The organism is Photobacterium angustum, from assembly GCF_002954615.1.
GTDB lineage: Bacteria > Pseudomonadota > Gammaproteobacteria > Enterobacterales > Vibrionaceae > Photobacterium > Photobacterium angustum_A.
In genome coordinates this window covers 980,416-1,095,758 of the sequence record NZ_MSCJ01000003.1, presented here as the reverse complement: position 1 = coordinate 1,095,758, position 115,343 = coordinate 980,416, and the positions used below count along the sequence as shown (strand labels likewise).

The following is a 115,343-nucleotide window of genomic DNA, read 5'->3' as shown; positions in this document are numbered from 1 at the left end:
ATGCAATGTCATGTGCAGCTCCGCCTTGAACTGTTGTTTATTAAAGCGTAGCTATAACGATTCAAAAAATTACCAATAATGTGTCATTAATCGCAAAAAAATGAGTTTGTATTAATTTAGATACACAATATTGATAACTGAACTCCAGAAAAGTTGTGTGGAGGAATTTAGAATACGCATTATGTTTAAATCTTTTATTGGTTTTGGTGTTGCGGGCAACTTTGCAGGGCATTTAGAACAAGCGGGTGAAGCGAGGGATTTTTTAAATGTCGAAGTAAAAGAAGAAGTTCAGCCCAAAGGCATTTTTCCATTTTATGTCCCTTCTAATACAAATTCATTCCTTAACGTATACCCACTTTCATCTACGCGTATTACGCCACCAAACAATGCTGATAATCTACAGATTGAGCCTGAAGTTGCGATTGTTTGTGATATTGAATATCAACAACAAGGTAATGGTGAAATTAATGTCGTTGGTTTAACTCCACGTCAGTTTGCAGCGTATAACGATTGTTCTATTAGAAAGCCTGATGCGAATAAAATTAGTGAGAAAAAGAATTGGGGAGCAAACAGTAAAGGGATTTCAGAAACCTTGATTGATATCGACCATTTCCAAACCGGTGGGATATTAGATCGTTACCGTATCGCAAGTTTTCATCGATCTAATGGTCAACTTCATTGCTATGGTGAAGATAGCCCAGTAGTTGGATATAGCTACTTTTATCAAAAGCTGCTTGATTGGGTAATTGAACGAATGAATCACCAGCAGGATGTAGGGCCAACTGAAAATATTAATGCACTGTTAAATCAAGCCGATCATCCAAAGGAAGCCATTATTAGTATTGGTGCAACTCGTTATACGCCATACGGAGAAACACATTTCTTGCAATCAGGCGATACCAGTATTGTGGTTGTTTATGATGGCATTTTATATAGCAGCAATGATGTACTCCGCATGGCTGAAAACAATGATTGGCAAAGTGATGGGCTATCAGTATTGGTACAAACCGTTGATTAAGTAGTAAAATTAAATCTGATTAATAGCTTAAACAAAGGATTCGTCATGTCGACATCAGTACCACATCAAGACTTAGTGTCAGTGCAATGGTTACATCAAGCATTAGCGAATAATGCACAGGACAATCTTGTCGTATTAGATGCTACGTCTTTTATGCCAGGCGTTGATCGTGATCCAGAGCAAGAGCTGATTGAACAACGTATTCCTCGTACACGCTTTTTTGATTTCAATAACAAGCTAGCAGCTCCAGATACCGATTTACCACATATGTTACCGTCGGCGGAGCAGTTCTCACTTGAGGTAAGTAAACTAGGTATTAGTAATGATACCCATGTCGTGATTTACGATAGTTTAGGCATGTTTTCTGCCCCACGCGGCTGGTGGATGTTTAAAACGATGGGACACAATAATGTTTCTGTTTTAGATGGTGGATTACCAGCATGGATAGAAGCTGGTCTTGAACTTGAGTCAGGTGAGCTAGAAAGTATTGTCCCAATGGATTTTAACGCCGAGTTACAATCAGAATGGGTGATAGATGCTGAACACCTTAATGAATTACTCACTGATAATAAGGTTGCTGTGATTGATGCAAGACCACGCGCACGTTTCTTGGGCTCAGTGAAAGAGCCGCGTGAGGGCATTCGAAGTGGTCATATGCCAAATGCAAAAAATCTACCGTTTGGTGAATTGCTTGATAATGGTCACTTTATTGCGCTATCTGAGATAAAAGCAAAATTTGATGTGTTATCAACGCCAGAACAGCGTTTAATTTTTAGCTGTGGCTCAGGTGTTACAGCATGCATTCTAGCTTTAGCTGCAAATTTGATTGGTCGTAGAGTACTTACTGTTTATGACGGTTCTTGGACAGAATGGGGTGCAACTGAGTGTTACCCCGTTGTTAAATAAAGACCGTTAAAAGAGAAATATAAAGGCGAGCAGTATAACAGCACGATAGATAACACTGCCGCCTCTATTTGTATAGGTTATTAATGTGAGGTATTTAATTTGTAACGATCAGGCTTTCTTATCAATAGCCACATAGCCTTTATCTTTGATAATACTTTGCGCTTGGTTAGAAAGGACAAATTTAATAAATTGTTGCGCATCGTTGGCTAAGTCTTTTTGTTTAAACATCAACAAAAATGGGCGAGCAATTTTATATTTTCCTGATTCAATATTAGCTGTGGTCGGTAAAACATTATCGTACGATAGGGCTTTAACTGAATCATCAACAGAACCAAGAGATACATAGCCAATTGCATGTTCATTACGTGAAACTAAACTTTTCACCATGCCATTGGTACTTACCACCAGCACGCGTGGGCTGATATTAGAAACAGTAAAACCAGAAACTTGTTTGGTTAGCCCCATAAAGTGTTCAAATGAAAAGCGAGAGCCTGATGCATTTTCACGGCTTACGACTGCCATATCTAAATCTTTGCCGTTAATTGATTTCCAGTTAGTGATTTTACCTTGGTAAATACCAATAAGTTGCTCGCGCGTCAGATTTGTTACAGGGTTCGCTTTATTTACCACAAGCGCAATACCGTCATGAGCAATAGTAACGGCTTTATAATTATCATCTAACTCAGCACGCGAAATGACACGAGAGCTCATGCCTATCTCAGCAGCACCTTGCTTAACAGCATTAATACCTGCAGTTGAACCGATACCTTGAACTTCAATTGTGGTGTTTTTATGCGTTGACGAGTAGGTATCTGCAAGCACATCCATAATATGACTTACCGATGTAGATCCAACCACGGTCACTGTTTCTTTTGCTTGTACATTGAATGATATACATACGCTTAATGCTAATAAGCGAATTACTGTTTTAAGCATTTTTTACTCCATGAGCTTAGTTATTTCGAGCGTATGTTATTACGATTGTGTGACAGGAATGTGAACCTCATAACTAAAAGTTATCTGTTGGCGAGTGAATAGTCACTAGAAATAGTCACTGTGAAACGTTAATACTATGAGTGTATATGGTTAATTTCATTGCTAATATAAGATAAAATTTTGAATCAACTTAGTAAAATGCTAAAGTCGATTAATAGATATAACATTAAGTGTAGGGATTTTACGTTTAATGATTGAGGTAGGCGCCGTACAGCGTTAGTAGGAAACACACAAGGTTGGTTATATGCTTAAAATGGCAACAACAGCAACATCACCGAATAAAGCTATTTTATCTGAACGGATTCAAAAATTGATTAAAGGGCTTTCTAATGGCGTCTATGAACGTGAGGAAGTGATTAAGCTGTGTTTGCTTGCGGCATTAGCGGGAGAGAGTGTTTTTCTTTTAGGACCTCCAGGGATCGCAAAAAGTTTAATTGCAAAACGATTAATTCAAGCCTTTGACGATAGCAAATTTTTTGATTACTTGATGACACGTTTTTCAACGCCTGAAGAGGTGTTTGGACCTTTATCTATTCAAGAGTTAAAAGATAACGGTAAATACGTTCGTTTAATTGACGGTTACTTACCGACAGCGCAAGTGGTTTTTCTTGATGAAATTTGGAAAGCCGGCCCTGCTATTCTAAATACGTTATTAACAGTGGTTAATGAACGTACATTCAAAAATGGTCAAGATGTTCTGCCTGTACCTATGCGCTTGTTGATCACAGCATCTAACGAGTTACCTGATGAAGATAGTGGCCTTGATGCTTTATATGACCGAATGCTCGTTCGTGTATTCGTTAATCGTATTCAAGAGAAAAAGAACTTTAAAGCTCTATTGATGGGGGAAGGGCCAACACTACAAGAAATTGATCCTAGTCTCACTATTAAAGATGAAGAGTATGTTAACTGGCAGCAGCATATTGATGAGATCCAATTAAGTGAAGAGATCTTTGAACAAATCTTTAAGCTTAAATCAATGGTTGAAGATCATGTTAATCAAACCGATGTGATTGATAGTGACAGTGAGCTGTATATATCTGACCGACGCTGGAAAAAGTCTGTACGCCTATTAAAAGCCAGCGCGTTTTTTAATGGTCGTAGTGAAATCAACCCACTTGATTTATTACTGCTGCAAGACTGCTTATGGCATAGCCCAGAATCGCGTAATGTTATCTGTAATATCATTAATACATTCGCGTCAGAACATGCCTTTAATCAGACTCAATCAAGTTTAGACGCTAATGAAGCGGAAACTATCATTAATACGATTAACGATGATGTCGTTGATAAATTGGTTGTGTCTTTCACAAAAGAAAGCACTATGCGTAAAGAGTGGTTTAAATATAACTTTGCGACAGCAGCAAGATTTAACGTTAACAACAACCCTCGTATGATCAAATTGGTGATGCTACAGCAAAATCCATCAGTCTCGGAACAAGAGCCGGGTGATAGCCGATGGGTATACGTAGACGGCGATGAGTTTGATAAGAAAATTAGGACGGGTAAATGTGATATTTATGGTTTTGTAAATAAGAACACGCATCTGTGTCGCTTACAATTTGAAATTGACGCGCAAAACCGCCTAACTATTAAAGATATTGCTAATCGCTCGGTATTAGTTGGCATTGCAGGTAATAAAGGTATCACTGAAACTCAGCAGCAAACATGGCAAGACGGTGTTGATGTTGCCATGGCAAAAATAGTTGATTCAGAGCATAACATTAAAAAGTCACGTGCAAGTTTCCACGGAGCATTACCACATAACTTTATCAATGATGCTTTTCCTGCACTTATTGAACAAAGTTTGTGTGATGCCGCTGATAAAGTTGCAGAGCTTAAAGGACTTGTCGAAAAGAGTGCATTTCGAATTACCCACCTTTCTGAATATTTTGCCAAATAATGCTTGTTGTTAAGCAGTCTATCGTTGGGTGTAATCAACACCTAACGTTAGGCACGAAAAAGGAGAATCGCGTATGCCAGTCTCTGAAGGATTAAACTTCGCATTGATGCTTGCTGAATCAGGCGTTATTGATAGTGCTGTTCATGAAGTCATGGTACGTCCGCAGTTATTAATGGCGGCAGAATCTAGCCCTGGTGTTAAAACAGCGATGAAAAACCAAGTCATGAAATGGCGAGGACAAATGATCCGTCAAACCGCTAAAGGGACGGTAGTAGAACGGTTTCATGATGAAATAGAGCTTTATCAACAAGTCTGTAAATGGGATCAAGATTATTTTATCGAGCATGCTGATGAAGTCGTAAAAAAATTGGAAGGGCAGTCTTCGTTTTATTTCAAAGCAAAAAATCTTGTTGCTAAAGAACATCAGAAACATAACCCGATGTTTCAACGCTTCTTTTGTGACAAATGGTATGAGTATATTGCTTATGCCTTAAAAGAAGCGCAAGAATCTGAAATTGAAGAAAATAAAGAAGAGCTGTTGAAAGACTTGTATCAACGTATTGAAACGTTAAAGCAAGTGGAAGAGGTAACAGAAGCTGGCGATGAGAAAAAGGCTGGCCGTTTATGGGATATGGCAAAAGCGAAATTGACACAGACTGATGTCGATGTCATGAAGAAAATTGCAAAGTTTTTGAAAAACAATAATGGCTTGCAAGATATCGCTGAGAAGTTAGGGCGTATGGCAAGTGAAGTCGATGATCCTAATAAAGAGCGCGTAAAAGCAGAAGAACTTAAGCTGGTGGAAGAAAAAAGTGACAATGTCACCGATGATATTGTCGGGATCCATGAAAGTGACGATCTCGCCAAGCTTTTACCTAATGAAGCAATGTTTTTAGCCTATCCTGAATTGGAAGTGGTGTTCTATAAACACTTAGCCGATAAACGCTTAATGAATTACCGTATGCAAGGTACGCAGCGTAAACTACGCAAGGTAAAAGCGTATAAGCGACAAACCAAACAGGTGGATCAAGATAAAGGTCCATTTATTGTTTGTATTGATGCTTCAGGTTCTATGTCGGGTTTCCCTGAAAATTGTGCTAAAGCACTGGCTTATGGCTTGATGCAAATAGCGCTTGCTGATGAGCGTGATTGTTATGTCATTATGTTTTCAACTCAACAGATTACGTACGAGTTGACTAAGCAAGATGGGTTAAGCGAAGTGGTTAACTTTTTATCTTATTCATTCCATGGCGGCACGGATCTTGGTCCTGTATTAGATCAATCGATTGATTTGATGAGCGACGGTAAATATAAAAACGCTGATCTCGTGGTGTTATCTGACTTTATTGCACCCAGCCAGCCTGAGGCTATGCTGAGTCGAGTAGAAAAACTGAAAGCCCAGAAGAACCGTTTTCATGCCGTTAACCTGTCAAAATATGGTAATCCAGAACTTTTAGAGATGTTCGATCATTGTTGGTCTTACCATCCATCTAAATTGAGTCAACTAGGTAAATTATTCCGAATTCGTTAATAGTTACATTATTCGCGTTATAGCTTAATTCTGTAACGCTATAGCGTGAATAACTGTTTTATTCTTTGTATGTTTAGCACTATTTGATTTTAAAGTACTCAAGTAATGCATTACGCCATTCATTACTCTGCCTAAATTGTAATAATTCTCGGTTTACTGATTCTTCATAAGGGCTTTGTTCTATTAACGCGATACCATAATTTTGTTTTTCAAATTGATAAGGTAAGACGGTTAATTTTTCATATTTACCGTTTTGTTGCGCTATCTTTATTTCATACTTAACGATTGCATCATCATTGACAGCAGCATCTATTTCTCCACGCTCTAAAGCATCCAACATTTCAACGACTGTGTCGTATTGACGATGAGTAATACTGTGACGAGTTAAAAATTGCGACGAAGTTGAAGCGGTCTTTGCACCAGTACTAACATTCGCTAAATCGTTGGGGCTTTTTATATCGCTATTAATTAATCCGATAGTAAATGTACTCGCCAAAACTGCGGTTATGCTGGCAATAAATAGCGTAGTGAAAACCGCAAGTCCAACCGTTAACACTCGTCCTGTTAATGTTTTAAATTCGTAATAATTGAAAGGGCCTTTAGTTATAAATAATAAGCCTAAAATAAATCCTTCAATTAACTGTGCGGGTCTTGATCGCATCGAGTAAAGCTTGTCATTAACACGGTGCTCTAATAAATAATATAAACCGCCTACTATTGCCGCAGCCGTGATGAAAATAGCAATAATTGTTAAGAGATGTCTGTTAGTAATAATACTTTTAAATGTATCGAAATGACTTGCAGATTTAACGACAATTGCAAGGTGTGTTTCATAGAATGAGTGCGAAAAATCAATGATTTGTTCTCGCTCTGGTGTAATCGATAAACACGACAATCCAATGTCGATTTCTTTCGCTGCAACTGCTTTTAATAGGTCTTTCAAAGGGTAATTTTTGAAGGTGTAGGGTAGCTCTAATTTTTCTGCTATTTGTTGCCACAGTAAAATACTTAATCCTGTATATTCACCAAATTGATCTTGCATAACAAAAGGTGGGCAAATATAAGTTCCGATGACCAGTTCTTTGTTACTGGGTGAGGATGAGATCGTTGGCAGATCTCGCGATGTATCAACAGCTTGATGGTTTGTCTTTGAGGTATCCGTTATTGCTGTCATTTGTGTATTTGCGATGGCGCTATGTGAATAACTTCCTGCAAAAAGAATGATAAATAGAACGAGTAAAAGTAGGTGATGATATATAGCAAGGCGTGGAGAACAGTAAATAACAAGAGTATTTGCTTGCGGCATTATTAACTATCCTTTTGTTGTTTTTATTCTTAAGTATAAATCCTTTCTCTTGTTTTGAGGGGCTGCCTTGTGACACTCATAAGGTAAGGCTTCAATTTTAAGAAAACTAATTCCTTTTGTTACACGTATAGTTAAATAACCAACTGTTTATTATATCAGTCTCAATCGTTAGAGCTTTTATTCATTTATTTGTGGGTGAAGCGTATGAAAACGTTTATTCAATACTTACTGCTAAGCCTTATTATTTTCTGTTCACCAGTAGTAGCCCAAGATGTGTGGGTGATAAATATAAAAGGAGGGATTGGACCTGCTACAAGCGATTACGTGACGCGTGAAATATCCGAAGCACAAAAAAATAACGCAGCGATGATTATCTTACAAGTTGATACTCCTGGTGGTTTAGACTCTTCCATGCGGCAAATTATTCAGGCTATTACGGTTTCTCCAGTACCCGTTGCAACATGGGTGGGTCCATCAGGATCTCGAGCTGCAAGTGCCGGTACTTACATATTATTGGCAAGCCATATTGCATCTATGGCAAATGGTACAAATTTAGGTGCTGCAACACCGGTATCCATTGGTGGAGGAAACGCAGGTGAGTCGCCGTTTAATGGTGATAAAAGTGATGAGCAATCTAAAAGTGAGGATGAAGTAAAAAGTAGTGAGGGATCAGACCAATCATCTAAACAACCAGCTGCGATTAAAAGTGGTTCCGCTATGGAAAATAAAGTGATGAACGATGCAGCGGCTTATATCGAAAGTTTGGCCAAATTACATAATCGTAATGCTGAATGGGCAGTTAAAGCGGTAACAGAATCTGCAAGCATTAGCGCAGAAACGGCATTGCAGAAGAACGTGATTGATTTCATTGCTCAAGATGTAGCAAAGGTAGTAGAAAAATCCAATGGTAGGATGGTGAAACTAAATGGCGTAGAAACACCAATTGAGCTAAGTAATGTACGTTTTATTGAACGAGAGCAAGACTGGCGTTTTAAGTTGTTATCAGTTCTAACAAATCCAAATGTTGCGTATATTTTAATGCTGATCGGCATGTATGGGTTGTTACTGGAGTTTTATAATCCCGGAGTCGGATTACCTGGGGTGCTTGGTGGGATCTGTTTTGTACTGGCGATGTATTCGCTTCAAATGTTACCGATCAGCTACGCAGGCCTAGCACTGATTATTCTAGGTGTCATGTTAATGGTTGCTGAAGCCTTTAGTCCAAGTTTCGGTATATTAGGTTTAGGGGGCATAGTGTCATTTGCACTAGGCTCGGTTATGTTAATGGATACCGATCTTCCTGGTTATCAAATCGCAGTACCACTGATAATAGGTTTTACCGCGGTATCTGCAGCCTTCTTCTTTATTATTCTTACCATGTTGGTTAAATCACGCAAAAAGCCTGTTGTAACAGGAATCAGTACATTAATAGGTCAGAAAGCGACAGTGATGTATGTGGACAATGAAGCGGGTAAATATCGAGTATTAGTTGAAGGTGAAATATGGCAAGCAACCAGCACTGGGGTTTTTCATAAAGGGGATACGGTAATTGTGACTGCAATTCGTGGGTTATGGCTCGAAATTGATCCCTAACTAATTGGCTAATAAAGACATTGTAAGGAGAGTACTATGGTTACTTATTCCATTGCGATTATTGTCGTGCTGGTGGTTATATTAATTATCAGCATGTTTAAGGTCTTACGAGAGTATGAAAGGGCTGTTGTATTTCTCCTTGGGCGTTTCTATGACGTAAAAGGGCCGGGGTTGGTCATTATTGTGCCGTTTGTACAACAAATGGTGCGAGTTGATCTACGTACTATTGTGCTTGATGTGCCCACTCAAGATTTAATAACCCGTGATAATGTATCTGTACATGTAAATGCTGTTGTTTATTTTAAAGTGGTTGATCCAAAAATGGCGATCAACAATGTAGAGAATTATTTAGAAGCGACCAGTCAACTGTCACAAACAACGCTTCGTTCTGTACTTGGTCAACATGAATTGGATGAGTTATTGTCTGCACGAGAGGAACTAAATCGTGGTCTTCAAGGTATTCTTGATCAACATACTGATAATTGGGGAATAAAAATCGCCAATGTTGAGATAAAACATGTTGATTTAGATGACAGTATGGTTAGAGCCTTAGCAAGACAAGCTGAAGCTGAGCGTTCACGTCGTGCAAAAGTCATTCATGCGACAGGTGAGTTAGAAGCATCGGTAAAATTACAGCAGGCTGCTAATGAGTTAAATAAATCGCCAAACGCGATTCAATTACGTTATTTTCAAACCCTAACAGAAGTCGCCAATGAACGTACATCGACTATCGTTTTCCCACTGCCAATTAATTTAATTGATAAGTTAACGGCAGATGATGTGTCAGAAATGGCTAAAATTAAATTACAAGGTTTAGACCGCAGTAAGGAAGAGTAAAGAGAGTGTTGTGTTATTAAGTGTTGATAAGGTGATAAAGAAATAGACAATTTGGGAATTATTCAATTATTAGACACTTAAACGCTAAGTTTATCATCGATAAGCATGTACAATGCTGCGCTTTGATAAGATCCAATTCTGCGAGAAGCAAAGATGACCCAAAAGAAAAACGCACAGCCTAAGCAAGGCTTACACCCACGTAACCCACATCGTGCGCGTTATGATTTTGCGACACTAATTAAAGCAACCCCAGAGTTAGATCAGCATGTTAGCGAAAATGCTTATGGTGATCTTTCTGTAAACTTCTCCGATCCACTCGCAGTTAAAACATTAAACAAAGCGTTATTAAAGCATTTTTATCAAGTGGATCATTGGGATATTCCTGCTGGTTTTTTATGTCCTCCAATTCCTGGTCGTGCCGACTATTTGCATTACATTGCTGATTTATTAGCGCAATCTAACGAAGGGGCGATTCCTCAAGGTAAAGGTATTCGTGGTTTAGACATTGGTATCGGTGCAAACTGCGTCTACCCAATTATTGGACATCGTGTTTATGGCTGGCAATTTGTTGGTTCAGAGATCGATCCTCTTGCTGTGAAATCAGCAAAATTCATTGCAGGTAACAATCCACGTTTAAAAGGCGCTATTCAAATTCGTCTACAAAAGAATGCTGATAATATCTTTACAGATACGATCAATGATGAAGAAGTGTTTGATTTTACGTTATGTAATCCGCCATTCCATAGCTCTGAAGAAGAAGCAATGGCAGGTTCTGAACGAAAAGTTCGTAACCTTGCAGCAAATGCGAATAAGAAACAACAAGCTCGTTCTCGCGGTAAAGTATCGCCTGCTTTTAATAATGCGAAGTCATCAACAACACCTGTATTAAACTTTGGTGGTCAAAAAGCTGAATTGTGGTGTAAAGGCGGTGAAGTCGGTTTTATCAAAAAAATGATCAACCAAAGTGCAAGTAAGTCTACACAGTGCTTCTGGTTTACAACCTTAGTATCGAAGAAAGAAAACTTAGGTGTACTTTACAAGCAACTTGAGAAAGTGGGTGCGGTTTCGGTAAAAACTATTGAAATGTCACAAGGTCAAAAGATCTCACGTCTTATTGCTTGGACGTTCTTAAACGAAGAACAGCAACAAGAATGGCGCCAAGAGCGCTGGAGCTAATTTAGCTTTTGCCATAAATAAGCGATGTATTTATCAATACATCGCTTTATGATTGGTTCTCATTAATATCCAAAGTTTACACAGAATTAGAATCATAGAACATACCACTATGTTAATTTAATGTTGCTTCCTCTAGCAGTCCAATAAGCTCACTCTCTGTTTGCGGTATTCTTGCCAATTCTAATAGAGGAGAATCACGTCCTTTCAGCATATAAGCCGTATTTGTGCAGTGATCATGATGGAACCATTTACCGTTAATACAAAGATCGGTATAGCATCTTTTATCTTTTCTTAATTTCATACCACCTCCTATTTACAATAACTTAACAATAAGCTTCTTTCCAAATCATCATAATGATTTAGATCAAGTTAAAGTATTGTTAATTAAATATTAACGATAAGTGTGTTTTAAGCCTTATAGGCGCTTTCATTCGTCATCACCAATACTTATACAATAAAAAAACTTGTACAAGGTGATCTATTTGTCTACATTAATTGTACAACAAGAAATAACTGTACAACTTTGGAGGCGGGTATGGGTATCCCTGTAGGAATCAGTTCATGTGTATTAGGCGAGAAAGTACGCTTTGATGGCGGGCATAAACGTAATCGTTTTGTAGCAGAAGACTTAGCTGAATACTTCAGCTTTAGAGCGGTATGTCCTGAAATGGCTATTGGGATGTCTACGCCGCGTCCGGTGATCCGTTTACAAGATAATGGCATTGAAGTACGGCTTGTTGATAGTAAAGATAATGCTATTGATCACACAGATAAAATGAAGGCGTTCGCCGATGAAATTATACCTAGTTTTGAGTGGTTACGTGGCTATGTGGTGTGCGCTAAATCACCTTCTTGTGGTATGGAACGAGTTAAATTGTATTTAGAAAATGGTAACTCAGTACCAGGCGGATCTGTTGGTATCTATACCAAACGTCTAATGGAAGCAATGCCATGGCTACCTATTGAAGAAGATGGCCGACTATGTGATCCGGTACTGCGAGAGAATTTTATCTTCCGTGTTTATGCACTTGATGACCTCTATCGTAGTGTTGACGGTGGTATTACTCGAGGAAAAATCATTAAGTTTCATTCTCGTTACAAACTTTGCTTAATGGCACATCATCAAGAGTCTTATCGTTCGCTTGGACGCTTAGTATCGAAAATTCATGAGTGGGATGACTTAATTGAGTTCTTCTTAACTTATCGTCAGCAATTTATGGACGCTCTGAAAAACCGTGCAAGCCGTAAAAATAACACCAACGTGTTAATGCATATTCAAGGTTACTTTAAGCGTGATTTAGATAAGGATCAAAAAGCAGAGTTACGTGATGTAATTATGCGCTATCGTGAGGGAAATATTCCTTTAATCGCTCCGCTAACACTTATTAATCATCACTTAACAGTAAACCCTGATGAATATCTTGCAACGCAAGCATATTTATCTCCTTACCCTGAAAAACTAAAGCTTCGTTTCTCATTGTAATAATGAAATTAAGGGTAAATATAGTGAATCAATTCAACCCTAAAAAGTTGTTAAACAGTAAGTGGACTGCTGCAGTCCCTAAAAATAAAGAAAAACATTTTATTATTACTGAACTTGAAATTAACGAGGAAGGTAAGGTACTGCATTGCACGATGGAAGCAGTAATGTCTAAACGTGAATTTATAATTAATTGGCAAGATTTAAGAAATACTTCGTTGTGGCATCAAGGGTGGAAATAATGTGAGCAATGTTATTAATAGAAAAGATGTAACTAATCATTACAGCATTATTACATTCAATATTATTTTATAGCAATATTACCCCTAATAATTTTATGGTTTATATGGTTAAGCGTCAACGGAGTATTTATGGCGATTATAGTAGGAATAAGTGGTTGCCTTTTAGGACAACAAGTACGTTTTGACGGTGGTCATAAGCGTTTTAAATTCGCAGACGAAGAATTAAGTGATTATTTTGAGTTCAAGCCTATTTGTCCAGAGGTTGGCATTGGCATGACAATCCCACGTCCAGTTATTCGTTTATTGGATAACAGTATTGATGTGCGTTTAGTTGATAGTAAAGATAATACGCTTGATTATACGGATAAAATGAACGCATTTACTGATAAGGTTTTACCTTCATTAGAAACACTGTGTGGTTACATTGTATGTGCTAAATCGCCTTCTTGCGGTATGGAGCGAGTTAAACTTTATCTTGATAATGGTCACTCAGTACCTGGTGGTTCTGTTGGTATTTATACTAAACGCCTTATGCAGAAAATGCCTTGGTTACCGATTGAAGAAGATGGTCGCTTATGCGATCCCGTATTAAGGGAGAACTTTGTTTTTCGGGTTTATGCACTTAATGATTTATATGAGAGTATTAAAGGTGAGGACGGAATTACGAGTAATAAATTAATGAAATTCCATGCTCGTTATAAATTAGCGTTGATGGCAAACCACCCAGCAACGTACCGTAAGCTTGGTCAGTTATTAGCTAAAAGTCATCAATGGAACGATATTAATGCGTTCTTTGTAGAGTATCGTCAATTATTAATGGACGGTTTAAAGCATCGTTCAAATTGCAAAACGAATACGAATGTACTGCTACATATTCAAGGTTACTTTAAACGTAATTTAGATAAACAACAAAAAGCAGAATTACGCGATGTTATTATGCGCTATCGTGAAGGTAACCTGCCATTAATCGCACCGTTAACACTCATCAATCATCATTTAGCATTAAACCCTAATGAGTATTTATCAAAACAAGCTTATTTAGCGCCTTATCCTGAAGCATTGAAGTTACGTTATTCATTATAAATACGTATTGTGGTTTTTAAGATATAAACGCCATATGTTGAACTAAAATTACCATTAGGCTACATCAATAGATTATTAAATGTAGTCTGTATACTTATTATTCTTTTCAATTATTCAAGGTAGAAAAATGAAAGACGAAACGCTATCCATTCACAGTGGTTACGAAACCGATCCGACAACTAAATCAGTCGCAACACCAATTTATCAAACGGTAGCCTACGAGTTTGATGATGCACAGCACGGTGCTGATCTTTTTAATCTTGAAGTGCCGGGCAATATTTATACCCGTATCATGAACCCGACCAATGACGTATTAGAAAAACGTATGGCTGCGCTTGAAGGAGGTATTGCGGGTTTAGTGGTCAGTGCTGGAAGCGCGGCGATTAACTATGCGATTCTAACCCTAGCTCAAGCAGGGGATAATATTGTATCAACACCACAACTTTATGGCGGAACCTATACGTTATTTGCTCATATGTTACCAAGCCAAGGGATTGAAGTTCGGTTTGCAAAAGATGATAAACCAGAATCTATGGCTGCGTTAATCGATGAAAAGACCAAGGCGGTCTATTGTGAAAGTATTGGTAATCCTAGTGGTAACATCATTGATCTCGAAAGAGTATCTCAGTTAGCACATGATAAAGGCGTACCTGTTATCGTCGACAACACTGTTGCAACACCTGTGCTATGTAAACCAATTGAATTTGGCGCTGATATTGTTGTTCACTCATTGACTAAATATGTGGGCGGACATGGAACAACATTAGGTGGCGTTATTGTTGATTCAGGGAAATTTCCATGGGCACAGTACAAAGATAGATTCCCTGTATTTAGCCAACCAGAACCGTCTTATCATGGTGTTGTATATAATGAAGCGTTTGGTGAAGCGGCATTTATTGGTAGAGCGCGAACTGTGCCACTAAGAAATACAGGTGCTGCGCTGTCTCCGATGAATGCGTTTATGCTGATGCAAGGTTTGGAAACCTTACCATTACGCATGGAGAGACATACTGAAAATGCACTTAAAGTTGCACAATATCTCGCTAACCATGACCAAGTTAGTTGGGTTAACTATGCTGGTCTTCCTGATTCGGATTATTACGAGTTATCACAAAAATATACCAAGGGTAAACCCTCTGCTATCTTGTCGTTCGGACTGAAAAATGGTTATGAAGCAGGTGTTCGTTTTTATGATGCACTCGGTTTGTTTAAACGGTTGGTGAATATTGGTGATGCTAAATCACTGGCTTGTCATCCTGCCTCAACCACACATCGACAAATGACACCAGAAGAACAGAGCCAAGCTGGTGTTCATCCTGAAATGATCAGACTTTCTATCGGCATAGAACATATTGATGACATCATTGCTGATTTAGAACAAGCACTTAACGCATAGCGTTTTTCAATGTGGCAATCATTATTTTGATTGCCACAATACTTAGCTTATTTCGAATTACTACTCACCACCTCTTTTTTTGATGTGATACAACTCTAACTTCAATCTTGTACAAGATTAAATTATTGTACAAGTTGGAGGTTTAACACTATAGTTATACATGAAAGAGCAGTTGTACAAGTTTGTATTGTTATGTTCTTAAACTAATTATGAAATTACGAATGAAGGTAATAATTTGAACGTTGAAATTAAGTTGTATTCAATTAGTGAAGTATCTGAAGCTACGGGTGTTAACTCTGTAACCTTACGTGCTTGGCAACGCAGATATGGTTTATTAGTTCCTCAACGAACACCTAAAGGTCACCGTCTTTATACCGATAGCGATATTGCTAAAATTCATGAAATTTTAACTTGGTTAGCCAAAGGAGTATCAATTGGTAAGGTTAAACCTTTATTAGAAGGTACTGCTGAACATCATGAATTAAATGTTGAAAAAATAGAAATGGTTGACGAAACCATCTGTTTAATCGAGCAGGGTAAAGCACAACAAATAGAAAAACGCGTACGTGAAGCATTAAAACTTTATCCATTTAATGTTTTAGAAGAGCAATTTTTAAAGCCAATTGAGCAACATATAACACGCAGTGATAATCCATTAAAAACATTACAAAAAAGTGTGTGGAACTCAGCACTTACGCAATGTTTTATTACTGTATTAGCGAAAGTTAATTCAGATAAAAATCCCCGAAGTCTCGTGTTGAGTTTTTCATCTTCTGATAATCACTTTGTGTGGCAACAGGCCTTAAAATTAGCGTATGAAGGTTATTACGCGATTGTTTTATCAGATTTATTAGGAAAAGTAACAGGATTGTCAGCATTTATAACAGAGCATGACATTAACCACGTCTATATCGTTGGAGAAAACAAACTTGATAATAAGCAGTTAGCTGATATTGAAATAATAGAAAAAGAAAGCAATGTTCAAGTTTCTTTCATTGGAAGCATAAAAATGATCCACAAGCAGTAGAAGTAAAAAGATCCACCAGCATTATTCTTTTAATAAGCTAATAGGAGTGATGATGACAAATAAAACAGTAAAAGAGCAGCACGTTATTATTTGGTTTCGTTCAGATTTACGTGTTGTTGATAATACAGCATTAAATCATGCAATCGATAGTGGACTTCCTATCATCGCACTCTTTATTGCAACGCCTATGCAGTGGCACCAACATAATATGGCGGCAGTTCAAGTAGATTTTGTTCATCGTCGGTTACAAGTATTAAAGCAACAGTTGGTTAAACAAAATATTCCTTTGCAAGTTATTGAAGTTAATGACTTCTCAGAATCGGTTAAGGTTATTGAGCAAGTTTGTTTTGATTATAATGCTGTGCATGTTTTTGCGAATAAACAATATCCAATTAATGAGCATAAACGTGATATAGCTGTAGGGGAATTGCTTGCAAAAAATACTATAAAATTCAGTATCTTTGATGATAATTATATTTTGCAGCCTGAAATGGTTTTGACCCGTGATGGGGAATTATTCAAAGTTTTCACCCCATTTAGAAATGCATGGATCAAGCGTTTCTTATTATCACCTAGTTACCCTGTAACAAATAAGGGTGACACTGTAACTAGTGACGTGGTGATTAAGTTATTGTCTGCCTGTCATCAAATCAAAGCTTTCAACTATCCCATTATCGATAGTGTGTTATGGCCAGTAGATGAAGAAACTATTGCACAAAGATTAGAAACGTTTTGTGAAACTAAAGCCGAATCATATCACCAAAACAGAGATTTTCCTGCTATTGATGGTACTAGTTGTTTATCTCCTTATCTAGCAATTGGTGCGCTATCCGCTAGGCAGTGTTTGCATCAGCTATTGCAGCACTTTCCAAATGCATTAGAGATTAATAAGGATGATGGCGCTTTCACATGGTTGAACGAGATTGTTTGGCGTGAGTTTTATGGTCATTTACTTCATCGCTACCCTGAATTAAGCCAACATCAGCCATTTCAAAAGTTTACTCAGTTTGTCAAATGGAAAGATGACGCAACATTACTTAAAGCATGGCAAGAAGGAAAAACGGGGTTTCCTATTGTCGATGCCGCTATGAGGCAATTACGTGCAACAGGTTGGATGCATAATCGTTTACGTATGATCACTGCAAGTTTTCTAACGAAAGACTTGTTATGTGATTGGCGTGTCGGTGAGCAGTGGTTTATGCAGCACCTCATTGATGGTGATTTCGCTTCCAATAACGGAGGTTGGCAATGGGCCGCATCAACAGGTACCGATGCACAACCTTATTTCAGAGTATTTAATCCAACACTACAAGGGCAACGATTTGATCCAAAAGGTGATTTCATCCGTACATGGGTTAAGGAATTAGAACATGTTCCGGATAAATACATACACACGCCGCATCAATGGGCGAGTGCAGAATCACTGAATTATCCATTGCCAATTGTCGATCATAAGGAAGCCCGTCTAGTCGCAATTGAGTCTTTTAAACAAGCAAAGGCTTATATGGATATTCATCAATAACACTGGTGGAGGAATAAATAATGGACGCAGTGATAAACCCTGCATTAATTAAGTTTTTTAATGTGTATGGACAACTAGGAAAGGACAACCTCTCTCAACTGTCTGACGTTTATCATCATTTAGTTATTTTTGAAGATCCTGCACATAAAATTGAAGGTTTTAGTGCTTTAGAAGCTTACTTTTTTAACCTTTATCAAAATATAAATAGCTGTCGATTTATTATTAATAGCTATGTAGAAGATGATCATGAAGCGTTTGTTCAATGGACAATGCACTTTTCACATCCTCGATTACAAAATGGCAAAGAACGCAGTTTAGAAGGCTGTACTCAGCTGAAATTTGAACAAGATAAAGTGATTTATCATCGTGATTATTTCGATATGGGGGAAATGATTTATGAAGGTCTACCCATGTTTGGACGCATTATTCGACACATTAAATCAAGGTTAGGGCAATGAATCAGGTATTGATCACAGGTGCTAGTTCAGGGATTGGCAAACAGCTTGCATGTGATTATGCAGATGACGGGTGGCGTGTTATTGCTTGCGGTCAAAATGCGCAGCGTTTAAATGAATTAGAAGAAGAACATCAAGCGATAAAAACATTACGTTTCGATGTAACAGATTTTGAAAGCACACTATCAGCGCTTACATCCTTAGAGACTCTACCAGAGTTAATTATTTTAAATGCCGGCACGTGTGAATACATTGATGAAGGAAAAATTGATACAGCATTAGTTAAACGCGTTTTTGATGTCAATGTTTACGGAGTTCTCCATTGCATAGAAGCCTTACAAGCGCGATTTAATGAAAAAACGCATTTAGTCATTATCAGTTCTTCTGCCAGTTTCGTTGCTTTACCACGTGCAGAAGCCTATGGCGCTTCTAAGGCTGCAATGAGTTATATCACCCAAGCACTTGCTGTTGATCTCGCTTATTTGAATATGAAAATTACGTTAGTGAATCCTGGTTTTGTAAAAACGCCATTAACAGATAAAAACGATTTTACGATGCCAATGTTAGTGTCACCCGAACATGCTTCAAAAAAAATAAGATCAGGTATTGCTGCAGGAAAAAAAGAAATTAGTTTTCCTGCCACCTTTACACTGTTTCTTAAAACTATTGCGCTTTTGCCAATTACATTTCGATTGGCAGTAATTAAACGAATGACGGGGAAATCATAATGAAAATAGCCATTATAGGTTCCGGTATTTCAGGCTTGACGTCCGCTTGGTATTTACATCAAGAACACGAAGTTACTGTTTATGAGGCAAACAGTTATGTCGGTGGGCATACTGCAACGGTAGATGTCACCGTAGATAGTGGTGACTATGCCATCGATACTGGGTTTATTGTTTTTAATGATCGTACATATCCAAACTTTGAAAATTTGCTTGAACAACTTGAAATAACAGGTAAGCCAAGCGAAATGAGCTTTAGTGTTCACAATGAGCGTACGGGGCTTGAATATAATGGGCATACTATTTCATCACTGTTTGCCCAGAAACGTAATTTATTGAACCCGACCTTTTATCGCTTTTTGTATGAGATCACCCAGTTTAATAAGCTTGCTAAACAGGTTGTAGGTGATAGTGAGTTAATGAATCAAACGCTAGGTGATTTTTTAACTCAGCATCAGTTTAGTGATTACTTTGCTGAAAATTATATTTTACCGATGGGGGCTGCTATTTGGTCTTCAACGTTATCTGATATGAGGCGTTTTCCCTTAGCTTTCTTTCTGCGTTTTTTCTTAAACCATGGTTTGTTAGACATAACTAATCGTCCACAGTGGCGTGTAATACCGGGTGGTTCTCGTGAATATGTTAGAAAAATGATGTCTTATATCGGAGATTGTATTCAACTAAATAGCCCTGTCTCTTCGGTGAAGCGTAGTAAAGGCAAGGTAATTGTTACGGTTAATACTAAGCAAGAAGAATTTGATCAAGTGATTTTCGCTTGTCATAGTGATCAAGCGTTAAAAATGCTGTCTGACGCAACATCAGAAGAAAACTACGTGTTATCAGATATTCATTATCAAGAAAACGAAGTGGTTCTTCATACCGATACATCGTTATTACCAAAACGTCAGGCTGCATGGGCATCTTGGAATTATTCGTTACCTAAATCTCGTGATGCTCGAGAACGTAACTTAGCGTCACTGACTTATAACATGAATATACTTCAAGGCATTCTAGCTCCTGAAACATTTTGTGTAACCCTTAACCAAACTGAATCGATAGATAAAGACAAAATACTGCGCAAATTTGTTTATTCTCATCCTGTTTTCAATACTCAAAGTATTGCGGCTCAGCAGAAACGTCATCTGATAAATGGAGAAAATCAAACATGGTTCTGTGGAGCGTATTGGTATAACGGTTTTCATGAAGACGGGGTACGTAGTGCGTTAGATGTTGTTGAAGCGATAAAAATGCAATCACTGACACAATCAGAAGGTGAAGATCAAACAGCACAATCTCTGAATGTTTCTCATGAACCATCATACAAAAGTGTCATACGAAGTTATTAGTATGGGGAAAGATAATCAGCTTAAAAGCGGCATTTTTCAGGGATGGGTTAGGCATCGACGTTTTACACCAGTGGATCATAGATTCACATATTCTATGTTTATGCCCCATATCCACTTAAATGAATTAGATCAGTTGGATAAACAAGTAAAAGGCTTTGGATTATCACTGTTTAATTTCGCTCGATTTCGACGTGATGATTACGTAAAAGGTGATCCTGATTTAGCACAAGCTGTAAAAGATAAGGTCTATGCGCTAACAGGTAAAATGATTGATGGCAATGTCACTATGCTATGTCACTTACGTTATTGCGGATTGTATTTCAGTCCTCTTAATTTGTATTACCTCCATGATGATGAAGGTCAATGGCAATATATGTTAGCTGAAGTCAGTAATACACCTTGGAACGAACGTCATTACTATGCGATACCGGCCCCGCAATATTGGCAGGGGCGTGAATATAGTCATGATAAGGCGTTTCATGTTTCACCTTTTAACCCTATACATCAACAGTATCATTGGCGATTAACAGAGCCTGATAGCAATTTGCTGGTTAACTTGGCTGTGAGTCGATACAAAGATTGCATCTCTCCGAGCGGGCATTCGGGGGGTTCGAAAAATAGCCATCAAAAAGTATTTGATGCCACCATGCAGATGCGTAAGCAAAACTTCACATCTGCAATACTTATCAAGCAATTACTGCTTACACCGATTATGACAATAAAGGTTGTTATAGGTATTTATTGGCAAGCGCTTAAATTATTTATTAAAGGCGTACCAATTTATGATCACCCAAATAACACACCGTATGAAAAAGTAAATAAACACAAGATTAAACGAGGGAATGACAATGCTTAGAAGCGACGTACAACAATCATCATCAGTTAATGTATCAGCCTCTGATCATGCATCTCGGCATATTTTATTTAAAGTATTAAAACACCTTTCTAATGCGGGCTTAAGTGTATCTGATTCAACGGAAGGCACCGTCTTCTTTGGTGACAAACAAGCACCGCTACAAGCGAGTATTAATGTCCATAACCCGCTTTTTTATAAACGCTTACTGACGGATGGCAGTATTGGTGCAGGTGAAGCGTATATGGAAGGCTGGTGGGATTCACCAAACTTAACCAATGTAGTACGGGTTTTGGCTAAGAACCTGACAACGTTAGATAAGCTAGAAGCAAAAATGGGTTGGATGAGTCGAATCTCCGAACAGATTGGGCACTTGCTGCGTAAAAATACCATTAAGAATGCGCGCAAAAACATATCAGCACATTACGATCTTGGTAACGATCTTTATCGTCACTTTCTTGATCCTAATATGCTTTATTCTTCGGCTATTTACCTCAATAAAAATGACACGTTGGATCAAGCACAATGGAATAAGATGGATCGTTTGTGTCAGAAATTAAAATTGACTGAAGACGATCATTTACTAGAAATTGGTACCGGTTGGGGCGGTATGGCTATTCATGCTGCGAAATATTACGGTTGCCGTGTCACCACTACCACAATTTCTGAGCAACAATATTTATGGGCTAAAGAGCGAGTTGAAAAAGAAGGCCTATCCGATCGTATTACCTTACTCATGGACGACTACCGTGATTTAACGGGGCAATACGATAAGCTAGTATCGGTTGAAATGATAGAAGCCGTTGGTAAACAATACCTTAAAACTTATATTGAAAAGTGCCAGTCATTGTTAAAACCAACTGGCTTAATGGCGATTCAGGCGATCACAATTGCCGACCAACGTTATGATAGTTATAGCCGTGGTGTCGACTTTATTCAGAAACACATATTCCCTGGTGGTTTCTTACCGTCAATTACCGTATTGCTTGAAAATCTAACACAGCATAGTGATTTCGTGATGCGAGATATCAAAGATATTGGCTTAGATTATGCGAAAACTCTTGAAGATTGGCACCAGCAATTTAATGAGAATGCCGTAGCATTAGAGAAATATAACTACGACGAAAGGTTTATGAGGATGTGGCGTTTTTACTTTTCTTATTGCGAAGGTGGTTTCTTAGAGCGCACCATTAGTACTATTCAATTTGTCGCAAGTCGCCCGCAATGGAGAGAGTAAATCCATTGGGAAACAAACTAAAAGTACTATTGGCCGGTATGGTGTTTAACTTCTATTGGTTACTCGCTGTTTGGGGGCAATATCGTTTTAGTTACATCTTGGTTTTCATACTAATAGCCACATGGTTTATGGAATCTAAGGCGTGGCGTTTCTCTGTATTAGCATCGATACCCGGTATTGTGATCGATTCAATGCTCAGACATTGGCAGGTATTTGATTTTCCAATACCGAATCGAACACCACTTTTCTTTAATGTTGAGAGTATTGGTTTGATCCCAACATGGCTTATATTGCTTTGGTTGGGTTTCACAACCTTTGTTTGGGTTTTACGCACCTCAATTTTTAGCTTTGCTACACATTGGTTGCTGGTGGCTGGCAGTCTGGGCGGTGCATTGAGTTATTGGTCTGGAATGAAATTAGGTGCGGTAATTTGGCAGCTAGAAACATTAGATACATTCTTTGTGCTGATAGTGATCTGGTTTGCGGTATCGGCGTATCTTTTATGGTTACTCCGTATTTTAAATAAAGATCCAAATAACTCGACAGCTTAGGAGCAATAAATGCGATCACTTGTTATCTATTTTGGTGTATTGATGTGCTCCAATATTGCAATAGCAGAATCAGACAATAGCAATAAACCGATTAAAAATAACGCATCTTCACAGCTGCAGACCCTGAGTGATAAATACCCATGGCATCAATGGAAAAAAGTGGGTGAAGCAACACTTGAATGGGGAATATGGGATATTTATAACTCAGAGCTTAAAACGCCAACAGGGCGTTACAAGGCTACTAAAAATGATTTAGCCTTAATTATTCGTTATTTACGTAATATAGATAAAGATGCGTTATTAGATGCGACTGAAGAGCAATGGCAACATTTAGGTTATAGCAGCCAACAAATAACACCGTGGCTAAAAACGTTATCAACCATATGGCCAGACGTTAAAAAGGGCGACAGATTAACCTTCATTCTCCGTAATGGTGAAGGGCAGTTTTATCAACAAGGTAAGCCACTAGGGAATGTTCTATCACAATCATTATCACAAAGCTTTATTGCTATTTGGTTATCACCAAAAACATCGTATCCAGAATTACGTCAGCAGTTAATTGGGAAATAACAAGTATCAACCATTCTGTATGTTAATTATGTAAAGTTAGATAATCGAAATAAGGTCATGGCATGAAAAAAATAACGTCAATATTATTAGCATTAATGTTGGTTTTAACAGGGTGTACAGCGTCTATTTCTGATTATAAATCTTCACAACCCAAGTTTGATTTATTTGGTTACTTTTCCGGTAAAACAACGGCATGGGGAATGTTGCAAGATTATAAAGGTAAACAAACTCGCCGATTTACGGTTGATATTGTTGGTACAGTAAAAAATGATACCTTAACCCTTGTCGAAGACTTTGTATTTGATGATGGTGAAACCCAACAGCGTATTTGGACGATAAAGAAACAAGCTGATGGACGATATACTGGAACTGCTGGCGATGTTATTGGTGAAGCGCAAGGGGTTGAGGTCGGTAATGCATTGCAATGGCAATATACCTTAGCGATTCCCGTAGATGATTCAGTTTATAATATTAAGTTTAATGACTGGATGTATCGCCAAGACGAAAAGCACATGTTCAATGTTGCAACCATGACCAAATTTGGCTTTGAAGTGGGTAAAGTGACGTTGTTTTTCCAAAAAGATGATTAACTTAAATATGTAATACCACATTTTCTCTATCTATTTATAGCGCAATAATAGGCCAGTTTGATTGACTGGCTTTTTTGTGCGAATTATCACGTGTTCTCCCTTATATTGATTAAAATCGGTACTTTGGAATCTAGATACTTCTTTGGATGGATATTTGCTGAAATTCGATATCAAAATGTGATAAAGAAACAGAAAGAAGAAAACGGTAACCATTAAATACGAGAGATCGTTCTCTTCTAGCACATCTTTAATCAAAAGATTAAAAGCCTACATCTAAGCAGGCTTTGATTTAACTAAACTTGATGCTGGTTATCACCCAAAACCACGCGACATTGCAACGATACGTTTTAATACCCAACGGATAAGCAGAGGTGTGCGGTTGTCTTTCTCATCGCGAGTATATTTAACGATTGCCAACGCCATATCGGGTTTTGCTGTTTTTCTTAATACCTTATGAATAATTTTTCGCATCGGTATTTTAGTATCCGTGATGTTTGCTAAGTCACGAAACAAGGGCTCATAGCCATTCTTATATAAGAAGTGCTCAATATCTCTTGCCGGTAATACGGTTAATCGTTCACGCTCGGGATCATCGCCAAGCATATTACGCACTTTTTCAGCATATTTTTTACCTGCGGGATCGCCATCTGCCACTAAATGCCATTCAATACCGAGTATCTTTGCTAACTTGATCAATGGCTTTAATCCACTTTGTGCAAACTCAATGATTTGAATTCCTTCTGCGGCAAGGTTATAACCATTTAGGTGTGCCATTTCATTAAATAGCCATACTTCCGTTTCCCCTTCAACTAGCAGCCATACTCTTGCAAAGAAAGCACTTGGGCGATGCATACGTACATGAAAAGTGACTTTACGGGTATCATCTTTACTCAATTCCCCATTGTCTACGCCATACACTTCTGTTTTATGTGACTGGCGGATCAATTTCTTGATCGCTGTTAATGGTGCTGAGGTTAAAAGCTCGGGACTGTTAGTGGTTAAGATCTTTTGCATCGGCATATTTTGAATAAACGCCCAAGCTTGATGGAGCATGATTGGATGCAAACGACCTTCTGGATCTTCTAAGATCATAATAGGTCGTGAAATGCGTTTTAACTCGACAGGACCTCTTGCACGAATATATTCATTCAATAAGCCCATTAACAATAAACGCGCTTGCTTTGTCATGTGGGGCTGAATCAATTGATCAAACGGATTTGCGTATAAACCATGCGTATTGGTTTGTTGTAATGAGGAGTAGTGTGGCGACAATGCTTTACTACGCTGGTGGGGCGCAAAGGCAAAGTAGTGATCTACTAATGATCGTAATGTAGTAATACTACTTTTAATTTCTGCTGTACTGACATGACCGGGCTGTGTCATTAACCGTCGACAAGTATTATCTAAGCGTTTTTGTACGCGAAGTTCTTGCGGCGTTTGTGCTGATGGTTGCTCATTATTACCGTCATGACGTTCATCGTGTAGTCGTCTCGAATCTCGAATACGAACAATAGGGTGAAGCACCATTAGTTGGCGAATGAACTTATCAGTATCTGGATGTGAAATGCCATGACCATTTGGATGTAAAAATTGTCTATTAGTGATTATCTTATCGTTTTCAATATGGCTGTGAATTTGATAATAAAAATGCTTTATACCGTCTTTTTCGGTGAGAAATGGCTGAAAGCCGCGATAACGACGGGCATTATGTTCGCCTTTATAATCTTCATACCAATGTAAAACAATCTGAATTTCTGTCGCTCGCTCATTACCTAATGCATGATCGATATGGAAATCGGAAAAGTTAAACTCGTAAAACTCAGCATCTGGAGATAATGCTAAACAAAGCGCATCGAGCAAAGAGGATTTACCCCACGCATTTTCACCAATAAGGACCGTTAACTCTTTAAAAGACAAGGATAAACGCTTAATACCACGGAAACCGGATATTTCAATTCTCTCTAAATGCATAAAACTCTACAAACCTCGTTTATTCCTGTATACGATATAATAAACCACTTGTTTATTCGCAAGAACTGATCACATATTGATAGCATGATATGCTTTAAATAGTTAAGTAATTTCAAACAAATAATAATAGAAGGAAGAGTTAGATGGCTAAGATAATTCACTCAATGATCCGTGTGTTAGATCTTGACGCTTCATTAAAATTTTACAAAGAAGCATTAGATTTAGAGATTGCTGAGCGTTTAGATTTTGAAGGGTTTAGTTTGGTTTACTTACGCAACGAAGAAAATGATATGGAGCTTGAACTGACTTGGAATGAGGGAACGGAAGAACCGTATACTCATGGTACGGGTTATGGTCATATTGCTGTTGCTGTTGATAATTTAGAAGCTGAACATGCCAAGCTAACAGAATGTGGTTATGCGCCTTTAGAGATTAAAGAGTTTTTCCGTGAGGGGACTTTACTAGCGAAGTTTTTCTTTGTTCAAGATCCTGATGGTTACAAAATTGAGTTTTTACAACGCCATGCTCGTTACCAATAACATTTAAGCATAGAAGATTTAATGGATAGTAAGATGATAAATAGCAATTAGTCTTACTATTCCTTAAATGATCACAATGAATCATGCTATATTGATATCTATCACAGTTATTTTGTCTTGTAGTGAAATCCTTTAGGCTAAATAGGTGACTTAAACTAAACATATCTCTCATTCATATGAGTCCTTCAGGGAGAGACGTAATTTTTTATGACAAAGAATAATAAAAAAGCAAAGATTACATTTGCTCATATCAATGATACGCATTCAAATTTTGAACCATCATCTATATCACTGAATTTACCTCAACACGTTTTAGATACTGAATCATCGGTCTATGCCAGTTGTGGTGGTTTTTCTCGTATTTCATCGGCAGTGAGTGAATTAAAAGCTGAAGCGTATTTGAATCAGCGTGAATTCATGTTTTTACACGCGGGTGATTGTTTCCAAGGTACGTTGTATTTCTCACTATATAAAGGTATGGCTAATGCTGTATTACTAAATGCTATTGGTGTAGAGGCAATGGCGCTTGGTAATCATGAACTTGATATGGGTAACGGCTGCGTGGCGGATTTTCTTGATCATACGCACTTCCCATTATTAGCAGGTAACTGGGATTTATCTCAAGAAGATCAAACTAAGCCTAATCCGCTGCGAAATAAAACCAATGTTTATGCTTATGACAATAGCACTTCAACTGCGAAATACATTGTAAAAGATGTACATGGTGAGCCTGTTGCGATTTTTGGTTTAGCTATTGAAAATATGGCTGGCATTGCGAATCCAGATCCTGATACTCACTTTATGAATGTTGCGACGGTTGCCCGTAATACTGTTCAGCATCTACATAAGCAGGGTATTAATAAGATTGTTGTATTAAGCCATCTAGGCTATGACCATGATATTGAGCTTGCTGAATCTGTTGATGGAATAGGCGTTATTATTGGTGGCCATACTCACACCATGCAAGGTGATTTCACCAACATTGGTTACGGTAAAACTGATCAATACGCACACACTGTTAATCATACCTGTGTTGTTCAAGCGGGCTGCAATGCTCTGGCTGTGGGACATATAACACTGGAGTTTGCAGAAGACGGAACTATTGAACAGGCGTTTGGTGCCAATCAACTATTACTTGGGCGTCAATTTACGGTAGATGCAAGCCGTACCGAGCATTTAGAACTTGATGATCATGAAATCGTTCGTCATTTTTTAAGCGAGCAAGATAACATTCGTTTTGTAGTGAAAGACCCTATCATTGAGAATATTCTTAATGAGCATTATCGTCCTGCAGTACGAGCACTTCAAACAGAAGAAATTGCTGTCATTAACGAGCCGCTTCGTCATATTCGTATTCCCGATCAACGTGGCCCAAGCCAAATCGCTCCTTGGGTTGTTGAAAGTTTTGTCTGGAAAGCCCGTGAGCTAGGCTATAACGTTGATTTTGGTATTCATAATGCTGGTGGCGTTAGATGCTCGTTAAATCCAGGTATTATTACACCTGCAGATATCGCAGGGAAATTATTACCGTTTGCTATTGGTATTATGATTTATAGCGTTAAAGGTAAACGTATTCGTCAAGCGCTTGAAGGAGCGATTGATAATGCGATTAATAATGGTGTAGAGGGAACTGGCGATGGAAGTTTTCCCTATGTAGCAGATCTTCGATATACCTATCGTTGTTGTGCAGTTAAAGGTACACGCATTGAGCTATTAGAGCATTTACAAGACGGTGAGTGGATACCCGTTGAAGATGATAAAGTTTATAGTTCAGTTTCATCGGGCTATACCGCAACAGGTAAAGAAGGTTATGCGCCATTGTTAGACTACGTTAAAGAGCCTATGCCGCTTAACGTTACAATGGCTGAAGCTTTTGAAGCTTATGCAAAACAGAAAAAACACTTTGACGCGCCAGTTGATAATAAAACGGTTTATATACCTTGCGCTGGCAATAAAGATGTCGCGTAAATACTAGGTCATCTCATCGTGTAGAAAGCCGGCTAACAATTTACCGTTAGTCGGCTTTCTTTTTATCGGCAAAAGAGTTTTGGTTATCAAATTTAGTCTTGGCGATGAGTTTAAGAAGAACAGGTAATGCATAAGTTGGTATTTGAATCGCTGCCATCAGTGCTAAATATTCAAATCCTAAATAACTGCTTGCTATGGTGTAGGTAAGTAATACATTACGATTAGTTGCAGTAATGGCATACAGCGTTTTGGCTTGCTGATTCTTCTTGTAATAGGCTAAGTAAGTGATTCCGAAAAATAACCCGCAAAGTAAACAACCTAGTAATAAATAACTCATCCCTTCTTGTAATGAGCGTTCAAACATTTCCCTTAAAGGAGCGACAAGCCCAAGCGGAAAAGCAAAAATAAGCAGTACGGTTAACTTAGATATTTTTTGATGAATTTTATGCAATAGTTTTTGGTTTATCATTTTGTAGCAAAACGCTGATATAGCCATTGGTCCAATAATGAATATCGTGAGTCGTTGTATATATTGACCAAAATCTAAATTCACTACGTCACTTTGAAGGAATGTAAGATTAAAAAATAATACGATTGGCATCATTAATGTTGATGCAATAGTTAACGCCATCGCATGTAATACATCAAAACCTAAGGTTTTCGCTATGGCTGGGGTTGCAAATAATGTTCCTGTTGCAGTTACCGCCGTGATGGCAATAAACAGTGGGGTTGAAATGTTAAAGAGATATAGCAGTATAGCGGCGAATAAAGTGAGCCCAAAGCTATGGAAAAGCGCATAAGACCAAACACTTTTAGATAACAACTTACGGATGAGTAACTCTTGTTTGATACCTAACAAAGTAAAAAGCATCAAGAAAAATAAGATATACGGTAAAGCAGGAAAGACAATACGACTAATACTTGGAAAGCTAAAACCGATGATACCAGCAACCATCAATAAATAAGCTGAATGTTTATTAATAAAAAAAAGCATAAGTTAAAAATCCTTTTGTTAACTTATTGTTATCATTGTTTTTGTGCAAATACAAAAAAAGATGCCATTTGAAACAAAAAACTACTTATCTCGTAATGTAATCGTTCTTAATAGTCTTTTGTGCTTTAGAGAGATAACCGTTAGTAATCAAGTGTTAACACATAAGAAAAACTAATGTTATGAAAGAAATTTTGTCATTTATAGGTTATGTAAACAGACGATAAACTACTCACGTTTATTGAATTTAATACCTTTTTCAGGGGCAATCATGGCACATACATTTGATGTGGACGCACCTACAACGTTGCATCTTCAGGATAAAAAAGTTACGAAGTAACGATCAAAGGATTGATTGCACACCTATTTGATATTGTATTTAACCGATCAAAAAAGTCAGTTACTTACAGTATTAAAGATATCCCAGTTCATTTACAGAAAGATATTGGCATCTATCGATAACATTTTGTATTGAGATTTTTAAAGTCGGCATGATTGCCGGCTTTTTTTTTGCTTAAAATTCCGCTATAACCACCTAAAAATAGTGAGTATTATTTGGCTTTAGTTAAAGTAAAATATTTATTACTAGAAATAAAAATAGTCTCAATTCATTTAGTTGTAGGAGTATAAAAATGGGCTTTTTTTCAAAGCTATTTGGTTCAAAAAAATCAGAATCTAACACTCAGGAAGTTGAGCCAACTCTTTATAATGGTTACTTAATTTATCCTGAGCCGAAGCAAGAAGGAGGGCAATTTAGAATCGCTGGGAGAATATGTAAAGAGGTCAACGGAGAATTAAATACACACTACTTTATTCGTTCAGATTTACTCAGTTCTCGTCATGATGCTGAAACATTCATGATCAAAAAATCAGAAATGTTTATTAAACAAATGGGCGATAAAATGTTCAAATGAAAATTGTAGTAATATTCAACAAATTTCATTGCAATCATGTTGGTATGAAAGTATCTTCTTAAACAATAAAAATGGATTTCACATTATACAGTTATCGTTTTTGTGAATTTCTAGATAACAAATTATCAGTTAAGTGTATTTATGGTTGGTTGTTTTTTAAAACAATAAGTTGATTAGGTTTAATGTTGCTTATTGAGTATATAGCTGACAATTATCGTTTTAGAGTCAAAAGCTGATATAAAAAGTGATTGAGTGATTATTTTTATACGTACTATTATGGATACTAGAAATATAAATGTAGTTTTATTTCAGTATTATAATGACAATCACTAGGGTTTTTGACTTGTAGATGTGGGGATTTTTGTATCTTTACTACAAAAAGCTTGATATTGCTTGTTGGGTTGGATACAAAATGATTATGTTATAGCCAATGTACAGGGAATAATAATGCAGATTGGTGTACCGAGAGAGGTACTCGCTCATGAAACGCGAGTAGCTGCAACACCTAAAACGGTCGAGCAGATATTGAAAATGGGGTTCAGCGTTGTTGTTGAACAAGGAGCTGGACGTTTAGCAAGCTTTGATGATGCTGCTTATGAAGCGGCTGGCGCAACGGTTGTTTCTACAGATGAAGTATGGCAATCGGATCTTATTTTTAAAGTCAATGCGCCGCAGGTTAATCCTGAAACAGGTGTAGACGAATTTGAGCTCATCAAAGAGGGTGCAAGCTTAGTTAGTTTTATTTGGCCGGCACAAAACCCTGAATTATTAGAAAAACTATCGTCTAAAAATATTAATATTATGGCGATGGATTCTGTTCCGCGTATTTCACGAGCACAGGCGCTTGATGCATTAAGCTCAATGGCTAATATCGCGGGTTACCGTGCTGTTGTTGAAGCCGCTCATGAGTTTGGCCGCTTCTTTACTGGTCAAATTACCGCTGCAGGTAAAGTGCCGCCAGCTAAAGTCTTAGTGGCTGGCGCTGGTGTTGCAGGTCTTGCAGCTATTGGTGCTGCTGGTAGCCTTGGTGCGATTGTTCGTTCTTTTGATGTGCGTCCTGAAGTAAAAGAACAAGTTGAATCAATGGGGGCTGAATTCCTTGAAGTTGATTACAAAGAAGATACTTCAACGGGAGATGGCTACGCTAAAGAAATGTCTGATGAATTCAATAAAGCGGCTGAGCGTCTATACGCAGAGCAAGCGAAAGATGTTGATATTATCATCACGACCGCACTTATCCCTGGGCGTCCGGCTCCTAAATTGATCACCAAAGAAATGGTTGATTCAATGAAATCTGGCAGTGTTATTGTCGATCTTGCTGCTGCGAATGGCGGTAACTGTGCATACACTGAAGCTGATAAAGTTGTAACGACACCAAACGGTGTAAAAGTTATCGGCTATACAGATATGGTTGGTCGCTTACCAACACAATCTTCTCAGTTATACGGAACAAACCTTGTTAACTTACTTAAACTTCTTTGCAAAGAGAAAGACGGTAATATTGACATCAATTTTGATGATGAAGTATTACGCGGCCTAACGATTGTGAAAGCGGGTGAATTAACATGGCCTGCTCCGCCAATTAAAGTTTCTGCCGCAGCTCAACAACCTAAAGCGGCAGCAAAAGTTGAACCTAAAGTTGAAGAGCCAGCATCACCGGTTAAGAAATTTGGCTTAATGGGGGCGGGTATTGCACTTTTTGCTTGGGTTGCTAATTATGCACCAGCAGAGTTCTTAGCACACTTCACTGTATTCGTGCTTGCATGTGTCGTTGGATACTACGTAGTTTGGAATGTATCCCACTCTTTACATACTCCTTTAATGTCAGTAACTAACGCTATCTCGGGCATCATTATTGTTGGTGCTTTGCTCCAAATTGGGCAGGGAAACGGGGTTGTATCCTTCCTCGCGTTTATTGCTGTTCTCATCGCTAGTATTAATATTTTTGGTGGCTTTACGGTGACCAAGAGAATGCTAGAAATGTTCCGTAAAGATAAATAAGGAGTAACACATGTCTGCAGGAATCGTACAAGCAGCTTATCTTGTTGCTGCCGTACTGTTTATCAAGTCTTTAGCGGGACTGTCTAAGCAAGAAACAGCACGTAACGGTAATTACTTTGGTATTGCTGGTATGGCTATCGCTCTGATTGCTACTATTTTTGGGCCTCAAACTGAAGGTACGGTTTGGATTATCCTTGCGATGATCATTGGTGGTGCAATTGGTATTTTCTACGCTAAAAAAGTAGAAATGACTGAGATGCCAGAGCTTGTTGCTATGCTACATAGCTTTGTAGGTATGGCTGCGGTACTAGTAGGTTTTAATACTTACTTAGATCACGGCGACCTTACAGGTGTAATGTTAAACATACACTTGGTTGAAATTTTCCTTGGCGTATTCATCGGTGCAGTAACCTTTACCGGTTCTTTAGTTGCATTTGCTAAGTTACGCGGATTAGTTTCATCATCAGCACTTATGCTTCCTCACCGTCATAAATTAAACTTGTTAGCGCTTGTTGTTTCAGCGTTATTGCTAGTTTGGTTTGTACAGTCAGAAGGTTCATTAACTGCACTAATCTTAGTAACGATTATTGCGTTTGTATTTGGCTACCATCTTGTTGCTTCAATCGGTGGCGCTGATATGCCAGTGGTTGTATCAATGCTTAACTCATATTCTGGTTGGGCAGCAGCAGCGGCTGGTTTCATGTTAGCAAACGACCTTCTTATCGTAACTGGTGCATTAGTGGGTTCTTCTGGTGCTATCCTTTCTTACATTATGTGTAAGGCGATGAACCGTTCATTTATAAGTGTTATCGCTGGCGGTTTTGGTTCAGATGGTACAGCAGCAAGCTCTGATGAAGAATACGGCGAACACCGTGAAGCTTCAGCAGAAGAAGTGGCTGAAATGCTAAAAGATGCACGCTCAGTTATCATTACTCCAGGATACGGAATGGCGGTTGCTCAAGCGCAATATCCTGTTCACGAGATCACTGAGAAGTTACGTGCAAAAGGCATTGATGTTCGATTTGGTATTCACCCTGTTGCTGGTCGTCTACCTGGACACATGAACGTGCTATTAGCTGAGGCGAAAGTACCTTATGACATCGTGTTAGAAATGGATGAGATCAATGATGATTTCCCACAAACTGATGTTGTACTTGTTATTGGTGCAAACGACACTGTTAACCCTGCCGCGATGGAAGATCCTAACAGTCCAATTGCTGGTATGCCTGTACTTGAAGTTTGGAATGCCAAAGAAGTGGTTGTGTTTAAACGCTCAATGAATACTGGTTATGCAGGGGTTCAAAACCCATTATTCTTTAAAGATAATAGCCATATGTTGTTCGGTGATGCAAAAGACTCATGTTTGAAAATACTTGAACATCTTTAATCGCTAATAAGTAAGAAAATAATGCCACTCACATGAGTGGCATTTTTATTTGTAGTTATTACGTAATTTATAACAATAAGTAAAAAAGATGTGTTGTTCGTATAGAATATCAAATGTTGATGGGGCGCTCTGTACATTAAGTAAAGCGTAATATTCTATTGATAAGGTAAAATGAGCAGTACCAACGTCGTACTCTACATATTGCATTTTCAGCTCATTTACAAAAACAGAAATTGTTATGTGTATATGGCATGCACTCTTTGCGTAATGGCATAAATTAACGGAATATTTAAAGTTTGCAGTTTTTCACATGACATTACATTGACAATTTAGTGAGAAACAATGTTAAAGTATATGAATGAAAACGTATGTACTTTTATTCTCACTATTATTTACTACTGCTAGCCATGCTGAAGGTGTTTCATTACCTGAAAGATTGGCGGCTGTTCGAACAGATCTATTGGAAAGTGAACCTGTATCTTCATACGATTTTCGTAAGCTACAAAGCACTTATCCATCTCCTTTACTGTTGCCTTCTAGCTTACTACCTCAAACCAAAAAATATCCTCTTTCAGCACTAAGGCAGTTATATCAAAACTCGTTAACATGTAAGGGACCGTGGCCTTATTCACCATTGGTAACACAGCCCGTAGTTTTTACTCGAGCTATTTGTAATAAGACAACGTTACCAAAAGGGTGGTTTGTTCGTTCAGGATATATTCATCCCGGCGGTGGTAGTTATGCATATCGTTATTTAGCCAAACATCCAGGCAAGGTGTCAGAACTCAGTAAGTATCTGCATATTAAAGAGCACCCATTGGCGTCAGCGACAACCTTGCTTGGTCGTTTACAACGGATGAATAGTGATGAAATTAAAGTATTAATTTCGGGCGCTCGTTTCTTCGTTGCGAATGGGGAGTTGTGGGTACGTAATGGTAATGAATATAATCTTTATAACCAGTCAACATGGTTAAAGGTGTTAGCACGTCATGATTTGCATTTAAAACGCCTAAATCGCCATGATTTTTGCTTGGCTCAAAATGGAAATATTTGTTGGCGTGAAGAGAATAAATCGCACTTAACGTACTACTTACTTATATGTTTATTAGTAAGTAATGCCTTATTACTGTTAAGTTGGGGTGTTTATCGTTTCCGTATTCGTAGACGAGATATGCAAGAACGTATGTTAGTTCTGCAAATTTTGACGCATGAATTAAGAACGCCTATAGCCAGTTTAGCGATGACTGTTGAAGGCTTTAGACGTCACTTTGATGAATTACCAGAAGGTCTGTATGATGAGTTTAGACGTTTGACTGATGATTCAAGGCGATTACGACAGTTAGCTGAAGCAAGTAAAGATTACTTACAAGCTAACCAACAACAATTAAGTACGCAAGAAGTTGAATCCGTCAATGAATGGTTAGGCTATCTTGCTGAAGAGTATGATGTAACTTTACATCTTGCTGAAGATAGAAGTGTTTACGTAAATATTTATTGGCTTGGTACATGTTTAGATAACTTATTTTCTAATGCTCATAAATATGGCGTAGCACCAATTACATTAACGACATCATACTATGATGGAAAACTTAAAATTGTGGTTCAAGACCAAGGCCCATTAAGCGGCAAAGATTGGTCTAGACTGCGTAAACCTTTTGTTAGTGAACAAGGTTTAGGTTTAGGTTTGACGATTGTAGAATCAATGATTAATAGAATGGGGGGGAAATTGAAATTAATTGGCCCACCAACCACATTTATATTGGAGATACCGTGTGAATCAAACTCTGCTACTGGTTGAAGATGACCGCAACCTTGCTGATGGTTTACTCGATTGCTTAAAGCAAGCTGGTTATAACTGTTTATATGCAGATTGTGCTAGTAAGGTAGACGCTTTATGGAAAGAGGCAGATCTTGTTGTCCTAGATCGTCAATTACCTGAAGGTGACTCATTAAATTATTTAGGCTCATGGCTTAAAAAGAAGCATGTTCCTGTTATTTTATTAACTGCAATGGTATCGATTAACGATAAAGTTGTTGGTTTAGATTCTGGTGCAAAAGACTATTTAACGAAGCCTTTTGCTGAAGAAGAGTTACTTGCACGAGTACGTGTACATCTTCGTGGTGACGATGAAGATACTGCAGCTGCAAATATCATTAAAGTTGGCGATATCATTATCAATCAAGAAAGCCGTGAAGTGATTTTTGATGATGAAAATATTACGTTAACGCGTACTGAATTTGAGCTACTTGTTTTCTTATCAAAAAATGCAGGTCGTGTGTTTACACGTGACGAGTTACTTGATCAAGTATGGGGCTATAATCACTACCCAACGACACGTACCGTTGATACTCATATTCTGCAATTACGCCAAAAATTACCAGGTATTGATATCGAAACATTACGTGGTGTCGGCTATCGTATGAAACCATAACTATTGGTTACTCAATGAGAAAAATAACCTTTTTCTTGTGTCAGTTAGGTATTAGCGCATTGTTCCTAATACCTAACGCTAACGCAGCTTGGTTTGTTGATCAAAGCTCTTATGCGGCTGCTCATAGACACTTACTTGAAGGTCACACAGATAAATCATTTGAATCTATCATAGAGGCTTGGCAGCAATCTCCGACAATAGATCAGAAAGCAAATCTTAATGGTTTGCTAGATCTTGCTATTACAGAAGACTGTGGTCATAGCCTTGATAAAACAGTATTGCCTTCTTGGTTATCAAAGTTATCGATTGAACGTTCTGTGGTTCAAAATATTAACCAGCAGTTACTTAAGTTATCTATCGTTGGCTTAACACGAGCTAAGATAACTCAGATTAGTTTTTCTAAGTGGCCTAATGATAATTTAATTGATGCCAAACCTGTGATTGATGATGGTGGTTATTTTACAGTTGATGCGAATAAGCTCGATCATAAAGTAGAAGCTGGATTATATAAGTTAACGATTATTGCTGATGGTGAACCCGCTTGGAATAAATGGATTGTGCTAAATGAGCCGCCAGCTAAACAGAACTTAGGCTGGAAAGATAGTAATTCATGGCGTATTGATCATGTGGCTAAATTGAATTCATCATGTCCTGCACCGACTTTGTCGATAAAACTGTATGATTTAAATGATACTGATTGGCGTCCATTATGGAGCGAAGAAACTGACACCTATCTACCGACTAAGCTGCCAAAGTTAAATATTCCAGAAGGGCGATATTGGCTTGATGTTGGTTTAATAAATAGTCGATGGCAAGGTGAGATATCTATTTTAGACATTCAAAGTATCACTCGACCCATTGATTACTCTGATGATACTCATTAAGTTTAAAACCACTTTATAAGAGTGGTTTTTTTATACCTTTAAACATGTATAATTAATACATGTTTAAAATGGTGACAATTATGCAAATCATCGACAAAGCAAAAGAAGACAAAATACCTGCAATTTTACGACTAGGTTTTCGACCGTTTTTCCTTGGAGCTAGTACTTTTTCAGTTATCGCAATGATAATGTGGGCATTGTTCTGGTCTGGTGAATCTCAATTATCTAGTTTTATGTATTCAAATCCTATTTGGTGGCACAGTCATGAAATGTTGTTTGGATTTTCAGGTGCAGTCATTATTGGTTTTTTATTGACAGCAGTACAAAACTGGACGGGACAAGCTAGCATTAAAGGTACTAAACTGCTGTTGGTTTTCAGCCTATGGTTGATTGCTCGTATTGGCTTAATGTTGGGCTCAGTGAGCAGTATTTGGCTGTTTATTGATACACTATGGATTGCTGTTTCTATTTATTATCTTGCAATACCTATTATAAAAGTTAAACAGTGGCGTAATCTTTTCTTTGTGCCGGTTTTACTTCTGTTTGCTTTTACCAATATTCAATTTCATTTCATTGCATTAGGCAAGAGTCATCAATCTATTACTGATATTGCTTTACCTGTCGTGCTTGTTGTTACTGTGATTACCTTAGTTGTTGGTGGTCGAGTTATCCCGTTTTTTACTTCACGCGGAACCAATACCGAAGTTATTGAACGAATTAAAACGATTGAATATCTTGCGCTTATACCTGCATGGTTGTTGCTTTTGACGACATTCTTTATAAATAACGAAACAATAAATTGGCTTATTGCTCCGTTATCGATCATTGCAGCCATAACAAACTTTGTTCGTCTTTCTCGCTGGCGCACAATCTCAACACGACGTATACCGTTACTGTGGTCTTTGCATCTAGCTTATTTGTCGTTAATTATTGGTCTATTTTTACTTGGTTGCAGCTTTTATACGACAGCTATCAGTGAATCTATTGCTATTCATATAATTACCATTGGCGGACTAGGTGGAATGATACTAGCAATGATCTCGCGTGTATCTTTAGGGCACACAGGACGTAAACTGCAAGTAGGACGCTTCATGCAGGTTGGTTTTATCGCCTTATTTCTATCATTATTAGCACGAGTATTATTGACAACAGTTGCACCTAGCATGTTACTTGATAGCTATGTTATTTCTGCAAGTTTGTGGGTTGTTGCTTTTGGAATTTTCACCATAGTCTATTTTCCTGTACTCACAAAACCTCGTGTTGATGGTCACCCAGGGTGAATAATCAGAACGAAGAGGGTGTATTGATAAGCTTGATAATCAGTGACATTATTGGCTATTAGCTCTAAAATATCACTTCGATCATCAACAAGAAGATAGTTATGTACAATCACACTCCAACGCTTAATCATGAACAACAACAAGAAGCTGCTGAGCGTATTCATGAGCTGATGGCACAAGGTATTAGTAGCGGTGAAGCGATTATGATTGTTGCTCATCAGATCCGAGAAGCGGATATTAAGCGTCGAGAAGCTGCTGGCGAAACTTTCAGTGATGAAGAAGAGTAATTAAAAGAAGAGCTTAACGGCTCTTTTTTTATAATTGGATACTTTATTTTCAAATAAAAGCTTGTCCAATTATATGTTTTTATTATACAAATAATTAAAGCATAATTTTATTAGGGTAATTATATGAATGACCGATATTTACAGGCTCAAGCTTTTGCTAAAAGTCGACATGGCGAGCAAAAATACGGAGATTATCCTTACCACGTACATTTAGATACAGTTGCTGAAATTGCACGACCATATGGTATTGATGCAATGATTGTAGCTCAACTGCATGATGTGATTGAAGATACTGATACCAGTTTTGATGAGTTGGCTGATTTATTTGGTTTTACTATTGCTGACGCAGTGAATTATGTCACTGATGTAAAATTAGAAGATCGAGTGAAGCGAAAATTAGAGATAAACCAACGGTTATTATCGCTTGATCCTGCCGAAGATGCAGCACGCCTAGCATTAATTGTTAAAACCTGCGATCGCTTAGCTAATGTTCAATCAAGCAGCAATAATTCGCGTCGTCATTTCTTAATGTATCAAGCTGAGCATGATGCTTTTAAGCACGCAGTTTATCGTGCAGGTCTATGTGACCCATTATGGCAACAATTAGATGCGCTTATTCATTCTAAAGATTGTGTTAACTGTGCTTAATGCTGAAGCTTTACGGTTTAATAGATAGTTGATATGAAAAGCCCGTGTATTTGATAAATACACGGGCTTTTTTATAAGTTATTTATGACGACATATAGCTGTCAGTCATTATTCCTCATCGTAAATCGTCGGAATAGGTTGGCGCTTATGTTGGGTTGCTTTATAAATAGACACTAAGCGATCGCGGACAAAATCGGTTACGGGCTTACCTTCTAAGAAGTCATCAATCTGATCATAAGAAACTTGTAAAGCATCCTCGTCAGCTTTTTGTGGCGCTAATTCTTCTAGGTCAGCTGTAGGTACTTTATAAACCAATTGTTCTGGTGCACCAAGTTTTGCTGCAATAGCACGTACTTGACGTTTGTTTAAACCAAATAAAGGTGCTAAATCACAGGCACCATCACCAAACTTTGTATAAAAGCCAGTAATGTTTTCAGCTGAATGATCGGTGCCAATAACTAAGCCGCCGACAAGTCCTGCTATCTCGTATTGAGCAATCATACGTGTGCGAGCTTTAACATTGCCTTTTACGAAATCAACTTTAGCGTTGTCGCTAGGAATAAGCCCAGTACCTTCTAATGCTAAAAGGGTGCTTGCATGAGTGCCATCAACACCATTTTTAATATTAACGCTTACAGAGTGACTAGGCTGGATGAAGCTTAATGCGAGTTGTGCTTCGTCTTCATCTTGTTGTTCACCATAGGGTAGACGAACGGCAATAAACTGGTACTCGTTGCTGTTAGAAACTTGGTTTAAACCATCAACAGCAAGTTGAGCAAGACGACCACATGTTGTTGAATCCACGCCACCACTAATGCCTAGTACAAGTGATTTACAGCCTGATTGTTTAAGTTTTTTTTGAATAAATTCAACTCGGCGTTGGATTTCAAAATCAACGTCAATGACAGGTAGCACGCGCATTTCAGTGCGGATAAGCTGTTCCATGGTATAAATCCTTAAGAGAGTTAGCCCAAATATTAATCATTTGAAGCGATATAATGGATAAATGAGAGATAAACCATTACACCTTTGGCAAAATCATGCGATAACTCGTTATTATGATCAATGCTAAAGATAGATATTACTAAAATTAAGGGGCATTTTCCTATTAAATGCTTAAATAATAGTTACATCATTAGAAATCTCTAGTGTGAATATAAGTAAATTGATAGAACGAAAGGTTTGATGGATGAAACAAACACTTGCTGTATTCGGCAGCGCTTTTAATCCGCCTAGTTTAGGGCATCGTTCGGTTTTAGAACGATTAACGCATTACGATGAAGTGCTTTTACTTCCAAGTTACAATCATGCTTGGGGTAAGAATATGTTGGATTATTCATTACGTTGTGAATTAGTTTCTGCTTTTATCGATGACATTTCTCAAGATAACCTCGTGTTGTCCACGTTAGAGCAAGATATCGCAGTAGGTGATGAACCTATCACGACTTACGCAGTACTTGTTGAATTACAAAAGCGCTACCCAAACCATCAAATTACATTTGTTATTGGCCCTGATAATTTCTTGAACTTTGGAAAGTTTTTCAAGTCAAAAGAAATACTTAGTCAATGGCAAGTGCTTGCGTGTCCTGAAACGTTACCGATTAGAAGTACTCTAATTAGAGAGGCATTAGCAAATAATAAAAATATCAGTGACTTAACAACTGCAAGTGTTAGCCAGTTATTAATGACCGATAAGCGTTATCATTTTTAACTTTAGGGGATACGGCGAAGTGCTTAAACAAATCTCATTAGGTGTTTTTTGTTGCTTACCATTTATGTTGTCTTCGTCAACTTACGCGTTTAATTGCGAAAATTATTATTCTTTAGATACCGTTTCTCAACCTTTTAGTATCGATTATCCCAATAATACTAAAGACTGTTCAGTACCTATTTATAGCATCGAGCGTAATAATTATATAAACAATGCGCAAATGCCTTCACTACACGATAACGATATACCGTGGAAAGTTGATTCCAGCAGCTATGGAGATAAATTCTGGTTGCACTGGGATGATAAATTTGCAGACTCACCTGTTTTAATGGATCACAATTCATCGACGTTTTACGGTTTAGGTTTTTGGATGCCAACTAACTATGATGAAGAGGAATTTACAAACGCAGCAGGGGCTGAAGATTGGATATTAAATCATGGTCTGCAAATGAGTTTGGGTTTTGGCGACATTACCGGTCACAAACCACGAGTGAGATTTGATTACCGTTGGCATAATAATAGCCATGTTGAAGATGGCGTATCAATGCAAGTTCATATTCCATTAAATTAAAAACGCCCGTATTAAGGGCGTATTTCATTTAGCGTAAACTTTCACCTAAAATTGGCAAAGATAGCGCTCCTACCATTTGCTCTGTCGTATTCAGTTGAGCCGCAATTTGTGGGAGCTTTCGTCCTGAACGACTTAGTTTCAGCACTTCTCGCATCAGAATACAGGCTTCACACTCTTTTACTGTCATATTCATTACAGATTCAAGGCTTGATATTGCTGTTTTTTCAGTGATTTTATTACCTGTTAGCATTAACGCTAATGAGTTGTGATGCTGTTTATTTATAGCTGGACAAAGTGATTGAGTCGACACAGAGAGTTTTTCAACTTGGTCTGCAATGACTTTTAATAAGCGTCCTTCTGCTCCATCCCATTGATGCTCTTGAACGGGGGATTTTGCTAGTTCATCTAGCACTGCTCTTATAAGAGACGACACAACAAAAAAGCCAGCATCAGTGCATAATGGCTGTGTCATTCGAACAGAAAAGGCCACTTTGTAAAATGTTGCACCAGGTAACACTGTGATGGCATGTAAACAATCAAACGGGATCCAGAAACCATGACCCTTAGTGATCATGTGTTCTTGTTTACCTAATCGGATTAACACACAACCATTCGTAACAACAATAAAGTAAGAAGATTGGCTCTTTTTACGTGAACCAACAAAAAGAAAAGGGTGTTCGTTATTTGAAAACTCAATAGCTTGTTTCATACTGACTCTCTTACACATAAGCATGAACATCTTCGTGTTTTTTTCTATTAGCGTCAACAAAGAGGATTGTGTATTAACTAAATACTGTAGATATCATTCCTTGTATGATCAAACTGGTGCAAAAAATAGCATGTGCGATGAAAAAACAGGCAATTATATGAGGTATGACCTCCAACCATCACGGTTATTGACAGAGGTTGTTTGGTTAATCATTATTTATTAGTAAAATAACTCAGTTTTTTCAACATGAAGCATTACTGTGCATATAGATAACGATATTTATAAAGAAATTCGCCCGTATAATGACGATGAAGTCAGTGGTGCGATTCAACGACTCATTGATGATAAAGATTTTATCAACGCTATTTTAAAGTACCGTTTCCCACATGCGTCAGGCATGTTTGGTTGGTTACTTATTCCCCTAATTAAACGTTTCCTTGTAAAGAAATGGTCAGGCATCAAATCGGTAAAAGATATTCAAAATCAAGTTGCCAAGTATATGCAAGGAACAATCGAACATTCATGTGACGGTGTAACGTATACAGGTCTGGATAAGTTAGACCCAAATAAGGCTTACTTATTCGTTTCTAACCATCGTGATATCGCGATGGATCCCGCAATGGTTAACTGGTGTTTATTTAAAGAGAACTTCAACACGGTACGTATTGCTATCGGTGATAACTTACTGAAGAAGCCTTGCGCCACAGAATTGATGCGTTTAAACAAAAGCTTTATTGTAAAACGATCAGCAAAAGGGCCACGAGAATTGATGAAGTCACTTGGACTTCTTTCAAGTTATATCTCTCACTCTTTAGAAACTGGAAATAATATTTGGATTGCCCAAAAAGAAGGGCGTGCTAAAGACGGTAACGATAAGACAGATCCTGCTATTCTAAAAATGTTCTTTATGGAAGGGCGTAAGCAGAAAGTTTCATTTGCTGAGTTTATGAGTAACTTAAATATTGTCCCTGTCGCGATTTCTTATGAAAACGATCCTTGTGATGTGGCTAAAGCTGAAGAACTTCATCAAAAAGCAACAACAGGTAGTTATGAAAAAGGTGAGTTCGAAGACATCGAAAGCATAGTACAAGGTATTGTTGGGCAAAAGCGTCGTATCTATATTAGCTTTGGTGATGTCATCAATAATGCACCAGAGACACCTGAAGAATTAGCTGAAGAAATCGATCGTCAAATTACTGAAAATTATCATTTATTCCCAGCCAATTTCATTGCTGCGAATATTGATTCAGAAATAGTAACAGACGAAGAGAGAAGCAAATTCGCTCTAAAATTAGAAAATCATAGCGACAGTGTTAATGATATCTTAAAACAGATGTATGCATCGCCTGCTCTTAAAAAACAGCAGCAACACTCTATGTAATACTTATAAAGCGATGTCGATTTTTACGATTAGTAAGGAACGGCATCGCTTTTTAATACACACCGAAGTATGGATCATAAGTAACAATAATTGCTTTAGGTATGATTATTTCAGCTCCATTTTTCCAATTATCATCGATATGTTGATATAGGTTAGACTCTTCCCCAGATACCAATAATAGTTGAATCCTTTCTTCTTCAATATCGAATTGAAGTGCAATATAAGTCGCTATATTAAATAGCCGTTCGTACCCTAAATCGGTAGTTATATGTTGAGTAATAACAACATAGGTTTGATTATAATTTTTAAGAACGTGACCAAACTCATTCAATACTCTTTTAATATCAATGGTTAACTTATTACTGTTATCATTAAAATAAACAACATTATACTGATCTTGGATTTCAACGAGTAACGCTTGCTTTGGAATATATGCTTTAATACTGGCGGTGGTTGGTTCTATCGGATTTGATTGGCTAAAACTGTGTATTGCATAAGCTGGGAATGTAATTAATGAGGCAGTCAGATAAAATGTAAATACTGCTATAAAATAGATAAATAATCTATTACTAACTATATAAAAAGAAAAAGGTGACATAACATGCTCATTGTACTTGTTTGATTATCAGTTTAGTACAATGAACATTGTAAGAGGCTAAAATTAGTTTAATTCGGTTTATTTATGATTATCTATAATTGGATTGATATTTTTATACGGGGGTAGAGCCATACGCTCAGCCATAAAATCAATAAAACAACGAACTTTTGGTGCAAGGTATTTACGTCTTGGGTAAACAGCATAAATGGGTAATTCTACTGTCGTTTTCCAATCATTAAGTAACGTTATTAACTTATTTGTTTTAATCTCATCAGTTAAGAGATAGGTGGAGAGATAAGCTATACCTAAACCACTGAGCGCAGCATCAAGCACTGCCGGTGCATTATCAATACGATAATTACCATTAACTCGAATGGATTGTTTTAATCCATCTCGTCCAAATTCCCAATTTACATATTTACGCTCACGGCTTTGGTAAGTAATACAATTGTGTTGACGTAAATCGCCAGGGACAATAGGTTCACCATGTCGTGCTATATAATCAGGGGATGCTACAACGACAAATTCACATTTAGCGAGTTTTCTGGCTACCATTCCTTCGGGTGGATGTTCATGAATAGCAATCCAGCAATCAAAGCCTTCTTCTAAAAGGTTTGGGCGGTGATCAAATAAACTAATTTCAAGCTCTAGCTCAGGGTTTTGCTTTTGAAACTCTGCTAATGCGGAAGTAATATGAATATTACCGAATGATTGGGCGATACCAATTCGTAAAACGCCTGTGATTTCATTTCGATACCCCGCCACCATGGCTTCAGCTTCATTAACAGTATCAATTAACTGTTGGCCATAATCTGCGTACTGCACGCCAATTTCGGTTAATACAACGGTACGGGTACTACGTTGAACTAGCTGACAACCTAACCTTTCTTCCAAACATTTTATTTGCTTACTTACTTGAGATTTTGATATTCCCAAGCGATCAGCAGCTTTTGTGAAGTTTTGTTCATGACCAATAGCAGCCAGTATTACCATCTGTTGCAAATTATCTAGCATTTGGTATTCCAAGTTACGCTGTCACGATAATCTGGCGTGACAAAATATCGATTAACACTATCTATGTATTATGATTTTTTGATTCATAAACATCAATCTATATGTATGAATATAAATAATAACTTACATCATTTTAAACGATTTAAATAATTCGTATGGAAACGTTATGATAGCGATATTGCGAATGGAGGAATGCATGTTTAACGTTTTTACTACCTTTTTATTATTGGGCTTATATAGCTTTGGCGGCCCGGCTGCACATATTGGTTTCTTTCAACGTTCTTTTGTAAAAGAAAAAAAATGGATTTCTGATGATGATTTCACTCATGCTGTAGCGTTATGTCAATTTTTACCAGGGCCAGCCAGTAGTCAACTTGGTATGTATATTGGCTATAAGAAAGCGGGTTACTTAGGCGCTGTTGCTGCCTTTGTTGGCTTTACTTTACCTTCTTTTGCATTGTTAACAGGGCTTGCCATTGTTAGTAGCAGTGTAACGTCTAACTCTGTTGTTGATAGCTTAATCATCGCAGCAAAACTACTTGCCGTTATTGTCGTTGCTGATGCTTTATGGGGAATGGCTAAAAAGAACTTAACGACAGCCCTAACGATTACCGTGGCAGTGATTACTGCTATTTGGGTCTATTTTAGTACAGGTCTACTTGGCCAAGTGTTACCTATATGTGTGGCGGCAGCTGCGGGTTACGCGTTGTCATTTAAAACTGAGATTACACCAACAAATAAACTAACGACTAGCATAAAACCGCACCTTGGTATTTTAGTTACGTTTGGCGTGTTGTTAGTGGGGTTACCCTTATTAGCGCCTTACAATAGCGGTATTAATTTATTTAATATCTTCTATCAAGCAGGGAGTTTTGTTTTTGGCGGTGGGCACGTTGTATTACCACTCCTACAACCAATGATGGAAGGATTAGTAGGGGAGTCTACCTTTATTAATGCTTACGCATCTGCACAGCTAGTACCTGGTCCAATGTTCACTATGGCTAGTTATTTAGGTGCTTCGATAGACGGTATACACCCAGTATTAGGGAGCTTGATTGCAACCATTGCTGTGTTTTTACCTGGCAGTTTATTACTATTTGCATTTATTCCAGCATGGAAAGCGTTGTTTGAGCATCAACGTCTAAAGCAATCAATTACTCTAGTAAATGCTTGTGTTGTTGGATTATTAGCTAGCGCATTCGTCAGCCCTATTATTACTAGTGGGGTGAAAACAGGATTAGATGCTGTAGCTGTGGTGATTGGATTTATTGCGTTTAAATACTTCAAATGCCCAGTGTGGTTGTTGGCTATCTTGTTATTTATAAGCCAATATTTCATCATGATTTAATTTGAACATCGCTTTTATATCAAGGATCTGCTTTATACAGATCCTTTTTTTATGGAATAATCGAAACAGATTATAGGCTTAGATGTGATATAAACATTAACATCTAATGCACTATAACTATATACCTTGTGATAATAGCAACTTACCAATCGAGAACTAATTGATGATTTTTAATTATCAATTCAGGCTTAGTAGATTTAAGTAACGCTTGTTTCATTTCGTTTTCATCGAGCTTATAGACGGGTTTGGTTGATAGCACTTGTCCAATAAGTGAAACAAATGGTGTGATAACCGGTTTAGTGAGCATGTTATTAAACTTCTCCGGTTTTATTGCCAATGATTCAATATTTAAACCACGTAAATATATCGCCCCTTCATCTTGGTTATAATAGGGGATGGCACTGAAATTTGCTTTAACAACAATATCTTGAGGTGGTTGACCTGCAAGTTCTAGTTGGGCGCTAGCAGTAGTATCAACACTTACACGATTGTCAGCGACACGACCAATACCAACTTTTACTTTTTCAAACTTACCTGTAGCGTAGGCGATACCTTGAATACCAACAGATCGTTCAACATTGGTTTCTTTGTTTATGTAATTTTGCATCTCACTTTCAGTGACGCCGTAACTACTACAACCAGTAAAGAAGAAGGCAGAACTCACAATAATTAGAGCTTTTAAGCGCATAAAAAACCTTAAGAAAAATATATATGCTTTATTTATAGCTCATAATAACCAAAAAAAGCACGTAAACCTACGTGCTTAACACTTTCAAACAAATATTAACTGTTAGCAAACAAAACAGAGATATCGTAGTTATCACGGCTCAGTGAATTTTTTAGTTTTGCTAATGAGGTAACTTGTAACTGGCGAATACGCTCTCTTGTAAGACCCACTTCTTCAGCAACTTCCTGTAAAGTCTGTGCTTCATAACCTAATAAACCAAATCTTCGGCATATAATTTCTTTATCTCGATTATTTAAACAATTTAGCACATTAGTTGTTATTTTTTGGATTGCTAAATCATCTACGAGATCATCAGGTTTGGCACTATTTTCATCAGCGATTAGTACTGCTATTGACTGGGAACTTGCTTCACTTGTTATAGATTGATCATACGAAACGATAGGGGTGTCATAAGAAAGAGTTGTAGATACATCATCAAGTGTTTTATTTAGAACTTCAGCGACTAATTCTGTACTAGGTTCTTGATTATTTTTCTTTACTAATTGTTTGTGTGTCCGAACAATGGTATTGATTTCTTTTGATACATGAACAGGTAAGCGAATTGTTCTTCCTTGATTATGTATTGCACGTTCTATCGTTTGTTTTATCCACCATGTCGCGTATGTTGAAAATCTAAAGCCTTTTTCAGGGTCAAATTTTTCAACGGCGGTCATCAACCCGATATTACCTTCATCAATTAAATCACTTATATGTATGCTACTACCTCGATATTTTTTTGCGATACTTACTACTAATCGTAAATTACTCTCAATTAATACATTTTTACTACAAGTATCACCGCACAAACTTTTCCGACTATATAATATTTCATCTTCTTTCGTTAAAAGCGGCTTTTCTGATATATCTCTTAAGTATAAGTGAACAATATCTCCGCCATGTGAAAATTGCTCTTCTTTCTTATTCATAACCATACAAAGTCCTTTTATGTCAATCTAGCATTTATTGACATAGTATTTTATAAACAACGAGGATCACACTACCATAAAGGAATTATCTGTAAACCTATTTTATGAAATTGTTATTATAATATTAAAAGAGTTCACATTTTAAATCATTCAAATATACCCCTACCGCAATTGTTGATAATGTACACCTTAACACTTCCCTCTAAACGATAGATTTAAGCTATTAAATCTTATTTAACCATTTATGAAATCTAACCAATCACTAATAGCACCTAAATGACATTGATTATCATTTACGAGGGTATATGATGCAATTATCATTTAAGGAGTTAGCTATGGTCTCTTCCTCTATTTCTGTTAAGCCCGAAATGGCTACCTTCAGTTTAAAACTAAAGAAAAAACTACTACTTTTAGGCCCAGCATTCATTGCCGCCATTGGTTATATTGATCCAGGTAATTTCGCTACAAACATAGAGGCAGGTTCTTCTTTTGGCTATCAACTATTATGGGTTGTACTTTGGGCAAACCTAATGGCTATGTTGATCCAATACCTGTCTGCAAAGTTAGGCATAGTGACGGGTAAAAATCTAGCGGAACATTTACGTGATCATTTACCTAAATGGGCGATAGGTCCATATTGGATTCAAGCTGAAATTATAGCAATGGCAACAGATTTAGCTGAGTTTATTGGTGCTTCTGTTGGTTTCCAATTATTGTTTGGTATTAGTTTAATGGAAGGGGCAATAATAACTGCCATAGTAACAATGGCTATTTTATTATTAAGTAATAAAAGCCAGAAACCATTAGAAGTTGTTATTGCAACATTATTATTAGTCGTAGCTATTGTATACGTTATTGAGCTTTTCTTTGCTCACCCTGCAACAAGCGAGATGATTAAAGGTCTTGCCATTCCAACGTTAAATAGCTCACATCAAATTTATTTAGCCGCAGGTATTTTAGGTGCAACAGTAATGCCGCATGTTATTTACTTACACTCGGCACTATTTAAAAATACTTACGGTGAAACAAAAGCAAAAAGATTAAAATCAACACGTTTAGATGTACTCATTGCAATGGTTATTGCAGGTTTTGTGAATATTGCAATTGTGGCAATGGCAGCAGCAGTCTTCCATTATTCAGGTAATCAAGATATTGCTGGGATTGAAACCGCTTACAAAACCTTAACGCCACTTGTTGGACAAGCTGCATCTACATTGTTTGCTATTTCTCTTATCGCATCAGGCTTATCATCTACTGTTGTTGGTACCATGGCTGGAGATGTAGTAATGCAAGGTTTCGTTAAATTTAAGATCCCTTTGTTATTACGCCGTATTGTTACAATGGTCCCATCTTTTATCGTTATTGGACTTGCTATCAATACCACTGAAATTTTAGTGATGAGTCAAGTCGTTCTAAGTTTTGGTATTGCATTGGCTATTATACCGTTACTAATTTTCACTAATAATGAAAAACTAATGGGTGAGTTTAAAAACAATAAATACGTTAGTTACGCAGGTATTGTTATCATTGCTCTTGTTGTTGCCTTGAATATATATCTTATGATGACACTTTCTTAAATAACGTTTCCAATCAAAAATATGAATAATAAACCAAACTTTACTTGTTTGGTTTATTATTCGCAGTTTTTTTGTTTCATCAGTAAACGCAGTGCCTTACGTTTATATTTAAACTCTTTTTTAACTTTCTCTGTTGCAACGTTTAAGATCATTTTGGAACGCTTTTCTAGGCTTTCCAATTTTGTTTTCAAGCCATTACAAGGTACAACACTGTATTGATTCTTGTACTGTTTCACACTTTGAGCCTCAGAGGGGAAAGAGATAAGTAAAAAAATCGAAATTAATGAGCTAATGACACACATTTTCATGAAGAATACTCCTTTATATGGCGTATTATATTTCATAACGTTTTATTGCTAGTATTAAGTCTTGCAATAAATGTGAGTTAAATAGTTATTTTATAAAACATACAAGACTATCAATTACATTATCGACTCGGAATTACGCCTTTTAAATCATCATCAGTACGTCTATCGTAGCGTTGGGTTGTCGTAATACTGCTATGTCCCATAAATTTACTGACCAATAATAAGTCGTAACCTGAACGCAAAAGATTAGTTGCCACTGAATGTCGAAAATCATGGGGTGAAACAATACGTGAAAAACCTAACATATTGAGTTTTTTACACAAATCATTAAGTGTTTGTGTTGTTAAACGCATATAAGTCAATGTTTGGTAACGATTAATAGTGCAAAATAATGCAGGTAAATTCGGGTTAAAATCTTGCAAACGAATGGCTAGCCATTTTTCCATCGCGTTATATAAATCACTATTGCGAGAGAAAGGAACATAGCGCTCCTTATTACCTTTACCAACAACACGTACCTGGCACCGATTCATATCTATATCAAAAGTATTTATATTTACCACTTCTGCTCGCCGTAAACCTGCCTCATACATTAACCAAAAAATAGCATTATCTCTCAATGCCTTAGTTTCATTTTTTTGATTAAGCGTAATAGCTGAAATATGATCTAGTTCAATATAACTAAGATATCTACCACTTGATTGGCGAGAGCCCCTTGGTAATTTGATCGCTTTTATACGTTCTAAAGTTTCAACTGAGATTAACTCAGCAAGCCAAGCATGTTGAGCTACACCGCGTAACATACGAAGTAAATTATCAGCAGTTGCTGGTGCATAGGCTTTTTTTCGATCACTGATTTGGTTATCTATTCGATCACTTAAAAACGATTGCATGGTTGATTGAAGAATAGGGGCGTATAAAATACGACTCCAATCAAAACGCTCAACACAACTTCGAATACAAAAACAACTAAATGCCTCTAACATCACTTCAGATTGTTTAGATAATTCAAACGAATAGTTTTGAGGCGAACTTGGTTGAAACCAGCCACTTTCGATCATAGTTTTATTAAAACTACTAAGATCAAAAACCGCAACACGATCCTTAAATTCAATAACACGAGAGACAGGTAAACTCTGATTATCTCGAAGAAATTCAGCTACATTCAATAAAGCGTTTAGTAATGGCTTTACTTGTAAGTTCTTTATTGGCTCATTCTCACTGAAATAGTGATTTTTCATTTTAGCTTTTTGTTTAGCGCGAGCAATCAGAAATGACTTAACTGCATCAATCAGCTTTTCTTGATTATTAAATAATTCAATCCAATCAATGAGTTGGAAGCTATTTCCCAATACATATCGTGCAAGCCTTTCAAGAGTATATCGTGCATTTGCTTGACCACCTGTTGTATCCGTTGCGGACAATGAATATACGTAAGATAACGCAGGATTAGTCGATGCATAATTTATATGATTAATGCGTTCTGCTAATTGTGTTTGCTGGCGCAACGATGTTGTTCTTAAACTTGCGGCTCTTGGATCGATAGGGAATTTGTTCTGCATTACATCGGTTATTTTAGATCTGCTATAAGAGATATTATATAAGACTGAAATATAATATCTATATAAATCTGCAACTTAGGGGAAATAGCGAGATCAATAAGGATCTTCAACACAGTGATGTTTTGGCTGTTTTATAACCATATTTTCATGGTGATATTTTTAATAAGCAAAGATTTAACCAGTGATTCCATATAACATTTAAGTGTTACGGTGTCACATAAGTAGTTGTAAACTTGATACGCTGAATGAGAAAGTAATTACTTATAATTAATACTAATGAGGATAAAAGGATGTAGGTATGAAATTGTTAAAGAGAGCTATTTGGCTTTGTTGCATTTTTTCTACTTCAGTAAGTGCAACTAATATCTATCTCAAGCAATTTAATGAAATAAATATGAGCCTTAACAATTTAGTGTTGGATATAAATTGCGGAAAGTTACCATCAATATCTTTTACGGGAGATGAACTCGAAAAGGTTAAGTTACAAGTGAATGATGCGACACTTAAACTATATTCTACAGATAAAGATAACCCTAAGGTTAACGTTACGGCTCGTGTTATTGTTTCTAAACCTTTAAATAAAATTGATATCGCTAATCACGCAAAGGTAAATATTGATGGGTGTGCGCTAGATGAAACTACATTCACCGCTAATGTATCGAATAAAAGTTATGCCGAACTTCACGGTTCAACGACTAATCTCGATATAACTGCAACAGACAATGCGCATGTTAAGGTCGGTATTGTTGCTGAAAAAGTTATCGTTAATGCCTTTCAATCATCATCTATTGATATCAATAAACCAATTGGAGTTTTAAATTTATCACTCGCCACTGATTCTTTATTTTCACTAACATCAGGCGTTAACCTTGTTGAAGTAAACATGAAAGAGGAGTCAATTGCCACTATGTGCAATACGGCGAACAGTACAATCAATGGTTCTATGGAAGATGATTCATCAATCACGATAAATAAAGCTGCCGAGTCAACAATTGTAGCTAGTGACAATAGTAAAATAACTTATTGTTATCAGAACTGACGTTTTATACTAAATATGTAATGATAGTCTTAATTTGATAGGGGCCGATCATGACAATACAAACAGTAACGTTTTCAGTTAATAATAAGCTTTCCATCGCGGAAAATATAATCGAATATGTACAAAGCCATGAAGATAAATTTTCACCTGCTTTGTTCACTAAACATGATCAACAAGATCTTCGATATCAATTTGCAACAGCTAGCTTAAATGTTGATATGGTAGAAATGACAAAAGATTCAAATAGTGGTGTGATCACTGTAAGTTACGGCATTCATTTCTTCTGGCCCTGTAATAACCAAGACGAAATTGATCACTATAAAGAAACACTAAACTTTGTCGTAAGAGAAGAAAAAGTAACGATAGAACTTGTTGAACATGAACCATGGATTGTTCTGTAAACAAAAACAGCCACTCGGAAGAATGGCTGTTTTAAATGACATATCATTTATTCGTCACTTTCAAAACCAAATACGCGATCTTGGATATACACCATATCGCAATCAGTTTTGTATAAAACACTATGTATTCTGTTAGCTTGAATATAGCCCGTTTGGCCTGCAGATAGAGTAAATTCATCTCCATCTTTGACAAGTTCACCATCTTTCTTTACGTAGAATTGAATAACAATTTCACCTTTAACAATGATCGACATATCATCATTTGGATGGTGATGCGGTGCTTCAAACGTACCAGCTTCCCAGCGTTCAAGTAATGCAGTTACACTGTTTTCATTCTTTTCATCTGTATCTCGGAAACTAAAGCCTGGCATTTCAGGCTCTTTTGTAAAATCAGACCAGATATTTTTAGAAACAAAATCACTCACAATAAAACCATATAACTATATGAACATGAAGTTATTATAGGTGAAGAAAATCAATTTATAGATAGCTAAAAAAGAAAGATAAAAAACCGATTTGACGTGCTACAAATTCAGATTAAGCATTTTATGTCTTAATTAATACATATCGATATCGTTGTATAACCAATCATCCGCTTCATCAAACATATCCTGCAGCAATGCTTCAACGCGTTCTTTATCATCGGCAAAACCACCAAGCACTGTTAGATTATTTCCACCACCAAGACGCACACGAATATTTGCATCTGGCCAGTTCATTAATACTCTTCGATTAAATTCATCATCAATCTTAGAAAAGTGAACATCTGATAGGTTTAGTTTGTTAAGCATTAATTCAATACGCATATAGTAATTACATCCAACTGTATATAACAACACTGATTTTATAAACAGTATTACGTATTATCAATTCAAGATTTAAATCGTTGTAATTAGTTGTTTTAATTAATACTGGTACCTAATAGTAAGGTAGATACTTCTCACATCTTTTATATTAACTAATCAAAATAACGTTCATTTAGTACTGACATAACGCCATTCATCAAGCAACACTAAAAGAAATTATTTACTTTATCGGTAAAATTTAACAAAAGAAACGCTCAACATATCAAGCTTGATAAAGCAAAAATCTCACCACAGTTATTTAGATTGAAAGGGGGAATGGGTTTTAAAACGGGTCATCAGCAATGAGCACATTAATATGATCTAATTTATATAACAAACAATAAGTATCAAAAATAATTGATAAAATAGAAATGTGATACTTATTGTTATGCTTTCTAGTCGAAATAGTCCTATTATTATTCCAACGACAAATAATAGGACATCAAAAAATGACGACTTTTACATTACACAGCCAAGACATTACTGAAGGCCAACTTAAAGACAAGCGTTTCTCATTTAACAGCTTTGGTCACGACGGTGACAACATTTCGCCACAACTATCGTGGGATAACGCACCAGAAGGAACAAAAAGTTTTGCAATTACGTGTTTTGATCCAGACGCTCCAACACAATCTGGTTTCTGGCATTGGCAAGTGATCAATATTCCAGCATCAACAACATCAATCGAACAGGGTGCTTCAGGTAAACTCGCAGCTGGTTTAGAGATGCGTAATGACTACGGTTTTAATAGCTATGGCGGCGCTTGTCCTCCTGAAGGTCATGGTATGCATCGTTACCAATTTACAGTATGGGCATTGCCTGTAGAAAAACTCGAAGTGCCTGATGACGCATCATGTGCATTAGTTAGTTTTATGCTAAACGCAACAGCACTCGGTAAATCAACGATCACACCAACATATGTTCGATAAATAACGCATATATAAATCATTATTAAGATAAACCTTGGGTCTATTTATTGTGTATTATCAATAAGTAGTCGCAAGGTTTATAAAAAGAAAATATGTCAGGCATAATCAAATTAAATTATTACAATGGTAATCGACCACAGCACTTACGTAATGTGCCGATTATCTACCCATCAATCTTCTGGATTCAGCAGGGGGATAAACAACTACAATGGCAAAATGATTGGATCCATTTCAATAGTAATAACTGGCTATTGGCGCATGGTCATACATCATTAACCTTTATCAATAATCCGAATCAAACTCAGTTCTTCTCAACCCAACTGAGCTTTTTAAACCGCCCAACGGATGATCAAATCCAACGCTCACAAGAAAATCATACAGGTATTTTAACACCTGAATACAGCCCTGATGGTACGGCGAAATACTTATGGCAAAGCATTATAACAATGCCGAAAGATATTGAGCCCAATGTGCAGAACCATATTGTTAATGCATTATTTGAGCACCTTGCTAACAATGGTTATCTTCATCAGTTATTTACAATGCGAAATTTGAGTTGGCGAGATAAATTAACCCAATATTTTAATGATGATCCCAAAGCCAATCACTCAATTGAATCTGTTTGTGACCATTTTGGATTAAGTAAGTCGACATTAATTAGACGCTTAAAAGACGAGAATACCCAATTTAGGGATGTATTAGCAGAACTCAGAATGGGGTATGCATTAAGCTTATTGCAAACTAAGCCATATTCACAAATAGAGCTTGCGCATTTATGTGGTTACAAATCAGAAGCTCGATTTGCACAACGCTTTCAACATCAGTTTGGTTTGAGCCTAAAACAATACCAAAAAACATTTGAATATCATTAGGATAAATACCATTAGCTTACGTTAGTGATAATGGTATCTATCTTTATATTCAATAATATAAATCGATTAACGGATAAATAATGTCTCTAATTGCAAGGCAATTGCATCCGCTAATTGGTGTGTTGAAATATTACGTTCGACAGTATGCAGTGGCATAGTGCCTGACTCAACCACACTTAACCAATCAGCAATCATGGTATCAAAACCTTTGGTTGCTAACATCGGCATCCAATCTTCTGATGTCAAAATTCTTTCTTCGTTGTTTAGCCAACGTTGGCCACGCATAAATGAAGTAAATTGGTAAGACTGGTTATGATAAGTGGCAGAAACACACTCATTGGTAATGCCATTTAAGCGATTCATCGAAGCATGTAACAAACATTGTCCTGATTGCCATTGCACATCAACACGTGAAAGGTGATCACCAAACATTTGATGAGTGACATAAACATCATCGAGTATCGATTTGGCATTTAGGTTCACACTATCAAGTGCGTGAATAAAATCATCGAAGATAAAAGGGCGGATATCACCAACAAGATTATGGCGATTTTTCTCCCAACGAAGTGAATGCAATTCACCAATATTACCGGAAGCCAATTCGGGTAAATGTTTGTTAAATAGAGGAATGTGACGACGGTTAAAACCGACATAAAGTGGAGTATTGTGTTGTTCTGCAAGTTCGTAAAGACGCTCAACTTGCTCAGCGTTATCAACTAACGGTTTATCAACAAAAGTAGGAATACCTTGTTTTATACACCAATGTGCTATGTCATAGTGAATATGCGTTGCAGCGTGGATCATCACTGCATCAATATTCTTTTTATTTAATTGGCGATAATCATCTAAACAACAAGTTACACCATATTGATCTGCCAATGCATTTAAAACGGTAGGGTTGCGTGTACAAAAAATTAACTCTACATTTTTAAGTTGCGTCACAATTGGGAGATATGCTTTTTGCGCAATATCACCTAACCCAACAATTCCTATTCGCATTTTTTACCCTTAACGTATTGGTTACATTAACCGAAATGCTTTATATCTCAAAGAAGCTGAAGCTAGGCTTAAGACACTCACTTTATCGGTGTTTATTTTCAGAGCTCTCTTGATTTAAAGTAGGATCATCATACTTTTGCATTCGCTCATTAAATTTATCTTCTCGTTTATGATAAATAGATTGTAATGAAATTAAACAGATAATGCAGCTTGCCACGCATTTTAAAAGGGCAATTATAAGGCAATGGGGGAGAGTGGTTGTCCTATGTAGCGTTAAGTACAATAACTCGCAAGTATAAACAATAGTAGAAACTAACGACGCGTAAAAAAATATTTTGTTTGTAGCTATGGGCATCTTCATTCTAATAACTCTGTTTAATATGCTGCTATACAAAAAGTAACATAATACGCCAACAGAATAACAGGTGTTAAAGGAATATTTTATAAATTAATTACATAAAGTAATGATTTTATACATTAAGACCATTTTTTAAGCAGGAATCGGGTTGTAAAACAATCAAATGCTAAACAACCGTTAGCATTATTTTGCAATTTTAGAACGAGATATAATCTAAGGTAATTACATGTATAAATAGCATAATTAATTATTTTAGTTCGTTAAAAACAGGGCCAGTCATGAAAACACGCTATATCACTGTTGATCTAGAAATACGCTCACACAAACCGTTTCCATTCTTAGCTGCATTTCTCAAACAGCAAGATACATGTTGCGAAGTTTATCCACCAAATGAACATGACCCATATTGGGCTACAAATCTTTCTTTTGAGCCACTAGATAATCCCAATGATTGCATAGAACAACACTGTCAATGGTTTAACGTTATACCTAGTCAAGCCAAACAAGAGTGGGATGAAATCGAACACAAATGCGTTAACATTGGTTATGAAACCTCTTCACAGCATTGGGCATTTACCGAGCTATTAAGCCCTAGCATCATTAAACGACTTGCTGAACTTAATCTTGGTCTAGGCTTTACTCTATATCCTGATAACCAATTAGAATGAAGGGATTATGAATAAAATGAACAACATAAAACATTAATAAAAGCGATAGGATCAAACAGACTGATAAATTGGGATCATAGTTTCCGAAATATAACCGTTTTATTTAGCACATTAATCATGTTCAATAAGCAATACTATTATTTGTAGATTATTCTATTTACACAGTTTTTGGGATAGCACATGCTTTCAGTATTCAACGCAGCAGAAATGTTCTCACTTATTCTTACTCTCGCGACCTTAATAACAGGTATTATTTTCGCGTTAGATAAGTTCGTATGGCAACCTAAACGAGAAGGGGTTACACAGGAGAGCACATCAGGTTGGGTTGCTCAAGCACGCTCAATGTTTCCGGTGTTATTTGCTATTTTAATTATTCGATCATTTATTATCGAACCTTTCCAAATTCCAAGTGGCTCCATGCAGCCAACATTGGTACCTGGTGATTTTATTGGGGTAGAAAAGTTCGCTTACGGCCTACGCGATCCTATTTTCCATAAAACACTAATACCAACAGGTAAGCCACAACGTGGTGACATAACAGTATTTATTGATCCATCAAACCCGAAAATTGATTTAATCAAACGCGTAGTTGGTTTACCGGGTGATACTATTATTTATCAAAACAAAACCCTTTATATCAAACCAGCTTGTAACGGACAGAAAGTATGTCCAGTAGCAAAAGAAGTACCAAAACAATATGTTGGCTTAACCAATTTCACTGAATTAGGTACAGATCTAAACGAGTATAAAGAAGAACTGGGTAAAGTGACTCACCACATTCTGCGTGATCCAGCTCTACCAGAGCAAATTAATCGTTATTACCAACAGCCAGGTCAACCAATGGGTGTATGGGTAGTGCCAAAGGGTCATTACTTTGCAATGGGCGACAACCGAGATAATAGCTTAGATAGCCGTTACTGGGGCTTTATGCCAGAGCAGAACTTAGTGGGCAAAGCGACTTTTATTTGGATTAGCTTTACCTTCAATCATAACCCAGACTCAATGTGGCCACATTGGTTACCTAATGGCGTTCGCTTCAACCGTATCGGTAGCATTCATTAGAACGATAACCAAACAATAAGATAAAACCAGAAAACCGACATGCTAAAAACATGTCGGTTTTTTATTAATCTACAATGTTATGAATCAAATTATACTTATCTGACTCTTTCTTCGTTACCCAGTGTTCACCACTTGCTGGTGCAGAATCAAGCGTATACATGTAGAAATCAACACCTTTATCACCAAGCATAGTCTTAAAGTACGTAGCTTGTTTACGGTGACTCACGTCCGAATACGGGATCTCTTTCGCTGTCTTTTCACCATCAGACCAACTATGCACGCCGACTTGTTTATTAAGCTCAATAGCATTGGTTGGTGCTTTTCGTTCAAGCGTTCGTTCAACACCAGCACTAAATAGATCCGTACCACCAGAGAATACTGAACCATTTTTAGTTACCATAGTGGCAATCTCATGGTTACGGATCATCAGGCCTGTATACATATTTACATCATCGTCAGAACTGCCGTTAATGATGTTATCGAACTTCAATAACATCTCACGACCTGTATATGTTTGAACAATATTTCCTAATTGAATAAATGTAGAAATACCCAATGTTGAGCTATTTTGATCGCGTTCTGATACATCTTGGCCAAAGTTATCACGTAAAAAGTTTTTAAATGCCGCAGATGTTTCAATATCAACTTGATCATATTCATTAATGGCTGTTAAAACTGTAGAGCCAATATGCGATAAATACTCAAAGTCTTCATTCTTATATTCTAGTAATATAGGGGTATAATCATTAACTGATTTAGATTGAATAACTGTTGTCTCTTCACCAACTGATTGTACTTCTTTCCCACAGTCAAATTTATCTGAATATTGATTATCACTATAAATAATACATTCAGCTTCTTCATTACGGTTGATCATAAGATCAATCGTTTCGGCATATTTATCCATTAATCGGATAACAATAATATTGTCATCAAGCTCTTCACCAAACAATACACGATCATAAACTTGGCCGTTATAATAAAAATTTACTGAATTAAGAACTTTATCACGGTTGATATAAAGCTCAGTGATCTCTTCATTATTGAAATTATAATCTGCCGTTGGCTTAGTTACTTGTTTAGTAATTGTTGCCTTACTATCTGAACCTGAGCCCGAGTTGCAACCGGCAAGTACCATAAGCGATGATGCGAGTAATAGTTTTCTATAAGAAGTCATTTAAACCCTCTATATTTGTTCGGTGTTTTCTGGAATGTGCTCAGGTTATGGAAATCCGGGTTTTTCGTCTAAACCATAACCACATAAAAACCAAACCAAAACCAAACCTTCAACTAACAAATTGATATTATTAAAAATAATTAAAGATTAAAAAGATGGTAAATTTATATAAACAACAAGTGATTATAACCACAACCATACTTATGGTAGTTACAATGTCACTTATAGGGCTGGTTTTATACTGACGCATATAGCAGTGAGCCATATTAAGGATATAAAAAAAGCCTGTACTAATAGCTTCAGTACAGGCAAAGGATAGTAGAGTAAATTATAAAAAAGATTATCAAAGAAAGGGGGTTAATAAACTTCTACGTCATATTTTTTTAGTTGCTCAATATCTTCAACTTTAATTGCTGTGCCGCCGGTATAAGGAGCTCCCCAAGAAAAAGCAGTAACAGTATGACCACCATATAAATCAATAACGGCATTGGCACCAATTTTTCTCGCTTCATCTGCTAATAGTGGGTATAACGTCACAACACTGTCATAACCATATCTAGCATTGGCTTTTACTTTACCTACTTCGGTATATTTTACGTTTGCTGGCAAATAGTGCTTAGCAATATAAATTGCTCCTTTAGTTTGCTGACTAATAGGTAAATCAGGCACATTAGATGAAGAAACATTACTTGCAGCACAACCAGTTAATAATACCCCCAGCATTAACGCTGAGCATAATTGTTTAAATTTCATAGGTTACTAACAGTTAATTAAGAAGATGCAGCTACTTTAATATTCTCATTGAAATTAAACTAAATAGAAATCAAATCAATTTCAAACCATTAAATAAACTTACTATTATTGTTGTTATATATCCCTATTTTTAGTTGGTTTTTGTTACACATTGTCTTAGCTATACTGCGCAAGTTTTAAACTCACTATTATAAATAGAATACATAAAGCACTGGATTTACGCTCCAGCTCGCAGAAGGAAAAAACATGTCTCAATACGTTGTATGTGCGCTGTATAAATTTGTCGCATTAGATAACTACCAAGAAATTCGCCAACCATTAACTGAATTGCTCGAAGCTAATCACATTCGTGGCACACTGCTTCTTGCTAGTGAAGGGATCAATGGCACCGTAGCAGGTAAACGAGAATCTATTGACGCGTTACTAGCTTGGTTTAAACAAGATCCGCGCTTAGCTGACGTTGTTTATAAAGAATCATTTAATGCAGAGCAGCCATTTAACCGCACCAAAGTAAAACTGAAGAAAGAAATCGTTACTATGGGTGTCGAGGGGATCGATCCTCGTCACGTAGTGGGAACCTACGTAAAACCTAACGAATGGAATGCATTAATTTCAGATCCTGATGTTGTTCTGGTTGATACTCGTAACGATTACGAAGTCGATATTGGTACATTCAAAAACGCCGTAAATCCAAATACAGAAACCTTCCGTGAATTCCCACAATACGTGAAAGACAACCTCGATCCTAACAAACACAAAAAGGTTGCGATGTTCTGTACTGGCGGTATTCGTTGTGAAAAATCAACCGCATACATGAAAGAGCAAGGGTTTGAAGAAGTTTATCACCTTGAAGGTGGTATTCTTAAATACCTTGAAGAAGTCCCACAAGAAGAAAGCATGTGGGAAGGCGACTGCTATGTGTTTGATGGGCGAGTTGCAGTAAACCACCAACTAGAAAAAAGTGATTACGATGTGTGTAATGCCTGTCGATTACCTATCACACAAGAAGAACAATTATCAGAGCATTTTGAAAAAGGCGTAAGTTGTCCAAAATGTATTGATAAACACAGTGATGAGCAAAAAGCCCGTTTCCGTGAACGTGAAAAACAAGTGCAATTAGCGAATGCGCGTGGTGAAACTCATGTCGGTGGTGATGCAGCTCAACTGATAGAACAACGTAAAAAAGCCAAACTGGCCCATAAAGAGCAGCAACGCTCAGCTAAAAAGTAAGATACAAACAATATCTGCTTTTAAATATAAATACACAAAAGGAATAAACAGCCATGTTTATTCCTTTTTTAATAACTCTGCTTATGTGTTGGTTTTTCACTTAATATTAGATGCATACAGTCAATCTATAGCCAGCTAAATATTCCTCACACAATTAGAAATTGTACACTGTTCAGTTTGTGTTAATAATCTATTCATATACTTGCCGACCTAAACAAATAGCGTCAGTCACATAGTAGATCAACCGTCTGCTTTTACTTATTCATATAATTATAAAAAATACATAAATATCAACAAATAAGCTTATAGCGTAAGTCTGTTTACTGATAGGAGTTAACATGCGATTAAAAACAGCTTTCATTTTATTATCACTTACTTTGCTATCTCAAGTAGCAGTTGCGAACGATAATATCATTGGTGGATCTATTGGCTATGGAGCCCAAAATTTTAAACTGAAATATGATGCCAATGATGGTGATACCGTCCCATTTGATGTTTATTATCGTCATATGCTTAGCGATTACATGGGTGTAGAAGCCGGTTACACCCGAAGCTCCGATGGTATTTTAAGCGATTTTGCCAGCATACTATCAACGGCTTATGTATCGTCATACGGTGGGCCACGTTTATCACTGTACGGGCAATACCCATTAAGTCACGGTAATGCACTGTACGCAAAAGTTGGTGTAGCGTATCACGATGTTGCTTATACAGTGAAAGACGTAAAACATCATGAAAGTAAGGTTGGTGGCGATCTACAAGTGGGTTGGGAAAAACGCTTTCACAACGGAATGGGTATCAACGTAGGTTACCAGTTTGCTCACAGCTCCATTTTAACCATGAACAATTTGTACGTCGGCACAAGCTATCGTTTTTAATAGCCTCACTTAGCTCAACGTATTATCCGCTACAGGGGATAACACAATAATATCCTTTATAGCGGATAAATTGAAAATATCCGCTGCAAGGGATATACTTTAAATATCCTTTATAGCGGATAATTTAAAGTGGGAACCATGCAAATCACATCAGCTAAAATGCTCGCCAATGCAGTGCGAGATCAACGTAAAGCCCAAAGCAGAACCCAAAGTGATACAGCTAAACTGGTCGGTATTAAACAAACCACCGTATCTGCGTTCGAAAATAACCCAGAAAGTACCAAGCTAGAAACGCTTTTTAAATTACTCGCAGCATTAGATCTAGAGCTGCATGTTCAACCGCGTAACACAAACAGCGAACCACACACCACGGAACAGAAATGGAATGAGGAGTGGTAAACATGGATGTGTTAACGGTTGCAATGAATGGGATCTTAGTCGGCAGCTTAACCAAAGCAAGCTCTGGTGCTATATCGTTTCAATATGATCCAACATGGTTATCACGAGCAGGAGCCCGTGCGATCTCACTTTCTATGCCGTTACGCCACGATGCTTATCATGGTGATATTCCTTACAATTTCTTCGATAACTTATTGCCTGATAACGAAGAAATTCGTAGTCGTATTCAATCACGCTTTCAAGCGGCTACCAAACGCCCCTTTGATCTACTAAGTAAAATAGGCGGCGATTGTGTTGGTGCTATTCAGCTTTATTCACCACAACATAGCCTACACGATGTAAGGCAAATACAAGCAGAACCATTAACCGAATCTCGAATGGCGCAGGTATTACGAGGTTACCAAAGCGATGCGCCACTCGGCATGCTAGATGATATGGACGACTTTCGTATATCTATAGCCGGCGCACAGGAAAAAACGGGCTTGTTATGGTATCAAAATCAGTGGCAATTACCGTTAGGTTCGACCCCAACCAGCCATATTCTGAAATTGCCAATCGGGATCTTACCGCACAAAAACATAGACTTAAGCGATAGCTGTGAAAACGAATGGTTATGTTTAAAAATCGCGGCTGCATTTGGCTTTGAAGTGAACGATGCCACCATCATCTATGTTGAAGAAGTAAAAGCATTAGCGTTAACGCGCTTTGATCGTCGATGGTCACAAGACGGCAGTTGGCTTATGCGTTTGCCCCAAGAAGACATGTGCCAAGCGTTAGGTGTTGCACCCGCATTAAAATATGAATCAGACGGTGGGCCAAACATTGCCAGTATCATGCAATTTCTATTAGGTTCACGAACATCAACCCAAGATCGAGAAGTGTTTTTCAAAGCACAGATCTTGTTTTGGTTGTTAGCAGCCATTGATGGACACGGTAAAAACTTCAGCTTATTTCTAGAACCTGAAAGTCGTTACAGCATGACACCGTTATACGACATCATTTCAGCTTATCCTTTAATGGATTCAAACAGCATTCCGAAACAGAAAGCAAAAATGGCAATGGCATTAACGGGCACCAAGAAATATTACAAATGGCAAACCATTCAGCCTCGACATTTTTTAAGTACGGCTAAAGCGGTTGGATTTTCTACCCAGCGTGCTAATGAATTAATGACAGAAATGAAGAACCAAGCGCCAAGTGCGATAGAAAAAGTCCGACAGCAATTACCCAACGATTTTCCTACTGATATTAGTGAATCGATATTTAATGGGGTATTAAAGCAAGCAGGGCGATTGGCATAAAACCAAGTTATTCGTATAAAAAAGGCATGAGCAAACAACTCATGCCTTAAATACTCTTGCTTTAATTACTCTGGTCTTAATACTTATGCCTTCAGAATCAGGGCTTAATTAGCCAAGAGTAGGATAGTCGGTATAACCGTGATCATTACCGCCAAATAGCGTCGCACCATCCAGATCTGCTAAAGGTTGTTGGTGCTGTAGTCGTGAGACAAAATCAGGGTTTGCCACAAACGGACGACCAAACGCCACCAAATCTGCATAGCCTTTATTAAGCACTTCATCCGCACGCGCTTGCGTATAACTACCCGCAACAATGATTGTATTAGTGAAATACTCACGCAGATCAATTCTAAACTGCTCTGGGATCACTGGCGCATCATCCCAATCCGCTTCTGATAAATGCAGGTAACCAATGTCACGGGCTTGAAGTTGTTTTGCTGCCTCTAAAATAGTCGGCACAATATCAGGGCAATTCATATCTTTAAAAGTGATGAATGGCGCAAGTCGAACACCCACTTTGTTAGCACCAATGATATTACTCACAGCATCAACAACTTCTACTAAGAAGCGAATACGATTTTCTCTAGTGACACCGTAACTATCTGTACGATGATTAGAGTTAGTACGCAAGAACTGATCGATAAGATAGCCATTACCGCCGTGAATTTCGACACCATCAAATCCCGCATCAATGGCGCGTTTTGCAGCATAAGCAAAATCTGCGATAACCCGATCAATATCTGCTTGTGTCATTGCTCTTGGTTCAACACAATCGACCATATTGCCATTGCCTTGTTCATCCGCAATCCACACTTTAGTTTCAACAGGTTTAAGTGCCGATGGTGCAATCGGCTTCTCTCCATTTTGGAATACAGGGTGAGACACACGACCTACATGCCATAGCTGACAAAACATCGCCGCGCCGTTCTTATGTACCGCTTGCGTTACCGAATTCCAACCCGCTACTTGCTCATCGGTATAAACACCAGGCGTAAACGAATAGCCTTGCGAATCATCAGAAATCTGCGTCGCTTCAGAGATTATTAATCCTGCGCTGGCACGTTGTTGGTAATAACTCGCCATCATCGCGTTTGGAACATTACCCGGCTGACTACTACGCGCACGTGTCATCGGTGCCATAACAATACGGTTTTGTAGATTCAATTCGTTAAGCTGTGTTGATTCAAAAAGCTTGCTCATTATCGACACCTTATTTAAGAAGTGGTACGTGGGTTTTAACGCTGAATGATTCCATCCAATCCTTTACTGCGTTGTCCCACTTGATCTCAGGCGCACTAAAGAACCCACGTAAAATAGAGAACATAATCGCGCCATCAATCAAACGAACAGGTTGGTTAGTCTCTAACTTCAAGATCGTTTTTGCTTGCTGAATAAGAGACTCAACGTCATTAGCGATGCTCGGGGTATCTTGCAATAACGCATCAAAATTTAACTCGTCTGATTCTTTCTTGGCTCGCCAAGCTTGTCGGGCAGAGTCAGTTTCAAACTCAGCTAACGCCATGTTTGACCAACGTGGATAGCCGATTTTTTGTAATGGAAGAAACGCGTTTTTTTGCCAATCAAACACAGCCTTAGAAATCTCAATTGTTTCGATAGAATGTGCTAACTCAATGAAATACTGAATAATATCTAAGCTTTCTGCTAAAGCTTCGCCATCATCTTTAATCAAAAGAGGCACTTGCTTAGTACCGATGAGCGCATTCGTGGTTTTGTCATCATCATAAGCAATACAAGTTACCGTCAGTGGGATATTCAACATTCCAGCCACATAACGGACGCGAGCACTAAAAGGGCAATGTTCATAAATATAAAGCTTCATCGTTATTTCCTATTTAGCCATTTTTGTTTTGATGGTGTCAGTATATTCATTGGATAGAATTTGATAATTGGGGTAAATTTAAAAAGATTATTCGGCTGAGCTGAACAATAAACAAAAGGAAAGGGCATGGATAAGTTTTCTGATATGACGTTATTTATCAGTATCGTTAAAAATCAAGGCATGGCCGCAGCAGGCAGAGAGTTAGGTTTATCTCCCGCAACGGTAACAGCTAGGCTGCAAGCATTAGAAGATCGCTACGGTGTTAAGCTACTTAATCGCAGTACTAGGCATATCTCTTTAACCGAATCTGGTGCGCTATACCATCAAGCCTGTTTAGAGATCATCGATAGCGTAAAAGAGACAGAAAACTTACTTCAAACCGGTAGCCAAGAAGTACGTGGGACGCTAAAGATCTCGGCGCCACGAGACATAGGTAAACAATACATCTCATCAATCATATCGGCATTTTGCGAACGATACCCAGATGTAGTGCCGTACTTATATTTAGACGATAAGCTCACCAACTTAGCAGAATCGGGGATTGATATTGTGATCCGATACGGTGAACTGGCAGACAGTAACCTGATCTCTCGTAAACTGGCAGCCAGCAGGCGAGTGTTATGTGCAACGCCCGAATACTTGGCAAGCAAAGGCACACCCGTTACACCGCAAGATCTCGCCGATCACCATTGTTTAGCCATGATCCGCAGTAATGAAGAACTTAAAACATGGCACTTTACAGACGACAACCAGCAAACAGTGATAACCCTAGTACCGAAACGTTTTTCAGATGATGGCGAAGTGATCCGCCAGTGGGCATTAGATGGAGCAGGCATTGCATTAAAGTCGATATTAGATATTCAGCACGACATACAAGAGCAACGATTAGTGACAGTGCTTGATGGTTACATGAAGAACTTCAACGCATCGACATCTTCAGCCAGTGCCGACTTAAACGTGATTTACCAAAGCCGCCAGTATCAACCTAAACGGCTTCGATTGTTTATTGAGTTCTTGTTGGAGCGATTTGGTGAAAGGTTGGGGTAGTGGTTATAAAGAAAGGATAATTATGAGCAAAGCTACTGATGGTAAAATTAAGATCAATCGCTCTACTCATTTTCTGAAAATAATGAAGAAGTGTTGGATCCGATACTCCAATTATGTAGAGAGGGCCTGATGCGTATTTAACTCAATTTCTATCGTTAAATCACCTTTTAGATAGGCTTTAAGGTCATTATGCTAATATCGCGTTCTCATGTATGTGTATGTGTTCGTCATACGCCTCACTTGCACCATCGCGCAGTAACATAGAGAGATCTTCAAATTCAGGGTTTATTTCTGGATCTTCTGATAACAGTCCATCAATGGACCACGAACTTTTCTTGTCGATATTATTAAAAATCTCGGCAGGAAGCTTTTGACCTTCAAATAACTGGTTATATTTTTCATGATTGAGCTTCACACCCGAAAAATCTAACCCTGTTTTCTTACAAAACAGCATCAAGAGCTTTAAATGAGATCTGCTTTTGACATAATCCCAATAACCCGTACCAAGAACATCGTAAATTGGTATCTGAACACCACTAACATCAATAGTGCGACATATAACGATTCCAACGTTAAAGTGTTCGCCATCAAGACCACGTTTAGCGGCATTAGCCATATCTTGACTTAGATTAGACTTATCGTACTCAGCAACGAAATAGACTTTGGGCCTTTGATTACAACAAGAGTATTTAGCTAAGTTTTGAGCTACAAACCCAACGCTTTTATACCAGTGGTAATTATATGGTGGAGTAGTGTTATCACTTCTTCCGAGCAACCACTCTGGATTAATATTAAATGTATTACCAAGTTGTGTAATACCCTCATCTGTCATTGCATCGATAAGAGATTTGTCATCCAAATAATCGGATCGTAGAAACTCTCCAGGTTTAAAAAATTTGGGAACATCAAATGCGTCAACTCCATACGCATCAAAACATAATCTTAACCGAGTACACATCAACTTTAGCATTAGTTCACTACTCATTTTCAACACCATTTCCTTATAATGAATATGAAGTCATATGACTAATACTTTATAAATTATCTTTAGTAATGGCAAAAAATAACTATCACTATTACCGTATTTCGAAACCTCTATCACAATAAAAATATAAATAACCCATATAAAATTGTAACTATTCTTTTAGTTTTGTGCTTTTATAACCAAAAGTAACCTTTGTATGAGATGGTTTCTGTCATCTTTTTTTATCAAGATTAACGTAAATACTAATAAAAGATTGTATATATTGACCATCACGACAATGCAATCAAAAACCACATGTAAGAGTGATTGGATAACCTAACAACCTTCAAGCTATAAGAACCAAGCAAGACAATTATACAGAGCAAGCACAAGTATTTTGTCTAATTTCTTGGCTAGTTGTATTCGTCTCTTTCTTAGCTATCCTCTAAGACACCTTGCCAACAGTGTTATCCCAATTTGATTAACCCACCTGCCGATAGATGGCTGTTATATTTATTCTTATAGCTTGTAAAAACAATTATACAGCAGACACTTAATGATAATCTTCTGTGAATTGGTGATTTGGTTTTGTGTTATTTCTAGATCTTTTACATATGCATAATAAGCAAGAGCGACTGGATAATATCAATAATACCTTTCTTGATTGAAAATACATCAAGAATGCCTAGTTACCAAGCCATCAAATGGCTATATAATTCAACGTGTATCACTTTTACAAAAGAGAGCCTTAAGGGAAATGAAACTTAAAAATCTTGATAGACAAATTAACCTATTATGCCCAACTTGTGGCTCCATAGACTTTAATGAGCATGGAGAGTCTGAATCTGTTACTTGCCTTCAGTGCGGACGGCAGCTTACTCGTGATGAGCTTATTGAGGAGAACTCTGAATTAATTTCAGAAGTTAAAAATGAATTAGCAAAAGATGCGACTAAACAGATAGAAGCTGAAATGAAGAAAATGTTCAAAGACGCATTTAAAGGTCACAAAAATATAAAGTTTAGGTAAAAGGATCAAGAAAAATGGAATTTGGTGACGGTATCGCATTTTTGGCTTTATGTCTTTCTGGATACGCTACTTTGCGAACGATTCAATTTAACAAGAAACAAGACTCCTTCATTGAGGAACAAACAAAGCTGAGCAATATACTATTAAGAAAAGAAACAGATGAATTGCTTAAAAACAATAAAGCTGATTTGGGTGCAAATCTCATTAGGCTTGGTAATTCCAAGTATCGATTAAAAGTCTTTAACAAAGGTAATGCAGAAGCTAAAAATGTAACGGTCGAATTTTTAGAGGGGTCATGTTTAGTCCCAGAATCTGAATTACAGAGCAAGCTTCCATATAGTTCATTAGAAAAACATGAATACATCGAGTTCATAGCTTCAGTACACATGCAAACACCGAGAAAACACAAACTGAAGCTTTGCTGGTCTGATGAATATAAAAATTTCAATGAAAAATACACAGACATCTGCATATAAGTATCGAGTAGTAATACGAACAGCCTCAATTTAATCTTTTGCTAGATTAAGATGCACTCGGTGTAAGGCATATCATGAAAAAGCAAGCATAGTGGTAGTTGAAGATAATCAAATTTCTTTAGCTAGTAATCTAACCAAAGGTGACTTTAAGGGAAGTATCTATCTTGCATTTAAATCGTTTAATATAAAAACTATGTTATTGTTTTGTAGTGTTTTTTGCAATATCGGAGATAATGCTACAAATGTTATATCGTGTTTGAGAAAATTAATGAAAAATATAAATCAAACTTCGTCAGTTGGGCGCTTTAAAAGTCTATTCAAGAGATGGAAATCCAATAAAGAAAGTGAGACTCAATTTGTCGACCTAGCCGCAACAGATGGTGCAGATGATTGCGGCAAATATTGCGAAGCGATCGAGTACGCGCTAACTCGACCAGATGTTTTTAACATAGCAATAACTGGCCCATATGGTTCAGGGAAGAGCAGTGTAATAAAGGCCTTCTTAAAATCAAGTAAGCATGAAGCGTTACAAATATCCTTAGCTACCTTCGCTTCTGCTTCATCAACAGATAATGATAGTGACGAACCATCAGACTCCGCATCTAATAGCTCAACAATAAATAGACAAGATGTGGAGCGTAGCATTCTGCAGCAGATGGTTTACAAAGAAAATGCTAGAAAAATCCCTCTATCAAGATTCAAGCGCATAGAGTCGCCAACTTATTTAGGCCTAAAGTCACTTTACTTAACAGCTGGTGGCTTGTCGTCTTACTATATTTACAATCATATCTCAGATATCACCAAAGGCTCATTCCTTAATCCTTCCACTTTATCAAATGCTCTCGACATAGGCATATTTGCTTTCACGGTCTGTTTTATCTGGTCTTTAGTGCGCATCTTGTACGGAAAGAGTTTTGGCCTATCCCTAAAGGGGCTTTCACTCAAAAATATAGAGATAAAACCGTCTTCAGATGATGAGTCATCAATTCTGAATCGTCACCTTGATGAGATCATCTACTTTTTCCAAAAGACTAAATATGACCTAGTGATTATAGAGGACTTGGATAGATTCAATGATCATGAGGTGTTTATTACCTTAAGAGAGATAAACACCTTAATTAACAATAACAGCGACATAAAAAAGCGAGTGCGCTTCATTTACGCATTACGTGATGACATGTTTGAAAGCACAGATCGCACAAAGTTTTTCGAATTTATTGTACCGATTATTCCAATTGTTAACTCAAGTAACGCTATCGATAAGGTATTAGAGCACACTAAGAGAATAGGTATTCAAGAAAAACTCAATGACCAGTTCTTACGCGAAGTCTCACGCTACCTAGATGATCTACGTCTTATCCGGAATGTGTTTAATGAGTATGTAATTTACCAATCACGACTAGAGGACGCTTCAGTAGAGACGCTTGACCGAAACAAGTTACTGGCAGTACTTATATATAAAAACGTCTATCCTAGTGACTTTGAGCTATTACACCGTAATGATGGCATTCTCTCTGAGATACTGAATCTTCGTAATGAATTAACCGCAAAATTAGAAACAGATTACGATCAAAAGATAGAGCAAATTGAGAACGATATCACTATCATCGAAGATCAGCTCCCAGTAAATATACAAGAATTAAATTCCATATTTATTATGGCCATCCTTGAGCATCTTCCTGAAGGGATAGAACTGTTAAAAGACTATCAAGGGCATTGGCGACCTTTAGAGCATTATAAAAATAGCGATGACAGCTTAAGGAGCGTACTATCATCTACTTTAATTACTGCTTTGGACGTGGGGCGTAATGAGAAATATTTTAATCCTAAAACAAAACTAAAAGAATGCTATTCATTAGATGCTTACAAAGACCGTTATGATTTAATTATAAATAAAACAACCAACAAAAAAGATGAACATTTACAAAATATTCGTAAATTAAGAGAAAAGCGTGCAGCATTGCGAAAAGTAAAGCTTCGTGAAATCTTGCGTCATGATTATGAAAAATTAAATAAATTCTTTAGCAAGCTCAAAGGGAACAGTGATCTTGCTCGGTATCTAATACTAGAAGGGTATTTAGACGATAGTTATTACCAATACACTTCCTTATTTCATGCAGGACGACTGTCTCCAAGCGACAATGCGTTTTTAAGGAAAATCCGTGCGTTTAATACACCTGAGCCTACTTTCCAGATTGATAACCCAAAAGAAGTTATTGCTGATATGAGGGAAGAGGATTTTGGCCAAGACTACGTATTAAATATAAAAATCATAGATACCCTTTGTTCAAATAGCAGTTTGTATAAAAAACAGCTAACTATGATGAATGAATTTATCATAAAGTCATTCGCAAAAATTGAGGACTCTATAATTGCTTATTATGATGCTGGTGGCCAAGTAGGTTGTTTTATTAGACAACTAATGGATGATTATCCTTCATTCGTTCTTAAAGCAACGGAAGGGAAATATGCATACAAGCATGCTGCACTGATACTGACTCATCTAGAAAGTAATAAATTAGAAAAGCTTAATGGTGAGACGTCAAGATTTAAGGAATACTTATCTTCAAATCTTAAAGAAGTTCTAAATGAAGCCCCTGAACTCGATGCAGAGAAGCTAGTTGTTAGTAACGTGAACGTAAAAGATCTTTCTAGTATTCATGAGCACAAAAATATTGCATCTAAGCTAGTTGAGGAAGGGAAGTTCGAAATAAATACCTTCAATATAGAGTACATTATTAAAGATTTGCTCAATACCGGCAGCAAGAGTGATATCGAAACCAAGAACTACACAACAATTCTAAACTCTGGTAGCCATGGACTGATTAACAAGATCAACAGTAATTTAGATACTTACTTAATTGATGTACTAAATAAGCTTGGACAAAATAAGCAAGAAGATCCAGAAACAATAGTCAAACTGCTAAGCAAGACTAATGTAGATATTGAACTGGTAAAATCTGTTGTGGCGAATCAGACGTTAAAAATCCCTCACTTGGAAGCTATACCTAAAACACTATGGACCTTTGCTATAAGCAATAACTTAATTGAACCTAGTTTAGATAACTGTAAGAGCTATTTAGGTGAAGATGAGTATTATGATAAAGGTGAGCTTCTCAAGTTCTTAAATAGACCTAATGTATACAGTGCATTATCAAGCAAGCAACTACCAGAAAAAGAAACTGAGGCGCTGGAAGCATTTATTATAAATGCAAAGGAGCTAAATAATGATGCTTACCAAGCTTATTTATCTGTGTTTTTCTATAGCCACCCTGATCTCCCTGAAGGCTTGAGCGACGAAAAAACCCTTATCATGATAAATGCAGATGTCCTTTGCTTTACCGCAACAAATTTAAATGCCTTATCAGGCAATGAAGGTTTGTTGGTCCCATTCATTACTCGAAATATTGATGAGTTCATACAGAAAATTGACGATTTCAGAGTTGATAATCTTACTTATGTAGATCTACTTTCACAGGAAATATCGATTGAGCACAAGGTTGAAATAGTAAAGGCTATTAATATATCGATGATAGAAGGCTCAGCTCTCGCACAGGCCATTGCCTCAATTATAAACATTATGATGGATGAGAGATGTAAGGACAGTGACTTAAGTGGTGAGTTGGTTATCGGTATTATGAATGAAGTAATGTCAGAACAGGATCTTATGGCTCTATTAATAAAATTTGGTGAGCAGCTGAGTAAAGATGAAATCAAAAATACTTTAAAAAACTTAAAAGGAAAAATTGCAGATATTGTTCAGAAGATCAGTGGTCATGTGAAACTTGAAATCACACCAGAGAATGAAAAGCTGGTGAAGTTACTCAAAACTAAAAATATTATATCTAGCTCCAGTAAAGAAAGTCACGAAATAAGAGTAAATCTGTACCGCAAAAATAAAGAGAACGCTTAAAGAGTTAGGGTTGTGTGGTAACCAAACGTAAGGCTGGTTACCGCACTCCCTGAAAGCTAGAAGGACTCAAAATTATCCAATTCAAAATCATCATTGAGTTTTGGGAATCTACCAAGACCAACCTCTCCAGTACCAATCTCAGTAAGCTTTAAATCGAAAAAATTACGCTTTAAGTGCCTTCATTCATTGCCGAACGTACTATAAAATTTAAGTCATAATAGAATTATTGACAGATGATCATCGATAAAGGTTATAGAGATGAGGTAGAACTAACTACCTACATTCTCATCCACCAATTCAGTTTGGTTAGGTACCCACCATAGAACAAATGTAGCAACAACCACCGAGATAAAACCACACAGCAACAGGTTTAGATTTGGGATTAATGCATTAAAAGCGAAAATCAAAATGACTGGAAGAACTGACGTAAACATTCCAAATAGTTTTCTTCGCCGATTCCATTTTATAAGTGCTGAACATTTCACACAGCGATATTGAGTTGTATATTTGCTAAATAACAAATAGCTAAGGGAAATAGGAGAGTGACAGTTAGGGCATTGATGCTTAGCCATAAAGATTCCTAAGTGTTGTGTTTGTCGTGTAATCCAACGTAAACATTACCAAGTTAGCTCATCTATTTATAAACATTTACACAAAGCAAGGTTAACGCTGGCGACCATCTCACATAATGATGAATCGCCATGTATCGATTAAAACTTGTTTTCACTGTTATATTTGTTAGTGATTTTGAAATCATTGAGGTCTAAGTCTTCTAAAAACTCAAAACCATGATGCTCATGGTAATACCAAGCAGCAAAGCCAATGATCGCAAGTACAATTAATTTTTTCATACAATCCTTTGTTTTGTTAACAGTTAAACCAACAACGGCAATCCATGCCGTGTATCCAAGGAAAATAATATACAAAACAATAACGCTGTGATTGCAGTATCAAATGGCCAATCTGTGTATTAAGCAAATGAATAACACTGAAACAGATTCAAATACCAATACAAGTTGTGATGATTGTTATGGTTAAGACGAGAAGCTAAGTAATATTTATACGCCCTTAACGATTAATGAATTAATGATAGGGCGCATAACAATCAAACAGAATGTTGTTTAGATAAGTTTTTTAAGTGTAATTGTTCGGTTTCATCATTATCTGGCATACGTAAATACTCTAAACGTCCATAACAAAATTGGATACGATTTAAGGTAAATATATGATTTTCATGTTGATTCATCCAATCTTTAATACCATCCAATAAAACAACATCTTTAGGTAACGGTGTTTTAAATTCGCCGTCACCCGTAAATACAACTAATGACTTAATGTGTTCTTCTGGTACAAAGTCGAAAAGGGCTTGAATTGCTTTAATATGCTTGTAATTTTGATGGATAGGGTTTTGAAAATACGAACGCTTTTTGAATAGCACTTGCATCCATTTCTTTTGTTTCGGATCTCCATATATCCAGCCACTATAGTGCTTAGTTTCAACAACAAACACGCCTCTGGTACAAATTAAGATATGATCAATTTGGGTTGTGCTGCCATCAATAGGCAAAGTTACATTGTTTATAACAATGCCAGCAATTTGCTCATCCATTAGATAAGCGTTCAATCTCTTAGAAACTAATCGTTCACCAATGTTAAGTCTAGACTTCTCAACATCAAATATTTTTCTTTTGGCAAAAGCAACGCCGCAAATAAAGCTGAACAATAATCCAAAAATGTAAATGAAATCAAACATAAGAAACCCGAAATTAAAAGCGAGAATTTACCACTGTGTAACTATATTCACTACAATTTAATTGAATCTTTTGAAAAAGCTTTGTCAGTACTTAAACGAATTTCATCTGTAGTTTCCGCTATGTTTTTCTTTATAAGAGGGATGTATTTATAGTTCAGTCTGTAAGATGTAGCTAACGTTGTATTTCCAGTAAGTGAAATTATGTTATCAGAGTTAGCTCCCCATATTTTCTCTGTACCAACCGTATCTTGAAGTATAAATTTTGAAAGGATATTAGCTGTAGATGGATAATCTTTAGCTTCTATGTATTGACTGTACTTCTTTGTGAGCTGATTAACTAAGCTGGTATAAAAGTATTCCTTTTCTTGAGCTGGCATTGAGATAACAAAAATATTAACTTGGATACGATACAAAGATTGTGTTTTTTGAGTAAAGAAAAGCGAAACTTTAGCTAATTCACCAGCGACTTTAGTTGAATAGCTAAAAATTCGAGCATCTGGCTTATTATTAAGATATTTTTCATTATATTGATTATAAAGTATTGAAGTCCCAGGATTAATCGGTATTTTTTCCAACTTAGATCGCTTTTTAAAGGCTAGAATATTCATTCCATACTTCCAACCATCAAATGTATCTAGCGCTGTAAGTCCATATTCATAATCTTCAGCACAGGGAAAGTCCTGAAATACAACTTTATCATCAATAGTGCACTTATATATTTCTGCAGCACTCGTTGCCGAACTAAGTGAGACAAGTAAAACAGATAAAGCTAGTTTGTAATTATTCATATCTTTCCTTGATTGAATATAATACGTTTAAATATCAACTACTAATTATCATAATCTACAGAAGCGAATAAACTTTAATCAGTAATAAATGCGAGTGATGATCGTAAATTAAGATAAAATAAACACTTATACCTAAATTGATGTTGATGACACTTTACATTGGGATCTATACCTTTGGTGCGCATTATGTACCTTATGTTAAATAAAGGAAACATTGATTTTAGTTTATGGATAGCTGTTTGGTTAACCTCACCTATATATATATTAGACACTTAAGAGAACTTTGATAAAAGCCTTATGTAGATTATATGTACAGATATAATACTTCACATGTAGCATATATTCACATATATTTTGATTCATGAAAGTTAGTATATTTAACAGTATTTACCATAAAGTACATAATTAACATTTTCTCCGTGTATCCTTTATACATCCTGTAACCAGGATATACAGAGAAAAAATAATTATCAAACTGAAATGAATAAAAACATTTAATATTTTATTATTACATTTAGTATTTTCCTTTCTTTTAATTAATTCTTATCAATACATATCGCAATTGAATAGATAAAAATAATGCCTCTTATTACAACTATTAATTTAAATAAGATGAAATTGATATTCGATGCACTGAAAGTTATTACAAATTACATAATATAAAGCAAGTTATTGATTTATTTTGAAAATTGACAAAACAAGGAATGTGCACGATAGTGATATTTACCATTTACATATCTGTGAGACACTGATGAGACAACAATATCAGATGGAAACTATTCCCTCACCTTTCATAATTTACATACTTATACAAAAATTACTTAACAAAGGTATCTTTTATGTATAAAGCCATGTGCCTAAAAGATAGTTTTTGGTATTTGTGTGACTCTGAAACGATGTTGCCTCCACTATTATCATTGCGCTACTGTGAATCACATTTACATAGCAAAGCATTAAATACACAACGTTCTGAATTACAAGCAGTACAATTCTTTTATGAATTTTGGCTTGATAAGTTTGGTATGACTTTGGATTATTTCCTTTATAAATCAGAATTTCAGGATATTGAAATATTAATCAATGAACTTGACTCGTTCTGGGATTATTTAGTTGCTGGTAGACAATTAAATTTATACATTATGACCACAAAACTAAATACTGACAAAAAAAAGCTTGTGACTTACTCTAAGCGTTCATTGGCTGTTGTGCGCTTTATTAACTTCTTAATTAACACCTATGTGGATAGCAGATACACCACCCTGTCTAAAACTGAAATATTGCAGCAACGAAAGTTGCTAGAAATGAAACTCGAATTACCTGTTAAGAGTTTCCAAAAGTGGGTAAAAGATAGCAGTTCAAAAAATAATGAACTTCGTAGCCTAAGTGCTAACCAGTATACGGATTTTGTAAAGGTCATTCGACCAAGTACAACAAAAGTGCCAAACCTACTTAACCCGCACATCAGTCAGTCAATCCAAATTCGCAATTACATCATGTGGCTGCTGATGTTTAACTATGGACTTCGCGTGGGTGAAATACAGTTATTACAAAAGGCATCCTTTAAGCCATACATGACTGATAAAACTAAGTACCTGATGATGGTGCAAAATCTCGAAGATGAAAACGATACTCGCAGTCAAAAACCTTCTATAAAAACAACTGACAGTACGAGAGGTATTGATATTACTGCTGCGCATTACAATTTGATTTTTGGTGTTTATTACAACAAGTTGCGACCATCAGAAGAACTATGTGGGCATGATTTTATTTTTGCATCATCTAAAAAACCTTACCAACCTCTATCCTATCGCGGCATATTAAATGAGTTTGAGCGAAGCGCCCAAAGCTTTAAAGAGAATTTCCCAGAGCACTTCAATACTCAATATGGAGACGCAATAACTGCGAACATTACTCCTCACTGGTTGCGCCACACATGGGCATTTAGCACGTTGGCATTAATCTATGATCAAACAAAAGATAAATACATTAAAACTCAGATAGTTAAGGTCGATGGAATAATGATTGATAGCATCGAGCAATTGCGTGTGCTGGGTGGTTGGGCACTGAAATCCAGAATGCCACAGCATTATGCTAAGCGATTCATTCAAGACCAAGCGAACATGTCACTATTAAGTATATTTAACAACACGTTAGACGAAAATCTATTTGATGAGGATATTGAATTTTGAGTAATTTAAATAAAAAACTCATTGGTAGTCCATCAGCCTTATCCTTAAGTGCTGAGCAAATTCAAAACATCAAAGGATTGAAGCTACCTAATCGTTTGGTTTTGCCAACAAATTCAGACTTTGACACGCAAACAATCGACCCGTCCCTAGATGTGTGGGAGTTTAAATATGGTGGCAATAAAGTTAAATTGGACATGGTTTGCCAGAATGAAAGTCTGACAAAGTTATTAAAGTACATATGTTTTCTTGATGTTACATCTAAGGCAGCACCTACAACTAGAAATAACTTTGCTCGCATAAAAAAATTCATAGTCAGTTTGAATTTAAGCAGTGATGCTTATTTTAAAAAATTAGAAGCTCTTGCTAGATCCGAAATAGATGCAACCCCAGAAGCATATTACGAATTAAAGCGACTTTGCAGACATTTATTTCGCATGAATATGCCTCAATTTGGTATTCTTGATTATGAAAAATTGGAAGATATTCCAAGACCAGCATCTCGTGATTCTTTTCAGATTTATCAAGATCTTGAGAACTCATTCCCTTCGCACCTAAAACGTTTGATTAGCAAGGGCTTAGTCGAGCACTCAACAAAAGAGGGATTGGCAGCCCTGACGAATGATGAGCTTCTTTGTCTTGTAGTTCTTGGCTCCGCCTACGCGACTGGGATGAGACCTATTCAATTCGACAGACTGCGTGGTTCCAATATAAGGCGTGAGGCTGCAAACCCTAGAACGAATTTGACTCGTTATAGCATAATGGTTCCGCTTGCCAAGCAGCGTAAGGTTAAAGTCGAGGGTGTTAAAGTTGCTATTCCTGATTCCGTTGGATTCTTGATCGAGGAATACATGAAAAGACTCAACCTTACTCATGAAGATCAGTTGTTTACAACGGGAACAATCCAGCTTGGTGCGGATTTAAATACATATTTAAATCGAGCGTTGCTATTTCTTCAATCGGATGAAACTAAGTTGGCTATCGCTAATGAGGAGGTGAACCCGCCACGTTATGTACTGACAGATTTCCGTCACAATGTTGGGCATTCAATGGCTATGGGCGGCTCTAGTGCAGAAGAAATTGCATATGTTCTAGGTCACTCTTCCACCGTTGTTGCTAGTCATTACATCACGGCAACTCCCGAATTAGCAATGGTTCAACACAAATCTCTCGGCTCCAACCCTGTATGGATAAATATGGTTGGTTTAATGATGACTGGATATGCAGCAGATGAGGAAAAATGGACTGGGTATACAGTTTCAGGGATGCTGAAAGGTAAACTATTCATAAAAATTGGTGGTTGTTCTCGCAAACAAAAGAAATGTCACCTGAGTAAAGTACGCAGTTGTTATGGATGTTTTTATTTTCGCCCTTTTAAAAACCTAGAGCCACATAAAGAGGTTCATAAAACCTTCACCGAGGAACTCTTTGATTTAATCGATGTAGCAAACAAATCTGGTGACGAAAATAGCCCAATGATCCGCACCGCCACAGACGCAAAACACGAAGTTCAATTGGTTATAAATCGTCTTGAAGGAGGCTTTTGATGAAGGAAGTTTATGAAAACTTAACCCTATTCATTGCTGAACAAAAAAGCTATTTCGAGACCGTGTTAGCACCGACTGAAAACAATCTAAAGTGGGGAGATACTTGGGCTTATAAGGCGGAAAAAAAGGGGTTTCTTGTAGGTAGAAGCAACAATACAATCAATTTCAAAGAAATTAATACTACTCGCGCTAAAGCTTTATTTAAAGATGATGAGAGTTACAGACATCTTTTTGTCGAGGGTAGTAAAACAATTACAATTGATCCTCTGTATGCTGATTTTGCTCAGGCTTATGCAGTTTATATAATAAGGAGAAGCAGCTTACAGAAAGACAATAAAGGTAATGCTGTCAATAAAATACCAAGCGCAGCTAAACTGCTTGCACCTTTGCTGCTTTTAAAGCGTCTTTATTTGCGTATGCTAGTGTCTGGAATAGAACCTTCACCTTGCAACATATCCTCAGAAACTCTGAGTGATGTTAGCGAATTACTCGCTACATTTCGCAAAGCCACAGGATTAGCGGATGATCAGACGTATTTGGTTGGCATTGCCCAAGTGCTACGCAAAACGCAAATAACCTATGCGGAACCAGAATTTCAGGTGACAGCTAAGCGTACACAACGAACAAGTACAAAAAAGGTAAAATCGACAGAATTTGCCGAGGGACTTGGTGATGAAGAAAGTGAGAAGCTAGTTGAGATCCAAGACTTCCTGAATGTTATTACATTGCGCAATCTTGTTCAAAAAGACAGTGAAAAAATAATGTTAAACATGACATTGCTGTTATTTATTACTGGGTGGCGCTTCGAGGAATTAGCTGGTATCACCATTGATGCGCTAAAACGCCTAGAAGTAGAAGATGAGAAAGTTAGTAATTTACTCAAAAAGCGTGGTTTGCATCCCTACTATTTAGGCATTGTTTATCAAGGCAAAAAAGGCGCAGGAATGCGTACTCATTGGGTTGAGCCTCTTGCTATTGATTTAGTTGAATTCATTTTCGAGGATACAATAAAGTTAACTCAATCGATTAGAAATCAAGTCGTTATTCATCGTGCCAATAACTTCGAGTCATTGCTACCTTCAGAACTAGCCCCTAAAGATTCAAACGTTGTTAGTCTAAAAGAACCCGAAATCGACTTAGACGCTGTGGTGGAACACATTTATGAATCCACCTCAGATAGCATCAGAGGTCGCCGTGACTTACATAGGAATGCTAAAGAAAAGCTGAAAAAAGACGGTTTTTTACCGCATCGTGAGGTGGTACATCACAAACAACGTATCGATTTCTACTATACGCTCAAGCAAATTGATGCCTTTTTAAAGAAAATTATCAGTGACTCTAGTGAGCTTTCCCCTGATATGATTTTCCGTGTAAGAGATTCAAGAAATGGCTATAGCTATGACGTTCCATACGAAAAGATCTTATTTATTACGCATGTTGGTACTACAGCATTGAGTCGCTCTGGAATGCTCAAGCCATTGGCAACGCCAATAAGCTTTAGGCACTTCTCTGGATACCTTGGTATGACAACAAACATGTCGATTTTTAAGCGTTATAACTTAAAAACAAATAATGGTGAGTTTACCAAACTAAACACCCACATGCCCCGACATAACAAAAATACATTTTTGGCAATCGCAGGTGTTTCCGAGCATTTACAGGCGATGATAATGGGTCGTGCTGACATTACACAAAACGAAAAATATCAGCACCTTGCCATTCAAGAAAAATCATTAGCCACGGACATGGTCTCCTATAGTAAAAGTAATGCTGGCACTGGTCTTCCGCCCAGCCCAACAGGCGTTGATCAAGTAAAAGCCACTGGTGTTGTGGGTGTAAATCCCGATCTTCAACTCGAAAATGCACTGGCGCAAAACACACATACATTCACAACAGAACGTGATAGAACCTCGTTCATCACTGATGCCATAGATGATATCGATATGGATATCTTCGAGGAATTTTCTGACGAACTTGCTGAATTTAAGGATCAAAGTGAGAAGAAAGATATTATTCGAGCACACTCCGATTTGGCTCCACTACCTCTTGGTAGCTGTATGCGTAAAATTAGCATAATTGAGTGTCCATTCAACATAATGTGCCAAGACGGTTCGCCATGTCCCTATCACACCCTAACAGGTCGTGCTGACGAAGCTGGTAAAGTGGAGTTTTTGCTCAAAAACATTGAATCTGAAATCGGGAAAATCAACTTCTTGGTATTGCAAGAAGCCATAGAACCCAATGAGGCTGATGAACTTCTAGAGGTTTTAAACGTTCGGAAGGCCAACGTTAAAATGTTAAGCGACCAAAGTAACTCCTTTGAAACTAAAAAGATACCAGTAAACTTATTGGAATATGATGCGAAACAAAAGCCTACTAGATTGGCAACACTGTTTGCTATAGAGCATCGAATGATTGAAACAGTCCAAAAGAGTTAACGAAACTGGCTTACCTAATTAAAAACGAGATGTTGGGGATAAGTAGTTTTTCCAACCTATTACAACACAGTAGAAAGAAGGTATTCAAATGTCTCTCCGTGGTAATGATTTAGATAATGCAATTGAAAAAGAGCTGATTTCAATGGTTGCAGAAGGTTTTGATCGTAGCCCAATAACACCAAAAAATGTCCATACTAGACTTATAAGCAAAGGTATTATAGCTGGAAAGTTAAGTACCCTCTCCACGTCAAATCGAAAAGAGTTAATTAATACATATAAAGGAAAACAAATTGAGGATGTTGGTGGAACATATGCAGCGAGCTTGCATAAAGGGTCAACACAAAATAAAGCTGTAATTATTGCCAAAAATGCCGAACTAACTGACCAAGTTAAGCTAGCTCAAGAGCAATTGGCTCAAAATACAAAAGTAATGATAGATATCGTAAAGTCTCTTAAAAACTCAGGTACTGTTGCAAACATTGAACGCCACCTTAGTCCATATTTAATTCGCGAATTAAATGCGGATAAATAAGTTATGTAGATCTTAATATTTAAATGGAAACAGTCCACTTAAGGATATCGATATTACACAGAGAAACTTAATTATAATTTTATTAAGAGACGTAGTCCCTTTACATGTATCAACAAAGCTAGATATCCTAATCCTTCTATCAGAAGATTGATATCTAGCAAACACTATCCATACTGTTAACAATCAACATTGTTACTGACCAAATCCATAAAGTATTTGGCTAACCCATTTCGAAATTCACGCGTTGAATTAACTGAGTTTTTAAATAAACGGCCATTAGAGTCCAATCCCATGACGTCACAATTATGCCAATGTGTAGCTTTCTTACTGTAATCAAGCTCACCCAAAATTAAGCCCGATCGTTTAAGTTCCTCAATAGAAGCGCCACCAATGACTAACTGATAAACAACCAAGGACAAAGCTTGCCAAATTTGAGCCGACAAACGAAAACCTGTTCGCGTAACCTTGTTGTCTTGATTTAACGGCATTAGCCATGCACGAATAAAAGCTTCAATGTACTTAATATAACCACTGTCAAGGACTTCTGAGACCCTTTGCCCTGAAGCCAAGGTAACATCTTTAGACATTATACTTGTTTCCTGCGCTTGTGCTCCAGCAACAGAGCCGATAATAAACTTAAACATAATGTATTCTGTTGTTAAATAGCTCTCAGATACTTTAACATGCTTAGATTTTGTCGATACACCACCGTACTTTGCAAAATTTAAATCCTTTGCCAACCGGTCGATGACTGGTTTCAATGGGAATGTATTATCTGGTTTAGTAAACTGAGTTAAATGTAAACCTGAATGTTGGCGATTATATTTAAAGAACATATCTCTAACCTGCTCTCCATTAATACCATTTTCATCATCGAAAATAATCGTCAACATTACTTCATCTTTAGCTAACATTTGTCGGTAAATACTATTTTTTTTAATTTCAGATGAGCTGAGTCTTGATGAAAAAAGAGGTGTTTTAATTCCTAGAGTTTTAAGTATTGCTATTAAAAGTAAAACATTACCAACAACAAATGTAGATGTGCGCTCATACTCTAGACATCCAAGCTCACCTTTAACACTAAGTGTCGGCTTATTTTCAAGAACCACTGTTAATGACAGTGGTGCTCCCACCCCTCCATTTAGAAGCTCTTTTTGAATGTCTTCTTGGATTTCACTAACTTTTTTTTGGTTAGTCTTATTTTTTGCCGCGTCGTAAAAAACTTCTAGATCAGGGTATACGCGAGTAACGGACAAGTAATTTTCAAGCTCTATTGCCGGTAAATAAGTAACTAAACTCTTTACAGTTTTTCCAGCACGGGAAGCTAACCGGCCATTTAAATGAAACTTGGTCAAACTTACTCTCTCATCTCAATAGATATTTTCTCTAGTAGTCTAAATCAAAAAAAATGCTTGATCAGACATATAGGTCTGATCAAATATATACACGAAATTCACGTGACTGTTTAGCACTAAAATAAACTTGCTCTCTCAATTTAATCAACAATTTTGGACACTCAAATGAATGGCAATGATGAGCACAACTACAACGATGGCATCAGTAATAACCCGCTAGAAATATCAGTCGTTGATAGTTTGGTTAAGCGATACGAAGAGAAAAAGAGCACGAGTTATCTAGCTAGCTCTCAAGAGCTTGCTGATGCTTCAGATGAATATATATCAGCCCAACAGATGCATGATATTTTTAATGAAAAATCAAAATATTACAGCAGCATTAAGATAGTTAAAACAACTCTAAAACATGTTGAAGTTTACATTAACCCTCGACTTGCTCTTCAAATGCTTGATTTATCACAGCGCGGGGCCGTGAATAAGAAGAACAAAAACCGGAAACTTAGTCGAACAAAAGTAAACAAATATGTGGAAGCTATAAAAAATGGCAAATGGTGTTTAACCGGAGAACCCATCATTATTTCTGCTGATGGTGAAATCCTTAATGGGCATCATCGATTACAGGCTTGTATTGAGGCTGGAGTTGGATTTATCGCAACTATCACATATGGTGTTACGGATGATCTGTCTTTCGCCCATATTGATGTAGGTAATATCCGCTCAAGAGCGCAAGTCTTAGAAATGGCTGGAGTAAAAGTTAGCGCTCCTATACTCTCTCGTGTCGCGATGCTAGCGAAGGCTTTTGAGATGACAAAAAACCCATACGATTTTCGTGGCACTCAAGGAACTTCATTTCAGCCTGCAGAAATTTTAGATTATGTTGAAGATCACGAAGAATTAGCAATATCCGTTGATTTTGTTTCAAAAATAGTAAAACGTCACAAACGGGAGAGTCAGGTATCTGAACCAATCTACGCTTTTGCACACTACTTGATAACACAGAAACTCAAGCATCATACTTTTAATAAACTAGAGATAACACCAGAGGTTTACTTGACAAGGGTAATATCCTCTCTCGGTCTAGAGTCTGAAGATGATATAGAATATAAAGTTAGAAATTATCTTCAATCATTAGTTCATGAGTCCACATCGTACTCTCTACTATGTAAATTATCGGCTATATTCAAGGGTTGGAATTTACATTTAGACATTCCTGTTTCAGGCAATAAAGTGAGCGTAAAACGCGTAGCACTCTTTAAAAAAGATTCGGATGGTAACAAGATACCCCTACCGTCAGCAGGAAATATCAATGAGGCATTCACAATTCCTTGTATCCCTAAAGGACCAACACCAAAACGCATTCTTAAGCAGAGTAATGCTCAGATAAAAAGATCATAAACCTAAAATGAAAAAGGCAAGACATCTAACCTTGCCTTTCAATTACAAACTTATTTTTTAGAACAGTAGAAATAAACGACGATTTATACCAAATTCCGTCCTTTAGGATATTTCTCTCATAGAATACATGCAAACTTCTAGATTTCTAAACTCTAGGAAAAAATATAAAATTTTGTAACTTTATTTGTTAAGCATCTATGGTGACATAAAGAACATAGATTTTCATATATAATATTGAAAACGTAATTATAAACTATAAATCATAAAGCAAATTAGCTTTACTCAAAATTGTTGAGTACACGAACAGGCATAATCTACACGACACATTCTCTAATCTATTATGTGCTTGTCTATAACTGGAAGATTGGAAGTTTTCGCATCTTTGATCTTACGACAGGAGCATTTACGCCGTACTTCTTAGTAATAGAGTCAACAAGATGGAAAAACCATTCGGGAGCATCATATGCAACACGAACTTCTCGTATTAACGTATTCAAGTTTATTTTAACAGTGGTTCCTCGATCATCTTCAGGGCGAGTTGAGAGTAACTTCGCTGAAGGTTTATAAGCCATTAGACGCACTTCATTCTCGAACGCATAAAAGTCTGACTTATGCATTAAAGGAGCTAATCCATGGTATTCCTTAAAAGGCTCATCATCATGTGAAATATAATAGACACGTGAAAGAACAAGATTATATTCAGAAGAACTTTTCACGGCCTTTTCCATGTGCGCTACATCAGTGACCACACAAACTGAATTTGTGGATCCACCATATATTTTCCACATTGCCATACTTTCAGATTTGTTAGCATGCCAACAGCTAACGTCGACCCAATGTCGATGTTGCTGAAATACCGTTTCATACTCAACTTCATCGTGCTTAAAAGATCCAAAAACCGTATTGTATGTATGATTTTCATATTCATCCTTTAGCTTTTTTATCTGAGTATTTCGCTCCTCTACTTCTTCAGGTGTTGGTGTATTAGCCAATGGCATAGTGTAAAGAATCTGGCTGAGAAGATTAACCATCCCATTAGTAACCATTATGTAGCTTGGTGTTAAACCTCCTTCGAGTTCATCTTCAAAACATGATACTCGAGTAAGAAATAAGCTACTGGTATCTAGCATATCTACGTACTTTGCAAATTCGATATATCTTTGCAGTTCAGTATTACTTTCTAACTTCCCAACAATCTCCATAAAACTCCTTTGATTTGCTTATACCATAATAAATATGAGTGACTAGATCTACGCCATTAAGCTATTTGGCAAGTTAACTTTAACTGAGACTGCAAAGCATTTTAAATTATACCTAGACAATTTGACCTTTTTAAAATCATATATATGATAAATTATCAAGATGAAAGTAATTACGCCATACACATGAAGATGGCAAGGTACGCTATAGATGTAGTGAGATATAATAATATATCTTCTAGAGTTCTCGGTAAGGCAAAGAGAACTACACATAGAAAAAGCTATTCGAATTAAAGTTAGAAATATAATCTAATTTTTCGAATGCTTACTTAGAAGAAAGTATTGATTTTATTATTTAATAGTGACAAAGAAAAACATCGTGATAAATACAATCATTATAAATAAATGTAAACAATTACTACTATGTTTTTTTTGAAGCGGAGTCAACAACGAATCTTTAGACAAGTTATTCCACTCTTTTATAATTGAACTAGCTTGTAAAGAAAGTTCATTATCAGTTATTAGACCAGCGTTTATCATAATTTCTAGTGCTTCAATATCTCTAGCTAAATTAGCGTATCGGGCACCTGATGAGCGATGTATTTCCGCTCTTTCGCCAAACCTTGCCTGGCTTACGATACCTGATATAACCGCAGCAACACATCCAATAAATGCCACTACGTGTTGTTGCTTGATCCCTAAAACGAGAGTCTTTGTTTCATCATAAGATATAAATGAGAAAGCTGTTACAAATACAGTAGAGTATATGAGTACATAGCCGAGTATCTGAGATACTTCATATAGTCTCTCTGCCCTCTTGTAATGTCCATTACGCGCATCTCGACATCGGTTGAGCCACGAGTGTAATACACAAATGAACTCACGAGTCTTAAGTTCATTACCGTTTATAGTTATTTCGTTCATTCAGACTTCAGTATTACCATATTGATTTTTGACTATATATTTAGACAATAATACTCTGATATCATATAAAAACCATTGTTAGGTTAACAAATTCTCAATCAATAATACTCAGGTGTGCCAATAACAAGCAAATCGCTCGAAAATCAAACAGTGAGGAGGAAAAATAACACTATTTAAATTAGACATTTTATCAAGAAACTTAATAATACAGTTTCAAAAAATATTATCTCAACCTTAAAAATCTAATTTTGATATTACACATCAAATACTTAGGCTATTCTTTGTTGGGATAAAGAATTTTTTCAGGTCTAATACATTTCTTCAAATTTTCATTAACACTCTCTTTTAATTCCGTGAATGTAAAAATCAACTCATTATAACTGCAGTTTGTGTTAACTAATGTTACCGTAATGTAAATTATAAAATGCATATATTACAAGCCTTAATCGAATATTAGTTTATAAATTAAACTCCATAATTCATACCCAGAGATGACTAACTTGTTAGACATTTGCACTAACATTTTGTATTTTAATACTTGGTATCAATAACATTTAACTATCTACTATCGCTTATTGAATATATGACCCTAGTAGTTTTGATGCCTTTTTATTAGATTTAGTAAGAAACTAAAAATGAATCATCTAAATTACTTAATTGGCAAGGTTTAATTTAGTCAAATGTAGATATTTACCTTATTGGTAAAAGAGAAGACTAAACCACACAATTCGATACTTAAACTGTGGTATTTATAGGGAATTAATTTTTAACCCCATACCGTTAAATTCAAAAAATCACATATAAACAAGCTAAATAAAAAGTATTCTGAGTATTTGACCCTATGACGACTTCTAAAATCGAGCTAAACGACTTACACGACAAGAACATCAACTATCTGATAGGTGCAGGAGCATCAGCAGGTCTATTTCCAACCCTTGCTTTGGATATACACACAGAAGGTAAATACGAAACGATTGAAACTTTGGCTACCGAGTTCGATTCTATTGACGCTAAACACCTCAAAGCCTTGCTATTGATGTATTACTATGAAGAATGCATAAAGCCTGTTATTTCTGTTGATTTCACTGCCTTAGAAGACGATAAACAAATAGTCATCGATAATTATAAAAAATTCATGAAATTGAACCTTGAAATTCTTCATCGAAAACGGGGTTATGACAGAAAGATTAATTTCTTTACCACGAACTACGACTCCTGCCTAGCCTATGCAGCAGATGAACTCTACGAAGAAAAATCCATTCGATTTAACATCAACGATGGCTCTCGTGGTTTTCATAAGAAAATAGTAGAGGCTCGTAACTTCGATTGCATGACGACTGAATCAGGTATTTTCGACAGAAACAAAGAAGTACAACGACAAATCAATCTTATCCATCTTCACGGCTCTGCTTTCTGGCGTAAGCACAACGATTCTATCCTCGTAGATTACTCTTCTCCGGATAAAATTGTTTCTGAGTCATCAATCGACAGAATGTACTACGGTGACTTCAAAGAGATGCTAGAAAGTAGCTTTCACACAGTGGACCAGTTGTGTTCAATGATTATTGATGATGATAACAAAGCGGCATTCGAGAATATACAATATGACTTCTATCGGGAGTATAACCAGTTACCTATCGTTAACCCTACAAAATGGAAGTTCCACGAAACAGTATTTGAAGAACACTATTACCAGATGCTGCGTCACCTTAGTTATGAGTTAGAAAAGCCAAATAGCGTATTGATAGCCTTCGGGTTCTCATTTGCTGATGAGCATATCAGGAACTTGATTAAACGCTCTCTGACGAATCCTACTCTACAAGTATACATCTGTTGTTATAGAGAAACCATGATCCCTGAATTGCAGAAGTATTTTTCTGACTTCAATAATATTGAGTACGTTGTCCATGAAAAAGGTGAAGTATTAGATTTCTCTTACTTCAACTCTCACGTCCTAACACTTGGTGAGGATGACGCATGAGCATCTTCATTGGTGAGGTCACAGCGGTAAATGGCATTCAAATTACGTTGACCGTTGATGAAACATCGAACAAAGACACTATTTTCTATGAAGGTCAGCGATACAAAGGTATCTCTATCAGAGAGTACGTTTCAATTCAGCGTGGCTTCCGTGACATTGTATGTATTGTTGAGGGTGAGTACTTAGATGAAAGACGTTTCCAAGAGAATACGGATAAAATCGAGTACGTACGAAAAGTGCATGTTCGCCCTATTGGCTACATTGAAAATGGTAACTTCTTTGAAGGTATCAAGTTCTTACCGTTGATCCGTGATCCTGCCTTCCTGTTACCTGAGAAAGCCATAAAGACAGTATATTCATCTAGTACTGAATCAGACTTCTGCATTGGATCATTGTTAAAAGAAGGGATTGAGATATCTCTACCTTGGCAGAAGTTGTTTAATACTCACATTGGTATTTTTGGAAACACTGGTAGCGGTAAATCAAATACTCTAACGAAACTCTTCACTACTTTGTTCGATGAAAAGCATAAACAAATCAAATCTGTCAGTAAGTTTGTGCTGCTAGATTTCAATGGGGAGTACATCAAAGATCAAATCGTATCACTTGAACATAAGCACGCTATAGATCTAAATACGAATACAGCAGTCGATCAATTCCCGTTGGCAGAAGATGAATTCTGGAATGCGGAGACACTTTCAATTCTTTTCCAAGCCACTACCAATACACAGAAGCCGTTTATAAATAGAGTCCTGCAAGGACGCTCAAAGTATGGCTCTGGTCAACAGAGTGCTCTAAGTTACTTAAAGTACACGATTAAGTTCTGCTTCACTTCTACATCTCAAAAACCAGAAGTTCTTGATCTCCTCAAAAGCACTCTAAAGAACACTGATAGCATAGATCTCCTCAAAGATGTTAGTTGGCATGGGAGTAACTTTAAAATCCGTGTTGGGACTGATTTTAAATTCTTCAATAACGAAAGCCAATATAATCTCTACATCAAAAGTGCCGTTGATAGTATTCTGATTAATGACCTTGACGCATTTCAGGAATTTAAAATTCTATGCAAATTGAAGTTGATTAATGATTTGATGTACAACTTTGTTCAATTCGATCACATACAACCACTATTAAAACGTGCCGAGTCCTCGCTAGGAGGGTTATCCAAGGTAATCAAAGTTGAGTCTAGTGTTGCTGACGACGATAAGGCAATAACAGTCATTTCGCTGCGTAATTGCAATCAAGACGTAAAGAAGATCATTCCCCTTCTTGTAACGAAGCACTATTATAATTCTCACAAAAAACAGGTTAAGAAAAGCCCACCAGAAAAGACACTGCACCTAATCATTGATGAGGCACATAATATCCTTTCTCAACAATCAGTACGTGAACAGAGTAACTGGAAAGACTATCGTTTAGAATTGTTTGAAGAATTGATTAAGGAAGGTCGTAAGTTCGGTATTTTCCTGACGTTATCGAGTCAACGACCTGCGGATATCTCAGCAACGATTATGTCTCAATTGCATAATTTCTTTATCCATCGTTTAGTTAACGATCGTGATTTGTTCTTGTTAGATAACACCATTAGTACATTAGATTCTGTTTCTCGCTCTTTAATTCCGAACCTATCTAGAGGCTCTTGTATTATTACTGGTACTTCTTTTGATCTACCTATGTTGATTCAGGTAGACGAGTTAAACGATAACTGCAAACCAGATAGTAATGATGTTCATTTAGAGCAACTGTGGTTATCTTTAGAAGAAAGTTCCGAATCTATAAATTAATCCGGTTTAGTTTTCATCAAGAAAACTAACACGTTTTTTGCAATAGTGAGTTAGCTAAAGGCTAACTCACTATTAAGACGATCTGCAAGCCAAAAAATGGCGCAATTAAAAGCTGATAATTCTAGATTGCGAAATAAGATTGTTGAATTATAACCCGAATTAAGTCGTTATACAGAGATGAAACAAACTATTTCATCACTTGGATTACTACAGTCAGCTAAATCGTAGAGGCTGACATGTTCCCTGCACCTAAAAGTGTAACATTAATTTTAATAGTTAATATTTAAGTTTATGTGGGTAAACTTACTGCTTTTGATGATGATTTTTAAATCGATTGTATTTCATATATAATTTCACTCCGCCAAGTTTAGATTGGCTGAGAGGGAGTGGATTCCATACATCACGTTAGACTTTTTACTTATTCATATCGTTTTAGCGTGGTTTTGGATTAGTCATATTTCCTGTATATATAAAAAATTTAATGGCCTGTGTGATTTTATAGCATGATTTCTATTTTTAATAAGAAATATTTCTTGTTAAAAAAAGGAGTAAATCCATTACTTGTCGAAAATTATTCAATTTAATGTTTCAGTTTGTATTTAATAAGATTTATTAAATACATTTCTTACTTTTCACATCCTCTTACAAAGCGTTGAGCGTAAAAAACACTACAAATTATTGATATGTATAGATTATAATGAGTATGATAAGATATTTTATGAGTGTATTTTTGCGTAAAAGCAAAAATGCTAATGAATACACTTTTAACTCAATAAGGAAGTATCGTGGCCAAACCTAGAGTGTTTGTATCTTCTACATATTACGATTTAAAGCACATAAGAAATAGTTTGGAAGCTTTTATAGATGGCTTAGGATATGAATCTGTTTTATATGAAGAGGGTGATATTCCATTTCACCATGATTCTTCTTTAGATGTTTCATGTTATGAGGAAATAAAAAACTGCCATATTTTGGTGCTAATAATTGGAGGTCGGTATGGTAGTCCAGCTTCAGAGCAAGAAGAAAACCCAAAAGAAAAGTTAGACTTTTATAACTCTGTTACTAAAAAAGAATACGAAACAGCTAGGAAAAATGACATTCCTATTTATGTATTTATTGATAAAAATGTGCATTCTGAATATCACACATTTAAAAAGAATAGAAATAATAAAGATATTGAGTATGCTCATGTAGATGACGTAAATATTTTCAAATTGATTGATGATATTTATGCCCAAAAGAGAAACAACTTGATTAAAGATTTTGAGAAATTTGATGATATATCTTGTTGGTTAAGAGATCAATGGGCAGGATTGTTTGCGGACTTTCTTAGTAAGAAAAACCAAGATAAGGATCTGGCAGACCTTTCTACACAAATTTCGGGTTTGAAAGATCTAAACTCTGTTTTAAAAGAGTATACCGAGTCTATTATGGAAAAACTTCAACCGGAAAATTTCCAGCATATAATAAACTCTTCGAACAGGGCATTAAAAGAAAAGACTATTTCCCAGTTTGAAAAACACGACATGATTGATTATATCTTGAAGAAATCACCAAAAGGTGTAGGTTTACATAAGCTTTATGAATCATTTGTTAAGTCTAATTCTGTAGGAGATATGCTTTCTAGGCTTAATTTTGATTCTGAATTTATTAAAGATATGTCAGCTCATGAGTTTGTAAAGAGAGATTTCGAACATTTGAAGCGAGAATTGAGTTAACAAGTAGCTTAAACGAAACGGACAAAAAACAGCTGGCTTTTGCTTGTTCCTCGCTAATTTTAGCCAGCTATTTTATTGCAGCCTAGCCAAGCGTTACCCTTTCTTTTCTTAATACTATCAGCGTAAAGTAGCAAATTGCTTGGCACGGTTTCGTACACATTCAAGCTAGCTTTCATGGCTAGCTCAAATTTTCCCCGTTTCGTGCTGGCGAAAGTCAACGTCATCATTCTCATATCGAGAGCTTTCCATAGATTTTCTAATGTTAGCCGTAAGGTGTGTAGGAATATCTATTTTTGTCGTATTTTCTGATTCGCGCTTTTGATGAACCTCATGATATCCTTGAAAAAGCACGCATTAAATCTAGAGTTCAGTGTTCATTGTATGCATGAAAAGTCCCAAATCTGGGTATTTATATACCCCACTTTGGAATCCAATAAATTGTTATAACTAATCAGTAAGGAACGAAGAATTGTGTAATCCGAAGTTATTTATATCTTACAGTTGGTCAAATCACGATCACGAACAACTTGTTCTTCAAATTGCAGCCGAGCTGACAGAATCTGGTGTAGATGTCATTTTAGACAAGTGGGATCTAAAGGAAGGTCATGACGCTTATGCTTTCATGGAAAAGATGGTAACTGACCCAGAAATTAATAAAGTCGCAATAATCTCAGATAAGACTTATGCAGAAAAAGCTGATGTAAGAAGTGGCGGCGTGGGCACTGAGACACAAATTATTTCCCGTGAAGTATATGAACAGCAAGAACAAAATAAGTTCGTCGTTGTCGTTACAGAGAGAGATGAAAACGGTAAGGCACACTTGCCAACTTACTATAAGTCCAGAATTTATATTGATCTCAGCGAACCGGATGGATACGCAGATAATTTTGAAAAATTACTAAGATGGATTTACAACAAGCCACTTTATGTAAAGCCTGAAATTGGGAAGAAGCCCTGTTTTTTAGAAGAAAATGAGTCTGTTTCACTTGGCACCTCATCTGCATTTAAGCGTGCGGTAGACGCCATAAAGAATGATAAATCTACAGCTTCTGGCTGCTTCGATGAGTACTTGACCTTATTCTCGGAAAATCTTGAGCGTTTTCGTGTTCATGGCGTAGAGGGTGAAATTGATGATGCGATCGTATCAAACCTAGAATTATTTATACCTGCTAGAAACGAGTATATTCAACTATTGATAGCTGTCGCTCAATACAAACCATTACCTGATTTTGCTGAACGAATTCACCGTTTTATTGAAAGCCTAATACCATATATGGAAAGGCCAGAGCATATATCTTCCTGTAATAGCTGGGAATTCGATAACTATAAATTTATAGTTCACGAGATTTTTCTATATACGCTTGCTGTTTTTCTAAAGTACGAACGTTTTGAGCTGGCTGCACCATTGTTATTGCAACAGTATTTTGTTGGTGGTCGTTCCGAATATGGTAGAGATACCATGATTGACTTCCAAAATATCCGTCAGCATATGAAGTCGCTTGAGTATAGGAATTTGCGGTTAGGAACAAGAAGATTGTCACTGCGAGCAGACCTGTTAAAAGAGCGGTGTCATGGAACTGGTTTGGACTTTAGGTTTTTAATGCAAGCTGACTTTGTCGCTTTTATGCGTGCTGATATATCTGCAAGCGATGTCTATAGCCGTTGGTGGCCTGAAACACTTCTTTATTTAGGTCATTATGGTAGTTCCTTTGAAATATTTGCTCGCGCAAAGTCAAAAAGATACTTTGATAGAGTTAAATCCCTCCTAGGTATTGAGTCACCTAGTGATTTGTCTGAGCTTTTAGAGTCTTACAAACAAGACCGCAGAAAGCTACCAAGTTGGGAGTTTGAGTCTTTTAGTCCTTCCACTTTGCTGGGTTACGAAAGCTTAGGAACATTACCGTAAAGGTATAACAAGACGCTGCGCTCCAAATTTACCGAAGAGCGCGGCATTATGTTTAACAGTAAGTTTATGCGAATAGCGCATCTTAGATGCAGCAAATCTAACTTATTTCTGTCCAGAAAAATGTCACACGTCCACATAAGCATAAAGTGGCTTCATGACACAGCGAAATGTAACACCCTATTGAACATAATTTTACTTAGTTCATGAAGTAGTGTTGAGATAAAGTGCCGAAAACAGCTTCATAAGCATTGATTCATGAACCTGCTATTGCTGGTATAATGGGATGTTTCTTGATAAAGCCTCATTATACAGGACTTGAGCCAACCCAACCGACCATGAACAACCTATTCAATTCATATAAGTTAAATAGGATGTATAGATTATTATCTGTCATCTAACCCAAACTATGGTGTCACATGTATTGCTCTACTCTTCTGATTTATTGATATTTTTTGTTTGTTACAGGGTCATTTAACAGTATTGCTTATTTACCATAAAATAGGTAATTACCATTAATAATTCTTGTTCTGCGAACGCTATGCATTCTTGAACAAGGATTATTTGGAATTACCATGGTAAACCAACAAATGCCTCTGTTTAAATTACTGAGCGATTTCAATCACTATATGGATATGGCTTAGACAAACTTACATATTTCAAGAAACGAATATCTATTGCATGTCATGACCGATGAAATGCAATATCTGCAAGATCTAAACAAGCCAGCCATATCAGTAAATCAAAGAGCTTTCGTCGATGCTTTTTACTAGATAGCATGTTCGTTATAGCAAGCCCGCAGTTCGATTGCTTCCTATCAACAGTGTTTTCCATACATTGCTTGCAGCGAACAAATCTGTGTGTAGTTGGGTTTGCACGAATATCTCATATGCTATCGTTGGCTTCTTCACTTACATGCATCGACTCCAACACCTTGTTATATTGCTTTCTAAGTAGCCTAAACAAAAAGCCAAGTATGTAATAATCTTCCTGGCGTGAAAGCAAACGTCCCTGCAATTAATATTGCCGATACGTATAAAATAATCATGCTATTACGGTGTTTTTTCACATTGTTTTTTTTGATAGCAATGAATGCTTCTGGGACTGTATATAACGTAATAAGGCTAAGGATATGTATATAGCCAAAGTGATAAAATATAAAACCCCCAACCTGAGCTGGAATAAACAATGTTGATATTGCCGTTAATAACATCAACACCATATATAATCTGCCAAGGATCTTATGATTTTTAGTCCCTTTTCGTTTAATGAGTAAATAAGTTCCAATGACAAAAGCGAGAACGACTGTAACTAAATGAAAATACACTAAATCCAGATATTCCACATCAAAATCCATTTCAACTTGAGATTTTATAAAAATAACAACTTTACGTTATCTCTCATATTGATATATGTATTTTTTGAGAAAAGCCCTAAAGAAAATCACTACTACTTTTCAGGCAGTTACATTTAATTTGAGGCTTTACTGTTAATAAATGGATGAACTTACTTTTCGCCAACCAATTTTAATGGATTGGAATTGCTCGGTAAGTAACGTAACGAAAACATGGTGTTTGGATGGCATGTTTCTTCATTCAAAATGCTGTCGAATTTTTCTTTACTTACACGATCGGCTTTGAAACTTTTAGCCGCTTTATCTTGCACGAAGATTTCGCGGATAATACCTACATTACAGCCTAAGTCATCTAAGTAAGCATGGCGTTCATCTGTCGATAATGCTTGTGTTCCCGCACCATCTTGTACGTAGACAATTAAACCTAAGTTGGTAAGTTGATCTGTCCATTGTTTTATCTGGCTTTGAGGTAATTGGCCTGATAAGTAAAGACTGATCATTAATGGTTCGTCATACTGTTTTATTTGCTGCTTTAGGATGTTTGCCAGTTGTTCCCTTTGTGCTGGTGTTTTGAAATCGTAATCTGATAGCTCTAATGGCAAATATAAACCTTTTACTTTGTTTGAGTGTATTTTTAGCCACGTTTTCCACTGCACGTATGATTTATGCAGTTTGTTAAAGTACTCTGTTAAATACACTTTTTGCTCAGTAGTATTGGTATGTATCTCACGGAAATAATTAGGATCGGAATATAATCCGACCCATAGTTTTATATTGTGATCTTGCAACACTTCCATACGCTGCGCTAACCAGCCGTGAGACTCTCCAAAAGCTTCGTTACCATATTGCGTCCATTGAATGACGACATTTTTTATACCTATATCACTGACTTCTTTACCAAAACCTTTCCATTGTTGTTGTGAAATATCACGATCTTGGTTAAGTGGTTGATAAAAAACACCAAGATCGTGGTTATCTACCTTTTGCTTACAACTAGTTAAAAGGATAAGGAAAAACGCAGTAAAACAGCATCGTCTGACTTGTTTATTTGTGAACTTTGTAGTGTATGTTGCCATTCAAGACCTACTTCTGAATCTACGTCTAACCCATTGTATTTGGTGTTATGTGATTTCCAGTTCCAACTCGCTCCTAAGCCTGCAACGGTAGATGTGTTTTCACTATCGTCAGCCCATTGTATAAATGTATATGGCGTAAGTCTTTGTTGGTAATCATTTTCCATCTTGAATGTTTGACCAATTTCGTAACGCCCAAACAAAATATAGTCTGCTGTATTATCTAGATATAACAGTCCATCAGCGTAAACGTTCTGATATAACCAATGATTGAGATCAGGCTTCCATTCTTTTGACCATTTATCGTTTGAAAGTACGTTTGAACTAACACGTACATAAGGTCGTGTTTTATGGTTATCACCGCTCACTCGTTGACGTACACCTGCTTTTAAGTAGGTCTCATGTCTTGCTATGGGTTGAACTTGATACGATAAATCCAAGTCTGTGGTATTGCCTGATGATATATGAGCAAATCCCCCATTACTTAATGCTGCGATAGAGACTGCGCTGCGTGGTAGCCACGGATGTTCAAAATAGTATTTCGCTTCACCGTATAAGAAGTAGTTCCCCGTACCACTAGATACTCCAGGCATTGCTTGTTGCTGATCTGTCCCAATCCAACCCGCAACATTATATTTCCAGCCTAAATTGATGTTTTTATGTGAGCTTTGTAAGTAATTAATCAATTTCTTGTCTGGTGCTGGGCTAGTTAGTTCCTGATCAATAGCAGCTTTATATAGCTGTGATGAAAGTTCTGTATCACCGTTTTTATTCGCGATATCAGCATATTGTGCAGTCATATTGACATCTTTTTTATATTTCAGATGTTGATATGCATTAGCAAACGCCTGCTGTGCTAACTCTGGGTCTTTTTTATGAGTTTGGTAGCCTAATAGCGCACTCGCGTTACCTGTTTTGTCGCTTTCAAACAATTTTTTTGCTAAGTCGGTATCGTTATTTTTTGCTATGTATTCAGCAAGATCTTTGGTTAATTCCGATGACTGCGTGTGATCTATCCCTTGCTCTATACGTGATATTACCGCGGCTTTATCATCCATTTTTTCTGCAATATCAATGCCTAGTTGCCACCACTGTTCATTCTGTTTATCAAAGTTTGATTCTAACCAGTCCTGATTTGCACGCTTTGTTTGACCTAATTCATTCATCGTTTCTATATATAAATAACGTGAGTATGGCGGTAGTTTTTTAAGATCTGACGTATTACGTACAACATTATGCCAGTATGTTGCACTCACCTTATAAGCTTTTGCTTTAGCGAACCATTGCCCTAAAACTAATGATTGTTGAACTGTCGGAGAGTGTTTTATTGTTGCTTGGTACTGCTCAGCCGCTTTCAATGGATCACTATTAACCACACAATACGCGATCGCTTGGTTTAAATAGTCATTGTTTGTTACTAAGCCATCAACCATCTTACATTGATGCTGTAACTGCCAAACTTCAGGTGACAATGTCACTTTATTTCTGTTTGCATCCGCAATGATTTGCGGGGTAAACAATGTAATATCACGCTGAGCAATATCTATGATGTTATTAACGATTTTACGATCGGCCAATAGTTTTTGTTTATTTGTTTGTAATCCGTATTTAATCATTGATGCAGCGAGTTTATCCCCATTTGAAGATTGTAAAGCATTAAACACCGCATGAACTAAATCAGAGTTATGGTGATCTTTTTTGTAAATCTGAAAAGATACTTTGGCTGATTTACTGTATTTTTTTTCTTTTGAATAGGCATACGCAAGTTCTCTGCCAAATGACTCCCGATGGTCGTTATCTTTTAATAAATTGATTATATTCGACCATGCTCGTTGATTCTTGTAGTGTGTTAATAACACCACTGTTTTCAATTTTTCAGCACTATTCTTCTTAAAGTCAATTTGTTCAATTTGACTATATAAACTTAATTTATCAGCAAGTTTGATCCACATTGTTGAGTCTATCTGTGGGTCACATTGCTTCAATTTCATTTTAGCCTGTGTGATATTATCTTCAGATATACCATTCATTGCTTGTTTCAAACAAGGCGTCATTTCGGCAAATTCATTAATGACTTGTTCGTCTAATGAATTTAAGTAATCTCGTTGCTTAATTAACTCACCAGAAAGCTCATTATTGTCATATAAACGATTTAGTTCTTTTCGTGCTTTTTTATATTGGTATGTCGCCAATAAATGTTCAATATATTGGTTGTAAAACTCTTGCTGATCAGTAAGTGAAATAAGTTTAGACGCATAAGTCAGCGCCTTTATCTCATTACCATTCATTAATGTAGTAAGAGCTAGATATTTTAAATCCGTCTGATTACTCGAGTGTGATTGATAAATTGAATCAAGTATTAGTTGTGCTTCGACATACTTCTTGTCTGAATATAAATGATAAGCTTCATAGCGAAGCGTTATTAACGATTTATATTTTTCTGGCTTATTATATGACCATTGTAGTGCTTTGGTTGAACCATACTTCTTGTCTAAGTTGTATAGATTATTAGCAAACAAACTCTGCATTTGTGTTGTTGTTAGCGTGTCAGCAATTTTTTTCAACTGTTCCTGCGTGTAAAACTCGCCATTTTTTGCGTTATTCAACCATAAATTGAGAATGTCATTGCCCCTCTCATTCTTTGGTATTTGGGTTAAATATTTTAGTTGCGTTTCAATCGGCTTACCGGCACTTACAGCTAACTGATAAGCAAATTTTAAAAAAGGAACATGGTTCGGCACAATAATTAGTGCGTGATCAACTTCTTCCAATGCTGCATTGTATTGTTTGTTTTTTTGTTCCTGATACGCCTTATCAATATACGGATAAGTGCGAAAATGCTCTGAATCTGTAAGATGCGCAAAAATGTTAGCTGTCGCATGTACATTGACACTCATAAATGCACAAGCCATAGCGATTGATGTTCTTTTGAAGTTATTCATTAGTACTGTTTGCATTCATTAATAAGGTGATTAACATTCATTTGCTGTGAAACTTGAAGCTCCAATGCTTTGTCTATGGCTTCTTTTGTCACGTAATGGTGCTTAATTAAAAATGCACCAAAACTTTGCTCATGTTCTTTTTCATAAGCAAGGATTGCCTGATTCAGCACCGCCGACTCTATTTGTCTACTCATTAACAAGCACTGACCTAGTTGACTCTGTGTTGCAAAGTATTGATCTATCAAGGTGTTGTAAGCCTCTTGGGTAAGACTTTTCTTACCAACGGTTTCTTCAATCACTTTATGAGGGTTAATCTCTTTTTGTTCTAAATACCAGTAGCGTAAACCTAATGTCACGGCACCATTAGTAGTAATCACTGATTTTACGGGGCACTTTAATCGCCTTTCTATCGTTGCTAACGCTACAGGGCTTAATGGCATTTCTTTACCTAGCACGAGCATCTCACCATCTTTTCGTAGTGGCAGTACCGAGTACTTTAATGCCAGTTTTTTAGGTAACAATTCAATAAGTGCAGGATCTAAATCAAACGGATCACAGTGTTCAAATTCAGATTCAAATTGTTCAGCAATTGCTTTACTTAAATCATCATTACTCACAATACCTTGCTCAACTAAGTAAGACCCGAGTAAGCGGTCTTTTGGCATATTGATTAATACACTATTCAGCATTTCTTCCGAAATTTTCTTGTTTTCTTTTAAGATCTCTCCAATCGGTTTTTTTCGCACTTCATCTTGAATGCTTGGAAAATGGTGGGTGGTTTTATCCCACGCAACACGCCTTGCATCACCTTGCTGAATGACTTGTCGAATTGCACGAACGTTTGCTGCAAAGTTAATAACGGTTCCCCAACATAAACGTAGTAGTGATAGTACGCCTTCTAAATAGCCATAGTATTGGCTTACAAAGAAAAAACGTTGGAATAAACGGTTGATTAACAATAAGGTATTAATCACTAAAAGAATGTGAGTAGTCCTATCGTTAGCGATTATAGATAAAAAATGGTAGCCATCTTTCACAAGGTAGGAATAAATTGTTAACCCTACTAATTGTAGAAAGATAAGCATAGATAGAAAGCCTATCGTATTGTTAATAAAGCCTCTTCTGTCACGCCATAAAAAGTAATTTAACTTCCAGTCGCTCGTCCATTTGGTGTTTTTAAAACCTTGGAAAACGATACCAATAATCCACCGACTTTTTTGACGGACTGCTGTACTAAATGTTGTAGGGAAATACTCTCGCACACAGACCACGTTACCGTCATGCAGTGATACCCCAAAAGAGTCTTCTTTGAGTGTTGCTTGGTCTTTATCAATAATAGGAAAACGTACAAAGATTTCGTTCATTCCCCATTGTTTAAGCCGTAAACCAATATCGTAGTCTTCCGTTAATGATTGAACATCAAACGGTAAACCATCACCTGCCACTAATAGTTTTAAAATCGCTTTACGGCTAAAACATGTACCTACACCAGCACTGGGTACTTGTCCTGCTATTGCTTCTCGGACAACAACATCTTTACCATGTAATTCAGCGAATTCATCAGCATAGTGGCCCGGTGTCATTTGATACCATTTACGGGTATAAGGATAAACAGGTAACTGAATCAGATCTTTTTCAGGCAATAAGTAGTTGTAAAGGCGAAGTTCCATTGGTGAAACAATGTCTTCTGAATCATGAAGAATAAAACCTGAAAATTCGATTTTTGCTTTTTTCTCAAACTCTATAATTGATGAAATAATGTTGTTTAAGCAATCTGCTTTACTGGTTGGTCCCGGACGAGCACACACCACTTTATGTACGTTAGGAAAACGCGCACAAACACGATCAACATCAGCTTGGGTTTCAGGATCGTTAGGATAAGTACCAACAAAAATTTGATAGTTTTCATAATCTAAGCGAGATGCTGCCAGCTCTGCCATTTTATCGATTACGCCAAACTCTTGCCATGCTGGTACCATGATCGCTAATGGCTGCTCTTCTTTTTGATAAAGATCATCAACATTTTTACGTGAGTATCTTTTATAAACGGTGCCCTTTCGCCAAAAATGGCGTATCCAATAGTAGAGATCGATGAACAAGTCATCGATACCACAAATACATAAAATCACCATGGTCACGAACAGTACAACGCGTAAGCCATATAAGTAATAGAGAAAATAATCGAACATATCCATGATTAGAACTCGTGCACTCGCTTACAAATAAGGGCTGATGCATCGCCTTTACCGTATGGGTTTAGACAATCTTCAGATTTCCCTTGAAACAACAGTGTCAACGCTGCATCGACAATACGATTACTATCATCGGCACCCGCTAATATAGATAATCCTAAATTTAGAGCTTCTGGGCGCTCTGTCGTTTCTCGTAAAATTACAACTGGTGTTCCATAAGTTGGCGCTTCTTCTTGGATACCACCAGAGTCTGTCATAGTCAGTACTGATGATGCGAGAGTCTGCTGCAAGGCCAAATAGTCCAGCGGCTCGACAATTGATAGGTTTTCAACATCACTCAAATTATCCATCACAGCTTGTTTAACCGTTGGATTGGGATGTACTGCCAAAACAAAGCGCAACTCAGGCTTTAAGTTAATAAGTTTCTTAATTGCTTCGCTAATTGTAGGAATAGACAGCCAATTTTCACGACGATGAGCAGTAACAAGTACTGTATTAGTCGCTTCAAGGTTAATGATACCTTTGTCTAATAATAATTTTTGCGCATCAATTGCTGTATTACCTGTCACTATTACAGATTCAGGTTTTACACCTTCTGCAAGCAGTGCTTCCTTTGCCATTTCTGTTGGAGAAAAATGCAAATTTGCAATACGAGCGACTAAGGTTCGGTTTGATTCTTCTGGAAAAGGATGCTGTAAGTTCCCAGAGCGTAAACCAGCTTCAACATGCCCAATACAGGGTATTTGAGCATAAAACGCAGCCATAGCACCGGCTAATGTAGAGCTTGTATCACCATGAACGAGTACACAGTCGTATTCGTTCTTTTGTAATACCGATTGAATATTTACCATTAAACCAGAGACTAAATCCGTTAATGTATTTCCTTCTGGGCGTTGAAAGAAATAATCTGGTTTAATGTCAAAAACTCGAAAAGTTTGCTCTGCAAGCGTGCCATGTTGCCCTGTATGGCACCATTCAACCCACTTATTTTGTTTTTTGAATTCAGCATATACTGGTGCCATTTTTATTATTTCGGGTCTAGTCCCTGTAATAATAAGTGTTTTCATAGATATTTACTCAAGTTATTTATAACTCAAAACTCATCTGAAATTCTTATATTAAATATTAATATAAAAATTCCCTATAACATCAAAAAGCTATTAACCAATGATTTATTAATAGTTGTTAATGAATATTTATAAAAAATAAATAAAATTAATGACTTTTTACGTAATCTCAATAACCTATAATTCAAACTGAATTTACGCCAATAAAACAATATTTTCAATTGTACAACAGAAAAATAATACACCGTTTAAAATAATTGTAAGAAAAAGATACTTATATCCTCTCAACAATCATTAATTACATATACTTAAAACTGAAAAAGAGCGACTTAACGCTCTCTATTTTAATGTTTTATTTAAATTAAATAATAATTTACTAAGAATTTAGTTTTCAATTTAAATACAAAAAACACATCCATGTGAGTTGATTTTTATGAGGGTTTGTATTGATCAACTAATCGACGTATTTGCCATAGACGTTTACGCCAATATGGATGATTAATATTGGAAATAGCAACACCACGCGAACTTGTCGCATTGACAAAACGTCCGTGGTCTAAGTAGATTCCAACATGATGATGCCAACCACCAGTTTTAAAGAAGACGAGATCACCATAATGAAGGTTTTCTTTTCTAACTTTATAACCCAGTTTTACTTGTTGTAAGGTGGTTCTTGGTAAATGTACATGGTAAACCTCAGCAAACACTCGACGAACAAATGCAGAGCAATCAATACCATGATGTGTGTTACCACCATAGAGATACGGTGTATGTGCCCAATGTGAATAGGCATGCCAAATCTTGGATCGCCATTTTTGAGGAAGCCTCAAATTCCTGACATCAGACCAAAATGATTTGTGATGTACGTAATGCCCTTTCAAGGTGTAGTAATCTACAGGGATTTTATGTTTCTTTGCACTAGTATGATGGCTTGAGTGACTAAGATGATGTGAATAATGCGATTTATGCGCCACATGATGCTTTGTACTGTGATGTGTTATATGTACATGATGCGTTTCATGCTTCTCACTATGCTTTGGTGTTTTACTGTGTTTATGTTCAATTTTATGGCTGTGATGGTGACTCACTACATGATGATGAACATTGGAATGGTGGCTTACAGTTTTTGAATGATGTTTTTTATCAGATTGAACATGATGTTCAGAGTGAGTATGAGCTGTTGCAGTTATCGGTAAAGCTATTAAGGACAATAGTAACGTCTTTTTTATTTTAGCTTTTAGTACGTTTTTAAGGCGATATGAAGACATGAATAATGTCGCTATGTTTTTATCGTCTACTAATATGATCGCTTATTATTGCAATTTAATAAGCAAGATATTGCTTTTTGTCGATAGTTAGTATTGTGACTTTAATTCTATAGATAATAGGCCTTTCTAAAAATAGAGATTAGATATTACTAACTTTTTATTTTTGAAACATAGGGCTACACGTCAACGTGGTAAAAAACTTACGAGTTAGCATTAAGACGCATCTGTTAGTTATTTTTCACTGCGATTTATATCATTGTAATTAACAATAAGAGTCAATGTGCTTATAGTTGATGTATTTAAAGATAATGAAACAACGGGCATCAGACAATATCAATAAAGCTTATTATTGCTTAGTGGAACCTCTAACGTATTATCTTGTTTGCTATTTGGCATACCTATCATTTCATCGTAAGCACTTTGTTGTCTAAGCACCCAGCTTTTTACTTTTAATTTCCTACATATCTTTTGTATTTCTAAAACAGAAATGGCTCGGATGTAATCCCCTTTTTCATTTGTTATGTAATGTTCTTCATCATCTATAACGACTGATGCTTGATACAACGATAGATCTATCGAGTGAACAACCAATTTATCGATGTAAAAGAATTTTTCTAGTTTACTTAGTGGCATTGTCATATGTACCTCCATTTAGTTTTAAACATTAAGTGTAATGCGTTCTGCTGATGTTTACGTGCCAAGTGAGAAAAAGGATTAATTACTTCGTAATGCTATATACCAGACAACTTGGAAAGAGCTCGCTATTCCGCTTCGTTGTCTTCCTTGAATTCAACTCAGTGACTTCGCTCTGAATCAGGCATCTTGAAGTCGCTTGGGTATACATTGTTTTAATCATAGAAGAACGTTTAGATTGATGAAAAAAATAAATGTGGTATGGCTTAAGCGTGATTTACGCCTTAGCGATCATCAGGCGCTTTCAGTTGCTGCAAATAGCGACTATCCGGTGATGCTTATCTATATAATGGAGCCCATGTTGCTTAGTGATCCTCATTATAGTGAGCGACATTGGCGATTCATTTGGCAATCATTGGAAGATATGAACCATCAGCTTACTTGTGTAAATAGCCAAGTCTTTATCTTTCACGGTAATGCTGTTGAATGTTTAGATAAATTAATGCACCACTGCCCTATTAATGCTTTGTTTTCACACCAAGAAATTGGGTTAGGTTGTACCTTTGAGCGTGATCTTAATATAAAAGCATGGTGTGATAACCATCAGGTTCAATGGCACGAATTTCAGCAAGGCGCTGTTATAAGAGGTGCAAAAAACCGAAGGAATTGGGATAAGCATTGGAATGGTGTCATGCGAGCGCCTGTGTTTTCGGTTAATTTAGACAAGGTTAACTGGGTTGGTACTTGTCCTGAACAATTGGCCGATATGCTTTTTTCTCCGCCAGAGTCATGGTGTGAGCGTGTACAAGGGATGCAAACGGGAGGCAGCACATTAGCATTTCAGACGCTTGATGATTTCTTTAATCGACGCGGTAAAGAATATTACCGATCCATTTCCAGCCCAACAGCATCACGTACTGCTTGTAGCCGACTTTCTCCCTATTTAGCTTGGGGCAATATTTCGTTACGGCAGGTTTACCAACAAATTCTCGCCCACTGGAACGTAAAAGGGTTTCGTCGAAGTTTAATCGCTTTTTCATCGAGGCTGCATTGGCATTGTCACTTTATTCAAAAGCTTGAATCAGAGCCTGATATAGAATTTTTTTGTATGAATCGCACTTATGATCGCTTACTGGCTGAGAGTTGTTCGAAAGATAAGATGAAACTTAACGCATGGAAAGAAGGCAATACTGGGATCCCTCTTATAGATGCTTGTATGCGATGTTTATATCACACCGGTTATATTAATTTTAGAATGCGTTCAATGCTTGTTAGCTTTCTTACCCACCACTTAAATATTGACTGGCGTGACGGTGTCACTCACCTTGCTCAATTGTTTCTGGATTTCGAACCCGGTATTCATTACAGCCAATTCCAAATGCAAGCTGGTGTCACAGGTATTAATACTATTCGTATTTATAACCCGACTAAACAGGCACAAGAACATGATCCTGATGGTGAGTTTATCCATAAATGGGTACCTGAATTAGCAAATATCCCTGTTCCTTTGTTATTTGAGCCTTGGACGCTTACAGAATTAGAAGTTGTGATGTACCAACTAGATAACAAGAGCTGTTACCTCTATCCTGTTATTGATCTTGAACGCAGTGCTAAAGAAGCGAGACAACGTTTATGGGGATGGCGAGCCCGTGAAGATGTTAAATCAGAGGTAAATGCGATTCTTAACCGGCATGTAAGAACTAAAAACACATAGTGACTGTTTTTAGCCTTTTATTGTCAAAAGTTACAAATTCGGTAATAAAATTATTCGTTATAGTTTGTAACAAGTTAGAAAGATAATAAATATGTAGAAACGCTGAAGCATGTGGCATTGAATCACAAGTAGCCCCAGGGGGAATTATGATGACATTTTCAAAACAACTAGAAAAAATGCGTACTCAAGATGGTTTCATTGCAGCACTTGACCAAAGTGGCGGCAGCACACCTAAAGCATTAAAAGCTTATGGTATTAATGAATCAGACTACAATAATGACGAACAAATGTATGATCTTGTTCATGCCATGCGCTCTCGTATTATTACAAGCCCAGTCTTTACTAGTGATCGTATTATCGGTGCAATTTTATTTGAAAATACGTTAGACCGTGAAATTGAAGGCAAACCAACTTCACAATATTTATGGGAAGAAAAAGGTGTTGTTCCCTTTTTAAAAGTCGATAAAGGCTTAGAAGATAAAGCTAATGGCGTACAATTAATGAAACCAATGCCAGAGCTAGATCAACTCTTAGCTAAAGCAAAAGCTAAAGATGTATTTGGCACTAAAATGCGCTCTGTGATTTGGGAAGCCAATGAACAAGGTATTAGAGATGTGGTTGCGCAGCAAATTCTATTTGCTCAACAAATTATCAATGCTGGTTTAGTGCCTATTATTGAGCCTGAAGTGAGCATTGATAGCCCAGAAAAAGCGCAGGCCGAAATTATCTTAAATCGTGAGTTAATGTCTCAATTAGATAATTTACACTCTAGCCATTACGTTATGCTAAAACTCACACTTCCAGAGCTGCCTAATTTATATGCAGATACAATTTCACACCGTAATGTGATTAGAGTGGTTGCTTTATCAGGTGGTTTCCCTCTTATGAAAGCGTGTGAAAAGTTATCTGAAAACGACGGTATTATTGCAAGTTTCTCTCGTGTACTTACCGATGATTTATATGCAGATCAGCCTCAATCTGAGTTTGATGCTGCTTTGGCAGAAACAATCGAACCTATTTATCAAGCTTCCCGCACCTAAGTTTGTAAGTAAATAACTTAGCTGCTCATGGTTAAGTTACGTTGGAATTAATTACTGCTACGGCGATCAACATGTTTGATCGCCGTTTTTTGATCCTTCTTAATCACTTTCTATTTCTACTTTGTAAAAAATATATTCTGTTTTCCTTACCCGTTGCTTTTTTTGATTTTAATTACACAACATAATAATAAAATCATTCATGCTCCATGACTGTATTTAGTTTTTTTGTGTCTTTAACTCTAAATACAGAAAAAAACATCTGCGATATAATACTTCTAACTTAAGAACGATTCGTATTTTAATGTATGTCGGTTTAAGTATTTATTATGTTTAGTAAAACTTAATATCACTTTCACCTATTTTAAATTTTATAAAAATATATATTTGATACTATTCCTACGAATGAAAAATAAGTTACATACATTAATAAAAATCATTAGATATTATCAATAATAATCAGGGTCTGTTATGCCTAATAAAGAACTTTTTTCTAATCTTTTAAATCAAGCTGACATTAAAATTAATGGTGACCGTCCGTGGGATATTATCGTTAACGATGATAAACTTTTCGATAATATTTTATCTCAAGGTACGATTGCTTTTGGTGAGGGGTATATGGATCACCTCTGGGATTGTCAGAGAATTGATATTCTAATAAGCAAATTATTACGTTCAAATATTGAAGAAAAACTTTCAAGCACAGATAAATTTAAAATTGCAGCTAAAATTGGCGTATCTAAATTAAAAAATCTCATAAATCATCAATCTGTATCTCGTGTAAAAGAAGATGTGCCTTTCCATTATGATATTGGTAACGATTTATATACTAATATGCTCGATGATCGTATGGCTTATACATGTGCATATTGGAAAGGTGCAAAGAATCTAAACGAAGCTCAAGAAAATAAAATGGAATTAATTTGTCGCAAACTGGATTTAAAACCAGGTATGCGCTTATTAGACATTGGTTGTGGTTGGTCTAGTTTTATGAACTATGCCGCTGAAAAGTATGGTGTTATTTGTGATGGCTTAACGTTATCTCAAGAGCAAATGAAACTAGGTCAAAAAATTGCAGATAACAAAGGGCTGCCGGTAAGAATTATTTTAGAAGATTACCGTGAATATCAGCCAGTTCAACAATATGATCGCATTGTTTCTATAGGCATGATTGAGCACGTAGGTCCTGAAAATTATACCGAGTTTTTTAATTGCGCTAATCGATTCTTAAAAGATGATGGTATTTTCCTTTTACATACTATTGGTAGCCCAGTATCAGTAACTCAAACTGACCCGTGGATTAATAAATATATTTTCCCTAATGGTGTTGTTCCATCTATCGCACAATTAAGCAGTGCACTTGAAGGAAAGATGAATATTGAAGATATTCATAACTTTGGGCCTGATTATGATCTGACATTAATGGCATGGTGTGAAAACTTTGAACGTAACTGGCATAAAATATCAGATCAATATAACGACCGTTTCTATCGTATGTGGCGTTATTATTTATTAAGTTGTGCTGGTGCATTTAGAAGCCGTGATTTAAACCTATTACAATTTTCACTAACAAAAAATGGTTGTGAATTACCTTTACATGTTCGTGCTGCGTAAACAATTACCGATAATTTATAGCTTTAAATTATCGGTATTATTTAACTAAAATGGATTTAACCATGACTGGAAAACATATCTCATATTGTCGTAATAATTTTGAAGCTCTTTGTGCTACCAAAACAAATATTTCAGATATCGCACTCGTTACTGAAGGTGGAGGCCAACGTGGTATTTTTACTGCAGGTGTTTTAGATGCGTTTCTTGATCATGAGTTTAATCCATTTTCATTATTAATTGGTACATCGGCTGGTTCATTAAATCTTGCATCATATATTTGTGAACAAAAAAAACATGCTTATCGTGTGATCACAGAAATTACCACCAAGAAGAAGTTTTTTAGCTATACCAAACTGTTTTCAAATCGAGGTAGCATGGATTTGGACTGGTTATTAGAACAAACCCAAACCACTTTAAAGTTAGACTGGGAAACGGGTCGCCGTAATATGCAAAATAAAACAGTTCTTGCTAGTGCTTCAGGTATTGATCACCACCAAGCGGGATTTTTTGATTTAAATTCTGACTCATGGGATCAACGCTTAAAAGCCTCTTGTGCTATTCCTGTATTAAACCGCCAACCTATTTATTCTGATAATCATTATTGGGTTGATGGTGGCCTTAATGCTCCAATTCCTGCTAAAGAAGCCTATAACCGTGGTTTTAAAAACATTGTTGTTATTCGCACTAACCCTATTGGCCTTAGCACGAATCATGAATGGCTACATAAAGTAAAAGCGGGCTTATCAAAAACTAAAGCAGCAACATTAATTGATATGCTGTTATTACACGAGAAAAGCTACAGCGAGAGTGAACACTTTATTGCTAACCCTCCTGATGATGTTAATATTTATGAAATATTCCCGCATAAACCTTTGAAATCTAAACTTATTGGTAGTGATACCACATCATTAAATCACGATTATGAACATGGTAAACATTTGGGAATATATTTCCTTAAGACAATGATGTCTTATTGCAAATGTGCATGTTGTAAAATGGCGTAACTGATTATTTACCTTGTATAACGCGAGTGAGTTTAGGTGCCATAATTAATGTGATGATGGCAATAATACCGGTTATAACGCCGATTTCTTTAAACACTACACCATAAATTTCTAGCGTTGTATGTGGATCGGTTACCCCCTTAGGTGCGGCTGTTAATGTTGCAACCCACCCTGCAATAACCGCTGCGGTTGCTGATGTTAAAAACCACATCCCCATGGCAAATCCCATCATCCGCTGTGGCACTAACTGGGCTATCATCGCAAGCCCTAATCCTGAAACTAGTAGCTCACCAAGCGATTGTAATAGGTAGCTAACTATTAACCAATTTGAGCTCATTATACCGTTAGCATCTGCGTAATGGCTGCCCAAGGTTAATATAAGAAATGCACAGCTACATAACACCATACCTAACGCAAACTTATAGGGCATAGAAAAGTTTTCGCCCGTTTTGTTATAAACCATGGCGAGTATAGGGCTACAGATCATGATCCAAAATGGACTGAGCGCTTGAAATTGCTCTGGCTGTACTTCGATACCAAAGATCTTATGGTGAATGTTGTGTATAGCGAAGAAATTTAACGAAGTCGGCATTTGAAAATACAGCACAAAGAAGACGATTCCTTGTAACATGAGTACAAACGCAACCATCATCTTTGCGCGCTCTAATCCTGTCGTTTGTAACGCTTCTTTAAAATATAAGGTAACAATGGTGACACCAACGACAGCAAGGATAAGGTGGGCATAAAAGATATGCTGCAATAAGTACGCACTCGCAAAGGCTAATAGAATCGTGCCTATAACGACAATAAAATAGTTACGGTAATTAACCGGTTCTTTATCTGGCTGAGAACCAATGTTCCTCACTAATCGACGACTAACAAGAAAATTAGCGATGGTGATCAGTAAACCTATTGAGCTTACGCCAAATGCGACCCCATAACCTAGTTGCTGAGATATCCATGGTGTGAGTAATGTCGATATAAACGAACCTAGATTAATCGCCATGTAATACATGGTGAATGCACCATCTAATCGCGGATCATTTTCTTCATAGACTTTAGCTAATAAGCTGGATGGGTTTGCTTTAAATAGGCCATTACCAATAGTAATAAACCCCATAGCAATATAAATCATTTCTTTGCTATTAAATTCACCTGAAGCTGAAACACCCAGTAGTGCATAACCTACCATCAACACAATTGCACCAAATACGATGGTGCGTTTTGTACCTATTATTTTATCGCCGACCCAACCACCAATAGCAATAGAGCCAAAAACCAACGCTGAGAATGCGCCAAATAAGGTAAATGACTCAGCTTCTGTCATGGCAAGCACGTCGACTAAGTAAACGGTAAGGATGGCTTGCATGCCATAAAAACCAAAACGTTCCCAAAACTCGATGGAAAAAATGAGATAAAACGGCTTAGGTTGTTTAAAAACGTTGATTTCTGACATGTCTATTCTCTTTATTTTTAGGCATTTTCAGTCACCGTTCCAACATAGTATTTTACTTAGTTAAGCGCTTTTTATGTTGCGGCATTATTTTAAATTTTATTTATATATGACACCTTCACTATAGAACATTACGGTTTCTCTACCTCAATTCTTATTTGTGCGATTTTTGATTATTTATTGCTCACTATCCTTTCTGTAATTAATTCTTAAAACAATAAGTACAGGAATGATTGATGAAATACTCGACACTTTTTGTGTTATTAGCATCTTTAGCCTACTCAGGATGTGGTGGTGGAAGCTCTGATGACACAACGAATACAACCATAGTAGACACACCAAGCTCTGATTCCCCTACAATTGATGAGCAACTTCCAAGTACACCAGAGGCCGAAAATGAACCTGCTAATGACTCTGAGCCTAAATTTCTGATCAGCGATATATCTAACGGTTATTACGATACATTGTATGACGTTAATGGTGATGTGCTGACGATAGATAAAGATCAGGTATTATCTATGCAAGATGCATTAGTTGATGAAGTGTTACCTATATTGACAGAGGAACAACAAAATACATTTAACGAGGCTTATAAGGCATTTGAAGACCTAGACAAAAAGAATGAGGTTGATAAGGTCTTATTTTCCAATAGTATGATTGATGCAATGTTAAGCAGTGCTGATAAAGCGACGCAAGACAAATACTTTCCTTCATTTCGTTTGTTCCGCAAGCAGACTCATCACCTGTTCCCTATTTCACGATTAGGTGATTACAGCTGGCTATTTGAGTTTCTAAATCAACGTTCTTGGTTAACTCATATTATATTGATCCCACCAGAAACGACTGACGATTATACTGCGACTTGCCGTGAAAATGATGTGCCTATTCCACCCGATTGGGGATCTGATTTATGGGTACATCAAGGCACAGCAACCACTGACTTTCTTGCCAGCCGAAGAACCGAAGTTTATGCCTATGAAGATCCTGATGTTGCTGGCGCGTGTATGGCTTTACCACGTTGGAGTTTAGCTTCATCAGGCAGTGAATATATACAATTTCTTGGTATCATTTGCCAAAGCAAAACCACAGGTAAAGCGTGTTTTTGGGATAATATAAGTAAAGAAACAGGCAGAAGAATTACAGGTGGCGAAGATTTAACCTTTAAAATTTCGGATATTCAAAATGGTGATAACCTCGTGGAAAACTGTACTAACTGCCATAGAGGTAAGAACGTTTTCTTAATTCACCCTGACACACCAATAGACATTTCCGATGATTACGAGATTGATCCGAATGTTCGCTATCAGCCTATCTCAGCCCAAGGATGGACAAATCCACCTGCCTTTGCCGAGCTTGGCGATGGTGCTTGTGCGAGTTGCCATGAAATTGGTGATTTATCATTTAATTACTGCAACACAGTATTACGAAGTGCGGCTAATCAAACCATGCCTAGTGCTGCACTCCCTGCTGGCTGGGAAGGTGATGACACTTTCTATGGTACACATATTCAAGCAATGATTGATGCCGGCTGCCGAGAGTAACCTGTAACATACTATAAGAGGCTGCTTTTGCAGCCTTTTTCATTGCTGATTCAAAGTATAACGAAGATAAAAAACCTTATATAAAGAATAATTTAATATCAAAACCACGTTTTCAGTACAATTAATGAGGTTATTTACTTTTATTTTTACTACCTTTGTTTTGAATTTATTATAAATATTAAGGTAATGATTATGAAAAAGTTTCTTCTTCCTCTGTGTATAGGTATGGCTATCACCTCATTACCAACAGCCGCATGTACTGGTATTGTATTAAAGAGTGATGATGGTATTACAATTCCAGGCCGCACAATGGAATTCGGTTTTGATATTCAATCGAACATTGCGATGGTACCTGCTGGTACCGAAATTAAATCGCTTTCAAGTAACGAGAAAAAACAGGCCTTGTCTACAAAGCAAAATATGGTTTTGGTGGCGCAAACGCATTAGACAAAAGTATTGTTGTTGATGGTATGAACGAAAAAGGTTTGTATTTCGGCGCATTTTATTTTGCTGGTGAAGCACAGTTTGAAGAGTTGACGACAGAAAACCAATCACAAGCGGTATCAAGTGAAGAATTAGGAAACTATATTTTAGCGAATTTTAAAAATGTCGAAGAAGTAAAAGAAGGATTAAAGAAAATCACGGTTGTTGGTACTTTCATTAAAGAAATTAACAGCTTTGCACCATTCCATT

104 protein-coding genes (2 of these 104 only partly in view) are annotated in these 115,343 nt (G+C 36.8%); 67 read left to right on the top strand and 37 right to left on the bottom strand.

Annotated features, from left to right (window positions below):
- Positions 1-12 carry the beginning of a S1 family peptidase gene (locus BTO08_RS19660; protein WP_105062272.1) on the bottom strand. Its footprint begins 1,122 nt before the window's first position, so the window shows 12 of its 1,134 coding nt (coding positions 1-12); it begins with the start codon at positions 10-12; the stop codon falls past the left edge of the window.
- Positions 13-181: 169 nt separating this feature from the next.
- Between BTO08_RS19660 and BTO08_RS19655 the strand changes: the two genes are divergently transcribed.
- Together BTO08_RS19655 and BTO08_RS19650 are read left to right on the top strand one after the other, a co-directional pair.
- On the top strand, positions 182-1,018 hold the full coding sequence (locus tag BTO08_RS19655; RefSeq protein ID WP_105062271.1) for a DUF5718 family protein: 837 nt from the start codon (positions 182-184) through the stop codon (positions 1,016-1,018).
- 45 nt (positions 1,019-1,063) lie between these two features.
- On the top strand, positions 1,064-1,924 hold the full coding sequence (locus BTO08_RS19650) for a sulfurtransferase (RefSeq protein WP_105062270.1): 861 nt from the start codon (positions 1,064-1,066) through the stop codon (positions 1,922-1,924).
- Positions 1,925-2,032: 108 nt separating this feature from the next.
- On the opposite strand, the gene BTO08_RS19645 is transcribed toward BTO08_RS19650, so the two are convergent.
- Positions 2,033-2,860, bottom strand: a complete 828-nt coding sequence (locus BTO08_RS19645; protein WP_105062269.1) for a phosphate ABC transporter substrate-binding protein — start codon at positions 2,858-2,860, stop codon at positions 2,033-2,035.
- A 304-nt stretch (positions 2,861-3,164) separates the two neighbouring features.
- Here BTO08_RS19645 and BTO08_RS19640 point away from each other — a divergent pair, with 304 nt between their 5' ends.
- Both BTO08_RS19640 and viaA read left to right on the top strand, forming a co-directional pair.
- Positions 3,165-4,823, top strand: coding sequence for an ATPase RavA domain-containing protein (locus tag BTO08_RS19640; RefSeq protein WP_105062268.1), 1,659 nt, complete (start codon positions 3,165-3,167; stop codon positions 4,821-4,823).
- Between the two features lie 73 nt (positions 4,824-4,896).
- Positions 4,897-6,354, top strand: a complete 1,458-nt coding sequence (viaA, locus tag BTO08_RS19635) for an ATPase RavA stimulator ViaA (protein ID WP_005365091.1) — start codon at positions 4,897-4,899, stop codon at positions 6,352-6,354.
- Positions 6,355-6,433: 79 nt separating this feature from the next.
- Here the strand turns inward: viaA and BTO08_RS19630 are convergent, their stop codons facing one another.
- Positions 6,434-7,660 carry a transporter substrate-binding domain-containing protein gene (locus BTO08_RS19630; RefSeq protein ID WP_105062267.1) on the bottom strand — a complete coding sequence of 409 codons (1,227 nt, stop codon included), beginning with the start codon at positions 7,658-7,660 and terminating at the stop codon, positions 6,434-6,436.
- A gap of 204 nt (positions 7,661-7,864) precedes the next feature.
- Between BTO08_RS19630 and BTO08_RS19625 the strand changes: the two genes are divergently transcribed.
- From BTO08_RS19625 to rlmF, 3 genes are all read left to right on the top strand, one after another.
- Positions 7,865-9,253 carry an NfeD family protein gene (locus BTO08_RS19625; protein WP_105062266.1) on the top strand — a complete coding sequence of 463 codons (1,389 nt, stop codon included), beginning with the start codon at positions 7,865-7,867 and terminating at the stop codon, positions 9,251-9,253.
- Between the two features lie 36 nt (positions 9,254-9,289).
- Positions 9,290-10,090: a slipin family protein gene (locus BTO08_RS19620; RefSeq protein ID WP_105062265.1), complete on the top strand. Its 801-nt coding sequence runs from the start codon at positions 9,290-9,292 to the stop codon at positions 10,088-10,090.
- A gap of 153 nt (positions 10,091-10,243) precedes the next feature.
- Complete coding sequence (gene rlmF / locus BTO08_RS19615) at positions 10,244-11,266, top strand: 23S rRNA (adenine(1618)-N(6))-methyltransferase RlmF (protein WP_105062264.1); 1,023 nt, start codon at positions 10,244-10,246, stop codon at positions 11,264-11,266.
- A gap of 112 nt (positions 11,267-11,378) precedes the next feature.
- Here the strand turns inward: rlmF and BTO08_RS19610 are convergent, their stop codons facing one another.
- Positions 11,379-11,567 (bottom strand): hypothetical protein, encoded by a 189-nt coding sequence (locus BTO08_RS19610; protein WP_105062263.1) that lies wholly within the window; start codon positions 11,565-11,567, stop codon positions 11,379-11,381.
- A gap of 234 nt (positions 11,568-11,801) precedes the next feature.
- Here BTO08_RS19610 and BTO08_RS19605 point away from each other — a divergent pair, with 234 nt between their 5' ends.
- The 14 genes from BTO08_RS19605 to BTO08_RS19540 all read left to right on the top strand — a co-directional run bounded on the left by BTO08_RS19605 (position 11,802) and on the right by BTO08_RS19540 (position 24,343).
- Positions 11,802-12,749 (top strand): YbgA family protein, encoded by a 948-nt coding sequence (locus BTO08_RS19605; protein ID WP_105062262.1) that lies wholly within the window; start codon positions 11,802-11,804, stop codon positions 12,747-12,749.
- Between the two features lie 23 nt (positions 12,750-12,772).
- A complete protein-coding gene (locus tag BTO08_RS19600; RefSeq protein ID WP_005365110.1) occupies positions 12,773-12,988 on the top strand; it encodes a TIGR02450 family Trp-rich protein in 216 nt (71 codons plus the stop codon).
- 129 nt (positions 12,989-13,117) lie between these two features.
- Complete coding sequence (locus tag BTO08_RS19595; protein WP_105062261.1) at positions 13,118-14,071, top strand: YbgA family protein; 954 nt, start codon at positions 13,118-13,120, stop codon at positions 14,069-14,071.
- 127 nt (positions 14,072-14,198) lie between these two features.
- The gene (locus BTO08_RS19590) at positions 14,199-15,467 is read left to right on the top strand and encodes an O-acetylhomoserine aminocarboxypropyltransferase/cysteine synthase family protein (RefSeq protein WP_105062260.1); all 1,269 of its coding nucleotides are present in this window, start codon (positions 14,199-14,201) and stop codon (positions 15,465-15,467) included.
- A 235-nt stretch (positions 15,468-15,702) separates the two neighbouring features.
- The gene (locus BTO08_RS19585) at positions 15,703-16,494 is read left to right on the top strand and encodes a MerR family transcriptional regulator (RefSeq protein ID WP_105062259.1); all 792 of its coding nucleotides are present in this window, start codon (positions 15,703-15,705) and stop codon (positions 16,492-16,494) included.
- 52 nt (positions 16,495-16,546) lie between these two features.
- Positions 16,547-18,016 (top strand): deoxyribodipyrimidine photo-lyase, encoded by a 1,470-nt coding sequence (gene phrB, locus BTO08_RS19580; protein ID WP_105062258.1) that lies wholly within the window; start codon positions 16,547-16,549, stop codon positions 18,014-18,016.
- 20 nt (positions 18,017-18,036) lie between these two features.
- Positions 18,037-18,474, top strand: coding sequence for a nuclear transport factor 2 family protein (locus tag BTO08_RS19575; RefSeq protein WP_105062257.1), 438 nt, complete (start codon positions 18,037-18,039; stop codon positions 18,472-18,474).
- The gene (locus BTO08_RS19570; protein ID WP_105062256.1) at positions 18,471-19,199 is read left to right on the top strand and encodes an SDR family NAD(P)-dependent oxidoreductase; all 729 of its coding nucleotides are present in this window, start codon (positions 18,471-18,473) and stop codon (positions 19,197-19,199) included. Before BTO08_RS19575 ends, BTO08_RS19570 begins: the two co-directional genes overlap by 4 nt.
- Complete coding sequence (locus BTO08_RS19565) at positions 19,199-20,542, top strand: NAD(P)/FAD-dependent oxidoreductase (protein ID WP_105062255.1); 1,344 nt, start codon at positions 19,199-19,201, stop codon at positions 20,540-20,542. Before BTO08_RS19570 ends, BTO08_RS19565 begins: the two co-directional genes overlap by 1 nt.
- 1 nt (position 20,543) lies before the next feature.
- Entirely contained in the window at positions 20,544-21,398 is an 855-nt protein-coding gene (locus tag BTO08_RS19560) for a DUF1365 domain-containing protein (RefSeq protein WP_105062698.1), read from the top strand.
- Positions 21,391-22,632 carry an SAM-dependent methyltransferase gene (locus BTO08_RS19555; RefSeq protein WP_105062254.1) on the top strand — a complete coding sequence of 414 codons (1,242 nt, stop codon included), beginning with the start codon at positions 21,391-21,393 and terminating at the stop codon, positions 22,630-22,632. Before BTO08_RS19560 ends, BTO08_RS19555 begins: the two co-directional genes overlap by 8 nt.
- 5 nt (positions 22,633-22,637) lie before the next feature.
- Entirely contained in the window at positions 22,638-23,183 is a 546-nt protein-coding gene (locus BTO08_RS19550) for a DUF2878 domain-containing protein (RefSeq protein WP_242446309.1), read from the top strand.
- A gap of 9 nt (positions 23,184-23,192) precedes the next feature.
- A complete protein-coding gene (locus BTO08_RS19545; protein ID WP_105062252.1) occupies positions 23,193-23,753 on the top strand; it encodes a chalcone isomerase family protein in 561 nt (186 codons plus the stop codon).
- 62 nt (positions 23,754-23,815) lie between these two features.
- On the top strand, positions 23,816-24,343 hold the full coding sequence (locus BTO08_RS19540) for a DUF3833 domain-containing protein (protein WP_105062251.1): 528 nt from the start codon (positions 23,816-23,818) through the stop codon (positions 24,341-24,343).
- A 312-nt stretch (positions 24,344-24,655) separates the two neighbouring features.
- On the opposite strand, the gene BTO08_RS19535 is transcribed toward BTO08_RS19540, so the two are convergent.
- Positions 24,656-26,314 (bottom strand): DUF2813 domain-containing protein, encoded by a 1,659-nt coding sequence (locus BTO08_RS19535; protein WP_105062250.1) that lies wholly within the window; start codon positions 26,312-26,314, stop codon positions 24,656-24,658.
- 143 nt (positions 26,315-26,457) lie between these two features.
- Here BTO08_RS19535 and BTO08_RS19530 point away from each other — a divergent pair, with 143 nt between their 5' ends.
- Positions 26,458-26,853, top strand: a complete 396-nt coding sequence (locus tag BTO08_RS19530) for a VOC family protein (RefSeq protein ID WP_045151613.1) — start codon at positions 26,458-26,460, stop codon at positions 26,851-26,853.
- A 207-nt stretch (positions 26,854-27,060) separates the two neighbouring features.
- Positions 27,061-28,821: a bifunctional metallophosphatase/5'-nucleotidase gene (locus BTO08_RS19525; RefSeq protein ID WP_105062249.1), complete on the top strand. Its 1,761-nt coding sequence runs from the start codon at positions 27,061-27,063 to the stop codon at positions 28,819-28,821.
- A 46-nt stretch (positions 28,822-28,867) separates the two neighbouring features.
- Here BTO08_RS19525 and BTO08_RS19520 read toward each other — a convergent pair whose 3' ends face one another.
- Positions 28,868-29,815, bottom strand: a complete 948-nt coding sequence (locus tag BTO08_RS19520; RefSeq protein WP_105062248.1) for a hypothetical protein — start codon at positions 29,813-29,815, stop codon at positions 28,868-28,870.
- 629 nt (positions 29,816-30,444) lie between these two features.
- On the opposite strand from BTO08_RS19520, the gene BTO08_RS19510 reads away from it, so the two are divergent.
- The 9 genes from BTO08_RS19510 (at position 30,445) to BTO08_RS19470 (ending at position 39,645) form a co-directional block, all read left to right on the top strand.
- Complete coding sequence (locus tag BTO08_RS19510) at positions 30,445-30,726, top strand: HlyU family transcriptional regulator (RefSeq protein ID WP_105062247.1); 282 nt, start codon at positions 30,445-30,447, stop codon at positions 30,724-30,726.
- Between the two features lie 447 nt (positions 30,727-31,173).
- Positions 31,174-32,727, top strand: a complete 1,554-nt coding sequence (locus BTO08_RS19505) for a Re/Si-specific NAD(P)(+) transhydrogenase subunit alpha (RefSeq protein WP_105062246.1) — start codon at positions 31,174-31,176, stop codon at positions 32,725-32,727.
- 10 nt (positions 32,728-32,737) lie between these two features.
- Complete coding sequence (pntB, locus tag BTO08_RS19500; RefSeq protein ID WP_045082121.1) at positions 32,738-34,114, top strand: Re/Si-specific NAD(P)(+) transhydrogenase subunit beta; 1,377 nt, start codon at positions 32,738-32,740, stop codon at positions 34,112-34,114.
- A 358-nt stretch (positions 34,115-34,472) separates the two neighbouring features.
- Complete coding sequence (vxrA, locus tag BTO08_RS19495) at positions 34,473-35,912, top strand: sensor histidine kinase VxrA (RefSeq protein ID WP_105062245.1); 1,440 nt, start codon at positions 34,473-34,475, stop codon at positions 35,910-35,912.
- Positions 35,887-36,546 carry a response regulator transcription factor gene (locus BTO08_RS19490; protein WP_105062244.1) on the top strand — a complete coding sequence of 220 codons (660 nt, stop codon included), beginning with the start codon at positions 35,887-35,889 and terminating at the stop codon, positions 36,544-36,546. Before vxrA ends, BTO08_RS19490 begins: the two co-directional genes overlap by 26 nt.
- 14 nt (positions 36,547-36,560) lie before the next feature.
- Entirely contained in the window at positions 36,561-37,430 is an 870-nt protein-coding gene (locus tag BTO08_RS19485; protein WP_242446308.1) for a DUF2861 family protein, read from the top strand.
- Positions 37,431-37,510: 80 nt separating this feature from the next.
- Positions 37,511-38,710 carry an NnrS family protein gene (locus tag BTO08_RS19480; RefSeq protein WP_105062243.1) on the top strand — a complete coding sequence of 400 codons (1,200 nt, stop codon included), beginning with the start codon at positions 37,511-37,513 and terminating at the stop codon, positions 38,708-38,710.
- A 101-nt stretch (positions 38,711-38,811) separates the two neighbouring features.
- A complete protein-coding gene (locus tag BTO08_RS19475; RefSeq protein WP_005365166.1) occupies positions 38,812-38,997 on the top strand; it encodes a YoaH family protein in 186 nt (61 codons plus the stop codon).
- Between the two features lie 123 nt (positions 38,998-39,120).
- Positions 39,121-39,645: an HD domain-containing protein gene (locus BTO08_RS19470; RefSeq protein WP_105062242.1), complete on the top strand. Its 525-nt coding sequence runs from the start codon at positions 39,121-39,123 to the stop codon at positions 39,643-39,645.
- Between the two features lie 108 nt (positions 39,646-39,753).
- On the opposite strand, the gene nadE is transcribed toward BTO08_RS19470, so the two are convergent.
- On the bottom strand, positions 39,754-40,590 hold the full coding sequence (gene nadE / locus BTO08_RS19465; protein WP_105062241.1) for an ammonia-dependent NAD(+) synthetase: 837 nt from the start codon (positions 40,588-40,590) through the stop codon (positions 39,754-39,756).
- Positions 40,591-40,834: 244 nt separating this feature from the next.
- Here nadE and BTO08_RS19460 point away from each other — a divergent pair, with 244 nt between their 5' ends.
- A complete protein-coding gene (locus BTO08_RS19460) occupies positions 40,835-41,356 on the top strand; it encodes a nicotinate-nicotinamide nucleotide adenylyltransferase (protein ID WP_105062240.1) in 522 nt (173 codons plus the stop codon).
- A 19-nt stretch (positions 41,357-41,375) separates the two neighbouring features.
- Positions 41,376-41,927 (top strand): hypothetical protein, encoded by a 552-nt coding sequence (locus BTO08_RS19455; protein WP_105062239.1) that lies wholly within the window; start codon positions 41,376-41,378, stop codon positions 41,925-41,927.
- Positions 41,928-41,955: 28 nt separating this feature from the next.
- Here BTO08_RS19455 and BTO08_RS19450 read toward each other — a convergent pair whose 3' ends face one another.
- Complete coding sequence (locus BTO08_RS19450) at positions 41,956-42,636, bottom strand: hypothetical protein (RefSeq protein ID WP_105062238.1); 681 nt, start codon at positions 42,634-42,636, stop codon at positions 41,956-41,958.
- Positions 42,637-42,895: 259 nt separating this feature from the next.
- On the opposite strand from BTO08_RS19450, the gene BTO08_RS19445 reads away from it, so the two are divergent.
- The gene (locus BTO08_RS19445) at positions 42,896-44,017 is read left to right on the top strand and encodes a 1-acyl-sn-glycerol-3-phosphate acyltransferase (protein WP_105062237.1); all 1,122 of its coding nucleotides are present in this window, start codon (positions 42,896-42,898) and stop codon (positions 44,015-44,017) included.
- 52 nt (positions 44,018-44,069) lie between these two features.
- Here BTO08_RS19445 and BTO08_RS19440 read toward each other — a convergent pair whose 3' ends face one another.
- Both BTO08_RS19440 and BTO08_RS19435 read right to left on the bottom strand, forming a co-directional pair.
- Entirely contained in the window at positions 44,070-44,615 is a 546-nt protein-coding gene (locus BTO08_RS19440) for a hypothetical protein (protein ID WP_105062236.1), read from the bottom strand.
- A gap of 78 nt (positions 44,616-44,693) precedes the next feature.
- A complete protein-coding gene (locus tag BTO08_RS19435) occupies positions 44,694-45,629 on the bottom strand; it encodes a LysR family transcriptional regulator (RefSeq protein WP_105062235.1) in 936 nt (311 codons plus the stop codon).
- 196 nt (positions 45,630-45,825) lie between these two features.
- Here BTO08_RS19435 and chrA point away from each other — a divergent pair, with 196 nt between their 5' ends.
- Positions 45,826-46,977: a chromate efflux transporter gene (gene chrA, locus BTO08_RS19430; RefSeq protein ID WP_105062234.1), complete on the top strand. Its 1,152-nt coding sequence runs from the start codon at positions 45,826-45,828 to the stop codon at positions 46,975-46,977.
- 142 nt (positions 46,978-47,119) lie between these two features.
- On the opposite strand, the gene BTO08_RS19425 is transcribed toward chrA, so the two are convergent.
- Positions 47,120-47,665, bottom strand: coding sequence for a DUF1439 domain-containing protein (locus tag BTO08_RS19425; protein ID WP_105062233.1), 546 nt, complete (start codon positions 47,663-47,665; stop codon positions 47,120-47,122).
- Positions 47,666-47,760: 95 nt separating this feature from the next.
- Complete coding sequence (gene rpoS / locus BTO08_RS19420; protein ID WP_105062232.1) at positions 47,761-48,636, bottom strand: RNA polymerase sigma factor RpoS; 876 nt, start codon at positions 48,634-48,636, stop codon at positions 47,761-47,763.
- A gap of 329 nt (positions 48,637-48,965) precedes the next feature.
- On the opposite strand from rpoS, the gene BTO08_RS19415 reads away from it, so the two are divergent.
- Positions 48,966-50,207 carry an Nramp family divalent metal transporter gene (locus tag BTO08_RS19415; RefSeq protein WP_105062231.1) on the top strand — a complete coding sequence of 414 codons (1,242 nt, stop codon included), beginning with the start codon at positions 48,966-48,968 and terminating at the stop codon, positions 50,205-50,207.
- A 56-nt stretch (positions 50,208-50,263) separates the two neighbouring features.
- Here the strand turns inward: BTO08_RS19415 and BTO08_RS19410 are convergent, their stop codons facing one another.
- Positions 50,264-50,515, bottom strand: coding sequence for a hypothetical protein (locus tag BTO08_RS19410; protein WP_105062230.1), 252 nt, complete (start codon positions 50,513-50,515; stop codon positions 50,264-50,266).
- Positions 50,516-50,634: 119 nt separating this feature from the next.
- Positions 50,635-52,077 (bottom strand): tyrosine-type recombinase/integrase, encoded by a 1,443-nt coding sequence (locus BTO08_RS19405; protein ID WP_105062229.1) that lies wholly within the window; start codon positions 52,075-52,077, stop codon positions 50,635-50,637.
- Positions 52,078-52,375: 298 nt separating this feature from the next.
- Between BTO08_RS19405 and BTO08_RS19400 the strand changes: the two genes are divergently transcribed.
- Positions 52,376-53,116 carry a GIN domain-containing protein gene (locus BTO08_RS19400; protein WP_105062228.1) on the top strand — a complete coding sequence of 247 codons (741 nt, stop codon included), beginning with the start codon at positions 52,376-52,378 and terminating at the stop codon, positions 53,114-53,116.
- A 50-nt stretch (positions 53,117-53,166) separates the two neighbouring features.
- Positions 53,167-53,517 carry a hypothetical protein gene (locus BTO08_RS19395; RefSeq protein WP_105062227.1) on the top strand — a complete coding sequence of 117 codons (351 nt, stop codon included), beginning with the start codon at positions 53,167-53,169 and terminating at the stop codon, positions 53,515-53,517.
- A 47-nt stretch (positions 53,518-53,564) separates the two neighbouring features.
- On the opposite strand, the gene BTO08_RS19390 is transcribed toward BTO08_RS19395, so the two are convergent.
- On the bottom strand, positions 53,565-53,942 hold the full coding sequence (locus BTO08_RS19390) for a cupin domain-containing protein (protein ID WP_105062226.1): 378 nt from the start codon (positions 53,940-53,942) through the stop codon (positions 53,565-53,567).
- A 132-nt stretch (positions 53,943-54,074) separates the two neighbouring features.
- Positions 54,075-54,323: a DinI-like family protein gene (locus BTO08_RS19385; protein WP_105062225.1), complete on the bottom strand. Its 249-nt coding sequence runs from the start codon at positions 54,321-54,323 to the stop codon at positions 54,075-54,077.
- 488 nt (positions 54,324-54,811) lie between these two features.
- Between BTO08_RS19385 and BTO08_RS19380 the strand changes: the two genes are divergently transcribed.
- Positions 54,812-55,291, top strand: a complete 480-nt coding sequence (locus tag BTO08_RS19380) for a YbhB/YbcL family Raf kinase inhibitor-like protein (protein WP_105062224.1) — start codon at positions 54,812-54,814, stop codon at positions 55,289-55,291.
- A 92-nt stretch (positions 55,292-55,383) separates the two neighbouring features.
- Positions 55,384-56,163 (top strand): helix-turn-helix transcriptional regulator, encoded by a 780-nt coding sequence (locus tag BTO08_RS19375; RefSeq protein ID WP_105062223.1) that lies wholly within the window; start codon positions 55,384-55,386, stop codon positions 56,161-56,163.
- 66 nt (positions 56,164-56,229) lie between these two features.
- Here BTO08_RS19375 and BTO08_RS19370 read toward each other — a convergent pair whose 3' ends face one another.
- Entirely contained in the window at positions 56,230-57,162 is a 933-nt protein-coding gene (locus tag BTO08_RS19370; protein ID WP_105062222.1) for a Gfo/Idh/MocA family protein, read from the bottom strand.
- 636 nt (positions 57,163-57,798) lie between these two features.
- On the opposite strand from BTO08_RS19370, the gene BTO08_RS19365 reads away from it, so the two are divergent.
- Together BTO08_RS19365 and lepB are read left to right on the top strand one after the other, a co-directional pair.
- Positions 57,799-58,188 carry a hypothetical protein gene (locus BTO08_RS19365; protein WP_105062221.1) on the top strand — a complete coding sequence of 130 codons (390 nt, stop codon included), beginning with the start codon at positions 57,799-57,801 and terminating at the stop codon, positions 58,186-58,188.
- A 180-nt stretch (positions 58,189-58,368) separates the two neighbouring features.
- Positions 58,369-59,250 carry a signal peptidase I gene (gene lepB / locus BTO08_RS19360; protein ID WP_105062220.1) on the top strand — a complete coding sequence of 294 codons (882 nt, stop codon included), beginning with the start codon at positions 58,369-58,371 and terminating at the stop codon, positions 59,248-59,250.
- Between the two features lie 64 nt (positions 59,251-59,314).
- Here the strand turns inward: lepB and BTO08_RS19355 are convergent, their stop codons facing one another.
- The gene (locus BTO08_RS19355; protein WP_105062219.1) at positions 59,315-60,427 is read right to left on the bottom strand and encodes an alpha/beta hydrolase; all 1,113 of its coding nucleotides are present in this window, start codon (positions 60,425-60,427) and stop codon (positions 59,315-59,317) included.
- Positions 60,428-60,784: 357 nt separating this feature from the next.
- A complete protein-coding gene (locus BTO08_RS19350; RefSeq protein WP_105062218.1) occupies positions 60,785-61,180 on the bottom strand; it encodes a hypothetical protein in 396 nt (131 codons plus the stop codon).
- A 246-nt stretch (positions 61,181-61,426) separates the two neighbouring features.
- Here BTO08_RS19350 and BTO08_RS19345 point away from each other — a divergent pair, with 246 nt between their 5' ends.
- The 4 genes from BTO08_RS19345 to BTO08_RS19330 all read left to right on the top strand — a co-directional run bounded on the left by BTO08_RS19345 (position 61,427) and on the right by BTO08_RS19330 (position 64,988).
- Complete coding sequence (locus BTO08_RS19345; protein ID WP_045148919.1) at positions 61,427-62,410, top strand: rhodanese-related sulfurtransferase; 984 nt, start codon at positions 61,427-61,429, stop codon at positions 62,408-62,410.
- 338 nt (positions 62,411-62,748) lie between these two features.
- Positions 62,749-63,288 (top strand): porin family protein, encoded by a 540-nt coding sequence (locus tag BTO08_RS19340; RefSeq protein WP_105062217.1) that lies wholly within the window; start codon positions 62,749-62,751, stop codon positions 63,286-63,288.
- Between the two features lie 138 nt (positions 63,289-63,426).
- Complete coding sequence (locus BTO08_RS19335) at positions 63,427-63,687, top strand: helix-turn-helix domain-containing protein (protein WP_005365223.1); 261 nt, start codon at positions 63,427-63,429, stop codon at positions 63,685-63,687.
- A gap of 2 nt (positions 63,688-63,689) precedes the next feature.
- Positions 63,690-64,988: a type II toxin-antitoxin system HipA family toxin gene (locus BTO08_RS19330; protein WP_105062216.1), complete on the top strand. Its 1,299-nt coding sequence runs from the start codon at positions 63,690-63,692 to the stop codon at positions 64,986-64,988.
- 108 nt (positions 64,989-65,096) lie between these two features.
- On the opposite strand, the gene BTO08_RS19325 is transcribed toward BTO08_RS19330, so the two are convergent.
- Both BTO08_RS19325 and BTO08_RS19320 read right to left on the bottom strand, forming a co-directional pair.
- Complete coding sequence (locus BTO08_RS19325) at positions 65,097-66,188, bottom strand: alkene reductase (protein WP_105062215.1); 1,092 nt, start codon at positions 66,186-66,188, stop codon at positions 65,097-65,099.
- Positions 66,189-66,198: 10 nt separating this feature from the next.
- Positions 66,199-66,828: a GrxB family glutaredoxin gene (locus tag BTO08_RS19320; protein WP_105062214.1), complete on the bottom strand. Its 630-nt coding sequence runs from the start codon at positions 66,826-66,828 to the stop codon at positions 66,199-66,201.
- A gap of 126 nt (positions 66,829-66,954) precedes the next feature.
- On the opposite strand from BTO08_RS19320, the gene BTO08_RS19315 reads away from it, so the two are divergent.
- A complete protein-coding gene (locus BTO08_RS19315) occupies positions 66,955-67,875 on the top strand; it encodes a LysR family transcriptional regulator (protein ID WP_105062213.1) in 921 nt (306 codons plus the stop codon).
- A gap of 187 nt (positions 67,876-68,062) precedes the next feature.
- On the opposite strand, the gene BTO08_RS19310 is transcribed toward BTO08_RS19315, so the two are convergent.
- On the bottom strand, positions 68,063-68,860 hold the full coding sequence (locus BTO08_RS19310) for a hypothetical protein (protein WP_105062212.1): 798 nt from the start codon (positions 68,858-68,860) through the stop codon (positions 68,063-68,065).
- A gap of 736 nt (positions 68,861-69,596) precedes the next feature.
- Here BTO08_RS19310 and BTO08_RS19305 point away from each other — a divergent pair.
- From BTO08_RS19305 to BTO08_RS19295, 3 genes are all read left to right on the top strand, one after another.
- Positions 69,597-69,866 carry an ECs_2282 family putative zinc-binding protein gene (locus tag BTO08_RS19305; protein ID WP_105062211.1) on the top strand — a complete coding sequence of 90 codons (270 nt, stop codon included), beginning with the start codon at positions 69,597-69,599 and terminating at the stop codon, positions 69,864-69,866.
- A gap of 14 nt (positions 69,867-69,880) precedes the next feature.
- The gene (locus tag BTO08_RS19300) at positions 69,881-70,342 is read left to right on the top strand and encodes a hypothetical protein (protein WP_105062210.1); all 462 of its coding nucleotides are present in this window, start codon (positions 69,881-69,883) and stop codon (positions 70,340-70,342) included.
- A gap of 91 nt (positions 70,343-70,433) precedes the next feature.
- Positions 70,434-74,255 carry a DNA-binding protein gene (locus BTO08_RS19295; protein ID WP_105062209.1) on the top strand — a complete coding sequence of 1,274 codons (3,822 nt, stop codon included), beginning with the start codon at positions 70,434-70,436 and terminating at the stop codon, positions 74,253-74,255.
- A gap of 269 nt (positions 74,256-74,524) precedes the next feature.
- On the opposite strand, the gene BTO08_RS22405 is transcribed toward BTO08_RS19295, so the two are convergent.
- The 4 genes from BTO08_RS22405 to BTO08_RS19285 all read right to left on the bottom strand — a co-directional run bounded on the left by BTO08_RS22405 (position 74,525) and on the right by BTO08_RS19285 (position 76,796).
- The gene (locus BTO08_RS22405; protein ID WP_198038511.1) at positions 74,525-74,689 is read right to left on the bottom strand and encodes a hypothetical protein; all 165 of its coding nucleotides are present in this window, start codon (positions 74,687-74,689) and stop codon (positions 74,525-74,527) included.
- Positions 74,690-74,965: 276 nt separating this feature from the next.
- Positions 74,966-75,106 (bottom strand): hypothetical protein, encoded by a 141-nt coding sequence (locus BTO08_RS22400; RefSeq protein ID WP_173425626.1) that lies wholly within the window; start codon positions 75,104-75,106, stop codon positions 74,966-74,968.
- A gap of 254 nt (positions 75,107-75,360) precedes the next feature.
- On the bottom strand, positions 75,361-76,008 hold the full coding sequence (locus BTO08_RS19290) for a nuclease-related domain-containing protein (RefSeq protein WP_105062208.1): 648 nt from the start codon (positions 76,006-76,008) through the stop codon (positions 75,361-75,363).
- 50 nt (positions 76,009-76,058) lie between these two features.
- The gene (locus BTO08_RS19285; protein WP_105062207.1) at positions 76,059-76,796 is read right to left on the bottom strand and encodes a hypothetical protein; all 738 of its coding nucleotides are present in this window, start codon (positions 76,794-76,796) and stop codon (positions 76,059-76,061) included.
- 839 nt (positions 76,797-77,635) lie between these two features.
- On the opposite strand from BTO08_RS19285, the gene BTO08_RS19280 reads away from it, so the two are divergent.
- The 4 genes from BTO08_RS19280 to BTO08_RS19265 all read left to right on the top strand — a co-directional run bounded on the left by BTO08_RS19280 (position 77,636) and on the right by BTO08_RS19265 (position 83,499).
- Entirely contained in the window at positions 77,636-78,985 is a 1,350-nt protein-coding gene (locus BTO08_RS19280; protein WP_105062206.1) for a tyrosine-type recombinase/integrase, read from the top strand.
- The gene (locus BTO08_RS19275) at positions 78,982-80,529 is read left to right on the top strand and encodes a site-specific integrase (RefSeq protein ID WP_105062205.1); all 1,548 of its coding nucleotides are present in this window, start codon (positions 78,982-78,984) and stop codon (positions 80,527-80,529) included. Before BTO08_RS19280 ends, BTO08_RS19275 begins: the two co-directional genes overlap by 4 nt.
- The gene (locus BTO08_RS19270; RefSeq protein WP_105062204.1) at positions 80,529-82,967 is read left to right on the top strand and encodes a hypothetical protein; all 2,439 of its coding nucleotides are present in this window, start codon (positions 80,529-80,531) and stop codon (positions 82,965-82,967) included. The genes BTO08_RS19275 and BTO08_RS19270 overlap by 1 nt, the downstream gene beginning before the upstream one ends.
- Before the next feature lie 88 nt (positions 82,968-83,055).
- On the top strand, positions 83,056-83,499 hold the full coding sequence (locus tag BTO08_RS19265; protein WP_105062203.1) for a hypothetical protein: 444 nt from the start codon (positions 83,056-83,058) through the stop codon (positions 83,497-83,499).
- A 176-nt stretch (positions 83,500-83,675) separates the two neighbouring features.
- On the opposite strand, the gene BTO08_RS19260 is transcribed toward BTO08_RS19265, so the two are convergent.
- Entirely contained in the window at positions 83,676-84,854 is a 1,179-nt protein-coding gene (locus BTO08_RS19260) for a hypothetical protein (protein ID WP_105062202.1), read from the bottom strand.
- Between the two features lie 165 nt (positions 84,855-85,019).
- Here BTO08_RS19260 and BTO08_RS19255 point away from each other — a divergent pair, with 165 nt between their 5' ends.
- Positions 85,020-86,249 (top strand): ParB N-terminal domain-containing protein, encoded by a 1,230-nt coding sequence (locus BTO08_RS19255; RefSeq protein ID WP_105062201.1) that lies wholly within the window; start codon positions 85,020-85,022, stop codon positions 86,247-86,249.
- A 350-nt stretch (positions 86,250-86,599) separates the two neighbouring features.
- Here the strand turns inward: BTO08_RS19255 and BTO08_RS19250 are convergent, their stop codons facing one another.
- Together BTO08_RS19250 and BTO08_RS19245 are read right to left on the bottom strand one after the other, a co-directional pair.
- Positions 86,600-87,379 carry a DUF2971 domain-containing protein gene (locus BTO08_RS19250; protein ID WP_146108449.1) on the bottom strand — a complete coding sequence of 260 codons (780 nt, stop codon included), beginning with the start codon at positions 87,377-87,379 and terminating at the stop codon, positions 86,600-86,602.
- A gap of 420 nt (positions 87,380-87,799) precedes the next feature.
- On the bottom strand, positions 87,800-88,372 hold the full coding sequence (locus tag BTO08_RS19245; protein ID WP_105062199.1) for an SLATT domain-containing protein: 573 nt from the start codon (positions 88,370-88,372) through the stop codon (positions 87,800-87,802).
- 841 nt (positions 88,373-89,213) lie between these two features.
- Between BTO08_RS19245 and BTO08_RS19240 the strand changes: the two genes are divergently transcribed.
- From BTO08_RS19240 to BTO08_RS19225, 4 genes are all read left to right on the top strand, one after another.
- Positions 89,214-90,353, top strand: a complete 1,140-nt coding sequence (locus tag BTO08_RS19240; RefSeq protein WP_105062198.1) for an SIR2 family protein — start codon at positions 89,214-89,216, stop codon at positions 90,351-90,353.
- Positions 90,350-92,137 (top strand): ATP-binding protein, encoded by a 1,788-nt coding sequence (locus tag BTO08_RS19235; RefSeq protein WP_198038510.1) that lies wholly within the window; start codon positions 90,350-90,352, stop codon positions 92,135-92,137. The genes BTO08_RS19240 and BTO08_RS19235 overlap by 4 nt, the downstream gene beginning before the upstream one ends.
- 785 nt (positions 92,138-92,922) lie before the next feature.
- On the top strand, positions 92,923-93,855 hold the full coding sequence (locus BTO08_RS19230; RefSeq protein ID WP_105062197.1) for a DUF4062 domain-containing protein: 933 nt from the start codon (positions 92,923-92,925) through the stop codon (positions 93,853-93,855).
- Positions 93,856-94,324: 469 nt separating this feature from the next.
- Positions 94,325-95,761 (top strand): toll/interleukin-1 receptor domain-containing protein, encoded by a 1,437-nt coding sequence (locus BTO08_RS19225; RefSeq protein ID WP_105062196.1) that lies wholly within the window; start codon positions 94,325-94,327, stop codon positions 95,759-95,761.
- Positions 95,762-96,716: 955 nt separating this feature from the next.
- On the opposite strand, the gene BTO08_RS19220 is transcribed toward BTO08_RS19225, so the two are convergent.
- From BTO08_RS19220 to BTO08_RS19190, 7 genes are all read right to left on the bottom strand, one after another.
- Complete coding sequence (locus BTO08_RS19220; protein ID WP_105062195.1) at positions 96,717-97,103, bottom strand: DUF2306 domain-containing protein; 387 nt, start codon at positions 97,101-97,103, stop codon at positions 96,717-96,719.
- A gap of 161 nt (positions 97,104-97,264) precedes the next feature.
- On the bottom strand, positions 97,265-98,188 hold the full coding sequence (locus BTO08_RS19215) for a DUF4434 domain-containing protein (protein WP_105062194.1): 924 nt from the start codon (positions 98,186-98,188) through the stop codon (positions 97,265-97,267).
- Positions 98,110-101,127 carry an NfrA family protein gene (locus BTO08_RS19210; protein WP_198038509.1) on the bottom strand — a complete coding sequence of 1,006 codons (3,018 nt, stop codon included), beginning with the start codon at positions 101,125-101,127 and terminating at the stop codon, positions 98,110-98,112. The genes BTO08_RS19215 and BTO08_RS19210 overlap by 79 nt, the downstream gene beginning before the upstream one ends.
- Entirely contained in the window at positions 101,127-103,322 is a 2,196-nt protein-coding gene (locus BTO08_RS19205; protein WP_105062192.1) for a glycosyl transferase family protein, read from the bottom strand. The genes BTO08_RS19210 and BTO08_RS19205 overlap by 1 nt, the downstream gene beginning before the upstream one ends.
- Positions 103,323-103,324: 2 nt before the next feature.
- Positions 103,325-104,386 carry a non-hydrolyzing UDP-N-acetylglucosamine 2-epimerase gene (gene wecB / locus BTO08_RS19200; RefSeq protein WP_105062191.1) on the bottom strand — a complete coding sequence of 354 codons (1,062 nt, stop codon included), beginning with the start codon at positions 104,384-104,386 and terminating at the stop codon, positions 103,325-103,327.
- Positions 104,387-104,817: 431 nt separating this feature from the next.
- The gene (locus tag BTO08_RS19195; protein WP_105062190.1) at positions 104,818-105,654 is read right to left on the bottom strand and encodes a C40 family peptidase; all 837 of its coding nucleotides are present in this window, start codon (positions 105,652-105,654) and stop codon (positions 104,818-104,820) included.
- A 333-nt stretch (positions 105,655-105,987) separates the two neighbouring features.
- A complete protein-coding gene (locus BTO08_RS19190; protein WP_105062189.1) occupies positions 105,988-106,293 on the bottom strand; it encodes a DUF6482 family protein in 306 nt (101 codons plus the stop codon).
- A gap of 235 nt (positions 106,294-106,528) precedes the next feature.
- Between BTO08_RS19190 and BTO08_RS19185 the strand changes: the two genes are divergently transcribed.
- The 4 genes from BTO08_RS19185 (at position 106,529) to BTO08_RS19170 (ending at position 111,656) form a co-directional block, all read left to right on the top strand.
- Positions 106,529-108,001 carry a cryptochrome/deoxyribodipyrimidine photo-lyase family protein gene (locus tag BTO08_RS19185; protein WP_105062188.1) on the top strand — a complete coding sequence of 491 codons (1,473 nt, stop codon included), beginning with the start codon at positions 106,529-106,531 and terminating at the stop codon, positions 107,999-108,001.
- 146 nt (positions 108,002-108,147) lie between these two features.
- Positions 108,148-109,041, top strand: coding sequence for a fructose bisphosphate aldolase (locus BTO08_RS19180; protein WP_242446307.1), 894 nt, complete (start codon positions 108,148-108,150; stop codon positions 109,039-109,041).
- A gap of 468 nt (positions 109,042-109,509) precedes the next feature.
- On the top strand, positions 109,510-110,652 hold the full coding sequence (gene cfa, locus BTO08_RS19175) for a cyclopropane fatty acyl phospholipid synthase (protein WP_105062186.1): 1,143 nt from the start codon (positions 109,510-109,512) through the stop codon (positions 110,650-110,652).
- 62 nt (positions 110,653-110,714) lie between these two features.
- Positions 110,715-111,656: a patatin-like phospholipase family protein gene (locus tag BTO08_RS19170; protein WP_105062185.1), complete on the top strand. Its 942-nt coding sequence runs from the start codon at positions 110,715-110,717 to the stop codon at positions 111,654-111,656.
- 4 nt (positions 111,657-111,660) lie between these two features.
- Here the strand turns inward: BTO08_RS19170 and dtpA are convergent, their stop codons facing one another.
- Positions 111,661-113,112 (bottom strand): dipeptide/tripeptide permease DtpA, encoded by a 1,452-nt coding sequence (gene dtpA, locus BTO08_RS19165; RefSeq protein ID WP_105062184.1) that lies wholly within the window; start codon positions 113,110-113,112, stop codon positions 111,661-111,663.
- Between the two features lie 233 nt (positions 113,113-113,345).
- Here dtpA and BTO08_RS19160 point away from each other — a divergent pair, with 233 nt between their 5' ends.
- The 3 genes from BTO08_RS19160 to BTO08_RS19155 all read left to right on the top strand — a co-directional run.
- Positions 113,346-114,650, top strand: a complete 1,305-nt coding sequence (locus tag BTO08_RS19160) for a hypothetical protein (RefSeq protein WP_105062183.1) — start codon at positions 113,346-113,348, stop codon at positions 114,648-114,650.
- 192 nt (positions 114,651-114,842) lie between these two features.
- On the top strand, positions 114,843-115,097 hold the full coding sequence (locus BTO08_RS22455) for a linear amide C-N hydrolase (RefSeq protein ID WP_242446306.1): 255 nt from the start codon (positions 114,843-114,845) through the stop codon (positions 115,095-115,097).
- 23 nt (positions 115,098-115,120) lie between these two features.
- Positions 115,121-115,343, top strand: the 5' portion of a protein-coding gene (locus tag BTO08_RS19155; RefSeq protein WP_431356678.1) for a choloylglycine hydrolase family protein. It continues 587 nt past the right edge of the window; the window shows 223 of its 810 coding nt (coding positions 1-223); the start codon lies at positions 115,121-115,123; the stop codon falls past the right edge of the window.

Bases quoted from the DNA above. Each gene is read 5' to 3' on its own strand.
- BTO08_RS19655 (WP_105062271.1), top strand. From the start codon at position 182: ATGTTTAAATCTTTTATTGGTTTTGGTGTTGCGGGCAACTTTGCAGGG.
- BTO08_RS19650 (WP_105062270.1), top strand. From the start codon at position 1,064: ATGTCGACATCAGTACCACATCAAGACTTAGTGTCAGTGCAATGGTTA.
- BTO08_RS19645 (WP_105062269.1), bottom strand. From the start codon at position 2,860: ATGCTTAAAACAGTAATTCGCTTATTAGCATTAAGCGTATGTATATCA.
- BTO08_RS19640 (WP_105062268.1), top strand. From the start codon at position 3,165: ATGCTTAAAATGGCAACAACAGCAACATCACCGAATAAAGCTATTTTA.
- viaA (WP_005365091.1), top strand. From the start codon at position 4,897: ATGCCAGTCTCTGAAGGATTAAACTTCGCATTGATGCTTGCTGAATCA.
- BTO08_RS19630 (WP_105062267.1), bottom strand. From the start codon at position 7,660: ATGCCGCAAGCAAATACTCTTGTTATTTACTGTTCTCCACGCCTTGCT.
- BTO08_RS19625 (WP_105062266.1), top strand. From the start codon at position 7,865: ATGAAAACGTTTATTCAATACTTACTGCTAAGCCTTATTATTTTCTGT.
- BTO08_RS19620 (WP_105062265.1), top strand. From the start codon at position 9,290: ATGGTTACTTATTCCATTGCGATTATTGTCGTGCTGGTGGTTATATTA.
- rlmF (WP_105062264.1), top strand. From the start codon at position 10,244: ATGACCCAAAAGAAAAACGCACAGCCTAAGCAAGGCTTACACCCACGT.
- BTO08_RS19610 (WP_105062263.1), bottom strand. From the start codon at position 11,567: ATGAAATTAAGAAAAGATAAAAGATGCTATACCGATCTTTGTATTAAC.
- BTO08_RS19605 (WP_105062262.1), top strand. From the start codon at position 11,802: ATGGGTATCCCTGTAGGAATCAGTTCATGTGTATTAGGCGAGAAAGTA.
- BTO08_RS19595 (WP_105062261.1), top strand. From the start codon at position 13,118: ATGGCGATTATAGTAGGAATAAGTGGTTGCCTTTTAGGACAACAAGTA.
- BTO08_RS19590 (WP_105062260.1), top strand. From the start codon at position 14,199: ATGAAAGACGAAACGCTATCCATTCACAGTGGTTACGAAACCGATCCG.
- phrB (WP_105062258.1), top strand. From the start codon at position 16,547: ATGACAAATAAAACAGTAAAAGAGCAGCACGTTATTATTTGGTTTCGT.
- BTO08_RS19575 (WP_105062257.1), top strand. From the start codon at position 18,037: ATGGACGCAGTGATAAACCCTGCATTAATTAAGTTTTTTAATGTGTAT.
- BTO08_RS19570 (WP_105062256.1), top strand. From the start codon at position 18,471: ATGAATCAGGTATTGATCACAGGTGCTAGTTCAGGGATTGGCAAACAG.
- BTO08_RS19565 (WP_105062255.1), top strand. From the start codon at position 19,199: ATGAAAATAGCCATTATAGGTTCCGGTATTTCAGGCTTGACGTCCGCT.
- BTO08_RS19560 (WP_105062698.1), top strand. From the start codon at position 20,544: ATGGGGAAAGATAATCAGCTTAAAAGCGGCATTTTTCAGGGATGGGTT.
- BTO08_RS19555 (WP_105062254.1), top strand. From the start codon at position 21,391: ATGCTTAGAAGCGACGTACAACAATCATCATCAGTTAATGTATCAGCC.
- BTO08_RS19545 (WP_105062252.1), top strand. From the start codon at position 23,193: ATGCGATCACTTGTTATCTATTTTGGTGTATTGATGTGCTCCAATATT.
- BTO08_RS19540 (WP_105062251.1), top strand. From the start codon at position 23,816: ATGAAAAAAATAACGTCAATATTATTAGCATTAATGTTGGTTTTAACA.
- BTO08_RS19535 (WP_105062250.1), bottom strand. From the start codon at position 26,314: ATGCATTTAGAGAGAATTGAAATATCCGGTTTCCGTGGTATTAAGCGT.
- BTO08_RS19530 (WP_045151613.1), top strand. From the start codon at position 26,458: ATGGCTAAGATAATTCACTCAATGATCCGTGTGTTAGATCTTGACGCT.
- BTO08_RS19525 (WP_105062249.1), top strand. From the start codon at position 27,061: ATGACAAAGAATAATAAAAAAGCAAAGATTACATTTGCTCATATCAAT.
- BTO08_RS19520 (WP_105062248.1), bottom strand. From the start codon at position 29,815: ATGCTTTTTTTTATTAATAAACATTCAGCTTATTTATTGATGGTTGCT.
- BTO08_RS19510 (WP_105062247.1), top strand. From the start codon at position 30,445: ATGGGCTTTTTTTCAAAGCTATTTGGTTCAAAAAAATCAGAATCTAAC.
- BTO08_RS19505 (WP_105062246.1), top strand. From the start codon at position 31,174: ATGCAGATTGGTGTACCGAGAGAGGTACTCGCTCATGAAACGCGAGTA.
- pntB (WP_045082121.1), top strand. From the start codon at position 32,738: ATGTCTGCAGGAATCGTACAAGCAGCTTATCTTGTTGCTGCCGTACTG.
- vxrA (WP_105062245.1), top strand. From the start codon at position 34,473: ATGAAAACGTATGTACTTTTATTCTCACTATTATTTACTACTGCTAGC.
- BTO08_RS19485 (WP_242446308.1), top strand. From the start codon at position 36,561: ATGAGAAAAATAACCTTTTTCTTGTGTCAGTTAGGTATTAGCGCATTG.
- BTO08_RS19480 (WP_105062243.1), top strand. From the start codon at position 37,511: ATGCAAATCATCGACAAAGCAAAAGAAGACAAAATACCTGCAATTTTA.
- BTO08_RS19475 (WP_005365166.1), top strand. From the start codon at position 38,812: ATGTACAATCACACTCCAACGCTTAATCATGAACAACAACAAGAAGCT.
- BTO08_RS19470 (WP_105062242.1), top strand. From the start codon at position 39,121: ATGAATGACCGATATTTACAGGCTCAAGCTTTTGCTAAAAGTCGACAT.
- nadE (WP_105062241.1), bottom strand. From the start codon at position 40,590: ATGGAACAGCTTATCCGCACTGAAATGCGCGTGCTACCTGTCATTGAC.
- BTO08_RS19460 (WP_105062240.1), top strand. From the start codon at position 40,835: ATGAAACAAACACTTGCTGTATTCGGCAGCGCTTTTAATCCGCCTAGT.
- BTO08_RS19450 (WP_105062238.1), bottom strand. From the start codon at position 42,636: ATGAAACAAGCTATTGAGTTTTCAAATAACGAACACCCTTTTCTTTTT.
- BTO08_RS19440 (WP_105062236.1), bottom strand. From the start codon at position 44,615: ATGTCACCTTTTTCTTTTTATATAGTTAGTAATAGATTATTTATCTAT.
- BTO08_RS19435 (WP_105062235.1), bottom strand. From the start codon at position 45,629: ATGCTAGATAATTTGCAACAGATGGTAATACTGGCTGCTATTGGTCAT.
- chrA (WP_105062234.1), top strand. From the start codon at position 45,826: ATGTTTAACGTTTTTACTACCTTTTTATTATTGGGCTTATATAGCTTT.
- BTO08_RS19425 (WP_105062233.1), bottom strand. From the start codon at position 47,665: ATGCGCTTAAAAGCTCTAATTATTGTGAGTTCTGCCTTCTTCTTTACT.
- rpoS (WP_105062232.1), bottom strand. From the start codon at position 48,636: ATGGTTATGAATAAGAAAGAAGAGCAATTTTCACATGGCGGAGATATT.
- BTO08_RS19415 (WP_105062231.1), top strand. From the start codon at position 48,966: ATGGTCTCTTCCTCTATTTCTGTTAAGCCCGAAATGGCTACCTTCAGT.
- BTO08_RS19410 (WP_105062230.1), bottom strand. From the start codon at position 50,515: ATGAAAATGTGTGTCATTAGCTCATTAATTTCGATTTTTTTACTTATC.
- BTO08_RS19405 (WP_105062229.1), bottom strand. From the start codon at position 52,077: ATGCAGAACAAATTCCCTATCGATCCAAGAGCCGCAAGTTTAAGAACA.
- BTO08_RS19400 (WP_105062228.1), top strand. From the start codon at position 52,376: ATGAAATTGTTAAAGAGAGCTATTTGGCTTTGTTGCATTTTTTCTACT.
- BTO08_RS19395 (WP_105062227.1), top strand. From the start codon at position 53,167: ATGACAATACAAACAGTAACGTTTTCAGTTAATAATAAGCTTTCCATC.
- BTO08_RS19385 (WP_105062225.1), bottom strand. From the start codon at position 54,323: ATGCGTATTGAATTAATGCTTAACAAACTAAACCTATCAGATGTTCAC.
- BTO08_RS19380 (WP_105062224.1), top strand. From the start codon at position 54,812: ATGACGACTTTTACATTACACAGCCAAGACATTACTGAAGGCCAACTT.
- BTO08_RS19375 (WP_105062223.1), top strand. From the start codon at position 55,384: ATGTCAGGCATAATCAAATTAAATTATTACAATGGTAATCGACCACAG.
- BTO08_RS19370 (WP_105062222.1), bottom strand. From the start codon at position 57,162: ATGCGAATAGGAATTGTTGGGTTAGGTGATATTGCGCAAAAAGCATAT.
- BTO08_RS19365 (WP_105062221.1), top strand. From the start codon at position 57,799: ATGAAAACACGCTATATCACTGTTGATCTAGAAATACGCTCACACAAA.
- lepB (WP_105062220.1), top strand. From the start codon at position 58,369: ATGCTTTCAGTATTCAACGCAGCAGAAATGTTCTCACTTATTCTTACT.
- BTO08_RS19355 (WP_105062219.1), bottom strand. From the start codon at position 60,427: ATGACTTCTTATAGAAAACTATTACTCGCATCATCGCTTATGGTACTT.
- BTO08_RS19350 (WP_105062218.1), bottom strand. From the start codon at position 61,180: ATGAAATTTAAACAATTATGCTCAGCGTTAATGCTGGGGGTATTATTA.
- BTO08_RS19345 (WP_045148919.1), top strand. From the start codon at position 61,427: ATGTCTCAATACGTTGTATGTGCGCTGTATAAATTTGTCGCATTAGAT.
- BTO08_RS19340 (WP_105062217.1), top strand. From the start codon at position 62,749: ATGCGATTAAAAACAGCTTTCATTTTATTATCACTTACTTTGCTATCT.
- BTO08_RS19335 (WP_005365223.1), top strand. From the start codon at position 63,427: ATGCAAATCACATCAGCTAAAATGCTCGCCAATGCAGTGCGAGATCAA.
- BTO08_RS19330 (WP_105062216.1), top strand. From the start codon at position 63,690: ATGGATGTGTTAACGGTTGCAATGAATGGGATCTTAGTCGGCAGCTTA.
- BTO08_RS19325 (WP_105062215.1), bottom strand. From the start codon at position 66,188: ATGAGCAAGCTTTTTGAATCAACACAGCTTAACGAATTGAATCTACAA.
- BTO08_RS19320 (WP_105062214.1), bottom strand. From the start codon at position 66,828: ATGAAGCTTTATATTTATGAACATTGCCCTTTTAGTGCTCGCGTCCGT.
- BTO08_RS19315 (WP_105062213.1), top strand. From the start codon at position 66,955: ATGGATAAGTTTTCTGATATGACGTTATTTATCAGTATCGTTAAAAAT.
- BTO08_RS19310 (WP_105062212.1), bottom strand. From the start codon at position 68,860: ATGAGTAGTGAACTAATGCTAAAGTTGATGTGTACTCGGTTAAGATTA.
- BTO08_RS19305 (WP_105062211.1), top strand. From the start codon at position 69,597: ATGAAACTTAAAAATCTTGATAGACAAATTAACCTATTATGCCCAACT.
- BTO08_RS19300 (WP_105062210.1), top strand. From the start codon at position 69,881: ATGGAATTTGGTGACGGTATCGCATTTTTGGCTTTATGTCTTTCTGGA.
- BTO08_RS22405 (WP_198038511.1), bottom strand. From the start codon at position 74,689: ATGTTTACGTCAGTTCTTCCAGTCATTTTGATTTTCGCTTTTAATGCA.
- BTO08_RS22400 (WP_173425626.1), bottom strand. From the start codon at position 75,106: ATGAAAAAATTAATTGTACTTGCGATCATTGGCTTTGCTGCTTGGTAT.
- BTO08_RS19290 (WP_105062208.1), bottom strand. From the start codon at position 76,008: ATGTTTGATTTCATTTACATTTTTGGATTATTGTTCAGCTTTATTTGC.
- BTO08_RS19285 (WP_105062207.1), bottom strand. From the start codon at position 76,796: ATGAATAATTACAAACTAGCTTTATCTGTTTTACTTGTCTCACTTAGT.
- BTO08_RS19280 (WP_105062206.1), top strand. From the start codon at position 77,636: ATGTATAAAGCCATGTGCCTAAAAGATAGTTTTTGGTATTTGTGTGAC.
- BTO08_RS19270 (WP_105062204.1), top strand. From the start codon at position 80,529: ATGAAGGAAGTTTATGAAAACTTAACCCTATTCATTGCTGAACAAAAA.
- BTO08_RS19265 (WP_105062203.1), top strand. From the start codon at position 83,056: ATGTCTCTCCGTGGTAATGATTTAGATAATGCAATTGAAAAAGAGCTG.
- BTO08_RS19255 (WP_105062201.1), top strand. From the start codon at position 85,020: ATGAATGGCAATGATGAGCACAACTACAACGATGGCATCAGTAATAAC.
- BTO08_RS19250 (WP_146108449.1), bottom strand. From the start codon at position 87,379: ATGCTAGATACCAGTAGCTTATTTCTTACTCGAGTATCATGTTTTGAA.
- BTO08_RS19245 (WP_105062199.1), bottom strand. From the start codon at position 88,372: ATGAACGAAATAACTATAAACGGTAATGAACTTAAGACTCGTGAGTTC.
- BTO08_RS19240 (WP_105062198.1), top strand. From the start codon at position 89,214: ATGACGACTTCTAAAATCGAGCTAAACGACTTACACGACAAGAACATC.
- BTO08_RS19235 (WP_198038510.1), top strand. From the start codon at position 90,350: ATGAGCATCTTCATTGGTGAGGTCACAGCGGTAAATGGCATTCAAATT.
- BTO08_RS19215 (WP_105062194.1), bottom strand. From the start codon at position 98,188: ATGGCAACATACACTACAAAGTTCACAAATAAACAAGTCAGACGATGC.
- BTO08_RS19210 (WP_198038509.1), bottom strand. From the start codon at position 101,127: ATGAATAACTTCAAAAGAACATCAATCGCTATGGCTTGTGCATTTATG.
- BTO08_RS19205 (WP_105062192.1), bottom strand. From the start codon at position 103,322: ATGGATATGTTCGATTATTTTCTCTATTACTTATATGGCTTACGCGTT.
- wecB (WP_105062191.1), bottom strand. From the start codon at position 104,386: ATGAAAACACTTATTATTACAGGGACTAGACCCGAAATAATAAAAATG.
- BTO08_RS19195 (WP_105062190.1), bottom strand. From the start codon at position 105,654: ATGTCTTCATATCGCCTTAAAAACGTACTAAAAGCTAAAATAAAAAAG.
- BTO08_RS19190 (WP_105062189.1), bottom strand. From the start codon at position 106,293: ATGACAATGCCACTAAGTAAACTAGAAAAATTCTTTTACATCGATAAA.
- BTO08_RS19185 (WP_105062188.1), top strand. From the start codon at position 106,529: ATGAAAAAAATAAATGTGGTATGGCTTAAGCGTGATTTACGCCTTAGC.
- BTO08_RS19180 (WP_242446307.1), top strand. From the start codon at position 108,148: ATGATGACATTTTCAAAACAACTAGAAAAAATGCGTACTCAAGATGGT.
- cfa (WP_105062186.1), top strand. From the start codon at position 109,510: ATGCCTAATAAAGAACTTTTTTCTAATCTTTTAAATCAAGCTGACATT.
- BTO08_RS19170 (WP_105062185.1), top strand. From the start codon at position 110,715: ATGACTGGAAAACATATCTCATATTGTCGTAATAATTTTGAAGCTCTT.
- dtpA (WP_105062184.1), bottom strand. From the start codon at position 113,112: ATGTCAGAAATCAACGTTTTTAAACAACCTAAGCCGTTTTATCTCATT.
- BTO08_RS19160 (WP_105062183.1), top strand. From the start codon at position 113,346: ATGAAATACTCGACACTTTTTGTGTTATTAGCATCTTTAGCCTACTCA.
- BTO08_RS22455 (WP_242446306.1), top strand. From the start codon at position 114,843: ATGAAAAAGTTTCTTCTTCCTCTGTGTATAGGTATGGCTATCACCTCA.